The organism is Paenibacillus wulumuqiensis, from assembly GCF_000971965.1.
Taxonomy (GTDB): Bacteria; Bacillota; Bacilli; order Paenibacillales; family Paenibacillaceae; genus Saccharibacillus; species Saccharibacillus wulumuqiensis.
The window spans coordinates 576,716-685,207 of the sequence record NZ_KQ040792.1 but is presented as its reverse complement, the minus strand read 5'-3'; the positions used below and the strand labels follow the sequence as shown (position 1 = coordinate 685,207).

At 49.5% G+C, this 108,492-nt stretch carries 94 protein-coding genes, 2 pseudogenes and 1 riboswitch (1 of these 97 running past the window's edge); of the genes and pseudogenes, 13 read left to right on the top strand and 83 right to left on the bottom strand.

The annotated features are described in order from the left end of the window. The 10 genes and pseudogenes from WH45_RS23070 to WH45_RS23835 all read right to left on the bottom strand — a co-directional run. A pseudogene (locus WH45_RS23070) lies at nt 1–139 on the bottom strand (flagellin N-terminal helical domain-containing protein); the annotation flags it as partial. A gap of 175 nt (nt 140–314) precedes the next feature. Next, nucleotides 315–542, bottom strand: coding sequence for a carbon storage regulator CsrA (csrA, locus tag WH45_RS02965; RefSeq protein ID WP_046212870.1), 228 nt, complete (start codon nt 540–542; stop codon nt 315–317). Between the two features lie 5 nt (nt 543–547). Further along, nucleotides 548–982, bottom strand: a complete 435-nt coding sequence (locus tag WH45_RS02960; protein ID WP_046212869.1) for a flagellar assembly protein FliW — start codon at nt 980–982, stop codon at nt 548–550. Between the two features lie 100 nt (nt 983–1,082). Next, nucleotides 1,083–1,991 (bottom strand): flagellar hook-associated protein FlgL, encoded by a 909-nt coding sequence (flgL, locus tag WH45_RS02955; RefSeq protein WP_046212868.1) that lies wholly within the window; start codon nt 1,989–1,991, stop codon nt 1,083–1,085. Between the two features lie 18 nt (nt 1,992–2,009). Continuing rightward, nucleotides 2,010–3,557 (bottom strand): flagellar hook-associated protein FlgK, encoded by a 1,548-nt coding sequence (flgK, locus tag WH45_RS02950; RefSeq protein ID WP_046212867.1) that lies wholly within the window; start codon nt 3,555–3,557, stop codon nt 2,010–2,012. Between the two features lie 15 nt (nt 3,558–3,572). Continuing rightward, the gene (locus WH45_RS02945; RefSeq protein WP_046212866.1) at nt 3,573–4,079 is read right to left on the bottom strand and encodes a flagellar protein FlgN; all 507 of its coding nucleotides are present in this window, start codon (nt 4,077–4,079) and stop codon (nt 3,573–3,575) included. Nucleotides 4,080–4,082: 3 nt separating this feature from the next. Continuing rightward, nucleotides 4,083–4,370, bottom strand: a complete 288-nt coding sequence (flgM, locus tag WH45_RS02940; protein ID WP_046212865.1) for a flagellar biosynthesis anti-sigma factor FlgM — start codon at nt 4,368–4,370, stop codon at nt 4,083–4,085. A 342-nt stretch (nt 4,371–4,712) separates the two neighbouring features. Beyond that, nucleotides 4,713–5,123 (bottom strand): TIGR03826 family flagellar region protein, encoded by a 411-nt coding sequence (locus WH45_RS02935; RefSeq protein WP_046212864.1) that lies wholly within the window; start codon nt 5,121–5,123, stop codon nt 4,713–4,715. Nucleotides 5,124–5,361: 238 nt separating this feature from the next. After that, on the bottom strand, nt 5,362–6,213 hold the full coding sequence (locus tag WH45_RS02930; protein ID WP_152663466.1) for a ComF family protein: 852 nt from the start codon (nt 6,211–6,213) through the stop codon (nt 5,362–5,364). Nucleotides 6,214–6,292: 79 nt separating this feature from the next. Beyond that, a pseudogene (locus WH45_RS23835) lies at nt 6,293–7,291 on the bottom strand (helicase-related protein); the annotation flags it as partial. A gap of 359 nt (nt 7,292–7,650) precedes the next feature. On the opposite strand from WH45_RS23835, the gene WH45_RS23830 reads away from it, so the two are divergent. Beyond that, the gene (locus tag WH45_RS23830; protein ID WP_235338225.1) at nt 7,651–7,989 is read left to right on the top strand and encodes a hypothetical protein; all 339 of its coding nucleotides are present in this window, start codon (nt 7,651–7,653) and stop codon (nt 7,987–7,989) included. 712 nt (nt 7,990–8,701) lie between these two features. Here the strand turns inward: WH45_RS23830 and WH45_RS02920 are convergent. From WH45_RS02920 to prfA, 38 genes are all read right to left on the bottom strand, one after another. Beyond that, nucleotides 8,702–9,427 (bottom strand): response regulator, encoded by a 726-nt coding sequence (locus tag WH45_RS02920; RefSeq protein WP_046212862.1) that lies wholly within the window; start codon nt 9,425–9,427, stop codon nt 8,702–8,704. A 13-nt stretch (nt 9,428–9,440) separates the two neighbouring features. After that, complete coding sequence (locus tag WH45_RS02915; RefSeq protein WP_046212861.1) at nt 9,441–10,592, bottom strand: sensor histidine kinase; 1,152 nt, start codon at nt 10,590–10,592, stop codon at nt 9,441–9,443. A gap of 60 nt (nt 10,593–10,652) precedes the next feature. After that, entirely contained in the window at nt 10,653–13,334 is a 2,682-nt protein-coding gene (locus WH45_RS02910) for a stalk domain-containing protein (RefSeq protein WP_046212860.1), read from the bottom strand. Nucleotides 13,335–13,847: 513 nt separating this feature from the next. Then, the gene (gene metK / locus WH45_RS02905; protein WP_200897650.1) at nt 13,848–15,068 is read right to left on the bottom strand and encodes a methionine adenosyltransferase; all 1,221 of its coding nucleotides are present in this window, start codon (nt 15,066–15,068) and stop codon (nt 13,848–13,850) included. Between the two features lie 682 nt (nt 15,069–15,750). Beyond that, nucleotides 15,751–16,386: a hypothetical protein gene (locus WH45_RS02900; RefSeq protein WP_046212858.1), complete on the bottom strand. Its 636-nt coding sequence runs from the start codon at nt 16,384–16,386 to the stop codon at nt 15,751–15,753. Between the two features lie 235 nt (nt 16,387–16,621). Continuing rightward, nucleotides 16,622–18,961 carry a copper amine oxidase N-terminal domain-containing protein gene (locus tag WH45_RS02895; RefSeq protein ID WP_046212857.1) on the bottom strand — a complete coding sequence of 780 codons (2,340 nt, stop codon included), beginning with the start codon at nt 18,959–18,961 and terminating at the stop codon, nt 16,622–16,624. A 695-nt stretch (nt 18,962–19,656) separates the two neighbouring features. Continuing rightward, complete coding sequence (locus WH45_RS02890; protein ID WP_082096501.1) at nt 19,657–23,724, bottom strand: S-layer homology domain-containing protein; 4,068 nt, start codon at nt 23,722–23,724, stop codon at nt 19,657–19,659. 231 nt (nt 23,725–23,955) lie between these two features. Beyond that, nucleotides 23,956–25,083 (bottom strand): MraY family glycosyltransferase, encoded by a 1,128-nt coding sequence (locus tag WH45_RS02885; protein ID WP_046212855.1) that lies wholly within the window; start codon nt 25,081–25,083, stop codon nt 23,956–23,958. Nucleotides 25,084–25,196: 113 nt separating this feature from the next. Further along, on the bottom strand, nt 25,197–25,955 hold the full coding sequence (locus tag WH45_RS02880) for a WecB/TagA/CpsF family glycosyltransferase (RefSeq protein ID WP_046212854.1): 759 nt from the start codon (nt 25,953–25,955) through the stop codon (nt 25,197–25,199). A gap of 6 nt (nt 25,956–25,961) precedes the next feature. Continuing rightward, nucleotides 25,962–27,140, bottom strand: coding sequence for a polysaccharide pyruvyl transferase CsaB (gene csaB, locus WH45_RS02875; RefSeq protein ID WP_046212853.1), 1,179 nt, complete (start codon nt 27,138–27,140; stop codon nt 25,962–25,964). Continuing rightward, nucleotides 27,113–29,140 carry a DUF5693 family protein gene (locus tag WH45_RS02870; protein WP_046212852.1) on the bottom strand — a complete coding sequence of 676 codons (2,028 nt, stop codon included), beginning with the start codon at nt 29,138–29,140 and terminating at the stop codon, nt 27,113–27,115. Before WH45_RS02870 ends, csaB begins: the two co-directional genes overlap by 28 nt. Nucleotides 29,141–29,362: 222 nt before the next feature. Beyond that, nucleotides 29,363–31,078, bottom strand: coding sequence for a phospho-sugar mutase (locus tag WH45_RS02865; protein ID WP_046212851.1), 1,716 nt, complete (start codon nt 31,076–31,078; stop codon nt 29,363–29,365). Nucleotides 31,079–31,144: 66 nt separating this feature from the next. Then, on the bottom strand, nt 31,145–31,582 hold the full coding sequence (gene fabZ, locus WH45_RS02860; protein WP_046212850.1) for a 3-hydroxyacyl-ACP dehydratase FabZ: 438 nt from the start codon (nt 31,580–31,582) through the stop codon (nt 31,145–31,147). A gap of 230 nt (nt 31,583–31,812) precedes the next feature. Beyond that, a complete protein-coding gene (locus tag WH45_RS23065; RefSeq protein WP_082096499.1) occupies nt 31,813–31,962 on the bottom strand; it encodes a DNA-directed RNA polymerase subunit beta in 150 nt (49 codons plus the stop codon). Between the two features lie 142 nt (nt 31,963–32,104). After that, nucleotides 32,105–32,962, bottom strand: a complete 858-nt coding sequence (locus tag WH45_RS02855) for a flagellar hook-basal body protein (RefSeq protein WP_046212849.1) — start codon at nt 32,960–32,962, stop codon at nt 32,105–32,107. Between the two features lie 36 nt (nt 32,963–32,998). After that, entirely contained in the window at nt 32,999–33,880 is an 882-nt protein-coding gene (locus WH45_RS02850; RefSeq protein ID WP_046212848.1) for a flagellar hook-basal body protein, read from the bottom strand. A 97-nt stretch (nt 33,881–33,977) separates the two neighbouring features. After that, nucleotides 33,978–34,976, bottom strand: a complete 999-nt coding sequence (gene mreB, locus WH45_RS02845; protein WP_046212847.1) for a rod shape-determining protein — start codon at nt 34,974–34,976, stop codon at nt 33,978–33,980. A 350-nt stretch (nt 34,977–35,326) separates the two neighbouring features. Beyond that, nucleotides 35,327–36,691 (bottom strand): UDP-N-acetylglucosamine 1-carboxyvinyltransferase, encoded by a 1,365-nt coding sequence (murA, locus tag WH45_RS02840; protein WP_046212846.1) that lies wholly within the window; start codon nt 36,689–36,691, stop codon nt 35,327–35,329. 297 nt (nt 36,692–36,988) lie between these two features. Further along, nucleotides 36,989–37,237 carry a DUF1146 family protein gene (locus tag WH45_RS02835; protein ID WP_046212845.1) on the bottom strand — a complete coding sequence of 83 codons (249 nt, stop codon included), beginning with the start codon at nt 37,235–37,237 and terminating at the stop codon, nt 36,989–36,991. Nucleotides 37,238–37,624: 387 nt separating this feature from the next. Continuing rightward, nucleotides 37,625–38,041 carry a F0F1 ATP synthase subunit epsilon gene (locus WH45_RS02830; RefSeq protein ID WP_046212844.1) on the bottom strand — a complete coding sequence of 139 codons (417 nt, stop codon included), beginning with the start codon at nt 38,039–38,041 and terminating at the stop codon, nt 37,625–37,627. 33 nt (nt 38,042–38,074) lie between these two features. After that, the gene (atpD, locus tag WH45_RS02825) at nt 38,075–39,475 is read right to left on the bottom strand and encodes a F0F1 ATP synthase subunit beta (protein WP_046212843.1); all 1,401 of its coding nucleotides are present in this window, start codon (nt 39,473–39,475) and stop codon (nt 38,075–38,077) included. 94 nt (nt 39,476–39,569) lie between these two features. Next, a complete protein-coding gene (gene atpG, locus WH45_RS02820) occupies nt 39,570–40,439 on the bottom strand; it encodes an ATP synthase F1 subunit gamma (protein WP_046212842.1) in 870 nt (289 codons plus the stop codon). Between the two features lie 194 nt (nt 40,440–40,633). Further along, on the bottom strand, nt 40,634–42,145 hold the full coding sequence (gene atpA, locus WH45_RS02815) for a F0F1 ATP synthase subunit alpha (protein WP_046212841.1): 1,512 nt from the start codon (nt 42,143–42,145) through the stop codon (nt 40,634–40,636). Nucleotides 42,146–42,164: 19 nt separating this feature from the next. Next, nucleotides 42,165–42,710, bottom strand: a complete 546-nt coding sequence (locus tag WH45_RS02810; protein ID WP_046212840.1) for a F0F1 ATP synthase subunit delta — start codon at nt 42,708–42,710, stop codon at nt 42,165–42,167. Further along, nucleotides 42,707–43,192, bottom strand: a complete 486-nt coding sequence (gene atpF, locus WH45_RS02805) for a F0F1 ATP synthase subunit B (RefSeq protein WP_046212839.1) — start codon at nt 43,190–43,192, stop codon at nt 42,707–42,709. Before atpF ends, WH45_RS02810 begins: the two co-directional genes overlap by 4 nt. Before the next feature lie 113 nt (nt 43,193–43,305). Continuing rightward, nucleotides 43,306–43,530 (bottom strand): F0F1 ATP synthase subunit C, encoded by a 225-nt coding sequence (gene atpE / locus WH45_RS02800; protein ID WP_017810975.1) that lies wholly within the window; start codon nt 43,528–43,530, stop codon nt 43,306–43,308. Nucleotides 43,531–43,680: 150 nt separating this feature from the next. Then, complete coding sequence (atpB, locus tag WH45_RS02795; RefSeq protein WP_046212838.1) at nt 43,681–44,472, bottom strand: F0F1 ATP synthase subunit A; 792 nt, start codon at nt 44,470–44,472, stop codon at nt 43,681–43,683. After that, nucleotides 44,465–44,878: an ATP synthase subunit I gene (locus WH45_RS02790; protein ID WP_046212837.1), complete on the bottom strand. Its 414-nt coding sequence runs from the start codon at nt 44,876–44,878 to the stop codon at nt 44,465–44,467. Before WH45_RS02790 ends, atpB begins: the two co-directional genes overlap by 8 nt. Further along, nucleotides 44,871–45,116, bottom strand: a complete 246-nt coding sequence (locus tag WH45_RS02785; protein ID WP_046212836.1) for an AtpZ/AtpI family protein — start codon at nt 45,114–45,116, stop codon at nt 44,871–44,873. The genes WH45_RS02790 and WH45_RS02785 overlap by 8 nt, the downstream gene beginning before the upstream one ends. Nucleotides 45,117–45,281: 165 nt before the next feature. Beyond that, nucleotides 45,282–46,454 carry a non-hydrolyzing UDP-N-acetylglucosamine 2-epimerase gene (gene wecB, locus WH45_RS02780; RefSeq protein WP_046212835.1) on the bottom strand — a complete coding sequence of 391 codons (1,173 nt, stop codon included), beginning with the start codon at nt 46,452–46,454 and terminating at the stop codon, nt 45,282–45,284. A gap of 20 nt (nt 46,455–46,474) precedes the next feature. Then, nucleotides 46,475–47,104: a uracil phosphoribosyltransferase gene (gene upp / locus WH45_RS02775; protein ID WP_017810980.1), complete on the bottom strand. Its 630-nt coding sequence runs from the start codon at nt 47,102–47,104 to the stop codon at nt 46,475–46,477. Between the two features lie 513 nt (nt 47,105–47,617). Next, complete coding sequence (gene glyA, locus WH45_RS02770) at nt 47,618–48,868, bottom strand: serine hydroxymethyltransferase (RefSeq protein ID WP_046212834.1); 1,251 nt, start codon at nt 48,866–48,868, stop codon at nt 47,618–47,620. A gap of 91 nt (nt 48,869–48,959) precedes the next feature. Continuing rightward, on the bottom strand, nt 48,960–49,547 hold the full coding sequence (locus WH45_RS02765) for a TIGR01440 family protein (RefSeq protein WP_046212833.1): 588 nt from the start codon (nt 49,545–49,547) through the stop codon (nt 48,960–48,962). A 265-nt stretch (nt 49,548–49,812) separates the two neighbouring features. Beyond that, nucleotides 49,813–49,896: riboswitch (ZMP/ZTP riboswitch) on the bottom strand. A gap of 67 nt (nt 49,897–49,963) precedes the next feature. Continuing rightward, nucleotides 49,964–50,557, bottom strand: coding sequence for a low molecular weight protein arginine phosphatase (locus WH45_RS02760; RefSeq protein WP_046212832.1), 594 nt, complete (start codon nt 50,555–50,557; stop codon nt 49,964–49,966). Nucleotides 50,558–50,673: 116 nt separating this feature from the next. Beyond that, nucleotides 50,674–51,780 (bottom strand): L-threonylcarbamoyladenylate synthase, encoded by a 1,107-nt coding sequence (locus WH45_RS02755; protein WP_046212831.1) that lies wholly within the window; start codon nt 51,778–51,780, stop codon nt 50,674–50,676. A gap of 237 nt (nt 51,781–52,017) precedes the next feature. Then, a complete protein-coding gene (locus tag WH45_RS02750; protein WP_046212830.1) occupies nt 52,018–53,196 on the bottom strand; it encodes an FtsW/RodA/SpoVE family cell cycle protein in 1,179 nt (392 codons plus the stop codon). Between the two features lie 34 nt (nt 53,197–53,230). Next, nucleotides 53,231–54,100: a peptide chain release factor N(5)-glutamine methyltransferase gene (gene prmC / locus WH45_RS02745; RefSeq protein ID WP_046212948.1), complete on the bottom strand. Its 870-nt coding sequence runs from the start codon at nt 54,098–54,100 to the stop codon at nt 53,231–53,233. 31 nt (nt 54,101–54,131) lie between these two features. Beyond that, entirely contained in the window at nt 54,132–55,199 is a 1,068-nt protein-coding gene (gene prfA, locus WH45_RS02740) for a peptide chain release factor 1 (RefSeq protein ID WP_046212829.1), read from the bottom strand. A gap of 460 nt (nt 55,200–55,659) precedes the next feature. Between prfA and WH45_RS02735 the strand changes: the two genes are divergently transcribed. Next, on the top strand, nt 55,660–56,646 hold the full coding sequence (locus tag WH45_RS02735; protein ID WP_152663472.1) for an aldo/keto reductase: 987 nt from the start codon (nt 55,660–55,662) through the stop codon (nt 56,644–56,646). 272 nt (nt 56,647–56,918) lie between these two features. Here the strand turns inward: WH45_RS02735 and ychF are convergent, their stop codons facing one another. The 10 genes from ychF to WH45_RS02685 form a co-directional block, all read right to left on the bottom strand. Then, nucleotides 56,919–58,019 (bottom strand): redox-regulated ATPase YchF, encoded by a 1,101-nt coding sequence (gene ychF / locus WH45_RS02730; protein WP_046212827.1) that lies wholly within the window; start codon nt 58,017–58,019, stop codon nt 56,919–56,921. Between the two features lie 91 nt (nt 58,020–58,110). Beyond that, nucleotides 58,111–59,850, bottom strand: a complete 1,740-nt coding sequence (locus WH45_RS02725) for a methyl-accepting chemotaxis protein (protein WP_082096497.1) — start codon at nt 59,848–59,850, stop codon at nt 58,111–58,113. A 213-nt stretch (nt 59,851–60,063) separates the two neighbouring features. Beyond that, nucleotides 60,064–61,113, bottom strand: coding sequence for a type 2 isopentenyl-diphosphate Delta-isomerase (gene fni / locus WH45_RS02720; protein ID WP_052723590.1), 1,050 nt, complete (start codon nt 61,111–61,113; stop codon nt 60,064–60,066). 214 nt (nt 61,114–61,327) lie between these two features. Next, nucleotides 61,328–62,824: a phytoene desaturase family protein gene (locus tag WH45_RS02715; RefSeq protein WP_046212824.1), complete on the bottom strand. Its 1,497-nt coding sequence runs from the start codon at nt 62,822–62,824 to the stop codon at nt 61,328–61,330. Beyond that, the gene (locus tag WH45_RS02710) at nt 62,821–64,077 is read right to left on the bottom strand and encodes a glycosyltransferase family 2 protein (RefSeq protein ID WP_235338224.1); all 1,257 of its coding nucleotides are present in this window, start codon (nt 64,075–64,077) and stop codon (nt 62,821–62,823) included. Before WH45_RS02710 ends, WH45_RS02715 begins: the two co-directional genes overlap by 4 nt. Before the next feature lie 13 nt (nt 64,078–64,090). Further along, nucleotides 64,091–64,825, bottom strand: a complete 735-nt coding sequence (locus WH45_RS02705; RefSeq protein ID WP_046212822.1) for a lysophospholipid acyltransferase family protein — start codon at nt 64,823–64,825, stop codon at nt 64,091–64,093. Then, nucleotides 64,809–65,603 (bottom strand): carotenoid biosynthesis protein, encoded by a 795-nt coding sequence (locus WH45_RS02700; protein ID WP_046212821.1) that lies wholly within the window; start codon nt 65,601–65,603, stop codon nt 64,809–64,811. The genes WH45_RS02705 and WH45_RS02700 overlap by 17 nt, the downstream gene beginning before the upstream one ends. Next, nucleotides 65,603–66,484 (bottom strand): phytoene/squalene synthase family protein, encoded by an 882-nt coding sequence (locus WH45_RS02695; protein WP_082096494.1) that lies wholly within the window; start codon nt 66,482–66,484, stop codon nt 65,603–65,605. The genes WH45_RS02700 and WH45_RS02695 overlap by 1 nt, the downstream gene beginning before the upstream one ends. Continuing rightward, complete coding sequence (locus WH45_RS02690) at nt 66,481–67,956, bottom strand: phytoene desaturase family protein (RefSeq protein ID WP_046212820.1); 1,476 nt, start codon at nt 67,954–67,956, stop codon at nt 66,481–66,483. The genes WH45_RS02695 and WH45_RS02690 overlap by 4 nt, the downstream gene beginning before the upstream one ends. Continuing rightward, nucleotides 67,953–69,503: a phytoene desaturase family protein gene (locus WH45_RS02685; protein ID WP_046212819.1), complete on the bottom strand. Its 1,551-nt coding sequence runs from the start codon at nt 69,501–69,503 to the stop codon at nt 67,953–67,955. The genes WH45_RS02690 and WH45_RS02685 overlap by 4 nt, the downstream gene beginning before the upstream one ends. Before the next feature lie 257 nt (nt 69,504–69,760). Here WH45_RS02685 and WH45_RS02680 point away from each other — a divergent pair, with 257 nt between their 5' ends. From WH45_RS02680 to WH45_RS02660, 5 genes are all read left to right on the top strand, one after another. Beyond that, complete coding sequence (locus WH45_RS02680) at nt 69,761–71,317, top strand: phospholipase D family protein (protein ID WP_046212818.1); 1,557 nt, start codon at nt 69,761–69,763, stop codon at nt 71,315–71,317. A gap of 199 nt (nt 71,318–71,516) precedes the next feature. Next, complete coding sequence (locus WH45_RS02675; RefSeq protein WP_046212817.1) at nt 71,517–72,107, top strand: TetR/AcrR family transcriptional regulator; 591 nt, start codon at nt 71,517–71,519, stop codon at nt 72,105–72,107. A gap of 60 nt (nt 72,108–72,167) precedes the next feature. Next, complete coding sequence (locus tag WH45_RS02670; RefSeq protein WP_046212816.1) at nt 72,168–72,518, top strand: DMT family transporter; 351 nt, start codon at nt 72,168–72,170, stop codon at nt 72,516–72,518. Beyond that, nucleotides 72,518–72,832, top strand: a complete 315-nt coding sequence (locus WH45_RS02665) for a DMT family transporter (RefSeq protein WP_046212815.1) — start codon at nt 72,518–72,520, stop codon at nt 72,830–72,832. Before WH45_RS02670 ends, WH45_RS02665 begins: the two co-directional genes overlap by 1 nt. Nucleotides 72,833–72,880: 48 nt before the next feature. Beyond that, on the top strand, nt 72,881–73,828 hold the full coding sequence (locus tag WH45_RS02660) for a 1-phosphofructokinase family hexose kinase (RefSeq protein WP_046212814.1): 948 nt from the start codon (nt 72,881–72,883) through the stop codon (nt 73,826–73,828). 2 nt (nt 73,829–73,830) lie between these two features. On the opposite strand, the gene WH45_RS02655 is transcribed toward WH45_RS02660, so the two are convergent. The 3 genes from WH45_RS02655 to mobA all read right to left on the bottom strand — a co-directional run bounded on the left by WH45_RS02655 (nt 73,831) and on the right by mobA (nt 75,717). Then, nucleotides 73,831–74,031, bottom strand: a complete 201-nt coding sequence (locus WH45_RS02655; RefSeq protein ID WP_152663465.1) for a hypothetical protein — start codon at nt 74,029–74,031, stop codon at nt 73,831–73,833. 126 nt (nt 74,032–74,157) lie between these two features. Beyond that, nucleotides 74,158–74,826: a TorD/DmsD family molecular chaperone gene (locus tag WH45_RS02650; protein WP_046212812.1), complete on the bottom strand. Its 669-nt coding sequence runs from the start codon at nt 74,824–74,826 to the stop codon at nt 74,158–74,160. Nucleotides 74,827–75,069: 243 nt separating this feature from the next. Next, the gene (mobA, locus tag WH45_RS02645) at nt 75,070–75,717 is read right to left on the bottom strand and encodes a molybdenum cofactor guanylyltransferase (protein WP_052723589.1); all 648 of its coding nucleotides are present in this window, start codon (nt 75,715–75,717) and stop codon (nt 75,070–75,072) included. 251 nt (nt 75,718–75,968) lie between these two features. Here mobA and WH45_RS02640 point away from each other — a divergent pair, with 251 nt between their 5' ends. Beyond that, on the top strand, nt 75,969–77,165 hold the full coding sequence (locus tag WH45_RS02640) for an MFS transporter (RefSeq protein WP_046212811.1): 1,197 nt from the start codon (nt 75,969–75,971) through the stop codon (nt 77,163–77,165). A gap of 266 nt (nt 77,166–77,431) precedes the next feature. Here the strand turns inward: WH45_RS02640 and WH45_RS02635 are convergent, their stop codons facing one another. Continuing rightward, nucleotides 77,432–79,141, bottom strand: coding sequence for a glutamine--tRNA ligase/YqeY domain fusion protein (locus WH45_RS02635; protein ID WP_046212810.1), 1,710 nt, complete (start codon nt 79,139–79,141; stop codon nt 77,432–77,434). Between the two features lie 190 nt (nt 79,142–79,331). Between WH45_RS02635 and WH45_RS02630 the strand changes: the two genes are divergently transcribed. Next, nucleotides 79,332–79,589, top strand: coding sequence for a DUF2164 domain-containing protein (locus tag WH45_RS02630; RefSeq protein WP_046212809.1), 258 nt, complete (start codon nt 79,332–79,334; stop codon nt 79,587–79,589). 49 nt (nt 79,590–79,638) lie between these two features. Beyond that, a complete protein-coding gene (locus WH45_RS02625) occupies nt 79,639–80,187 on the top strand; it encodes a GNAT family N-acetyltransferase (protein ID WP_046212808.1) in 549 nt (182 codons plus the stop codon). A gap of 268 nt (nt 80,188–80,455) precedes the next feature. Here the strand turns inward: WH45_RS02625 and WH45_RS22705 are convergent, their stop codons facing one another. Next, nucleotides 80,456–82,102, bottom strand: coding sequence for a response regulator (locus tag WH45_RS22705; protein WP_052723588.1), 1,647 nt, complete (start codon nt 82,100–82,102; stop codon nt 80,456–80,458). A gap of 380 nt (nt 82,103–82,482) precedes the next feature. On the opposite strand from WH45_RS22705, the gene WH45_RS02615 reads away from it, so the two are divergent. Next, the gene (locus WH45_RS02615; RefSeq protein ID WP_046212807.1) at nt 82,483–82,908 is read left to right on the top strand and encodes a hypothetical protein; all 426 of its coding nucleotides are present in this window, start codon (nt 82,483–82,485) and stop codon (nt 82,906–82,908) included. On the opposite strand, the gene WH45_RS02610 is transcribed toward WH45_RS02615, so the two are convergent. The 3 genes from WH45_RS02610 to WH45_RS02600 all read right to left on the bottom strand — a co-directional run bounded on the left by WH45_RS02610 (nt 82,896) and on the right by WH45_RS02600 (nt 85,247). Then, nucleotides 82,896–83,387 (bottom strand): GNAT family N-acetyltransferase, encoded by a 492-nt coding sequence (locus WH45_RS02610; protein ID WP_046212806.1) that lies wholly within the window; start codon nt 83,385–83,387, stop codon nt 82,896–82,898. The genes WH45_RS02615 and WH45_RS02610 overlap by 13 nt on opposite strands. A gap of 150 nt (nt 83,388–83,537) precedes the next feature. Next, nucleotides 83,538–84,773: an MFS transporter gene (locus WH45_RS02605; RefSeq protein ID WP_046212805.1), complete on the bottom strand. Its 1,236-nt coding sequence runs from the start codon at nt 84,771–84,773 to the stop codon at nt 83,538–83,540. 33 nt (nt 84,774–84,806) lie between these two features. Further along, nucleotides 84,807–85,247, bottom strand: coding sequence for a hypothetical protein (locus WH45_RS02600; protein ID WP_046212804.1), 441 nt, complete (start codon nt 85,245–85,247; stop codon nt 84,807–84,809). Nucleotides 85,248–85,513: 266 nt separating this feature from the next. Here WH45_RS02600 and WH45_RS02595 point away from each other — a divergent pair, with 266 nt between their 5' ends. Beyond that, the gene (locus WH45_RS02595) at nt 85,514–86,662 is read left to right on the top strand and encodes a sigma-70 family RNA polymerase sigma factor (protein WP_052723587.1); all 1,149 of its coding nucleotides are present in this window, start codon (nt 85,514–85,516) and stop codon (nt 86,660–86,662) included. 138 nt (nt 86,663–86,800) lie between these two features. Then, entirely contained in the window at nt 86,801–87,247 is a 447-nt protein-coding gene (locus tag WH45_RS02590; RefSeq protein WP_046212803.1) for a carboxymuconolactone decarboxylase family protein, read from the top strand. A 325-nt stretch (nt 87,248–87,572) separates the two neighbouring features. Here WH45_RS02590 and WH45_RS02580 read toward each other — a convergent pair whose 3' ends face one another. From WH45_RS02580 to WH45_RS02500, 17 genes are all read right to left on the bottom strand, one after another. Then, nucleotides 87,573–88,736, bottom strand: a complete 1,164-nt coding sequence (locus WH45_RS02580) for an ATP-binding response regulator (RefSeq protein ID WP_268748561.1) — start codon at nt 88,734–88,736, stop codon at nt 87,573–87,575. Between the two features lie 238 nt (nt 88,737–88,974). Continuing rightward, entirely contained in the window at nt 88,975–89,868 is an 894-nt protein-coding gene (locus WH45_RS02575) for a formate/nitrite transporter family protein (RefSeq protein WP_046212801.1), read from the bottom strand. A 426-nt stretch (nt 89,869–90,294) separates the two neighbouring features. Beyond that, nucleotides 90,295–91,656 (bottom strand): FAD-dependent oxidoreductase, encoded by a 1,362-nt coding sequence (locus WH45_RS02570; RefSeq protein WP_046212800.1) that lies wholly within the window; start codon nt 91,654–91,656, stop codon nt 90,295–90,297. 420 nt (nt 91,657–92,076) lie between these two features. After that, on the bottom strand, nt 92,077–92,943 hold the full coding sequence (locus WH45_RS02565) for an ABC transporter ATP-binding protein (protein WP_046212799.1): 867 nt from the start codon (nt 92,941–92,943) through the stop codon (nt 92,077–92,079). Between the two features lie 174 nt (nt 92,944–93,117). After that, a complete protein-coding gene (locus tag WH45_RS02560; protein WP_046212798.1) occupies nt 93,118–94,143 on the bottom strand; it encodes a FecCD family ABC transporter permease in 1,026 nt (341 codons plus the stop codon). After that, entirely contained in the window at nt 94,140–95,195 is a 1,056-nt protein-coding gene (locus tag WH45_RS02555; protein WP_046212797.1) for a FecCD family ABC transporter permease, read from the bottom strand. The genes WH45_RS02560 and WH45_RS02555 overlap by 4 nt, the downstream gene beginning before the upstream one ends. Before the next feature lie 359 nt (nt 95,196–95,554). Further along, nucleotides 95,555–96,496, bottom strand: a complete 942-nt coding sequence (gene glsA / locus WH45_RS02550; protein WP_046212796.1) for a glutaminase A — start codon at nt 96,494–96,496, stop codon at nt 95,555–95,557. 371 nt (nt 96,497–96,867) lie between these two features. Continuing rightward, the gene (locus tag WH45_RS02545) at nt 96,868–97,356 is read right to left on the bottom strand and encodes a DMT family transporter (RefSeq protein ID WP_046212795.1); all 489 of its coding nucleotides are present in this window, start codon (nt 97,354–97,356) and stop codon (nt 96,868–96,870) included. A 95-nt stretch (nt 97,357–97,451) separates the two neighbouring features. Then, complete coding sequence (locus WH45_RS02540) at nt 97,452–97,877, bottom strand: DMT family transporter (protein ID WP_046212942.1); 426 nt, start codon at nt 97,875–97,877, stop codon at nt 97,452–97,454. Nucleotides 97,878–98,244: 367 nt separating this feature from the next. Next, on the bottom strand, nt 98,245–99,891 hold the full coding sequence (locus WH45_RS02535; RefSeq protein WP_046212794.1) for a DEAD/DEAH box helicase: 1,647 nt from the start codon (nt 99,889–99,891) through the stop codon (nt 98,245–98,247). Between the two features lie 197 nt (nt 99,892–100,088). Continuing rightward, on the bottom strand, nt 100,089–101,537 hold the full coding sequence (locus WH45_RS02530; protein WP_046212793.1) for a SulP family inorganic anion transporter: 1,449 nt from the start codon (nt 101,535–101,537) through the stop codon (nt 100,089–100,091). A gap of 406 nt (nt 101,538–101,943) precedes the next feature. After that, nucleotides 101,944–103,614: an ABC1 kinase family protein gene (locus WH45_RS02525; RefSeq protein WP_046212792.1), complete on the bottom strand. Its 1,671-nt coding sequence runs from the start codon at nt 103,612–103,614 to the stop codon at nt 101,944–101,946. A gap of 1 nt (nt 103,615) precedes the next feature. Then, a complete protein-coding gene (locus WH45_RS02520; protein WP_046212791.1) occupies nt 103,616–103,939 on the bottom strand; it encodes a phasin family protein in 324 nt (107 codons plus the stop codon). 198 nt (nt 103,940–104,137) lie between these two features. After that, nucleotides 104,138–104,803 (bottom strand): ThuA domain-containing protein, encoded by a 666-nt coding sequence (locus WH45_RS02515; protein WP_046212790.1) that lies wholly within the window; start codon nt 104,801–104,803, stop codon nt 104,138–104,140. A 303-nt stretch (nt 104,804–105,106) separates the two neighbouring features. After that, nucleotides 105,107–105,433, bottom strand: a complete 327-nt coding sequence (locus WH45_RS02510) for a hypothetical protein (RefSeq protein WP_046212789.1) — start codon at nt 105,431–105,433, stop codon at nt 105,107–105,109. Between the two features lie 459 nt (nt 105,434–105,892). Further along, nucleotides 105,893–106,594, bottom strand: coding sequence for a pirin family protein (locus tag WH45_RS02505; RefSeq protein WP_046212788.1), 702 nt, complete (start codon nt 106,592–106,594; stop codon nt 105,893–105,895). Nucleotides 106,595–106,815: 221 nt separating this feature from the next. Then, nucleotides 106,816–108,492, bottom strand: partial view of a methyl-accepting chemotaxis protein gene (locus tag WH45_RS02500; RefSeq protein WP_046212787.1) — the 3' portion only. 303 nt of this gene lie beyond the right edge of the window; 1,677 of the gene's 1,980 nt are visible here — the last part of the coding sequence; its start codon lies beyond the right edge, outside the window; it ends in the stop codon at nt 106,816–106,818.

Genomic DNA, 108,492 nt, shown 5'->3' with positions numbered 1-108,492 from the left:
ACAGAACAGACCCGCTGCATCGTCTGCTGCACGGTTGATACGCAGACCGGAAGACAATTTCTCCATATTCTTGCTTGCAGATGTGCTGTTGAGGTTCAAGTTACGCTGTGTGTGCCTGGATATTATGGTTGATAATCATTGTTATTTCCTCCCTGAAATTGAATCATCCCACATCCATGTGGTTGATTGATCATTTTAATTTTTCCTCATAGTGTTCAAAGTCCAAGTCGGCCGTCTCCTGAACTCCTGCTCACTATATATTATATCGACCACAATCCTAATTTTATTATAGATAATTAGATTTATCCTGAAATTTAATTTTTGTTTTCGGATTGCAGCCAACTTTTTAATTGAGCCGAGCTAGCTGCTGCATTCTGGTTATTTGACTGAATGGCTTCATAAATTTCCTTACGATGAATCTCTATATTTTTTGGCGCTTTAATACCTACTTTGATTGTTTCAGCATCAATCGCCAAGATCGTAATTTCAATCTGATCATTAATCATAATAGACTCGCCTTTTTTACGTGACAGTACCAGCATAAGCTTCAATCTCCTTTCAGATTAGACTGCTGCAAAGGATGACGGATCATATATGCAGGATTCTGTAGAATAATTTGTCTGGCCTGATGGTTAACCAGGTTGAATACAAGTGGTGCTACCAGATTAACCGTTCTCTTCTCCGGATCTTTATGCCAGGAAACAATATTGCGGATAACTACCTGATTCTCCGCTGTAATATCCAATTCATTTATAACTTCCTCTGGCAGTTCAATCTGATAATCAGAATAGATCTGAAAAGGATCGACAATAATAAAGCCGACTTCTGGCTGGTCTACAGCCTGTAATACGCTAAACAGATTATCATATTCAACAATTACATATTTATTTACTTCTTGAAACCCCGGAATACCTTTTGCAAATGTAAATTCACTATCCTGCTCTACAACAGGACCGTTAGAATTGATATGTGAATCCGACATGACCCAAATTCCTCCTTGATTCAACAAAAGGCTACGGACAAACTAGTCCATAGCCTTTTGTCGTTAAATTAATTTCTAACGAATTACTTATATTGTAAATTTATTTCAAGAAATTCACAAGAGACATCTGCATAACAGACGCAGATGTCTGTAATGCTGCTTGGTATACCGTTTGTGCAGTGGTTGTCTTAATTAAAGTCTCCGTAATATCTGCATCTTCTACCCTTGCCTGAAGTGTGGTTACATTCAGGCGGCGATCATCCAAACGGTTATTAATCAAATCTACACGATTCGTCTTTGCACCAATTTCGGCACGTGAAGTTACCATTTTATCTTTCCGGCTCTCAATATTGCTGATTTCTTTTGTAATGGCTTCATGATCTCCATTAGTCAAAGCAGTATTCAGGCGATCCAGAGTAGCGAATACATTATCCGTGTCTGCTTTGCTTCCGAAAAATTCATTACCGGTGACATTGACATCAATGGATACACCTTCACTGATACCATAAGTTACCCCACCAGTATCAGTCACTACATCACTATAATTTGTAACTGTACCAGATAATTGATATGGTGGCTGATCCAGTTCCTGCCCATTAAAAATATACTTGCCATTTAGCTGACTATTACCGATATTAACCAGCTGATTTTTTAATTCAGTAACTTCACTTTGAATAGCTTTAAGTCCATCGATATCTGTTGTACCTGCTCCTGCCTGTATAGCCAATTCTTTGATGCGTGTCATTACATCGCCAGCCTGCCCCATAACAGTATCCGAATAATCAAGCCAGCTTTTGGCTTCATCTGTGTTGCTCAGGTATTGATCATTCGCTGCCAATTCAGCACGATAGCGCAAAGCATACGTTGTTCCTACAGGATCATCCGAAGGTTTATTGATTTTGCGGCCGGAAGAGGACTGGTCGCTTAATTTATCCAAAGTCGCACGGTTACTGTTCAAGTTACGCAAGGATTGCGAAGACATCATGTTGGAAGTTATACGAATCGCCATAATAATACTCCTTACTAATTAGAGTCCAACTCGTCCAGTGCCGTTAATTAGCTTTTCAAGCAGCTGGTCCATCGTGGTCATAAAACGTGAAGCGGCACTATACGCATGCTGGAATTTAATTAAATCCGCCATTTCCTCATCCTGAGAAACACCGCTAACTGATTGACGATTAGAATCAACTTGGCTGGTCAGCGTGGCAGCATTTTCTGCCTGACGTGTAGCTTCTGCTGCGTCAACGCCAAGCTGTCCTACCAGCCCATTAAAGAAATCCTGAACGGTAGTTGGAGTAGATCCACCAAAGTCGATTTTTGAGTTTTTCAATTCAGACATCATTAATGCCAATCCACCATTACCAGTTACTACTTTTTCAGTTGCACCCGTGCCTGTAGTACGCAAAGAAAAAGCAATGTTGCCCGGTGTAGTCTGCAAATCCTGATTAAGTGTAATATTACCAGCAGTAATAGTACCATTACCTCCGGTAGCTGTGAAGAAATCTCCACCTGGTTTGCCGGAACTATTATAGCCCAATTTATGCAACCCATTAATACCTTTAACGGTAAAAGTCAGGTCAGATGTTAGAGTACGGTTGCCCGCTGCATCGGAATAAGTAACACCGTTAATGACTGTCCCTTCAGGAACGACAGAACCTGAAGGCAGGGTTGCTGTAAATTCTCCATTTGCCAGCGTGTTTGCCAACTGATCCAACTCCGCCTTTTGTCCAGCCACATACTGATCACGGGAGTAGATTAAACCGTGCAGTTCACCACCAGTAAGCGTACCGCCATCGTAAGCAGCCTGTACTGCATCAGCAGTCAAGGGAGTTACTATACCACCTGTTACCAACTGCTGACCCGCAAAGTTAATTTGATAACCGGTATTCAACTCGGTCACAGTCAGATTACCATATTTAGACAACTGATCCACCGCATAATCGCGTTGATCTCGAAGGTCATTTGCATCGTTACCTTGAGCTTCAATCTTCATAATATTTTGATTGAGGCTGGATACTGTCGACACCAGAGAATTAATCGTCGATACATCCAATCCTACACTTGAAGTCAAGTCTGTATTAAGTGCATCCAATTGTTTGCTGGTCTGATTTAATGCATCTGTCAAAGCCAATGTTGTTTCTTTAAGGATCTTTTGGTTGGTCGTACTTTGAGGATTGTTACTCAGGTCAGACCATGCACTCCAAAATTTGTTGAGTACTGTCTGCATGCCGGTTTCAGAAGGTTCATTAATAACTTTTTCGAGTTTGGAGAGTGTATCCGAACGGATATCCCAGCTTCCGAGCGAAGCATTTTCTCCTCTAAATTGCCCATCCAAAAATAAGGAACGGACGCGCTTGACTGCTGTTGCTTCTACCCCTGTACCAATCTGGCCGGCAGAAGTAGAATTCCGAAATGCCACTGCCTCAAGCGGATTGGTGGCACTGGTATGTACCACCTGCCGTGAATAACCTGCTGTATTGGCATTTGCAATATTATGCGCAACTGTATTCAAAGACGTACTTGTCGTATTTAGACTTCGTCTGGACGTTTCAATGGAATGAAATGTTGATGTCATAAGATCCTCCTAGTATTAACCTTTTGTATCAAACAATCCGGAACGCCTTGCTCCGTAAGCTTTTTCTGCCGGATGCTGGTAAGTTATGTCCAGCTCAGGAACAAGTGTCAATGTCTCCAATGAAAAGTCCACGTAATCCAAAGCCTGCTGAATCAGCTGCTTGTTCAAAGCGTTGAGTTGTTGGAGACTGTGCAGTGTATTGAAAAGCTTGGAGCGAGCGGCAAGCAGCTGTTGTTTTTCTTCGGGATCAAATACCAGACGCGCCAATTCAGTCAGATTTAGACGCAGCTTGGATTTGATACCTCTTTCGAGCAGGAACGCATAAATTAGTTCTTCACGTTCTTGATCCAGCTGCTCGATATGTTTGGCTAACTTGGACTCCTGATTCATAATTCTGATCAGAGCACCTATATCATTTTGAATTACGGTCTGCTTTTTGCTCTCTCCCAGTTCAATCATTTGCAGGTGACTCTCATTTAATTCATTTAGCTTAGCCACCAGCGGCTGCACAGTTTCACTCATTTTTTAATTCCCCGTTCCCTTTAAGAAAGGAAGTAGTTTGTCAGCAAGGGCACCAGCGTCTACTTTGTAAGTGCCTGCAGCTACTTGCTCTTTCAGACTTTGGATTTTTTGTGCACGTTCTGCATCGGCAGATGCTTGAGCTGCATTGGCTTGCAGCATTTCCATGGCTTCCGGCGAGATGGATACTTCGTCTTTACGGCCTGCTTTTTTATCGTTAGTGACGGACTTGGCTTCTGCACTTCTTTGGTATGGGTTAATTGCGTTTACACGTTGAGTATCGTTAATTTTCATGGTGTTTTACACACTCCTTAGTAAATTTGAGAAAGAGTTCCTACTTCTTACCGTCTATGGTACCTGCAAGAGGGACTGTCTTTTCAAAATAGGAAGTCCTCCAGAGGATACCAGGAAAGTTGGGTGATATCCAAATTGCTTCATTTCCTGGTATCATGAGGCAACCGATTGTTCTTACTAAGATTATCGACGAGTTTAGCTACAAATTTTATAGTCTTAAAGTGGTTAATTATGAAGTGATTTTTTTCGCTGCTTAAGTCCTAAAGCTGCGTAGCTATGCAAGTTTTAGCCCTCTTATAGTACTAGGAAATGTCGTTATTTGACTAGGAATAGGAACAGTTCCTAGTTATTGCGGTATTTGTCGACAATACGGTAGGCACCATGGCTATTACTTCCCGATTCTTTGGCAGGCTCTTCATCCTGATAAGCATTGCGAATATCCTTGGTCAGACGGGTGCGACATGGCTCACACATATTGTTTTCACGGATAACGGTTCCGCATACCTCACAGGCATATCCCATATTCGGCGCATTCGCGATCGAGATGCGGCCTTCCCGGATAAATGTTGTAATCTGCTTGATAGATACATCAACCGCTTCAGACAATTCGGTAATCGTTGTTCCTTTGTGTTCGCGCAGGTACTGATTGCAGCGCTCGTATTGATGGTCGATATCCTTGATACAGTTTCCACACATTCCTCTAAGATTGGCCACGTATAATTTACCGCATTGCGGGCAGTTTGCTAAGTTCATTTGTATTCGCCTCCTGAAATGTATAACATCTATATGATTAAGCTTAACAATTAAAATGTTTGTCTATACTTATATCGTATAATGGAGGCTATTTTGTTAGTAACCGTACCTAAAATAAATAGTCACTTTAACATATTCATCTTCCAATCGCTCCGAATATGCCTACAAAGCTTGATACATATAGCCCTATCTTCTTATTCTCAATTTGTTTCCTATTTTTCTGGAAAGAGCCTTCTGATCAGGAACGTGACCAGGTCAGTGCAAATACTTCGGCTGTAATCCCCCTGCTGACAGCAGCTTGCTGCAGCGCTTTTGCACAACTGTTGATGGTACTTCCTGTTGTATAAATATCATCTATCAATAAAATACGGCTGATATTCTTCCTATCTCCTATTCCTATTGCTGAAGATAGCGAAGTGTCGGTAGGAGAAGTCGCTTTTCTCTGTAAAACGTGCAGCAGCCATTCCTGGGCCTGTGGATGATAGGAGAATACTCCCTGTACGTTCTTCATCCTCTCCCGGCGGCCTTGTGTGCTTTGTTTGACGGTGTGACGATTACGGATGAGCAGCGGAAGACAGGGAACCCGTATTGCTTTTGCCAGTTCACCGGCTATCACCCCGGCTTGATCAAATCCCCGGCTGACCAGACGGTCCGGGCTGGCTGGCACCCATGTAATCAGATCCGGATACCATATATGATGGTAAAAAGAAGTCATCTCCTGCTGCATACGGTAATATCCCTCTTTTAATATACCTCCAATCACCTTGGTGTAACCCTCATTCCCATTATATTTATACTCTGCCAACCATCTTCTCATCTCGGCATCATATTGCACTGCACTGCGGTTGAATGTGAAATGACGATTGGCAAATGCATGACGGCGGCAATCGGGACAGTCTACGGCACGTCCGCACACCCTGCATACCGGCTGATGAATCCATGGAATCACAGCAATGCAGCGGTGGCATAAACCAGGGATTCTACCGGTCATGGCTGTATGACGATTACAGGCAATACAGGCAGAGTGGTGCGGATGCAGATAGGATAATATTCCTTCCCATAAGGTGGACAGCTGCTGAATAGACATCATAAGCTCCTTTCTTTGATTTTAGTTGTCTCTGGCTGGATTGATTATATATATGTAGAAATAGAGTAATGATTCCTTTTGTTCATTTCAGATATCCCTGCTGTCTGGCAATTCGATTCATCCCTCTGATCTGACTCAAGGCTCTCTTCTGCTCCACCGTCCAGTCGGATGATGCAAAAAACACACCTCCTGCCGGATCATCCATGGAACGACCTGCCCGACCAGCCATCTGGATAAGTGCAGCTGCATCATACAGCTTGTCATGCGCATCCATAATGTATACATCGCTTCGCGGAATCGTTACACCGCGTTCCAGAATGGTCGTTGTCACCAGCAGCCGAATCTGCTGTTGTCGGAAAAGACTGACTTTATCCATACGATCCGGGTCTTGCGAGGATGTACCTTCTACATATATATGGGGAAAGTAACTTCGGATCAGCTCGACTGCATCTTCTATCCAGGCAATACGGGGAACAAACAGAAATATCTGTGCACCCCGATTGATGGACGTATGCAGCTGACTGCGCAGAGCAGCCGGAATCTGCTTGCTGCTGATGCATTTGGTCAGGGATGGCATTCTGAGATGCCGGGGTACAGGCAGCGGATGACGATGATAACGAACCGGCACTTTGGCATGGGCAAGGGTTCCCCGCTTTATTTCCTGCTGCAGTTCGGCAGATGGTGTGGCAGATAAATAAATGAATTTGCCGCCCTGGCTGCATGCCTGAGCAGCTGCATAGCTGAGCATAGGGTTATTATGGTAGGGAAAAGCATCGATCTCATCAATAATCACCAGCTCAAAAGCTTCATGGAACCGCATCAGCTGATGTGTCGTAGCGATCGTCAGTGCTGCTGTCCGCCACCGCTCATCACTGCCTCCATACAATACGGCAATCTCAATATCCGGAAATGCTCTGGCAATACGTGGAGCCAGCTCCAGAACCACATCCCGGCGCGGAGTTGCAATTACTGCCCTGCCGCCGGTACGAATAGCATGCTCCAGAAGAGGAAACACCATCTCTGTCTTGCCTGCCCCGGTGACAGCCCATAACAGAAATCGTTCTTGACCTGCTGATCTCAAGGTATTTGTATGGGTAATGCTTTTTCGAGTGCGACCGGGCCAAAATCTAGGCAGTCTGAGATGATTTTTGTTCTGCCCATTTTTTATAAAGGAAGAAAATCGGCTGAATCCTCCAATGTGCTTTTTATTCCCAGTCGAATATTCATTAATTTCATTCCCGGTTGGTACGTTTGGAATCATCCGGCGTTCAGCATATTCGAATTGTTCAGCAAAATCCTTAGTCGTGTTTTGACCAGCAGAGACCGGTGCGGATGCAGTTAAAAATAATAATGCCTGATAAGCGGCCGCTGTCTGCGCCGGACTCAATCTCCAGCGCTGCTGCATCGCTTCCGGAGTACAGGAAATGTCATAAGAAGAACATGCAGCCGGATGACTGGAGCCGTTCTCCGTATCCGGTAGTACATGCCAAGCTGAATTTACGGATTGCGCAGTCCGCTTATCTGGATATACAGCCTGTAGCAGCAGCCCGCATTCCCGGCTTCGACCAAGGGCAAGACAGTCTTCGCAATATCCGCAGGCAGCAGAGCCGCAGCTGGCACAGGCGGTATAACGTATACGTTTGCTTCCACAGCGAAGGCACTGTGCTGCACCAGAATGTAGTGTATGCAAACGAGCAGACAATCGATGGTGAAGACTTGTTTGCCGCTTCTGCCTGTCTGCCGGATGTACTGCTGACCGCAGTCGAATGTGCTTGCTGAGATAAGCGAGCTGGATAGAGCTTTTCCAAGCATTTAGGGAACCTCCTGCTTCATGGAGCATGGCAGTACATTCATTGAGAAGCAGAGAACGTCCGATTAATTTTCGGCTTATATATACAGCTTCATCGGTAAGTTTCCTTTTCCATAGGGATGAAGCCGGATTCCCCGGCAGTTGATCTTCTTCCCAGCTGCTTAGTACATACTCGCCCGCCTCGGTCCAGCCCATCTGCATATCCCACAGTAAATGCCCTACCGGATCGGTATTGAGACTATGAGGATAGGTACTCCCGAGTGCAGAGGACGCGCCTGTATGAGAATAGTCCAACAGAAACCGATGAATATTTGCCAACCAGGTCTCCTGCTGTATAGAAGACCTATTGAATGTTTTCATGTAAGCACAGCATTGCAGAGCCTTGCCCAGCGGCATGGCGACTGTTACCAGCCAGATCTGCTCACTGAGCTGCTCTCGTTTTGCCAGAGCTGTCCACCACATGAGATCAACCCTGAGATCAAGTGATATATGGAGCGACCAGCCCTGCGCATATTTTACCGTATACAAAACTGCCTGCATTTTTGCTCTCTCCTATCTGGCTTATACGCCTATCTATTCTCTATGCAATAATTCTGATAGAAAAAAAAGCACACTCTCCCTTACAGGAAAGTGTGCTTCACTTGTTATACCTCTATACGATTACATTATTTGGCGAATGGATTACAGAGTAACCCAGCCATGCTTGATAGAATTAATAACGGCCTGTGTACGATCGTCAACTTCCATCTTCTGTAGAATGCTGCTGACATGGTTTTTAACTGTTTTCTCACTGATAAACAGATATTCACCAATCATCTTGTTGCTCTTGCCTTCTGCCATCAGACGGAGAACTTCTGCTTCACGGCGGGTCAGTGGATTGTCATCGCCTGCGACAAACTTAACGCCTGTCTCGCCATTGTTATTATTATCTGCCAGTGTGCCGGTTTCATTGACATATGTCATACGGCGCAGCTGCTGAATCAGTTTGCCAGTCACTTTGGGATGGATATAGGCATGGCCTTCAACAACAGAGCGAATAGCATTGACCAGTGACTCTGCTTCCATATCTTTCAGCAGGTAGCCGGATGCTCCTTTGCGCAATGTTTCGAAAACATAACTTTCATCATCATGAATGGAGAGAATGATAACCTTAATATCCGGGAAAAGCTCACGAAGCTTCTCTGTAGCTTCTACCCCGTTCTCAATTGGCATATTGATATCCATCAATACAACCTCTGGTGGAGTATGGTTACAGAACTCCAGCACTTGAATGCCATCTCCACATTCGCCAATCACCTCAAGATCATCCTCCATATTAAGGATGCGCTTCAGCCCCTCGCGAAACAGTTGATGATCATCGGCTAGCAGTATTTTAATTTTTTTAGCGCCGTAATCATGGTTTTCCATTCTGTTGCCCCTTTCACTTTTCCACGTTCGTCGGAATATGAATTACAATTTTTGTACCCTGATTTTCAGCAGATTCAATTTCCATTCTGCCGTCCAGTAATTCAACCCGCTCACGCATACCGATTAATCCAAAATTATTATGGTCCTTGGTACGCTGCTCTACTTTCTCCAGATTGAAGCCTTTACCGTTATCTTCCACAGTCAGCTTCACGATCTGCGCCTGGAATGTAAGAATAACTGTTACATACGTAGGCTCAGCGTGTTTGGAAGCGTTTGTGAGTGCCTCCTGAACCAGCCGATAGATAGCAGCCTCCATGGCTGAAGTAAGCCGATATTCCTTCCCTCTTGTTTCGAAGATGGAACGGATTCGAGTTTTTTCCTCATAATCCTGCACATATTTTCGAAGAGTAGGAATGAGGCCCAGATCATCCAGTGCCATCGGTCTCAGATTAAATATTACTTTTCTCATTTCTTGTAAGCTTGAACGCACTTGTGCTTTCAAATCTACTATTTCGTCCTTAACCATCTGATATTCCTGCTTGGCAATCATTCTTTCCAAAATTTCCGTCCTAAGAACTAGGTTTGCCAGTAATTGCGCAGGCCCATCATGGATTTCCCGGGAAATCCTCTTGCGCTCATCTTCTTGAGCCAAAATGATCTTCAAACCAATCAGCTGGCGGTTTTTGGCAGATTCCAGGATACGGGTAACCTGATTCAGCTCACCGGACAGATATTCCAGTACGACCCCCATCTGCGAACCGATCGTCTCAGCGCGCTCGATGGAGCTTTCCACATTTTTAACCCGCTTCTGTAAATCGTCCCGTCTGGCTTTCAGGTACATTTCCTTTTCCCGGTATATCATCAGATCAAGCTGTAGCTGAGTCGCCTTCTCATAGGCTTGCTTGATATCCTCTTCATTATACCGCACAAAGTCGCGACTTACCTCAGTGAGTCTAATTCGGGAACTGCGATAACCAACTTCGAGCTGATCGACCTTCTCGATGGTCTCCGCTGTCTCTCTCAATACAAGCTCCAGCTCCGTATTGAGAGAAAGCAGTTCTCTTCGGGAAGTATCCAGGATCTCAAAGATCTGATATTTGCTGTTTTCCATTACGTTTGTTGCGTTCTTAATGACGTGATCTATCGCATCAGCGTGGAACTCCACTTGATCTTCTCCATTTCTGTAAGTCAATTATATGATACTTTTATATCATATTATAACTTATCATGATTGGACAGTAATCGTCTTGGTTTTTTGATCCCATTTTACAGTCAGTCCAAGCTCTTCAGAAACCAGACGAAGCGGGACTAAAGTCCTGCCAGACACTACCAGAGGTGCTACACTGGAACTCTGAAGCTTGCCATTCATTACATACTGCTTGTCACCGACAGTCAGATCCATCAGTTCACCTGAACGAAGAATGGTGACCCGCTGATTTTTCTGATCCCAGTTGGCCTGTCCGCCAAAAGCATCAATAATGTATTTTACCGGGATATAGGTAGCATTATTGCGAAGCATGGGAGCTGCATCGACCGACTGGGATTTGCCATTCAGTGTCGCGGTCTTTTGGCCGACTGTCATCGCCAGTGCACCTGAAGGATTGGTGAAGCTTGCTGCCTGGGCAGCCCCTGTCAGCTTGATATTATCAATCTGGATGCTTCCGGTTGCGGCACGCTCATCCTGTCCTTCTTCCACATTAACCAGATAGATCCGTTTTAACTTGGCCGGATAGCTGATTCCCAGTGAGGACAGATCCACATTGAGTGTTTTCCAGCCTTTCCAGTTCACGCTTTTCGCCAGATCGATATAGACGGTTTTACCGCTGGCATCGGCAACTTCAGCACGCAGCCAGTTAAAGCTCTGGTCGCCATATACATCAACAGCCATTGCTTTGGTACCGGCATTCAGCGTTTTGCCTGCATTGCCGTTGAGCTGGGCATAGGCATATTTTTTGCCTGTTCCATTGGTCATATCATAGGTCAGCTGCAGCACTTTGGAGTTCGCGTGATCCTCTGCTCCTTGTGTAATTGCTGCTGTACCGGTAACTGCACTCGGATTGCCGAGGAAGCTGATGCTGTAACCTGTATTTTCAAAGTCTTCCCATGTGGTTATCGAGCCGCCGCCGGTCGTGAGTACCATCATGGTGCTGAAGCCATCATAACGGGCAATAGCGTAGCCCACTGTAGTACTACTATCCACCGAATTGATCGTCAGCTGATCATCCTTGACCGTTCCTTTGAACCCGATGAATTCCCAATCCAGGGTCTCCGGAGAAATAGTCATGCTGGAGCCATTTTTCAGCTTGGCTGTTACAGGTACGGCAATCGTAGTCCCTGCTTTCAGCGTAGCTGTAGCACTTGCCGGAGACAGACTTTGAATGGCATCTGCTCCTACGATATCCACATTCATGCTGGTACTGATGCCATTGCTGGTAGCAATAACCTTGGCTGTACCCGAACCGGTCGCTTTGAACTCGCTGCCTGTCCATTTGATATTGCCGCTGCCTGCTTTCCAGGTAGGCTTGATATTCTCGTTGTTAATCGGATTGTAGTACGTGTCATATCCGTTAGCTGTGTATTTCGCAGTCTGACCGAGCAGCAGCTGCTTCGGACCACTGATGTTGAATCCTTTGACACTGCCCTGTGGAGCTGTCGTATACACTCCCAGACCGTTTACCACGCTGCGCTGCGTCGTTCCGCCATACTCGGTCTCGAAGGTTAGTTCGGCTTGCTTCTCGCCCAGAGGACGCGTTACAAGCGTTGTGGAGCCGCCGCCATCCAGATTGATCCCTTTCCATACTCCGATCGAGACCATAAAGGACTGCAGCTCATAGAGTGACATACCTGCACTGTTGTTATTGTCCTGAACAGCGATAATATAGGCATAGCGTCCATTCTGGGAGTAGCCTACTGCTGTACGGGCACGGTTACCGCCGATCGCATTGACGTTACGGGAAAAGGAAGTGGTTTTCCCCTGATCCACCAGAATGGTATGACCGCCAATCATCATTTTCAGATCAGCAGGATCTACTGTTTTGCCGGTAGAACGGACTTTCAGCGCATAGTCGGTTGATACTTTTTGGCCGACTGCCATATGCTGCTGAATATATTTGGCAGCTGTTCCATGAGCTCTTAAAATATAAGCGCCTGCAGGAACCGTCTGTTTGATCCCTTTATTTAATGAAATCTGAGTAATTACTCCATCCTGTACCAGCACTTCGGTAGGTGTAGTGGAGCTGTTCGCCGGACGTTCTACTGCTTTCCAGGCATCTGTATAAATATACAACTTATTGGTATGGCTGAAAGTCTTATCCGGCTCGGTCATGTAGGAAGCCTGGTTAATACCTGCCAGATCAAACGTGGAACCATCTTCTGCTGTTACCTTGCCTTCAAAGGTGAACTGTTCGATCATTGGTGTTCCACTTTTGGTTACACCAAAAGCGTACATACCTGCTAATTGGGACGGACTGGACATTAACACTCCATCCGATGCCTGAGCGCCCATTGGAACGCCCTCTGCACTGGTATTAAAATAGTCACCATTTACGCCTGCAACAGCCCCCGTTTCTTTGGCCATGCCTTCTACAGACTGACGGGTAGTAAATTTACCGCCTTGTCCGGTCATTACGTTCAGATTGACATACGGGTTCTGCAGATCCACTTTTACCACGTCTGCGATAGCAGTCGCCGATTTGCCGGAACGGGTAGTGTTATAGCGGTATTCCAGTAATTGGGCTCCTGAAGTGATATTGCTTTCACTCAGCTTGGTAGTTGAAGCCGCTTCAGCCCGGTGTACAGGGAACCAGGCTGCCGATGGTACACCGATCTCCAACACAGGTTGAATCCACAACGTGCCTGCAATGGTAAGTGCCATCCATTTGCGCATTGTTTTTGCTTTGCCAGTCATAATATTGAACGCTCCTATTCCTTGAAATTACATTTTTTTCTCTTTATCTATTCCTCTTCATTAGGGATAAGCTATTCGTTCCCTCAATCATCATCAATCTAATCCATCCAAACGTCAAACAGTAAAGTTATCCTTGTATCAGTTAGACTACAAAAAGAATAAAAAGTTACGGAACAAACATTACTTTATTGAAATATTGTCATCTTTATTATTTAAATTGATTTTATACCTGCCAAAGTATTTGTATAATACACTTGTGGCAGGATATGTACAACAAGCGATACAATCAGCAAAATCACAGGATATTGACATAAAAATAAAAAGCCGCCCGGCAATTGGACCGGACGGCATGAATACAGTTCATTATTTATAACCGATGATATGAAAAGCTCTTATTACTCTATCGTACAATAGTTGCGAAAACCTTCAATACCTGTGGATATCAAAAGTATTCCGTTACTGCCGTACTTCAGCGATACGATCTATACTATAAAATCGGCTGTTAGGCTTCTATTACAGACCTGCCTGAGATTTCAACAGTTCTGCTTTGTCGACACGTTCCCAAGGAAGATCCACATCTGTACGGCCAAAGTGACCATAAGCTGCTGTTTGACGATAAATCGGACGACGCAGATTCAGCATACGAATAATGCCTGTTGGACGCAGATCAAAGTTGTCGCGTACCAGTTCTACCAGCTTATCTTCGTCAATTTTGCCTGTTCCATACGTATCTACGTTAATCGATACCGGGTTAGCAACACCGATTGCATAAGCCAACTGAATCTCGCACTTCTCAGCAAGACCCGCAGCAACCAGGTTTTTCGCTACATAACGTGCAGCATAAGCCGCGGAACGGTCTACTTTTGTAGGATCCTTACCGGAGAATGCACCACCGCCATGGCGTGCATAACCACCATAGGTGTCTACAATGATTTTACGGCCAGTCAGACCGGCATCACCTTGAGGACCACCGATAACGAAGCGGCCAGTAGGGTTAATGAAGTATTTTGTTTCATCATCCAGCAGTTCTGCAGGCACGACCGGTAGAATAACATGCTCGCGAATGTCTTTTTGGATTTGCTCCAGTGTTATTTCTTCGGCATGTTGTGTGGATACAACGATTGTATCTACACGTACAGGCTTGCCATCCTGATATTCCACAGTAACCTGTGTTTTACCATCCGGACGCAGGTAGTCCAGCGTACCGTCTTTGCGCACCTCAGAGAGACGGCGTGCGATACGGTGAGACAGAGCGATAGGCAAAGGCATCAGTTCAGGCGTCTCATTCGCAGCAAATCCGAACATCAGACCCTGGTCACCTGCACCAATGTTTTCGGTTTCTTTTTCCATTTGTTCCGGATCACGAGTTTCCAAAGCTGCGTTTACGCCTTGAGCGATATCTGCAGATTGCTCGTTCAGGGAAGTCAGTACTGCGCATGTATTATAGTCAAAGCCGTATTTGGCACGAGTATAGCCAATTTCTTTGACGGTATTTCTAACGATAGATGGAATATCCACATACTCCGAGTTTGTGCTAATTTCACCAATGACAAGTACCAGGCCTGTAGCTACAGACACTTCACATGCAACACGTGCATTCGGGTCATTTGCCAAAAAAGCGTCCAGTACGGCATCAGAAATTTGGTCACAAATCTTATCCGGATGTCCCTCAGTTACAGACTCTGATGTAAATAGATGTTTTTTAATATTGGACAACAGTTTCCAACCTCCCATATGGATAATAAGGTGTGAGCGTTGTGCAAAATACCTCAGTGTGCATATCAAGAGTTTCTACACAAAAAATGAACCCTTTCCATAGGGAAAAGGTTGCTTTACAAGCCTCAAAAGTCATAATAACGTATTTGATACCTGGTGTCAAACTTATTATTTGTAAGTTTGTACATTGAAATAACCATACAGGTGAAACCGAATTATCAGTTAAATAAGCCTTGTTTTCATAATGGCAGATAGTAAATTACCTTACTTACAAAATCACATAATTAAAAAATCACACAATTACACATGAATTTAGGATCAAAGATAAAAGGAATAATATTTCTGCAAAATCAGATTCCCTATAGATCTGTTACGGTATCTGTATAGTGTCTCTTGTGAATAGCCTGTATATGCATAATGAAATAGTTCTCTACACCAAAGCAATTTGTAACAAAACAGATATTGTATCTCTCTTGGTAGATATGCTTTTTCGTCATTTTATGCATTTACGAAATTCATCTTGTAAAATCGCTTCATATAATAACAGCATATTGAATTTCTATAACAGCGGATTTATAAAATTATAACAGTAAAATAGGATACCTTATACTTCTAAATTTGATATTCAATACTAAACACTGAATAAACTAATTACCATTCACTAAATTTCTATAAATACCTTTCATAGTAAAACATCCAATTATAGTACTTTGTAATTGCCAATGACCATAATTGTCGCATTATAACGCAGAGTAGAATCGACTTCTACACCACGTCCTTCTCTTGGAAATAACAGCAGATGATTATTGGGTGCTGCTTGAGAGCCCCCAAGTTCCTTACCCACTGTGATATCGATAAGTCCATTCGTTCCCTCGCTGTACACCTTCGCTTTGCCTGTGCGCACAATCAGCTGTGTACCTGGCTCAGCAATCAACTTCTTACCTGGACGTAGTTCTACAATGCTTACACCATTGCTGGCAGATGAGCTAGAACCTGTCTGTGTAGCTGGAGTACTTGTACTTCCACTTACTGGCGGTGTAGTTGTTGTGCTGCTGGTATTATTTTTATTGCTTGAACTGCCTGATGTATTGGTGCTGGCGGAGCTCGATGGAAGAGTATCCTTGGAACTGCTGCTGTTTGTTTTGGAATCGGTACTGCTAATCGTGCCACCCAGAGCTTTTTGGATTTGCTGATCGACGTAGCTTTTAGTGACGACTGGATCATCAGCAGAACCCAATTGACTGCTTGCATTACTAACTGTAGTAAATGAACTTCCTGCCCAGATACCTACCATGATTGTTCCTGCTGCCAATATCCAGGTTGAATATTTTTTCATTGTTTTCCTCCAAGCAAAGTAATCATTGATTAGATCTCACTCCATATAGCCACTTAATAAACACTATCCATATAGTATGCAGATACAGCATACAATGCTGCAAATGAATTGAGGATATATATCTTGTAATTAAAATGAAAATGTATAAAAAAACACCCCGGAGCAGTTGCCTACTCCGAGGTGTCTCAGTGAAGGTATGACTACCTTCTATGGTGTAGCAATAATATCAGGGATATTATTTGCTAGTTACTGTTACAGTTTTAGCAGCTGCATCGTATTGTACAGTTGCATCCAGTGCTTTACCAACCCATGCGATTGGCAGTACAGTACGGTTAGCTTTAGTTACAGCTTTAACGTCCATGTTGATTGTGGAACCGTTGATAGTCAGTTGATTAGTTTTCAGTTTCAGCTGAACTACGCGGTCGCCTTTGATCAAAGTAACCATAGAAGTTGCTTTGTCAAACAGGATGTTAGCTTGGGATACACCCAGAGCTTCAGCTACGTAACGAACTGGCAAGTAAGTGCGGCCGTTTTCTACATAAGGAGCAACTTCAGCAGTACGAGTAGTACCGTTTACGCTGTAAGCAGTGCTTCCGATTGTGTAGATTGCAGTTACAGCATTGTCAGTTTGGTCAGCTGGAGCTGTACCAATTGTAGCAATAGCTGCTTGAGCTGCATAACGGTAGCTGTCACGCCATACATCAGTTACGTCACCAGCACCGTGGTAAGCAGTGTTTGCCGCTGCGTCACCTTGTACTTTAGCGATGATTTCACCTTGTGGTACAGTACGGTCGATACGCAGGTTTACACCATTGATCGCTACAGTACTTGCAGTAGTACTTTCGCTATCTACGTAGAAACGCAGAACGCCTTGAGTAGCGCTGTTGTTGTAAGTGTCTACGGATACGTTACGGATACGCAGGTCACCGGAAGTTACGGATACAGTTGGAGTGGATCCGAATGTTACGCCAGCTGGCAGAAGGATTTCAACCAGACCGTTATCATCGTCAGTCAGGGCACCAGCAGCGCCTTCTTTCAGTGTCAGATCGCCGATTGCAGCGTTATCTGTACCGATAGCGATGTTGTAAGTTGCGTTAGTAGCAGTCAGGGATACGGAAGAAACTGCAGTTGCCAGTTTCACTGTACCAGTCAGACCTTGGCTACCAGCTACAGTTGCGTTCAGGTCACCAGTGAATCCTGGTTGAACAGCGATCTCAACGTCACGCAGTGTAACAGAACCAGCATTGTTGGAAGTGTTTTGAGTAGGGAATGTCATACGCAGTGTACGACCATCAGTACCAGTGTAAGTGATGTTTGGTGCAACCAGACCATTTGCAGTGTCAACAGAACCAGTAGTACCAGTTACATCTTCACCATCTTCGTACACAGACTGCCAACGAGCGCCTTCAGGCAGTTGCAGAGTTACTGTACGGCCAGCAATGAAGGAACCTGCTACAGCTTCTTTAACAACGATATCGCCAACTTGTTGCTCATCTTGACCAGCTACTACTGTAGTTGGGGAAGCAACAGTTACGCCACCACCGTATTGGCCATAAGTACCAACAACCAGGGAAGATACGTTTGCAGAAGAGTTACCGCTAACAGTAGCAGTTACATCGCCTTCTTTAGCTTTATCTTCGTCTTCAACAGTATAGCTCAGAGCCAGGTCGAAGGAAGAAGCTGCGGAAGACAGAGTATCAGTGTTGCGTGCAGAGATGTTCAGAGTATCACCATCTACAGAAGTAGTGATATCGGAAGCGGAAAGATCACCATACAGAGGAGTGAAAGTTCCTACTGCATTCCATTCAAAACCAGCTGGCAGTTTGATTTTAACCGCGTTACCAGTTTTCAGGGATCTTGCAACGGATTCAGTCACACGCAGTGTGAAGTTGAAGTTGTCGCTGCTGGATTGAGTATCACGTGCTTCCAGAGCGATTTGGCCAGAAGATACCACAGTAGCAACTTTTACGTTACCAGTTGGCAGGCCACTGTTTGGAGCAGCAGTGAAGCTCAGGTTTACGTCACCACTGTTAGGACCAGTAGAACGGATATTTTCAAGAGCAAAACCGATTGTCACATCATCATTTTGGTTAGAACCAGTGATAGCGATGCGTGCACTTGTAGGGCTCAGAGCTTGTGCAGTAGCATTAATAGTTTGTCTATCACCTGCATCAGCAACCCATACGCGAGTACCAGTACCAGTAGCACTATCAGAAGTAAATGCATCACTGTTAAACTCGAAACCAGTTGGCAGAGTTACTGTCATGTAAGTAGTCTCAGTTGCAGAAGTCAGCGTATATTGGTCGATGTTAATGTTCACACGGCCCAGATTTACCAGTGTTCCACCAGTAGAAGAGCTCAGTGTTGGAACGTTGATTACTGTGAAACTACCAGCTGCGTGTGCTGCTGTTGGAGCGATAATACCTGCAACCGGAGCTGCACCAGCCAGCAAAGCTGCGCTTGCTGCTACGTTAATAACTTTTTTAGTAGACTTTTTCATAACCTTTTGTTCTCCTCCTTGAATATCATAAACGTTTTTTTTGTTTTTTTGTTTGTTATGGATTTTGTCACTCATCAGTCGTTACACCCCCTTTCCGAGTTTAAGCAAATCCTGTTTTTGTATGATGATATCTGTGACAAAATCACAGAAAATCGTAACCGGAACATTCGCCAATCGAAACCCGCAGTGTCCAAAAGTATTATACATTGCGTCAATGATGCCGTAAAGACATTTTTTCACATTGAGATTGTTGAAAAGTTCCATTAGGGTTCATGTTCATTCAACAACCTGCCAGCATGTGTTTGCTGTCGTTTCATCAGGTTCATATATGTAGACGCATGTTTTCTCTAAAAGTTGCGGTTCTTCCAAAAAAAGTTTCGATTTTTTAATCAAATTCTGTTTTTTGGCTCAACCTTGTTAATTTTACTACACTTTTAGCAGAAACACCAATTTGTCTACCCTGACTGACTACTTTTTGGTAACTATAGTAGTACTAAACAGCTTGGATACTGTTTAAACAGGTTGGGAGCAGTTATTTCATCGAATCATTTGCTGCTTCCAAAACTATAGACGCAGGGGGTTGCGAAAAGGTTGCAGATGTTGCAAAAGAATTTTTAGTTTTTTATTCTCTTATTTAAGATCCACTTATAAAAAAAGCATTTAATCATTTAAAAAAGGTACATGCTTGCTGCTTCAAGGCTATTTAAACATGCAAAAGGGAGTACCTGATCAACCAGGTACTCCCTTTAAAGTATTGATAAAAGATAGTCTTACATCTTAGGCAGAAGCTTTTGTCCAATCATGACTCTGGCCAAGATTACATCCGTATCCGAGCGCAGCATTTTGGCTGTTGGATCATAAGTGTAACCTTTGCTTGCATCGTTAGGATCAATTGCCGAACCGGTAATATAACCTTTTTTCGCTACAGCAAGTACAGAAGCACGGGCATAGCGGTCAATGGAGTTAAAATCTTTAAAGTATTTAACGAGACCTTTATTAATTTTGTCGATATCGGTCTCCAGTTTGAGATTGGTAGCACTCGCAATGATAACAGCTGCATCCTGACGAGTAATATTGTCACCAGGGCTGAATACCTGAGGATCTGTACCACGTACAAAGCCTGCACGAGCTGCTGTCTCGATATAACGGAAATCATAAAGTGCATTTTGGGTAATCGAACTCATGTTGGTATTCAAATCAATGAAATGTTTGGTACCTTGATAGTTCAGCGGGATCTGCAAGGCTTTTACAATGGAGCGTACAAATTCTCCGCGTGTAATATATTGATTAGCACCAAAAGCAGTATCCGGATCTGTAGCATTCATAATTCCTTTGGCAAACAAAGTCTCCATATAGTTACGTGCATAGCTATGCTGAACGATATCATTATAAGAATAGCTAAGCTTGGCTACTACATAGTATCCGAAACGATCCAATGGTACAGTAACCGTACGTTTGGAAGCATTGACCACTCCACCAACGTTATCCCATTGTTTCAATTCAGGATCAAAGTAGAATACTGTTACAAGTTTACCTGCATCTTCAGCCATGTCCGAAAGGTAGGATAATGTCATTGTTCCCCGCTTGGAAGGAACCAATTCATTGTCCGGGTCACGATTGTAGAAGCTTGGTGCTACAGGATCACTAGGGAAAGTCACTGGTTGATACGGATTTTGACCATCTTTGATGGGATCAAACTTTTTCCCTGTAGAAATATCATCCGCAATACCTGGATCAATCCAGTAAACATCACTTGCTTTAACAAAATGAGAATTAAAGTTATTCACAAAATATTGTCGCCCAATTGTATATTGCTGCTCTACACCAGGTTTAGCATCTTCAAAGTTATAACGATCAGTAACACCATCAGTGCTATTTGCAATAGCAAACAACAGATTATGATCAGTAAATACTTCTGTTTTCAGCTTTTCCGCAGTATCCGTATCACGACGAACCAGGCTGGTACCTGAAGGGAATTTGAGTGATAATTTTCCGTCAAATACTTTGGCAGAGTTTTTCATTTCCTGCATGAATTGTGCACCTGGAATGTTCGTAGGCACATACTTGACTACTACCGTGTCTTTGAAAGTCTCATCACCGATCGTTACAGTAACCGGTATCTTTGTTTCTTTATTAGCTTTAAGATCTTTGACAGTTACTCGATATGCATTTTCAAATTCTGGAGTACCATCACCATTCATATCAAAAGAAGTTTTCTCGGCCTTAATTTTATTAATAGTTACTGCAGTAGCATTCTTGGAGTCAACAATTACATCAATAAAGTTGCTGTTCGTTACTTTTTGCGCAGTTAATGGTCTTACAATATTATAAGTGCCTGTCAAAGGGTCAACTTCCACCGTAGCACTAGCTGTTGGACCACCATCACCAGCGTTATACACTGTAAAACTGAATACTACAGGGCTATCTCCCATAGGTTGATTTCTTACGATAAATGCAAATGATTGCTTGTCATAGTCATAGTAAACTGTCAGACGATCCACAGTAGTACCTGAAGAGTTAATTACATCTCCTGTGGGTTCTCCATTTTTCATCCCTGTAAAAGTATTGGACAAGTTCCAAGTTAATGTTTTTCCTTCAGAGTCCACAACCTGAAGTTTATAATTTGTCTTGGTTGCTACTTTGCTTAAGTTTGCTTCTACTGATGTTTTGTCTTTCCCAAGATCCAGGAAATCAAATGTACCATACAAGTTAAAAGCTTTTTCTTTTGTTGTATAATTTGTACCACTCATCGGGAAATTCTCATTATCTTTTGCTTTAGGTGGTGCGTCACTTCCGCCGCTATACTTGAATGGGAATATTCCCAGATTGCTATCAGCAGGAATAACCGGAATGTCTGTAGGAACCAGATTTATTTTAATTGTATTTTCATAAGTTGTTTTCGAAGAACTCAGCACAAACTTCACTGTGTTCTCTCCCGAGAACATCGCCTTATAAGCAGTAGCACTATTGCCTACTTTGAAATGAAACTTGTCCCCTACTTGCTCCAAAGGTACCAGTGTATTATTGATATAGAAGAAAACAGTCTGTCCTGCTCCGCTATATACAATATCAGACTCATTAGCTACGTTGACAATCTGGCCTTTAAATGAGTCCAAGGCACCTTCGATTACACTGGTAGCCACATTTGTATCATTTTGGCCGTACTGTACAACCTGGCTATCGTAAGCTTTGGTATAACTAACATAAGGACCATACAAGAAATTAACCGTTGCTGTCACAGCCGAACTTGTTGCTGTTCCTTTTTTAGCGGTGAATGAGAGTGTAGTTGTTCCATTTACCGATACATTGGTCAATTTATATAGAATTTTTTGTACATTGGTTCCTGCCCCTTGAGAGCTGATTGGGGTAAGAGTAACTGCAACATCTTTACCACTGGCATCTTTGGCTGTAGTAGTAATTGTAGTGTCACTATCGCCATTTGCAACCAACAATTCTACTGCTGTTGGCAAAGAAAAGATGCTAGCGCCATCCAGAGCGGTACTGCTCAATCCTGCTGCCTGGGTATTACTAGTGGAAGCTGAATAACCTGGCAAGTAATTCACTTTAGTAATATAAGGAGCGGAACTGTCACGCAGTGTGAATCCCAGACTGCTTGTAGAAGCAGAACCACCTTTTAATTTGATCGTTACATCTACACGCTTGCCGTATTCAATCCCTGAAACCCCGGGAATGGTATACTTCATTGTCATATAGGCTGAAGTACTTTCTGCTGCAATCTTTTCTGGTGTAACAGATCCGGTCTTCGTTACTCCGTTTGCAAGAGTGTATTCAATATAATCGGTAAGAACAGGCTCACCTGCAGTTGTTAAAGGAATTACCACTTTACCTGTAATATCTACAGTACCTTTTCCATCAGCATCAGGAGCTACACTCACATCCGGATATGTTGCCAAGTCTGCTGAATTAGTAGTACCTTTTACTGCATAAGTGTCATAAAAAGTAGTTTTACCATTAAAGAAAGTCACTTCACGATAGGTAACCAATTTTTGAGTTCCATTGATCACTTGAATTTCCAAAGTGTTCTTTCCACTGATCAAAGTAAGTGGCGCTACTGTAAACTGATAGCTGTTTGTACTTGATACGTTAGCCGTTCTGCTTGCACCGCCGTTTACAGATACAATAACCTGTTTGGCATTCGGTGCCGAACCTGACAAAGCAATACTCGCTTTATCCTGTCCAAAGCTGATTCCACTCTGGGATGCTTTTAATACTGCAGGAACATTTTCGTTCAGTGCTACAGTATCGCCATCCAATGTAGCGGACAGGTTATATACTGTTGGGCCATCATGATAATCGAAGTAAATCGCTTCGTTAACTGTGTTTCCGCCACCAGCTGGACTGGCTGAGAACTCGACTTTATTCAAACCGGAGTATAAAGGAATATCCGTTACAGTTATCTTGGAGTTACTAATTGTATAATTTGTTAACCCTTTATTCTCATTGGAGGAGTCCTCCACATATTTGTCTCCGTTTTTATATACACGGACTACTCTATACTTGATAGTACTGGCATTTACACCGTTAAATGTACCACTAATTGTAACACGGTTATCTCCAACCACATGTGGTGATGCAGGATCATAACTTTCGTTCGGGAAAATAAAGAAGCTCGCTGCCTGGGCCGTATTTCCACCAATCCCCTGCGGCAAAATACCAACCAACAAGACTACCGCCATGAGCATCGATAGTATTTTCTTCAAAATAATGTTCCTCCTTTTATTCCGGTCACCGCTCCAACTCTTTTTGGCGGGCTTAACCTGTCTACCTATTTTATCGGCAGATGCAACCCATATTTTAATAAAAACAGGAAATTCCATAAAAAAGCTCTCTTCCCGGAGGAAGAGAGCTTAGGATGGTGCGATTCAACTGTACCTTATTCGCTTATTCGGCTGCCATTATCTATGATTAACCATAGCCATTACAGGAGCTTTATTTCTTGTATATATTATATAGAAGAAACTCGATCAAGCGATTCATTTTAAAATGGAAATGTCGGTTGTAGCAAGAGTTGAACTACCATCAACCAACCATTTTCCAGTACTCATTGTCTAGGATTTGCTGCCTCTGGTCGGATCAGGTTTGACCCGCAGGCGTGCAATCAGACTGAGCAGCGGGCGTCTTGTTTTACCGACAAGACCAATCAGCTCGGCACCGATCTGCATCACGAACATCATGATACAAATGACCGCGAACGTAACCCAGTTGGCTTCATTCAATGCAGCCGACGATTGGATAATCGCCAGAACACCGAAGAATGCTGCAATACCGTAAATCATTAATACGGTCTGACGATGGCTGAGTCCCAGTTCGCGCAGACAATGATGCAGATGACCTTTGTCTGGAGCGAAGATCGGCTTTTTATGTACCCAGCGGCGGATAATTGCAAAGAATGTATCGGATAGTGGAACACCGATAATGATCAGCGGTGTAATAAAGGACACCACCGCGATCTGTTTGAAACCAAGCAGTGACAGCATGGCCAGACTGAAACCGAGGAATAAAGAACCGGTATCCCCCATAAAGATCTTGGCCGGATGGAAATTGAAATACAGGAATCCGATAATGGCACCCAGCAGCAGTACACACAGCAGCGCTACAGGATAGTTCCCCATGATCAGTGACATGGTGAAGATACTGCCGATCGCAATCGCAGATACTCCGGCTGCCAGACCATCGAGTCCATCAATTAGGTTAATCGCATTGGTTACGCCAACGATCCAGAAGATCGTAAGCGGAATGGAAATCCAATTTTCGAGTGAGAAATAGTTATCCTGAAAAGGAATATCCACAAAATCAACTTTGATACCGTATCCGAATACTACTGCACATGCAGCAATGATTTGTCCTAATAATTTAACTTTGGCAGATAATTCAAAACGGTCATCCAGCACTCCGATCAGTACAATGATCGAGCCGGCCGTAAAGAAAGCTTTCATAAAGTTAGCGTCGCGTGCAGGAAGATCAAAAGGCAAAAATGGTAGGACTGCAACGAATGCAATCGTAAATGCCAGGAAAATCCCGAGTCCGCCAAGCCGCGGCATAATTCGTGTATGCACTTTGCGGGCATTGGGAACGTCTACTGCTCCGATTCGAATTGCAAACTTTTTGACGAGTGGTGTGAGTGCCAGCGCTAAGGCGAGCGCCAGGACAAACCCGATAATACAAATAGTTAACATTTTGCTTTTCGACCCCCAATTTATCTCACGGAGCCAATTATACTCCGTTCGAATCTAAACACCAAGCTTTTTTTAAGAACTTTTCGACAAAAATGCATAGGAAATTCAAGGGATTACTGAGCTTTTACTACGCTTTCCTTGTCTTTAAGCACTTTTAGAGCAAATTTGGGAAGAACAAGCATCCGTTTATAACGATAAGGTTCTTTCATCAGGCGATAAAACCATTCCATCCGCATTTTCTGAAACGCTACTGGTGCGCGCTTCGCTTTGCCTGAAATGATATCGAAGCTGCCGCCTACGCCCATCATAATCGGTACACCAAGTTCCTGCTTATACCTGCCAATCCATGGCTCCTGCGTATCTGCACCCCTTGCTACAAAAAGCAGATCCGGTGCTGCTTCCCGAATACCGGCGATGACTTCCGCGTCCTGGTCCGGTCCGAAAAATCCGTCTCTGTATCCGGCAATCACAATGCCAGGATATAAACTTTGTAACCGGGCGGCTGCAGCCTGAATCACTTCGGATGTCGAGCCAAGCAGATAGACCTTCCAGCTGTGCTTTTGACCGACATCCAGCAGTCGGTGAAGCAGATCGAATCCAGTCACACGTTCAGCCACCGGTTGCCCGCAGGTAGAAGCGGCCCATACCAGGCCTGCACCATCAGGAACAAGCAGTTCGGCATTTTTCATAATATGCATATACTGCGGCTGCTCCAGTGCTGTCATGATCATGATCGGATTAGCGGTAATGATTTGATGAGGCTTGCCTGTGCCCACGATGGACTCCAGGTAGCTTACGGTATCATTCATATTCAGTTTGGATACATTCAGACCGTAAATTGGCACGGTCGGAATAGATTGGATTTGATTCATTTGTTATCACCTTTTGGCCAGAAAATATTGAGCTATAAAATGAGCCGGTCTGGCAGCATCCTGTTGTAGTGCCTGAATAAGCGGTAATTTGTTATGTTTCCATTCCTGCTCATGTTCCAGCAAGTATACCGCGTCCTCCACCAGACGTGAAGGTTCGGTAACCGAGCTCGTACCTGTTGGCTTGATCTGCATCCGGTTCAGGAACTGATCAATTTTGGGATCATAGGAGATACCCATTAGCGGGACGGACTGTGATGCTGCATAGATCAGACTGTGCAGTCTCATACCGAGCAGTACATTACAGCGGCTTACTTCAGCCAGCATTTGCTGTGGATCGGTGACCTGCTCAACTGTACTGATTATACTACCATTTCCGCTAATGTCTCCAATTTTATCAATTACATAGCGTGAAGCCTGTTCGTCATCCGGCAAGTGGAACGGCAGAAAGCGCAGATGAACCGGACGCCGGGAACTCAAAATTTTCAGCCCTTCGGCAATTCCATCCAGTTCGCGGCGCTGCTTGTCCCAGAATCGGACTGATATACCGATAACCGGAACCGAAGCGGCTGTGGTATAGGATGTGCCGGTCTCTGCAACATTTCCATAAGATCCGTTGCTGTCGGATGATTGTGCAGCAGACATATTCTCCGGTAAAGGAAGGCCCATTACCGGGTCGGCTACCACTTCGACAGAAGAGACATCAATGCCCATTTTGCCCAGCAATGCAGCCGATTCCTGATCACGTACGGAAATATAGGCACTTTTGCGAAATACATTGCGAATCCATTTGAAAAAGAACGGGCGCTGTACCGGGCCTACGCCCTGGGCGTAAATAAATACCGGCTTGCGTACCCATTGGGCGATATGGACAATGCCCAGATAATACGGGATGGTGAGCAGTCCGGTCGAATCCTGCAGCAGACTGCCGCCGCCGCTGATCAGACCATCACTTTCCTTGAGCAGCTGGCGAATCTCGCCCAGCTTCATCCGCTGAACGGAACGGACACCATACATACGGGATGTCCATTCCGGATCATTGGACAGGACTACCGGTACGATCCGGATGCCCTGCTCTTCTTCCTGGGCTGCCAATGAATTCAGTATGGATTTCAGGACCGCCTCGTCACCGCTGTTGCGGAAGCCGTAATAACCTGAGATTACGATTTGAACAGAGACGGAAGCCATTTTTTCCAACACCTTTCAATGATTTGCCAGATTACAATTGCAACCAGTCCCAAGATCAGACCGAGTCCCATACCCAGCAGACCGCGGGACAGGGAAATGAGCACAGGCGAATGGATATGGGCAAATGTGTCTACCATCGACAACTGACCGATTGAAGCAATGATCAGAATATAAATGGCATGACGATACTTGGCTGCAATGAACACTCCAGCGATGAACAGCGGATGTGCCATCAGGAACTCCTTGTTACGCGGACGGACATTGAACAATCCTTCCAAAGCGTTACGGAACTGCATTTCCAGTGGAGACACCGCTCCGGCATTACCTGTACGCTCCAGATAATAACGGCCGACGATAAATACGATGCCAAGCACGATAATCCATGTCAGAGTAACCGGCGATTTGAGCAGCTTGCGAACACCTGCAAAGCCGAACCCTTCCTTGCCGTGATAAAAAGCAATATAGATGGCCGTCAGCGCAATCGGTGCAAAGTGCAGCAGACTAACGCCGCGGAATTGATTGATAACGAGCTGGTACGTAATATCATCCAGCAGACCGATAATGAACAGTGCTCCGGTCAATGACCAGAAGGATGTAATAATGAATAGTACCACTGCCTGAATAACACGTTTGCCTGTTGACAGGTTATGTCGGGACTCATACAGACGGTCTACTTTGCGCACGGCATAAATCATGGCAATCGTAGGAATACTGATCGCTGCCAGCAAGGCGACTCCCTGCTCCAGCAGCAGTGCTTTGTGAATCAGGATTAATCCGGCGCTGCCGATCAGCCCAAGCACAAAAGCGATCAGTGTCAGTCGACGTACAAAGTAGTACACCAGCAGTGAAATGGCTGCGATGGCTCCAATCAGTACGAGCAGTTTCGCATAGCGCTCCATGGCAAAGCTGCTAACTTCGCGTGCCACAGCCGGACCAATGGTAAAGCCATTTTGCTGAATATCCTGTATGGCATTGCCGCCAGCCTGAAGGCTGTTAATGACATTATCAATGGAATTCGTCATTTTCGCTTTGGTGGTATCACGAGATACTGCCAGATTCAGGTACATCATACGGATATTACGGTCTTTGCTGGCCAGTACGAAACGGTCAGCAACAGTAATCGGATCCAGTTGGGAATCTCCCTCACTCAGTGAATAGAGACGAACCACATTATAATCGTTTAGATAAGCCAGCTTGCTGAAACCTTCCTGAGGCGCTTTGAGGTTCTCAATTGCTGCAATAGCGATATGATGCTTTTTGAGCAGTTGTGCAAACCCGGTAATGCTCTTTTTCTCAATATCATCATTGAATCCTGTGACGGTACTGCCATCGAACAGAATGGTTTTCACACCGTAAGCAGTAAACTGATCGAGCAGTCCGCTCAGCATCGCCTGATTATACGGCAGTGCATCATTCAGACGCGGAACGATCTGGAAGCCCATATCATGCAGGGTCTTCATCGTGATGGGGTCCGGATCCAGCGGTTTGAGTCCCGCATCATCCGGTGACGTCTGAATCACTACCCCCGGCAGTCCCTGATACGACCAGGAAGACACCGGAATACTCAATGAACCGAACACTCGCTCAAGAACAGGCTTCAACATCTGCGCGTTCTCTTCATTGGTGAACTGGACATATGTAAAATTTTCGTTGAGTGGAATCGCCTGATCTTGGAGATTAGCCACATCCGCAGAACTATACACATGAATTCGTTGTGAGGTTTGCAGTTCACTCAAACTGCTCTGGTATACAGCTGCCGATCCAACCCCTGCATCTTTGAGCCGCTGTAATTGCTGTTGGATATAATCCTGGGGATGAGGCTGATACGACGCAATAGTAATCAGATTACGATAATTAAATACAAACTCCACATTTTTGGACGTTGCTTCTGTCTGGATACGATTATAGGCAATCGGCAGGGAAGCCACCATACCGAGAATTACGAGTATCCATAACCATTTTGCAGAAGCGTTGTTCCAACGCTGCCATTTCTGAACCACTAAAGTACCTCCTTAATAAGATCGTCATGCCGGACTCCCCGCTGCTGACAGCCGGGGGCCAAACATAACGAATGGTTCCGCTGCTCAGATTGCACCTGGCAGCGGAACCCCTTCATTCATCTGCTTTATTATATACTGTACGTCAATCAAGTCCTACTACAAATTCATGAGAAATTGTACTTTTTGCTGCGGACTTGGCGCAAATTCAATCACTACGAGAAATTATCCGTCGACGCGGCTCATTACAGCCTGCTTGAGAGTATTCATGCGTGCTTCGGAGTCAGCCTGGGAATCACCGCGTACAGCAAAGTACACTTTGATTTTCGGCTCTGTACCGGATGGACGCAGGCAGAACCAGGAACCATCGGCCAGCATAAATTTCAATACGTTTTCTTTTGGCAATCCGTTCAGTCCTTTGGAATAATCAAGGGCTTCAGTTACCTGAACACCGTTGATCTCGGAAGGACTGTCTGTACGCCAGCTCTCCATAATGCTCTGGATTTGAGCGACACCATCTTTACCTTTGAGCGTACGGGATTCCAGACTTTCCTGGAAGTAACCAAACTGCTCATAAAGTTCCTGCAGTACATCATACAGCGTCTTGCCCTGCTGCTTGTAGTAGGCAGCCGCTTCACTGATCAGCAGTGCTGCAACAACGGCATCCTTGTCGCGTGCATAGTTGCCGGCCAGGTAGCCATAGCTTTCTTCATAGCCAAACAGGAAAGTATGCTCGCCCGTCTCTTCGAACTGGTTCATTTTCTCACCGATATATTTGAAACCGGTTAGTGTATTGTACACTGTCGCGCCATAATGTTCGGCAATCGCTGCACCCATTTCGCTGGTAACGATCGTCTTCACCACTGCACCGTTGGAAGGCAGTTTGCCCTGCTCCTGCAGCTGGCTCAGATAATAGTGAATCATAATTGCACCGGACTGGTTGCCTGTCAGTACGAAATATTTGCCGGAAGGATCCTTGACGACAGCACCCATACGGTCGCTATCCGGGTCGGTACCAATCAGGATATCCGCGCCTACTTTTTCACCAAGCTCAATAGCCAGTGTAAACGCTTCGCGCTCTTCCGGGTTCGGAGACTTAACGGTACTGAAGTTGCCATCCGGCTCCTGCTGCTGCTCTACGATCGATACGTTGGTAAAGCCCAGACGCTGCAGACCTTCACGCACCGGACGGTATCCTGTACCATGCAGCGGTGTATATACAATCTTCAGGTTTTTGCCGGCTTCTCCCTGCAGCAGTTCGCGGTTTACGCTAATGGATGTAACTGTATCGAGGAAAGCTTCATCCTCTTCACTGCCCAGCCATACGAGCAGTCCCTGACTTTCCGCTTCTTCACGGCTAATACGTTTGATATCTGCAAATGAAGCTACTTCGCGAATGTTGCTGATAACCTGCTCCGCTTCATGCGGAACGAGTTGGCCGCCACTTGCATTATAGACTTTGTAGCCGTTATATTCAGGCGGATTGTGACTGGCTGTAATAACGATACCGGCTGTTGCATGCAGGTGACGCACAGCAAAAGACAGCTCCGGCGTAGCACGCAGCGACGGGAACAGTTTGGTCACGATACCGTTGCCTGCCAGTACCAGGGCAGCTTCCAGAGAGAACTCGGGAGAGAAGTGACGGGAATCATGTGCAATCACAACGGACGGTTTTTCCGTTCCTTTATGTACAGACAAAATGAATTCCGCCAGTCCCTGCGTCGCTCTGCCTACCGTGTAAGAGTTCATACGGTTGCTGCCTGCTCCGATGACGCCGCGCAGACCACCTGTACCGAATTCCAGATCACGATAAAAACGGTCTTCCAGCTCTTGTACCTGTCCGTCTAAGCTTTGCAATTCCTCTTTGGTTTTCGCATCGATTGTCGTATCATTCAGCCATTGATCCAAATTGCGTTGTGCCTGTTCACTAAGGGTTGTCATTATATCCTTCCTTTCTCCACTCGAATATATTTTCTCAATCCAATATCGTTTTATTTATCTCACTGTTCAGGCATTATCCCGCGCAGTGAGTGCAAACATAATCTCGCCTTCGACCACTACATTGCCGTCTACGGTAGCAACAGCACGTCCTTTGCCAATCGAAGCTTTCATGCGGGTAATCTCCACTTCCAGATGAAGTGTATCTCCCGGCACAACCTGGCCACGGAAACGAACATTATCGATTCCGGCAAACATCGCCAGCTTGCTGCGGTTCGCTTCCACTTTGAGAATGGCAGCTGCACCCACCTGGGCGAGTGCTTCAACAATCAGTACACCCGGCATGACCGGATAACCCGGGAAATGGCCTGCGAAGAAAGGCTCATTGATCGTTACATTCTTGATCCCGACAGCACGCTTGCCTTCTTCCAGCTCCAGAATGCGGTCTACCAGCAGAAAAGGAGGGCGGTGCGGAATGATTTCCTGAATTTCTTGTACATTGTACATGGACAGTCTCCTCTCATTTTCCATTATTATAGATTCTCGACCCATATAATGGAATATATCTTTTGGGCATATTTCATTTGCTGCCAGTATGATATATCCATTTATACTCCCATATCATATGTAAGCAATTTTCAGCCATTTTAAGCATCCCCATCATTATAACGGTTTCGGCATAAAAAATAAAACTCCTGCCAAGGCAGGAGTCTCTTCTGTATTAACTCATTATTCTCTTAGGGTGCAAAGATAAGCTGGAAAATATGCGCCCATGTCTCCGGGTACAATATATCCGCTATGCTTTTGTGTCCCAGAAGTGCATAGCCTACGATCATGCCGAGTAGAATCGCTACGACAAATCCGGCAATCGTCAGCATAACACGCATGGTTTTGGTTCCCGCTGAACTTGGAGAAGGGGCTGGCTTCTTCTCCCGTTCTTTTGGTTCAGGAGCAGCCGGTCTTCGGGTTAGCTTTTTGTTTGGAGCTACTTTCTGAGTCTTAGCTGCTTCCTGAATAGCGGAGCGGCGACTAGCCACGGAGCGTATTGGTCAGGTTCATCATTTGATCACTGGATGTAAGGGCACGCGCTGCCAGCTGATAAGCGCGCTGCACTGTCATCATTTCCGTCATTTCATTGCTGAGGTCCACGTTGGAACCTTCCAGATAGCCCTGACGAACTTCTGTGGCTGCGGACATCTGTCCGATCACGTTAGCACGTTCCTGATTGGCCGGCAGTACGAACAGATTGCCGTCCATCTGCTGCAGACCTTCCGGATGGGTAATCCGGTCAATCTGGATACGCTGCGGAACAATAGTTTCTCTGCCTGTGTTAGGATCCACTGTACGGGTACCGACAACCGTTACTTTTCCGTTGCCATCTGTAGAACGAATGACACCTTTGGCATCAATATCGATCTGTGTCTTGGCGGGTACTTTGATCGGTTGGCCGTTGTCTCCGAGCAGCAGATAACCCTGATCGGTTGCCATATAAGCGCTCTTCGGATCATTGGCTACAGGAACATAATGAAATGATCCTTCACGTGTCCAGCCCTGCTGTCCATCGACGCTTACTGCAAACATTCCGTCTCCCTGGATCGCCAGGTCGGTCGGATTCTGGGTATTCTTCAGCGCACCCTGGGTCATATCCATCGTTACATCACCCATGCGGGAACCAAATCCGATGTTATAACCAGGAGCGGTAACACGACCCGGCAGCTGTGAGGCAGCACCCGGCTGCTGTTTGACTGTGGTGAATACATCCTCAAACGTAGCCTGCTTGCCTTTGTAGCCTACCGTATCGGCATTGGCGATATTATCGGATACTACACCCAGCTTTTGCTGAATGCCGGTCATTGCCACCATTGCGCTGATCATGGAGTTATTCATTATTGGCCTCCTTTGCTTACGATCTATTGTGCTCTATTATACACGTCCGATTTCGTTGACGGTTTTCTCAAGACTCTTGTCATAAAATTGTACAACCTTCTGGTTGGCTTCATAAGCGCGCATCGCTGCTGTCAGATCGACCATGGAGGCCGCTGCATCCACTGTGGAGCCTTCCAGGTAACCCTGGCGCACTTCCACATTGTCGCCTGCTTCCAGCGCTCTTGCTCCGGCTGCCTCGGCATTGGCGATACGGAACAATCCATCACCGCTGCGGGACATCTGGCCTGGCTGTGTAACGACGGTAATACCCATACGTCCCACTTCATCGCCTGTTGCTCTCGCTGTAATTACACCGCGGGAATCAACCATGTAATCTTCCATGGAACCCTGCAGTACAATCGGGTTACCGTTCTCGCCAAGTACCTGGTTGCCAGTGGAAGTGAGCAGATTGCCTGCTCCATTCAATTGGAAGTTACCATCACGGGTATAGCCTGTTTCGCCATCTTTACCGGTTACTGCGAAAAAGGCCTGTGGACGATAGGTTACCGTGCCATTTTCCGCGATATATTTACCAGAAGCATCGAAAGGAATATTTTGTCCGGTGGCCGGATCTGCCAGATTAATCTCCGATACCAGGGCGAAGTCATCCAGTGCATTCGTCTGACGCACATCTCCCTGTACGTTCATGGAGATACTCTCTTCGGCCAGCACACCTGTATTCAGGCGGCCAATGTTACGGTTCGTTGCGCCATGGTCCCCGTCTGTCAGGGCAATCAGCATTTCCGGGAAAGAACGTTCAATGCTCTCTACCTGTTTGTAGCCGGGGGTGTTGATATTTGCGATATTTTGCGTCACTGTATCATGGCGGCGCTGTTGAGTAATCATACCAGAAGCAGCAGTATAAAGACCTCTTAACATTTCCGGATACTCCTCTCACGTTCTGAATCTAACCACAGTATTGCTATATGGATAAAAAAACCGTCATTTATGCATTATATGTTTTATATCGGCTGGGTCAGAACTTTTTTTTAGAGACTTTATCCAAATTATTTAACATAATTCCAGTTCCTTTGACAACACAGTGCATTGGATCTTCAGCAACCAGTACCGGAACATGAAGTTCCTGGGACAGCAGTTCTTCCAGACCATCCAGCAGCGCACCGCCACCTGTCAGGATAACGCCACGATCGATAATATCGGCAGACAATTCCGGTGGAGTCTGTTCCAGCACGACTTTGGCCGATGCCACGATGGACAGGATCGTATCGGACAGGGCAGACTGTACTTCATTGGCGGTAATGGTCACTGTCTTCGGCAGGCCCGTTACCATATCCCGGCCGCGGATATCCATCTCTCTTTGCGTTCCGCCCGGACGAACGGTAGCAATATTGATTTTGATATCTTCGGCAGTACGCTCACCGATCATCAGTTTATATTCATTTTTGATATGACGCATGATGGCATCGTCAAATTTGTCCCCGGCTACCTTGAGGGATGAAGAAGTAACAATATCGCCGAGGGACAGTACAGCGATATCACTGGTACCTCCACCGATATCAATTACCATATTGCCGCTTGGCTCATAGATATTCATGCCGGCTCCAATGGCAGCCGCCTTTGGTTCTGCTTCCAGAAACACTTCTTTGGCTCCACTGCGTTCGGCAGCTTCGCGGATTGATTTTTGTTCTACGGAAGTAATATTGGTTGGTGCACAGATCAGAATGCGCGGATGACTGTACCAGTTTCTCGCGCCCACTTTGTTAATAAAATACTTGAGCATCATCTCGGTTACTTCAAAATCAGCGATAACCCCGTCACGCAGCGGGCGGATCGCTACAATATTTTCAGGGGTACGACCGATCATACGACGAGCTTCTTCGCCTACAGCGAGAACGTGTTTGGTGTTTTTCTCCAGCGTTACCACTGAAGGTTCATTCAGAACGACACCTCTTCCTTTCACATGAATCAGTACGTTCGCTGTCCCCAGATCAATCCCGATATCCTTGCTAAACATGTCAAGAGCCTCCAAAAGTTGTATTTCCGGTAAAAGAGCCTCTTATCACCACACCGTCTGGGCGAATTCACCAATACAGCTGCCTGCATCCTGAGAACGTTACTATCTATAGTAGAATTCGCATTTCGTCCAAATGCTCAGATCGTCAAACTCTAATCACGGTCAATCTTTATTAAAATTAGCATACTTACCGGGTGTATTCAACGCCATTGTTCGTTATTTGCCGAAAATGACATTCATGTAACCATACAAAAAGCCAGACCTCGGAAGGTCTGGCTCTCTGTCTATTGTATATGGCCGATCTGACCGTCTAACATTAAACGGCCGGACAAGCAGGCTCAATGAATGAATTAGACGCCTGTTGGCTGTGCATTCAGCAGGGCAGCGCCTGTTGGCTTGGCATTGTCTCCCAGAGAAACCGTCTGCTCTTGCTCAGCTGCAGCCGTCTTGGTCTCTGTTTCTTCCAGACGCCAGATATCTGCGCCCAGACCGGACAACTTCTCAGCCAGATGTACATAACCACGGTCGATATGATGAGTGCCACGTACTTCGGTAGTGCCCTCTGCAATCAGACCTGCACAGATTAACGCTGCACCGGCACGAAGGTCGGTAGCGCACACTTTGGCGCCAACGAGGCTTGCATCTCCGGTAACAATCGATGTTCTGCCTTCGATGCGGATACCTGCGTTCATCAGGTTGAACTCATCGACGTGCATAAAGCGGTTTTCAAATACCGTCTCGGTAATGATGCTTGTACCTTCGGAAGCCAGCATCAATGCCATCATCTGTGCCTGCATATCCGTCGGGAAGCCCGGATACGGCAAAGTTTTTACGTCTACGGCGCGCAAAGGACGGTCTGCAATGACCTGAACCCCATTCTCATCAGGAATGATCTCCACGCCCATTTCTTCCATCTTCGCAATAACAGGACCCAGGTGGTCAGCAATCGCACCTTCCACATATACATTACCGCCAGTAATAGCAGCTGCTACCATATATGTGCCTGCTTCAATACGATCCGGAATAACCGTGTGTTCAGTCCCTTGAAGCTTCTCCACACCTTCAATCCGAATAACACCAGTACCGGCACCACGGACTTTGGCTCCCATTCCATTCAGGAAGTTTGCCAGATCCACGATCTCAGGCTCTTTTGCGGCGTTCTCAATTGTAGTAATACCTTCTGCCAGTGTCGCAGCCATCATGATATTCTCGGTTGCACCAACACTCGCTACGTCCAGATAAATCTTGGTACCGCGAAGTCTACCTTCGCATTTGGCTTCAATGTAGCCCTGTCCAAGATTAATCTCTGCTCCCATTGCTTCAAAGCCTTTGAGATGCTGATCAATTGGACGTGTGCCAATTGCGCAGCCGCCAGGCAGAGAAATGCGAGTATGACCCATACGAGTCAAGAGTGGACCCATCACCAGAAAAGAGGCACGCATTTTGCTTACCCATTCATAAGGCGCTTCGCATGAGGACAATTCCTGTGCGTTCACATGAATCGTCTCATCCTGGTATGTAACCACCGCTCCAAGCGATTCCAATACTTTGTTAATCGTCATTACATCGTCTAGGGACGGTGCGTCATGAATAATACTTACACCGTTTTCTCCCAGCAGTGAGGCAGCAATAATTGGAAGAACAGAATTTTTAGCTCCGCTAACTTTGACATTTCCTGTCAATCGCTTGCCACCGCGGACGATAAATTTGCTCATTAGGGTTCCCTCCGCGCGTCATTTTGCTTATCCGGCATAATAAAGGAGGAATCAATAGTATAACTGGCTGGCGGAGACAAGTTTGTCTTGATGCAATGCCATTCGTATATTATCTATTCGCTCGGTATTATAATGCCCTATTGCATAAATTTTGATTTTTAATATTTGGTATAGTAGTTGATTATCCTGCGGTCGTCTCAACATAGAGAGGTACACTGTTGCGCTGTTGATCTCGCATCTTCGGATGCAATAAACCGTGAAATAAGTCTAAAACACTTATAACCATCCTCTTTACATTCAAAACATAAATCGCAGAGACTGTGTCCACCGGATATAATCGAGCAAAAAGGCAGATACGAAATGCCCAAGCACAATGGCCAGCAGAAGTTGAAGCAACTTACCGGCAGCACTCTTGGGATAACGGATCAGCAGGTCCAGCTTTAAGTTTTGCAGTGCCCAAAATGAAAGACCGATGCAAAGAAGCGAGATGAAGATGGATAGCAAACCGTTTGCGCCGACAGCGGCTCCCGCATCTACTGTATTCATTTCAGCTCTTGCCCTCCTTACAAAGATTACTTAGCAATCAGCCTTAATACGGACTATTCTATAATACTTGCCCTTACCCAAAGAATCTAGTCCCAAATTTACAAAAATCACCGTTTTATTGACATAATCGTGTATTTACAGAAAATAACCAGCATTGGCGCTGTTTTTTTCTCATAACATGCATAAATTTACAGCATTAGGCGATCTATTTATATAGGTCGAAATACCTGACATCCTATCCAGAAAACGGCTGTTTTTGCCGATTGTCGCGTTTTAGGCACTAAAGAGGCTTGGAGTCAGACATCGCTAATAGTCATGGTTAGGCGATCGGAATAACGGCAATAACGCAAAGAGCCGGACCGCTTTGGACGGGCCGGCTGCATACGTTTATCTATTTTCACCTGATGACGATACCTTGATCCGGTTCATCGCCCGCTGCAGAGCAAGCTCTGCGCGACGGAAATCAGTGTGATCCTGACCTGAACGGTTGTTCAGACGACGCTCGGCACGCTCTTTGGCAGCACGTGCACGATCCAGATCAATCTCGGTTGCTTTCTCGGCACTGTCTGCCAGTACAACGACTTTATCCGCACGGACTTCGAGGAATCCGCCCTGGATAGCATACGTTGTACGCTGCTTGCCGGCCTGGAAGGCCAGTGGAGCGACTTTGAGCGGTGTAACCATCGGAATATGGCCAGCCAGAATACCCAGCTCTCCATCAATCCCGGTCGCTTTCAGCCGGTCTACCTGTTCGGAAAACACCAGACGTTCAGGTGTAACGATCTCCAGTAAAAACGTGCTCACTTTCATCCCTCCTCACGTTTTGCAGGCATCTGCTTACAGTGTTTTCGCTTTTTCCACTGCCTCTTCAATTGTGCCTACAAAGAGGAATGCTGCTTCCGGAAGGTCATCATGCTTACCGTCCAGAATTTCTTTAAAGCTGCGCACTGTTTCTTTTACAGGTACATAACATCCCTTGATACCGGTAAATTGCTCTGCGACGTGGAAAGGCTGGGACAGGAAGCGCTGGATCTTACGTGCGCGCGATACTGTCAGCTTGTCTTCTTCACTCAGCTCGTCCATACCCAGGATCGCGATGATATCCTGCAGTTCCTGATAACGAGCCAGAATGCGCTGTACGCCCTGTGCGACGTTGTAGTGCTCTTCGCCTACAACTTCAGGAGTCAGGATACGGGAGCTGGAAGCCAGCGGATCTACCGCAGGGAAGATACCCATCTCGGAGATTTTACGCTCCAGGTTCGTCGTTGCATCCAAGTGGGCAAACGTCGTCGCTGGCGCTGGATCCGTATAGTCATCCGCAGGTACGTAGATCGCCTGAATGGATGTAACCGATCCTTTTTTGGTGGAAGTGATACGTTCCTGCAGCTGACCCATCTCGGTAGCCAGCGTAGGCTGGTAACCTACCGCAGACGGCATACGTCCCAGCAGGGCGGATACTTCGGAACCCGCTTGAGTAAAGCGGAAGATGTTATCGATGAACAGAAGTACGTCTTTACCTTCTACATCACGGAAATATTCGGCCATTGTCAGACCGGTCAGTGCAACACGCAGACGTGCGCCCGGCGGCTCGTTCATCTGGCCGAATACCATGGCTGTTTTGTTGATAACGCCGGAATCTCTCATCTCGTGGTACAGGTCATTACCTTCACGAGTACGCTCGCCGACACCGGAGAATACGGAAATACCGCCATGCTCCTGGGCAATGTTATTGATCAATTCCTGGATCGTTACGGTTTTACCTACACCGGCACCACCGAACAGACCGATTTTACCACCTTTGGCATATGGAGCGAGAAGGTCGATAACCTTGATCCCTGTCTCCAGCATTTCTGCCTGTGTGGACAATTCGTCAAATTTTGGTGCTTCCCGGTGAATCGGGTTTTTGATTTCAGCGACAACTTCGCCCGCTTCATCGATTGGGTTACCGAGTACGTTAAATACACGTCCCAGCGTAACATTACCTACAGGTACAGAGATTGGACCGCCCAGATTGATTACATCCAGACCGCGTACCAGACCATCTGTGGAAGACATCGCAATACAACGGACAAGATTATCGCCCAGGTGATTGGATACTTCAAGCGTCAAGTCGATAACAATACCATTATCCAGTGTAGTCTCGACTTTGAGCGCATGCAGAATTTCCGGAAGTTGACCACGTTCGAACTCCACGTCTACGACCGGACCCGTGATACTTACAACGCGTCCTTTGTTCATTATCGTTTTCCCTCCTACTGACTTGCTGTATAAAACAATTGGTTTATGTGATTGCCCTATTGCCGTTCATAACTGCTGCCTATGTGTAGACCGATCAGTTCTGTGCGCTGGCACCTGCTACGATTTCCGTAATTTCCTGCGTAATGGCAGCCTGACGTGCACGGTTGTACACCAGTTTCAGATCGCCGATCAGCTGGGAAGCATTTTTCGTTGCACTGCCCATTGCTGTCATCCGTGCGCCCTGCTCACTTGCTTTACCCTCCAGAAGGGCATTGTAAATGAGTGTCTGTGCATAACGCGGCAGCAGAACAGCGAGTACATCTTCAGCGGAAGGCTCGTATTCATAGCTGGCTTTGACACTGACCTGTTCGGCAGTCTCCATAGCGTCCATCGGCAGCAGACGTGTCAGCGTCGGAACCTGAGTTAACGGATTCACAAACTGGTTATAACATAAGTGAAGCTCATCGTAACGTCCTTCTTCATATCCCTGTACAGCAGCCTGTGCGATCGTTTTGATATCCGCATAGGTCGGGAAATCGGACAGTTCCGTTACCGCTTCGGTTGTCGGCATACTGCGACGACGGAAGTAGTCGCGTCCTTTACGGCCGATTACGAATAACTCATACTGGTCTGTTGACGTATGACGTTTGCGTATTTCAGCAGAGACATGACGAAGTACGTTGGCATTGTAACCGCCTGCGAGTCCACGGTCGGAAGTAACGACCAGATAGGCAACTCTTTTGACAGGACGGGTATCGAGCATTGGATGATGAATCCCCTTGGTGCCGGAAGCGATACTTGCTACCACTTCACGCAGCTTGTCGGAATACGGGCGAGCCGATTGGGCTTTCTCCTGAGCTTTGCGCAGCTTGGAAGCAGCAACCATCTCCATCGCTTTGGTAATCTGACGGGTGTTCTGTACACTCTTGATCTGCCTTTTGATCTCACGCATACCTTTAGCCATATGATTTCACCACCTTGACCTTGAATCTACTTCAAAGCATAAGATTTGGAGCAGGCTTACCGGCGAATACTCACCGGACCTGCCAGATCCCGCTGCTGTTCAATCATCAGGCTGGATCGCATGATCTTGAACAGCCATGGATCTTATATTAAAGAAAAATAATGATTTATATATCCTGGTTACCGATCAGCGGCTCAGCTGGTAGCAAAGCCTTTTTTGAATGCGTTGATCGCATCAACCAGTGCTTTTTCGTTATCTGCTGTAATATCCTTGGTATCGCGGATGGATTGCAGAATGGCGTTGTGGTTGCTGGCCATGAATGCGAGGAACTCACCTTCAAAGCGGCGTACATCACTCACCGGAATATCATCCAGATGGCCTTTGACAGCGGTGTACAGGCTGACTACCTGTTGTTCAACGAGCAGCGGCTGGTTGACACCCTGTTTCAGGATTTCCATCATCCGTGCACCACGGTTCAGACGGGACAGCGTGGATTTATCCAGATCGGAACCGAACTGGGCAAATGCCTGTAGCTCACGGTATTGCGCCAGATCCAGACGCAGTGTACCTGCTACTTTTTTCATGGCTTTGATCTGTGCGGAACCACCTACACGGGATACGGAGATACCGACGTTAATCGCCGGACGCTGACCTGCATAGAACAGCTCGGATTCCAGGAAGATCTGACCATCTGTAATCGAGATTACGTTGGTCGGGATATAAGCGGATACGTCAGATGCCTGAGTCTCGATAAATGGCAGAGCTGTCAGGGAACCGCCGCCTCTTGCATCACTCAGTTTGGCTGCACGTTCCAGCAAACGGGAATGCAGGTAGAAGACGTCACCCGGGAATGCTTCACGACCTGGTGGACGGCGAAGCAGCAGGGAAAGTTCACGATAAGCAGCAGCCTGTTTGGACAGATCATCATAGATGATCAGGGCATGCTCGCCTTTGTACATAAAGTATTCGCCCATTGCACAACCTGCGTATGGAGCGATGTACAGCAGTGGAGAAGGCTCGGAAGCGGATGCTGTAACGACGATTGTGTAATCCAGCGCACCGTGACGACGCAGTGTCTCAACAACCTGTGCTACAGTGGATTGCTTTTGTCCGATCGCAACGTAAATACATTTTACGTTTTGGCCCTTCTGGTTGATGATTGCATCAATGGCGATAGCCGTTTTACCGGTCTGACGGTCACCGATAATCAGCTCACGCTGTCCACGACCGATTGGAACCATTGCATCGATCGCCTTGATTCCTGTCTGCATTGGTTCATGAACCGATTTACGGTCGATAACCCCTGGTGCAGCACTCTCGACAGGACGATATTCTGTAGCCGCAATTGGTCCTTTGCCATCGACTGGTTGACCCAGTGCGTTAACAACACGACCCAGCATTGCTTCGCCTACAGGAACCTGCATGATGCGGCCAGTACGTTTAACCTGATCGCCTTCACGGATATTGGTGTATTCACCCAGAATGATCGCACCGACATTGTTGGCTTCCAGGTTCTGGGCCATACCCATTACACCGTTGGAAAACTCAAGCAGTTCGCCGGCCATTACGTTTTGCAAACCATATATACGGGCAATACCGTCGCTTACCTGGATAACGGTACCGACTTCAACGACTTCAATATCGCTTTTGTATTGCTCGATTTGACTTTTTATCAATGTACTGATTTCTTCAGGTCTGATACTCAAGTCAGTCCCTCCTGTCTACTTATGCTTGTCTTTGAAAAGACTTTTCCAAACGCTCAAGCTTGCCTGAGATGCTTCCGTCATACAATGTGTCACCGATCACGACTTTGAGTCCACCGATCAGCTTCTCATCGATAAGGTTCACAACCTTCAGGCGCTTGCCTGATATCTGTCCGAAAGTGGCAGCCACTTCGGCCTGTTCCTGTTCACTCAGCGGATAAGGGGTATACACTGTAGCGTCTGCAACATTCAGCGTACGACTTACAATGTTGTTGTAGCTGCTCAGCAGTTCACTGAACACGCCCTGTCTGCCCCGTTCAATCAGCAGCAGGAGGGTGTTCAGCAGTACATCGGATACTTTGCCGGAAAGGACGTTCTTCAGTACGTTTTCCTTGTCCGTAAGCGATATATTCGGTGTAGCGATAAAGTTGCGCATCTCGCTATCCATTTCAAAAGCCTCAACGACCGCTTTCAGTTCCTGTCCTGTCTCTTCTACCCGTCCCTGATCGGACGCTGCGTCAAAAAGTGCTCTGGCATAGCGGGAAGATACTACCGAATCCCGGCTCATTGTCTGATCCCTACGTCTTTCAGGTAGTTATCCACCAGTTGTTCCTGCGCATTGGCATCGACTTCTTTTTGCAGCACTTTAGAAGCAATTTGTACAGAGACAGCACCGATTTCACTGCGAAGTGCAGCCACGGCTTTGTTTTTCTCATTCTCGATATCGCGTGCAGCCTCATCTTTGAGACGCATGGATTCTTCTTTGGCTTGATTAAGCAGCTGTTCCGTCTGGCTGTTGCTCGTCTGGCGAGCCTGCTCGATAATATCCTGAGCATCTTTACGAGCCTGCTGCAAAGCCGCTTTTTGTTCTTCTACATATTGAGTCGCCTGCTGGCGTGTCTGAGCTGCTTCATCCATTTGCTGTTTGATCAGCTCACGACGTTTTTCCATCACCGAAAACAACGGACCGAACGCATAGCGGTTCAACAACCAGTATAGGATCAAAAACGCAATAATAGTAAATACAAAACTGCTCCATACGAAATGCAATTCAGCTCACTCCTTCCCTAACTTCTGCTTCAATAATCATCCGTTACATCCTGTACGCTAAAAAGAAGGCGCGGATGGCTGTGGCCTTCCCCGCCAAGTGATTTGTATATTTCTTATGCTTGAGAGTAGAAAATGAACGCCAGTACCACACCGATGATTGGCAGTGCCTCTACCAGACCTACACCGATAAACATAAGTGTTTGCAGTGTGGATTTTGCTTCCGGTTGGCGAGCAACACCCTCAACTGTTTTACTTACGATCAGACCGTTACCAATACCTGCGCCAAGCGCACCCAGACCTACAGCGATTGCCGCTGCGATAAATGCTAATGCTCCCATGTGAAAAAATCCTCCTTAGAGATATATAAGTGATTGAATGTATATTGAGCCCGGTACGAAGGGTTATCCTAACTTCCGAACCTTGAAACCGATTGCCTTTAGAAACAGAACGCAGACTATTCAAACTAGCCTGTAATTACCGATAAAGCTTTAGTGATCTTCATCCGTCTCCAGCGACTGTGATATGTACACCATAGCCAGGATCGTGAAGACAAAGGCCTGGATAGTACCAACGAATATACTGAAACCCTGCCACACAACCAGACCGATAACCGACGCGATCGCGCCATACCAGACAGCCGACATTTTGAGCAGGACAGCAATCAGTACCTCACCCGCAAAGATGTTACCGAATAGACGCATACCATGCGTCAGCAGTTTGGACAACTGCTCGATGACATTGATAGGGAAGAAGAAGAAGAATGGTTTAAAGTAATGAGCGAAGTAGTGCTTTGGATTCTTGACGATACCCAGATAGTGAACGAGTACGAACACGATCAGCGCCAGACCCATTGCCGCAGCCGCATCGGCGGTTGGTGATTTCCACCATGCCACTTCCACGCCATGGCTTCCATTCGCGAGACCTTCCACAACCGGAGTCAGAGGATGTCCGAAGAATGTCGCACTTGCTGCATTGGTATAGTCGAATACCAGACCAAATGGCAGTCCCAGCATATTGCCGACGAAGATAAACATAATCAGCGTAATACCGAGTGAAAGGAATGGTCTTCCTTTTTTGTAATCCATCGTGCTGGTAATCAGCCCTTGAACGAATTCAACGACCCACTCCATAAAGTTCTGCAGCTTGCTCGGATTGTCCACGGAGAGATTACGGGTCGACAGCTTGGCCAGAATGAATACGATGGCACAAGTGACGATCAGCATAATCACAACCGACAAGTCAATTTTAAACCCCACGTCTATAATCGGTGATTCATGCATTTTTCTCACCCCTTTCATTAGCGGAGTTACGATCTTCATGGCGAGAAAGAATAAAACCGATTACGATTAGCGCGAACGGCGCAAATACGAGACTTCCTGCCAGAGCGTACATTTCAAACCATTGTGGAAATTTAACAGCAAGGATCACAGCTGCGACAGACACAGCTGCACGTTGAGAGAACCCGAGTCCCCTCTTTTTCTTTTCTCCATTTGCTGCTGCTTCAGTAATCAGACGTACTTTGCGAGCCAGATACTTGGTGTTCACGTAACTGACTGCGGAGCCTACAATCAATCCAAAGGCAATAGGACGATAATCCGGTAAGAGTGCAACTACGAGCAGGCAGATGGCCCAAAAAATAAAGGTGGTCCGGGTCAGCCAATATATGTAACCTGGTATTTCAGTCATTTCTTTCCCCCGTTATTTTCTGGATAATGATGACGATACTGACGATACCTGCAATCAGCCCCGCCAGCACTCCCAGACCTATGCCAAGTCCTGAATGATTCCACATTCCATCAAGCCAGGAACCAAACCAGAATCCGGCTAACGTGCATAGAGCCAGATCAACCCCGATTGCACTTACGAGGCCGACAGCCTTCCACGGCGATGAATCAGGTTTATTGCCTTGCGGTTCCTGTGTCATAGTATGTTCACCCTCAGAATCCCAGTTCATTGTACTGAATTGGCAAAGTCTTTGTCAAACCATCCACTTTATCGCATTAACGCGAAGTCCTCACAAAAGAACCTCATAACCGTGCGGGTTATCGCGCCTACCCTACAGTATCACTGTATACTGTAATCCGTCATTTCACAAGACTGCTGTAGGCCCTTTTTTGAACGTTGTGTGAAATTCTTCAGGACGCTCTTCCAAAACGCCATAATGGTGCAAAATGGCATTGACAATTCGCTTGGATGCCTGACCATCTCCATACGGATTAGCCGCTTTGCTCATGGAATCATACAGTTCTTGATCGGTCAGCAGTGCCTGTGCACGCTCGTAAATCTTCTCTTCATCCGTACCTACCAGCTCCAGCGTGCCGGCTTCGATACCTTCCGGACGCTCTGTCGTATCACGCAGTACGAGTACAGGTACACCAAATGAGGGAGCTTCTTCCTGCAGACCGCCGGAATCCGTCAGAATCAGATGGGTATGCGGATAGAAGTTGTGCAGATCCACAACGTCCAGCGGATCGATCAGCTGAATGCGCGGATGGTTGCCCAGGATCTCATGCGCAGGTTCCTTGACGGCTGGACTCGGATGAACCGGATATACGATGGCGATATCTTCGAACTCATCGGCAATACGTTTGACGGCACGGAAAATATTACGATGCGGCTCACCCTGTGACTCACGACGGTGTGCGGTCATCAATATCAGGCGCTTGCCTGCTGCCCACTCCAGTACCGGATGGTGATAATCAGGCTGCACAGTATATTGAAACACATCCGTAACGGTGTTGCCTGTGATATACACGCTTGACGCAAGCTTATTTTCTTTGTACAGATTGCCGGCAGACCATTCGGTCGGAGAGAAATGAAGATCGGCAAGTACGCCGGTCAGCTGACGGTTCATCTCCTCCGGATATGGAGACATCTTGTTCCATGTGCGAAGACCCGCTTCTACGTGTCCTACACTGATCTGCTGCATAAATGCGGCATAGCTCGCGAGGAACGTAGTCAGTGTGTCGCCGTGAACCAGTACGATATCCGGCTGGGCTTCACGCAGTACAGGCTCCAGTCCGCCCAGAACGCGGATGGAAATCTCATTCAGCGTCTGGCGGTCTTTCATAACATCGAGATCATAGTCCGGAGTGATTTTGAACACTTCCAGAACCTGATCCAGCATTTGACGGTGCTGGGCGGTAACGCAGACAACGGATTCGATATGTTCAGGATGCTGCTGAAGCTCCAGGATGAGCGGAGCCATTTTGATCGCTTCCGGACGCACGCCAAAAATAGTCATTACTTTGATCTTTTTCATAATTGTGGTCATACCTCGCTTTACTTAGTTCCGTACAGACGGTCGCCGGCATCGCCGAGACCAGGGACAATATAGCCGTGATCATTCAGATGATCATCCAGTGCCGCTACATAAATATCAACGTCAGGATGCACATCATGTACAGCTTTGACACCTTCAGGAGCAGCAATCAGATTCATCATTTTGATCTGGGTGCAGCCGCGTTTTTTGAGTACGTCGATCGCTGCGATCGCAGAGCCGCCTGTAGCCAGCATCGGATCGATCACGATCAGTTCGCGTTCCTGTACATCTGTCGGGAGCTTCACATAATATTCCACCGGCTGCATGGTATCCGGATCACGGAACAATCCGACATGGCCCACCTTGGCTGCAGGCAGCAGCTTCAGAACGCCGTCGAGCATGCCCAGACCTGCGCGCAAAATCGGAATTAGTCCCAGCATACGCCCGGAGATCACTTTGCCTTCGGTCTTAACGACAGGCGTCTCCACAGGGATCGATTCCAGCGGAATATCACGTGTAATCTCGTAAGCCATCAAGGTAGCCACTTCGTCAACGAGTTCACGGAATTCTTTGGTATTGGTGTTAACGTCACGAATAAACGTGAGTTTGTGTTGAATTAAAGGGTGATCGCATATCACCAGTTTTGCCATGGTTAGTCCCTCCGGTATGTTCAATAATAACAATAGTTAAGTCCTGCGTATCCGTATGTAGTCACATGACATGTCATAAGGGTAAGGACTGGGAAAAATGCTTCTTCCCGTAAATCTTGTCTATTATATCATTACCTCAGGGCAATTTCACCCGCAACTCTACTGATTTCACGCAATTCTCGAATCCTGTAGTATAACGCTTACATTTTCCAAATATAAGCGGAATCATCCTGTTTTCACCCAGTCCTTATTATTATAAGGGTAAATGGCTTGAATGGGGTAAATTATTTTAATTTTTTCAAAAAAATTTACTGGAAAAGTATACAAAAACCGGCAGAAGGAAATTCCTCTGCCGGTTTGCGGGATCAGGCTGAATATAAGAGCTGTATAAATGTTCTATCCAGCCGGATTTTCATAAGAATATAATTACATATAAACTGAGTATAATACTGTTGATCAGCCCCATACCATGTGAAATCCCGGACTGATTGCGGTTCATTTTACAAATGATCCTTAGTATTTGACCTGCTCATACAGCGGGAAACGATCTGTCAGTTCAGCAACCTGCTTGCTTGCCTGTGCCAGTACAGCTTCGTCTTTTGGAGACTTGAGCGTCATGGCGATGATTTTGCCGATCTGCTCCATCGCTGCTTCGTCCATGCCGCGGGATGTGGCAGCAGGCGTACCAAGACGGATACCGCTTGTTACGAACGGGCTGGTCGGATCGAACGGGATTGCATTTTTGTTGGTCGTAATGCCGACGGAATCCAGTACATGCTCGGCTTCTTTGCCGGTGATGTTGATATTGCGGGTATCGACCAGCATCAGGTGGTTATCGGTACCGCCGGATACGATCGTCAATCCTTCGTCCACCAGTGTCTGTGCGAGCACTTTGGCATTTTTGACTACATTTTGGGCATAGGTTTTGAAAGAAGGCTGCAGCGCTTCACCAAAAGCTACCGCTTTGGATGCAATTACATGCATCAGCGGACCGCCCTGGGAGCCCGGGAATACGGCTTTGTCGATAGCAGCTGCCCATGGCTGACGGCACATGATCATTCCGCCGCGTGGTCCGCGCAGTGTCTTGTGGGTCGTCGTCGTCACGAAATGGGCATGTGGCACAGGGCTCGGATGCTCGCCTGCAGCGACCAGACCGGCGATATGAGCCATATCCACCATGAACAGCGCACCTACATCGTTGGCAATGGAAGCCAGTGCTTCAAAGTCGATCGTACGCGGATAAGCACTCGCACCGGCCACGATCAGACGGGGACGATGTTTGAATGCCGCTTTGCGGACTTCATCGTAATCGATCAGGAAGTTGTCTTCACGTACGCCATAAGCGACAAAGTTGTACAGCAGGCCGGAAGCATTAACCGGACTGCCGTGTGTCAGGTGTCCGCCGTGAGCGAGATTCATGCCGAGTACGGTATCGCCAGGCTTGAGCGCTGCCAGATATACCGCCATATTGGCCTGCGCGCCGGAGTGAGGCTGCACGTTGACATGCTCTGCACCAAACAGTTCCTTGGCACGGTCACGGGCGATATTCTCGACGATATCCACATGCTCACAGCCGCCATAGTAGCGTTTGCCCGGATAACCTTCGGCATATTTGTTGGTCAGTACGGAACCCATAGCTTCCATAACCGCTTCACTTACGATGTTCTCGGAGGCGATCAGTTCGATATTGGTGCGCTGACGCTTCAGTTCCAATCCCATTGCTTCCAGTACTGCCGGATCACTGTTTCTCAATTGCTCCATCATTCGTCGTTTCCCCCTGTAGGTCATTATTTATTCAAGCTAAAATCGCAGACAGGCTGCGTGTAAACACAATCGTTATTGGTCTTTCCCGGAATCAGTCGCATGCTCCGCCATCCGCCTGTGGAAGCGGAGCATATACGGCACGTTCGCCGCCGATCAGCTTGGGACGGATACGCGCTGCATTGACGCGGGCTTCGCCTATGTAGCGGATAGCAGGCCGGTAAGGGACAGCTACACGCCGCAGATGCATGCCGATCAGCGTCTCACCGATATCGATTCCGGCATGGGCTTCCACCGTCTCGGCCAGGCACGGATCTTCCATCGTCTGGTACACATACGCGGCCATGGAGCCTCCGGCACGCGGAATCGGCACTGCCGCCACCTCGGTCCAGTTGTACCGCTCCAGGGTGGAACGTTCAATAACCAGTGCACGGTTCAGGTGCTCACAGCATTGAAAGGCCAGCTGAAATCCCAGCTCCGCCTGTACTTCCCGGATTCCTTCTACCAGGGCTTCCGCAATATCGAGCGTTCCGGATGTACCGATATGCTGTCCGGCAATCTCGCTGGTACTGGCACCGATTACCAGCAGCTTATGGGGTCCCAGATTCGCAGCTTCCGCCACTTCACGGGTAACCGCTGCAGCATTACGTCGAATCGATGCAATCTTTTCCTGATCAGCCATTATTGTTCTCCTGCCTCCTTTGTGCTTTTATCACAATGTTCAACAGCACCGACATGATTCAGTTCCGCTTTTCATCATTATTATAGCGCAGGCAGGAGAGGTACGGCGACATTGATCCAAAAACATATGCCGTTCCGGCATTTCCAGCTGCTTGTGGGCTGTAATGTATACTGCCAGGCAAAAGGCGATCACAGACAACAGAACATGCCGGACTCCCAAAGACCAAAAAAAGAGCAGGACACACATGCGTATGCGATGTGTATCTGCTCTTTGCCCAGGCGACCGGCCGTATATCCCAGTGCTCCATCGTGGTCAGGTTCCACTCTTGTCGCCAGTTACACCGGGTCTGTCTTGTGCTTACATCATAAGACATGTTTTTTATAAAATCAACACGTTCCTGCGATAAAATTAATTTTTCAGGATTCTCTGGGGCGATAGGCTTCCAGCTTGTCCAGCAGCTTTTCCAGTGCAGTACGGATATCGGCTGCGGCCACTTCATAATCATCCCGGCTGCCGCCATATGGATCGATAATATCAAAGCCCGGGATACGCTGCTGAATCTCGATCAGCCGCTCATACTCATCGGAGTCAATCTTTTCCCCAAGGGCGCGGCGTATTTCCAGTGATGCATGCAGGCTATCCAGTTCTTCCAGATCAGACAGCACATGGGCATCATTTTCCACATATTCTTTGAGTGTGTATACTTTGCCCGCTGCTGCCGGAAAACGGCTCAGCACATGCTGCTTGTGGCTGCCGGTCAGTGTCAGCACCAGATCGGCCCATTCTATCGTATCCCTTGTAAGAGAGGAGGAGGTCAGACGATCATAAATTTGATGATCTTTTAATACAGCTTCGGCATGATGGGAAACGGACATTCCATCGACCGCAGCCACCCCTGCTGAACGAACTTCTACCGGTATTCCGCGTTCCTGCGCCAGCTTCCGCATAAAAGCCTCCGCCATGGGACTGCGACAGGTATTGCCTGTACATACAAATAAAATACGATGCATACCACGCACCTCCATTCAATGGATTCAGGATTCAGATCATTGTACTGCTTAACCTCTATTATAGCAAAAGACATCCTATCGTTCACTCGTACAGGCAGGTGATCCGGGGAACACGATCATACGTGTATCATCCGGCCGCCGGCTGCTTTGGAAAGGCGGTTCATCACGGCCATGCCGACGCCTTGTTCGGTACAGCCTGTAGCCATGATAAAGGTAATTCCATGTGCATCCAGCGTACGCAGACAGGCATACAGACGGCTCGCCGCTACCTCCGGCGTGTACCGGCTGCCAAGCGACAGCTGCAGCGCTGCTCCATAATCATCCTGATCCTCGTCAAACCGCAGCACCCCGGTACGCTCCCCGCGCTTCTCTGCCTGATGCAGCTGCTCACGAATATGATGGCGTACAGCATCACGTTCCTCACCCAGCACAATGGTCATACTGCCGCGCGGAGCGTAATGGGCATACTTCATCCCCGGTGCACGCGGTGCCGTATCGGCTGACAGGCCAGATAGCCCCGGGTCCCTCATAACCGATGAAGCGACTGTGAGCAGCTGATCTTCCGTAATGCCGCCCGGACGGAGGATCAGTACCGCTCCATCCTCCTGCACCTGAATAACGGTCGATTCGACCCCAACACCGGCGCTGCCGCCATCTACGATTCCCTGGATGCGGGAAGACAGATCTTCGGCCACATGCTCCGCTGTGGTTGGACTGGGACGGCCGGAGCGGTTGGCGCTCGGCGCAGCCAGTGGACATCCTGCCGCCGTAATCAGACGCAGTGCCACCGGATGATCCGGCATCCGCACACCTACCGTATCCAGTCCGGCTGTGACATACGGAGATACCGCTCCCGGCTGCACCGACATGACCAGAGTAAGCGGCCCCGGCCAGAACTGCTCCATCAGCTTGCGTTCCACCGGCTTCACATTCGTGACCAGACGATCCAGCTGTTCCAGCTGTGAAATATGCACGATAAGCGGATTGTCGGATGGTCTTCCTTTGGCAGCAAATACAGCCTCAACCGCTGCGGAATTGCCTGCATCTGCTCCCAGCCCGTACACCGTCTCTGTCGGAAAAGCGACAATCCCGCCCTTTCTCAGAATCTCGCCGGCTTCTGCAATATGTTGTTCTGCTGTATTCACCTGCCGCGCATCCCAGATTCTCACCGGTTGATCCGCAGACGATGGAGAATAACCATTCTCCGTCCAATCGTTCATCATGTACTGCCTCCCTGTCTTGTATGCATTGCCCTGCCTGCCATTCTCTATACAATATTTATACGTCCATATCCCTGGTCATGCAGAAAAGGAGACCCGATGGCAAGCTCCCGGTTCTCCTTTTGTATCCTGACGCCGTCTGCTGTTGGGTTCTGCGGTATTCTCGTAACTCATCATTCTGCGTAATCCGCAGACATTATCGAGCTTGAGCTGTATGGTGAGTACGCTATGTACTCTAATCTAGTTCAGTGTGTAACGGCTCGACGCTTCCATGGGAAGATCTTCCGTATCCAGCTGGTTATGAATCCGGATACTCATGACCAGACCCATACAGGCCATATTCATGACGAGCGAGGTACCGCCAAAACTGATAAACGGCAGCGTAATCCCGGTCAACGGCATCAGACCGATAAACATGCCGATATTTTCAAATATCTGATACAGCAGCATCGCCACAATACCAATAATCAGATAAGGCCCGGCTCGCTCCCTGCACTCCAGGGATACCAGTACCAGCCGGTGAATCAGCGTAAAGTACAGTAACAGCAGTACTGCTGCCCCGATAAATCCGAACTCCTCTGCTACCACGACAAAGATCGAATCCGAATACGTTAACGGCACACGTTCCGCCTGTACAGAACTGCCTTTCATAAATCCTTCCCCGCCCAGACCGCCTGAAGCGATAGCCAGTTTGGCATTGCGTGTATGATAAATCGCCTTGGGTGTGGCTTCGTCCGGCATCAGCCACGGGTCAATACGTTCCATCCAGTGGTCCCGCTTGATCTCTGACAGATACGTCTCAATCTGATCATGGTACGCTACATAACTGCGAATACCCACAATGACCATGACCGCTACCAGCGTAGTGAAAATGATCGCCTGCGTGTATTTGATATTACCGATCCACAGCAGCGCCACCATGATGATCAGATAGCTCAGCGCATTTCCAAGATCATTCTGCGCCATAACGATAGCAAACGGAACAAAGGTTACGGCAACCAAAGGCGTAATGTCCTGCCAGAACAAAAGCTTGAGCTTTTTTTTGGAAGCCAGCAATGTAGACAGGGCAATAATAAGCACCAGCTTGAACAGCTCTGCCGGCTGCAGACTCAAACCGCCTATACTCAGCCAGCCCTGGGCGTTGTTAAGCGTCTGACCGATGATCATAACGAGCAGCAGCAGGGCAATCCCGCCGATATAAATATATTTGGCATACCGGATCCAGAGCCGGTAATCCACGAGTGCAGCTATAAAAAAGACAATAAATCCGGCCAGATAGTACATGGCCATTTTGCTGGTAGAGCCGCCAAAACGTGAGCTGCTGTGGGTCGCGCTGTAAATGACCACCAGACTTATCGCCATCATGATCAGTAAAATCGTAAATAGTGTCCAATCGATCCGCTTCAGCTTTGTGATCATGCCTGTCTCCTTTTCGCATTCAACCTGTACTGCTTCAGGTTAGGATTCCAATTACATGACGTTCAATACCGGCAAGGTCCTTGATAATATGAATCTGTTCATAGCCCGCTTCACGAACCATCTGTGCAACATCCGGGGCCTGTCCCTGGCCCAGTTCAAAAGCGACCATCTCCGGGCGATTCGCCAGCAGACTCAGCTGGGACATCATGATCCGGTAAGGTCCGAGACCATCCGGGCCGCCGGCCAGTGCGGTCAGCGGCTCATGCTCTCTCACTTCCGGCTGCAATCCGGCGATGTCTTCATCGGGAATATACGGCGGGTTGGATACCACAATATTCACACGCTTCCCGGCAAATGGCTCCAGCAGATTGCCCTGCTGCCAGCCAATCTCCGTGCCCTGCTGTCTGCTGTTATGCTGTGCGACCTGCAGAGCGTCCGCCGAAATATCACTTGCCCATACTTCCCAATCGGGACAAAGGCGGGCAATCGTGAGCGCGATGGCTCCGCTGCCTGTGCCAATATCGACGCAGATCGGACGCTCTCCATCGGCGCGTGAAGGAAGCGTATGCCCCAGCTTCACCACCGCTTCGACGAGCAGCTCCGTTTCCGGACGCGGAATGAGTACCGAACGATTCACGTGGAACAATTCTCCGTAAAATTCCTGTTCCCCGATAATATACTGTGCCGGTTCACCCTGGGCTTTGCGATTCACTACGCTCTCCCAGGATTCACGCTTGTCTACCGGAAAGGGGTCGGGCAGTGCCATATAATAAGCAGCTCCCGATAATCCCAGCACCCATTCCAGCAGCAGTCTGGTATTGGATTCCGGCTCCATCACCTGCTGCTCCCTTAAAAAAGAAGAAGCCTCAACATAGGCTTCCCTTATACTTCGCTGCGGCTGCATGACGAACAGCTGTTGATCCTGTGCCAACCGATCAGGCCTCTTTGGCCATCAGGTCAGCCTGCTCGGCCAGTGTCAGCGCCGATACGATTTCTTCGATCTCGCCATTCATAACCTGATCCAGCTTGTGCAGTGTCAGTCCGATCCGGTGGTCGGTCACACGACTCTGCGGAAAATTATACGTACGGATACGCTCACTGCGATCTCCGGTACCTACTTTGCTTTTACGCTCGCCGGCGTATTTGGCTTCTTCTTCCTGACGCATCATATCGGAGATACGGGCGCGCAGTACCTGAAGCGCTTTTTCCTTATTGGAGTTCTGAGATTTGCCGTCCTGACAGGTCGCTACGATTCCGGTCGGCATATGGGTAACCCGTACTGCCGATTTGGTCGTGTTGACGGACTGGCCGCCCGCACCGCTGGAACAAAATGTATCCACACGGATATCTCGGTCATGAATCTCAATGTCCAGCTCTTCCGCTTCCGGCATAACCGCCACTGTCGAGGTGGACGTATGAATACGTCCGCCTGATTCTGTCGAAGGAATACGCTGTACACGGTGTGCGCCGCTCTCGAATTTGAGCTTGCTGTAAGCGCCGCGTCCATTGATCAGGAAAGTCACTTCCTTGAATCCGCCCAGATCGCTGACATTGGTATCCAGCACTTCGACGCGCCAGCCCTGTGTATCTGCGAAACGGGTATACATACGATACAGATCGGCTGCGAACAATGCTGCCTCGTCGCCGCCTGCCGCGCCGCGAATCTCCACGATGACGTTTTTATCGTCATTTGGATCTTTTGGCATCAACAGAATATGAATCTGCTCTTCCAGTTCTTCCTTGCGGGCAGACAGTTCATCGATCTCCATCTTGACCATCTCGCGCATATCGTCATCGAGCTTCTCGCCCTGGAGCTGCTTGGCTGCATCCAGCTCTTCGGTTACCCGGCGATATTCGGTATACGCTTCAAATGTCGGCTGTAGATCCGACTGTTCCTTGGAATAATCACGCAGACGCTTGGAATCACTCGCCACATCCGGATCACACAACAACTCGCTCAATTTCTCATAGCGGTCCGCTAATGCCTGTAAACGATCTAACACGGAAAACCACCTCTTCATATATTCAATAGTTATTTATAAAATTCAGGGAAAATACGATACCGCACATCCACTTGGAACTGTGAAATATGCCTGTTCCAACAACTTCCGCAAACGGAAATATAACGATAAAAGGAATACCCTGCCTCCAACCGCATCACAGATGTACGGGATACAGCTGCCATTATGCGTCAAATACAGGGTTACGACTCTTGATTATAGCATAAGCAGGACAGCTTTCCTATCCTAAATATGCAGTTTTCACCATTTTTTTGCGTAGGGCTGACGAAGCGTTTTTAGCCGGATTTGGCTATTGTTCTGCCGGTTATTTATAATAAGCATATCGGAATGATTAGCTTCGATGTCTGTTATGTGCAGCCATCCGCTCATGTCCGGTACAGCGTATCTATTTCTCTATCGCCCGTCAGCCATTACATGAACCTCAAGGAGGAAAATCATGACCATTACTCAACGAACCATTGGAAAGCAGGGGCTTGTCGTATCACCGCTCGGTCTGGGATGTATGGGAATGTCCGAGTTCTACTCGGGAAGGGATGAGCAGGAATCGCTGCGCACTCTGGAGCTGGCTTTTGAGAAAGGTATTACTTTTTATGATACTGCAGACATGTACGGAAATGGACACAACGAGGAGTTTATCGGTCCCTTTATTCGCAAGCATCGCCATGATGTTATCATCGCCACCAAGTTCGGTAATGTTCGTGGTGATGACGGATCGTACCAGGGAATCAGCGGGCGTCCCGAATATGTGCGCGAAGCATGTGAGAAAAGCCTGAAGCGGCTCGGCATCGATACGATCGACCTGTATTATCAGCACCGCGTCGATCCCGATGTACCAATCGAAGAAACGATCGGGGCGATGGCCGAACTGGTACGTGAAGGCAAAGTGCGCTATCTGGGAATGTCCGAGGCTTCTGCTACGACGATTCGCCGGGCGTATGATGTATTCCCGATCTCGGCGCTGCAGACCGAATACTCTCTCTGGAGCCGGGATGTGGAAGACGAGATTCTGCCGGTGTGCCGTGAGCTCGGAATTGGCTTTGTGCCGTACAGCCCACTCGGACGCGGCTTTTTGACCGGTCAGATCAAGTCATTCGATGATCTGGCGGAAGATGATTACCGCCGCTACTCGCCGCGCTTTCAGGGCGATAATTTCCAGAAAAATCTTGATCTGGTCGACCGGATCGGCGAGATTGCTCAGGAGAAGAACTGCACCTCTTCCCAGCTGGCGCTCGCCTGGCTGCTGGCACAGGGAGAAGATATCGCTCCGATCCCCGGCACGAAAAAGACCAAATATCTGCTGGAAAATGTGGGAGCACTGGATGTTTCCTTTACCGATGAAGAGCTGCAGCGGATTGATGCCGTCGCTCCCAAAGGTGCAGCGGTCGGCGAACGCTATCCCGAAGCAGGCATGGTTAACGTGAACCGCTAATCATGCAGGAATCATCAGGATGAATACAGGATAACCATTATTGATGCAGGAACGGTCCGTCAAATGACGGGCTGTTCCTGCATTTATTTGTGTGTATCCAGCAATGAGAACTGAAAAGGTTGGGCATGCTCCTCATCAGCCTTTTCCGGCAAAATAAAAGCCTTATCCCGCCAGCCCACTCGTATACCTAGCGTATACGGAGAGCTTTATGGAATAAGGCTTTTATACTTTATACTTTCATATAGGAATGAACCGGTAGATCCGTCTAATTCTTATACGTTGAAACGGAAGTGCATAACGTCGCCATCCTGCACGACATACTCTTTGCCTTCGAGGCGCAGCTGGCCACGTTCTTTGGCACCGTTCATGGAACCGGCATTGACCAGATCTTCATAGCTCACTACTTCGGCACGGATAAATCCGCGCTCAAAGTCCGTATGGATAACACCGGCTGCTCCAGGAGCTTTGGTGCCTTTGCGGATCGTCCAGGCGCGTACTTCCTGTACACCGGCTGTAAAGTACGTGTACAGACCGAGCAGACGGTAGGCTGCCTTGATCAGGCGGTTCAGGCCGGATTCGGACAGACCCAGTTCTTCGAGGAACATCGCTTTGTCTTCATCTTCCATTTCGGAAATATCCGCTTCGATCTTGGCACTGATCGGAACGACAACGGCATTTTCCGCTTCGGCGAATTCTTTGACTTTCAGAACATAAGGGTTGGTGTCGGCTTCAGTTACGCCATCTTCGCTTACGTTGGCTGCGTACAGTACCGGCTTCATCGTCAGCAGGTGCAGATCGCGAACGATCAGGCGCTCTTCGTCGGTCAGCTCCACGCTGCGGACAGGCATGTCGTTGTACAGGGCTTCCTTGATGCGCTCCAGTACTTCCACTTCCTGTGCGTACTGCTTGTTGCCGCCCTTCATGTTCTTTTTGGAACGGTCGATACGCTTCTCAACGCTGTCCAGATCGGCCAGAATCAGCTCCAGGTTGATCGTCTGGATATCGCTGATCGGATCGATTTTGCCATCGACGTGTGTGATGTTCTCGTCTTCAAAGCAGCGTACCACGTGTACAATTGCATCGACTTCACGGATATGGGCGAGGAATTTGTTGCCCAGGCCTTCGCCTTTGCTTGCGCCGCGTACGAGACCGGCGATATCGACGAATTCAAATGCGGTAGGGACGGTTTTTTTCGGTTCAACGAGTTCGGTCAGTTTGTCCAGACGCTCGTCCGGCACTTCGACAATACCGACGTTTGGATCAATCGTACAGAACGGATAGTTGGCGGATTCGGCACCCGCCTGGGTAATTGCATTAAAAAGTGTGGATTTCCCGACGTTAGGAAGCCCGACAATACCAGCTTTCAAAGCCATTTATATGACAACTCCTATTAGTTGAATTGGTAAGCATTCGATCTGAATTTCCACACTATTATATATGAGAACAACAGAGGTGGCAAACGAACTATACGATAAATTTATCCGATTGTCCCTTCAGGTCGTGAGCCAGCGTCTTCAGGCTGCCGGATATCTCGGAAAGTTCCGAGACGGATTTTTGCTGTTCCAGTGCACTGGCAGCGACTTCCTCGGTCATGGCGGACGTCTCCTCGGTTGCCGAAGCGATATAGCCCAGATGTTCTTCTACCTCATGGCGGATATGCTGCATATCGTCTGTTTTCTCCGACAGCTTTAGCGCCAGCTGATGCACTTCATCGGACACCCGACTTACCTGTTCAAAGGATTCCATACACTCCTCGATCTGCACTTCCTGACGGTTCGCCGAATCCATATTCGCTTCAAACTGTACATTGATCCGGCTGATCTGCTCCACAAACTGGCGGAGAATACTGTCGATTTCGCCGATGGACTGTTCGGATTGCTGGGCCAGATGGCGCATCTCGCTTGCGACGACCGAGAAGCCTTTGCCTGCTTCACCGGCACGGGAAGCTTCGATCGAGGCGTTAAGCGCCAGTATCTGTGTCTGCTTGACGATGCTCTGCACCTGTCCGCTGATGTTGGAAGCTTCGCGGGACTGCTCTGCCAGAATCTCGGATTGCTGCTGGATCTGCTGGACACGGGCGACATTATCTTTTCCTTGTTGTAACAATTGTTCATGTTCGTGCCTTACCTTGTCGCTCACACTCGACAGCTGCTCGGCTGTGGCGCTGAACTGGCTCACATAGCTGCCGATTTCATCGATAATATGGCCCAGCTGGGTCGACTGCTGGACGGATTGTTCGGTCTGCTCTGCCTGCTGGGTCGAACCGGAGGCAATTTCCTGAATAGCCCGGGACAGTTCTTCTGTCTGGCGAAGTGTTCCTTCGGCGACTTCAGCAATATACTGGGAAGAATCCTGCAGTGTACTGGAACCAGACTGAATGCTGGTAATCATCTCGGTAATATGATGGATCATGGAATTGTTGAGGTCGCTGATCTCACCCAGCTGATCACCGGTAATGCGCTGCGATCCTATAGTCAGATCTCCCTCAGTGACTCGCTCCATACTGTGCTTGATCTCTCCCACCTGAGACAGTGTACGGCGGATAAACAGCATCGCACACAGTGCTGCCAATAGCACAACAGTGGCAAAGATCGGAATGACCAGCTTGTATGCCTGGGTCAGTGTTTGTTCATATACCTTATTAACAGCCGCTGCAGAAATATCGATTCCCAGATAGCCTACGGTCTGGCCGCTCTTGTCCTTGATCGGAGTAAAGGTAGAGAACAAATCTCCCCATTCCGGATCAGACACCACATCGGTGGTCACGCTCTGGCCGGCAGTCAGCCGTGCTGCCGCATCGGCATCAAAATCCATGGAATCATTGTAAGGACTGTATTCCTCATCATTCCAGTCTGCTCCATCCACTGTGTAAAACCATGTATTATCCGTGTAGTTAAACAGGTATACATAGAGCGCCCCGGACTGCAATCGCAAATTATTGATCTGGGTGCGCAGGTCTTTGTATTCCTGGCTCTGTTCGGGGTCACTGTACGTATATAATTTACGGATCTCATCCGTATTCAGCTGTGCTGCGGTATGGGTCGCCAGCGTCTCATTGCTTTGTTGAAGTGTAGATAACGCTGATTCCTGTATGAGGCGCTGAGTCGTCCACATGGTCAGCGAGCCGATAATGAATAATGGCAGCAGAATAATAAGATACAGTTTGGGACGCAACCCCAATCTGATTTGCTGAAGCTTTTTCAATTTCTCTTTCCTCCCTGCAATTACGATCATGATGTATAGTACGAATTACCTATATGTTATCGTCTTGCAGGCACGAATTTTGTAGAGTTTTGCAGAAAATTTCTTAATTTCAAAATGTTTTTTGCAAAAAACTTCGCTTAACTCCAGATTAGATTAAGTTCAAACCTACGCGAGAAAGCCCGGAATCCATCCCGGGCTTGGTGCATGGCTATTCTATTCGTATCTGTATAGCCGGTCGGTCTGCTGCAGTTCACTGATCCGGGCAGCTCCGACGCCGAACATGGCTGCCGACAGCTCAAACTCTACACGGGTCAGCACCTGCTCCAGTGCCTCTGTCGATTCGACCGCGGCTCCCAGCAGCGAACGGCCAAAGCCTGCCAGATCGGCACCGAGTGCAATCGCTTTGGCGGCATCGACGCCATGACTCAGTCCACCGCTGCCAATCAGCGGCATCTGCGGAAGCTGCTCGCGCACGTCGCGGATACACTCCGCGGTCGGCGTCCCCCAGCCTGCGAATGCCTCGGCAGCGGCGCGGCGCACCGGATCGCTGCTGCGGAATTTCTCCACCTGGCTCCATGATGTGCCGCCCGCTCCAGCTACATCGATAAAAGCAGCTCCGGCATTGGCCAGCCGGCGTGCGGTACTTCCATCAATGCCCCAGCCCACTTCCTTGATGCCTACCGGAACATCCAGCTGCCGGGCGACCTGCTCGATCCGGGACAGCAGTCCGGCAAAGTTGACATTGCCTTCCGGCTGAAACACTTCCTGCAGGCTGTTCAGATGCAGCACCAGCGCACTCGCTTCCGCCAGTTCCACAGCACGTCTGCATTCGTCGATACCAAATCCGTAATTGAGCTGAACCGCTCCCAGATTGGCGATGACCGGAATAGTCGGTGCCTGCTGGCGCACATTAAATGTAGCCGCCAGCTCATCATGCTCAATCGCTGCCCGGACTGATCCAAGTCCCATCGCCCAGCCGCGGCTTTGCGCAGCTTCGGCAAGACGACGGTTGATCTGCCCGGTCGCTTCGCTGCCGCCGGTCATGGAGCTGATCAGCAGCGGCGCACGCATCGGAATATCCAGAAATGATGTACTCAGATCAATACTGCCAAAATCCGTCTCCGGCAGCGCCTGGTGACGAAAGTGATAATGCTCCAGTCCTGAGGTGACGCCTGCTCCAGCTACGTCTTCTTCCAGACAGAGTCGTACATGTGCGCTTTTCCGGTCGGAAATATTGCCTGTTATAGGGTTCTCCTGATTCATGAGCCCTTCCTCTCTGAAACCGGCCGCCTGCAGATGCTGTCATGATCATGCTGATCAGCCCTCTGCGATGGACCGGCCACTTCCTTGTATTCATTTGGCTCATCCTGCAAGCCCATTATTTAAATATACCAGCATTCCGTTGTAATCCAAACAGGAATAATAGATATGCTGCCTGCATTCCGAACAATGCCCACCAGAACTGTGTCTGTAGAGCCTACAAATGATCGGCAATATGCCGGGCGACTAGCTGCCCGGACAGCGTCACAACCGGCGTGCCTCCGCCGGGATGAGTCGTGCCTCCTACATACCATAATCCCTGCACATCCCGGCTGCGATTGCCCGGCCGGAAAAAGGTCTGGCGTGGACCATTGGACGATATGCCATAGATTGCACCCTGATGCGCATACGTATCACGCCGAATATCCTCGGGCGTATAATGTTCCCAGACCGGGCCCTGGCGGATGCCGTACAGACCGTATCCTTCCAGGATCTTACCGATCTGCTGACCATATGATTCACGCTGCTCCTGCCAGTTCCATTGATCCGATATATAGGGCGCATTGGCCAGAATAAACAGATTGCTGCCACCCGGCGGCGCAAGCTCCGGTTCGGAATAACCGGAATGGCAAATATACAGCGTCGGCTGGACTGGCGGCTTTTTTTGCCCGAAAATCGACTGGAACTCCGGCTCATATTGTTCCGGGAAAAAGACCGTATGATGCAGCAGCTGATCGTACTGCTGCGGTACACCGGCCAGTGTTACGAATCCGGACAGGGAAGGCTCATAGGCGTCGATCCGTCGATCCGGCAGGGAAGGACGCTGCTCCTGTGGCAGCAGCATTCGATTGGCGCTCAGTACATCCCCATTTACAATGACCAGCGGGGCCTGCCAGCTTCCCTGATCCGTCTCCACCCCGCTTACCCGGCCGGAACTCGTCAGAATCCGGTTCACTTCCACACCCGTTCGGATCTGTACGCCCAGCTCCAGCGCCAGCTTCTCCATCCCGCGCACAATCTGATAGGTACCTCCGCGTACCCCATAGACACCCTGATTGGCTTCCACATGAGCCATCATGGCAAAAATCGACGGCGCCTGATACGGGGAAGCTCCCACATAGGTAGCATACCGTCCCAGCAGCATCAATGTATTGGGATGACGGAAATATTTGCGCAGCAGCAATTGGAGCGTAGTCAGCGGACGGACACGCAGCAGACTTTTGCCCATGGAAGGTTTGAGCTTGTCCTTCCATGACAGCAGCAGGGTATTCAGGAACTGGGTATCCGCTTTCTGATACAGTGCCTCGGCTTCCTGCAGAAAGCGCGGATAATTCAACGCATCCTCCGGACTGTATGCAGCAATCTGCTGCGCTGTCACGGAGGCGTCACGGCTCAGATCCACAACCGATCCATCAGCGAAAATATTGCGTGTGCGCGGCTCCAGTTCGTACAGGTGCACATAATCATCCATCGACCGGCCGGCATATTCAAATACGCTGCGGAATACATGCGGCATCGTAATCGTGCTCGGTCCCCGGTCAAAATGATAGCCGGCCCGTTCAATCGACTGCAGCTTGCCGCCCACGACAGGCTGCTTTTCCAGCATAGTGACTTCATAGCCTCTGACTGCCAGCGTAATGGCGCATGACAATCCGCCAAAACCGGCACCAATGATAATGATCTTGCGGCTGCCGGGCTGTTGATTGATATTCATCCGCAGGTCCTGCCTTTCCAGCTGTAGCCTTTGCCCTTGATGCCTGCGAACCAGGAATCGAGCAGAATCAGGATTAGACAGAGAGCACTGGCAGGCAGCAGTACACCCATCCAAAATGGCTTGCCGCTGTGATGATCGATGATTCCTTTGCTCAGCATCCCTGTCAGTACGGCTGCTGCCGACCAGCCGATCAGCTCCGTCTGCATGGTGATCAGACCATAGATCAGCATGAGCAGCGGCCATATAAACAGCAGTGTATATAATACAGTAATCCCCAGTACGAGCAGCGGATTGCGCCCGGTACCGGCAAATATATTTTTCTTGTAGCCTTCCCATACCTGGGCGGCATTACGATACATGCGGGCCGAGGTATGACGCTGCACATCCGCCAGCGTAACCGGATCACCGGCTTTTTTGACCGCTTTGGCCAGCTCCATGTCTTCAACAATATGATTAAAAATATGCTTGTGACCGCCGCAGCGTACATAGCTATCCCGGTGAATCATCAGCCACGCCCCGGTTACAGCCAGGTAAAAGGGAAGTGGACTGCGCCGCACCATCATGATCGGCAGATGATAGCCAATCACAAAAGCCATCATCGGCACGACCAGACGTTCCAGCCAGGTTCCCGTCTCCATGCGCGGAAAGCCGCTGATCAGTCCGGTCTGCTGGGAGCGTGCCGTTATCATCGCTGCCTCCAGCGCTTCCGGACCGAGTCTCACATCCGCATCCACAAACAGCCACCATTCTCCCTGTGCATGCTGGGACAGCTGATGACAGGCATACGACTTGCCCATCCAGCCTTCGGGCAGCGGCCGCCCTTCGTACAGATGGACACGGGTATCGTCCGCCATTACCTTTTTCACTTCGCTAACCGTCCCGTCCTCGGAATGATCGTTCATGACGAGAATCTCCAGCTCTATACTGTCGGTTCGGCAGGACAGCACCGATTCCAGGCATTCCCGGATATTAATCTCCTCATCACGAACCGGTATCAATATGGACAGCAGCGGTCGTTGTTTGCCGGTGGAAGCAAGCTCAGTCCCATGGGATGCCGCTAATCCATCCGCCGGGCCAGCAGCAGTGCCGCTGTATGTATGATGGGTAGTGGTATTGCTGTTCTGCTGGCTGTAATCATACTGCTGTTCCCATCCGTACGAATGCAGCCGACTGCCCAATTTTGGCATTTGCCGGAGATTCCAGATTGTGAACAGCAGCTGAAGGACCAGCCAGAGCGTTATTGCCTGCAGCATGAACTCCATAGATTCACCTTTTTCTGAGGCTGCGATAGTGGTCGTACTTCTCATCGGTAGAGCGCTGGCGGCGGATCAGATCCTTGGAACCCGGTAGCTCTCCATCTGCCATGAGCAGCCGGTTACGCTGATCGTCCAGCTGGCTGGTGATGATTGTCTCCAGCCGACTGGCACAATCACGGGGCGACAGTCTGCTCCAATCCTGATATACAGGTGCACCGACCTGCAGAGAAGCCTGCAGCCGGGCATGCTGATACAGTCCATAATATAATGTCACCGGAATAACCGGCACGGAACCAGCGGTCTGTCTTAGCAGTAGACCGATACCCGGACGGAAAGTGAGCGGACGCATTTCCAGATGCCGTATCTCTCCCTGAGGGAACATCCATACCCGCTTGCCCTGCTCCAGCAGCCCGGCCGCATAGCGCAGCGACTGCCGGATATCGCCTGGACTGCCTTTATCAATCGAGAAAGCGCCCAGCTTGCCAAAAAAGGCATACCGGTTCAGCTGACGCTCCTCCATCATCACATAGTGATCCGCAGCCGAGGTATGACGAAACGCATGATAAATAAGCAGACCGTCCCACCAGGAACTATGGTTCATAATATACAGGGCCGGCTGATCCGCCGGTGCAAGATCCAGCTCACCGGATAGGGTAAAGGAATGAAAATTCCGGCGCAGCAGATACCATTCGTTGTAACGGATAAACATCCGGTCAAACCAAAGCGACTTATGCGCGGGTATCATACCGGTAGCTCCCTTCCGCGAGCAGTATGCCAAGCGCAGCCGCCAGCATCGAACCTTCGATGCCTGCTTTCCAGGCCAGCAGCCCAAACAGCAGCAGCATGCCCTGATACAGAAAAGTCGCCTGACGGTGCACCTTGCGGGTGATAAATAATATCGGCAGTGTCAGCGAGAGCACTCCGCCCACGACAAACCAGGCGATAAAATTACTCCATGGCACTCCATAAAATCCTCCGCTTCCGCCCCAGTGCCAGAATCCGCGCGCATGGGCGACCGGGTCCAGTACCAGATCCAGAATAATGATCCAGATGCCGATTTTGACAGCACGCAGCAGACGCGCAGACCAGGAGCGTACAGCAGCAGGCACCTGCCTGCCTGTCTCCACCCGGGCACTACTGAGCAGCGCTCCGCCGGCTACCACACCAATCCAGCCAAACCCGAGCGTCCACGGTACACCGAAAATCAGGCTGCCCAGCACAGGCGTATATTCATACTCTCCAAACGGCCATCCGGTATGTACACCGATCCATTCCAGCGACATCCCGCCCAGCCAGATTATCACGGCCGGCAGCAGCAAACGGACATACGGTTTGCTCTTCCCACCAGTGACTGACCGGTCGGACAGCTGCCAATACACCTGATGTCGCTTCATCAGATACAGGGCATACAGCGCGTAAAATACGAGAAACAGTCCATTCGAGAAATCCAGCACTTCCGGTACGCGAATGGTTAACAGCAGGGCGGCTCCAATCGCGTACCAGATCCAGAATAACCAGCCCATCAGGATACCGCAGGCCGTTCAAGCATTTCCAGATTTACGCCATGATGCAGAGCTACCTTCATCAGCAGCTCACGCTTGCGCGCTTCATCCACATAGGCACGCTGGGAAAATACATCGTATTCATTATCTGCAATGGCATCCATAATGCCCGCATAAAATGTCGCTGCCAATTCCACCGTAAACGCACTGCGTTCCGGATAAGCATGTAAATCTCCAAGCCCTGTCGCAAACCACTGCTCGGCCAGCAGACGCAGCTCATCCATCATCGCCCGAAAACGATCATTGATCACGCCGTTTTCCAGCTCCTGCTCGGTATAGCCGTGTTTGTTCAGCAGCTCCAGCGGCACATAACGCCGTCCTCTGCGTCCGTCTTCACCGATATCCCGCATAATGTTCACGATCTGCATTGCTTTGCCCAGCGCAATGCCGGAATGACGGATCTCTTCGCTGTGCTCGCCCTTGAGTACAGGCAGCAGCATCTCGCCCACCGTACCGGCTACGAGATAACAATAATGCTCCAGCTCCCGCATCGTGGAATAGCGAGTAAAGGTCAAATCATATGTCTGCCCGTCCATCTGCCGCTGAAACGGCGTCCGTGACAATGAAGGAAACGCATCAAACAGCCAGCGCAGGGAAGGCCAGATAAAGTGTCCTTCCGCCTGTTCCAGATTGGCAAACAGGGACTGCAGCTCCTGAATCGTATAGGCGGATTGGTCCGGCTCGTCCACACTGTCGTCAATCATCCGGCAAAAGGCATAGATGACATGAACCGCTTCTTTCTCGGGACTGTTCAGCCAGCTAAAGGCATAATAAAAAGACGACGAACCGTGACGGATCATTTCTTCGCAGCTTTGCAGATCCGCTTCGCTTACATAATTCAAATTCCCAACTCCTTTACAATTTGCTGTACAGCCATTCTCGCTCCCTGCATCACAATCGGTACGCCGCCGCCGGGATGCACGGATGCTCCGGCTGCATATAACCGGCGTATGGTCGGAAAAGGTCTGGGCTGGGGGCGATAGACACCGGACTGACGAAGAATCGGTGCAATCCCAAAGCTGCCGCCTCCATACAAGCCGCTGCGCAGCGCATCCGCCGGTGTGCGTACTTTCATCCATTTCAGGGAATCACGCAGTCCGATGAATCCCCTCTCTTCGGCGGAATCCAGCACCTGCTGCACGAGCCGGTCGGTATCCTGTTCCCAGTCGATGCCTGCTTCATCCGTTACCGGAATCAGGAAATACAGAACACTCTCGCCTGCCGGAGTTGCATCTTCATCCAGTGCCACCGGATTGAATACATAAAAGGAAGGATCCCGCGGCAGCTGACGATTACGGAAGGTCTCGCGCAAACTCGCATCCAGACCATTCGGCAGGAAAAATTGATGGGTCAGCATATCCGGCCATTGTCGCCTGGTACCCGCATAGATCAGTACACATCCGGTAGATGGCTGATAGGGCGTACGGCGCGGCTTGATCGGCGGCTCGCTGCCAGATAACAGGGAATGAATATAGGGAAAGTCCCCATTATACAATACAGCATCAAATGCCTGCTTTTCTCCATCTGCCCGGACACCGAGACAGACACCATGTCGCACCTCGATCTCCTCCACCGGACAATTCAGATGGACGGTAACACCGCGCTCCGCCAGCTCTTCTCCGAGAATCTGCGGCAGCATGCCATATCCTCCCTTGAGCATCCAGACACCAAAAGCATGCTCCGCATAAGGCAGCATCGTATACAGTCCCGGCGTCTTTTCGGGAATGCCGCCGATATACAGGCTCTGCAGCGAATAGGCTTCACGCAGCTGTACATGGCGGAAATACATGCCTGCCGCGCTGCTCAGATTGCGATAGGCGCGCAGACTGCGCATCAACGACAGATTGCTTCCGCTAAAAAACTGCGTCCAGGCCGGAAAGTCACGCTCCAGAAAAGAAGTCTGCCCCCGTGGAAACAACGGACTCATCTCACGGATAAACCGCTGGAAATTCCGTCCTTCTTCGGGAAATACACGTTCCACTTCCTCTGCCTGATGCTCCGGATCACGATGCTTGGTCAGCACTTTGCCATCCGGATAATGAATACGGTACAGCGGATCACATTCGATCAGCGGCAGGCGATCACGACTGACTCCCGCTTCCTCCAGAATGCTGTACAGCATCTCCGGCAGCAGCACAATCGTCGGTCCCTGATCAATCCGCTGCTCGCCCTCTTCTTCAAAGGCGATTCGTCCGCCCAGCCGGTCGCTCTGTTCGAATACCGTTACATCGACGTCCCGGCGGCTTAATAACAGGGCTGCCGTCAATCCGCCGATGCCCCCGCCGACGATGGCGATCTTTTTCCTACGGCTCATGATGGCTCCGCCCCGGCCAGAACCGATCCGGCGTCCATTTTGGAAGAATGGGCTACCCCGTCCTGCTTGAAAATAAGCGATGTACTGATCCGCGCCGATTCAAAGATCGTCGGCAGTCCGCTGCCCGGATGCGTTCCTCCACCAACCAGCCATACGCCATCCACTTCCTCGAATTGATTATGTGGACGAAAAGCCATCATTTGTCCCAGATTGTGGGTCAGGTTAAAGGTCGCTCCCTGATACACATCCAGCTGCTGCTCCCAGTCCAGCGGGGTAAAGAAGCTCATCGTCTCGATCCGGTCACGCAGTCCCTGCAGCTGCGGAATCTGCTCTGCCCGATCCAGCATCTGCTCCTTCACCTGCTCGCGCTTGGCTTCCCAGTCGGTCTCGCCTGTCAGATTCGGCGTCGGCATCAGAATATACAGCGCCGATTTGCCTGCCGGAGCCAGCGTTGAATCCAGCACCGAAGGGTTGTGCACATAGATCGACGGGTCCTCGGATAACGTCTTGAACTTGGTGATTTCATCTACATTTTTGTGATAATCGGCAGAGAAGTGAACCGAGTGATGCTCCAGATCGACAGCACCGTCAATCCCCAAATAGAGCATCGCGGCCGAACAGGAATATTTCTTCTGTGCCAGCTGATCCGGCGCATACTTGCGCAGCACACCGGGTTCGAACAGCTGGTTCATTGCCGAAGCAAAATCGGCATTGATTACTACATGGTCGGCATGGATCTGTTCGCCGTTGTCCAAGATCACGCCGGTTGCCTTGCGGCCCTGCGTGATGACACGCTGTACCCCTCTGGAAGTATGTACGCGTCCGCCGTGCTCGGAGATCACCTGTGCCATCGCTTCAAACACGGAATTCAGCCCGCCTTTGGGATGAAAAAGACCATAGCGATGTTCCAGGTAGGACAGTATCGTAAATGTACCCGGACATTCCCAGGCGGACATACCAAGATATTTGGACTGAAACGTAAAAGCCTGCTTGAGGCGCTCATCCTTGAAATAACGGGACAGCCGTCCATAGACGGTATCATTCAGATGCAGCTTGGGCAGCGCACGAAGAACATCAGCGCGCATATAATCGGCCAGACTGGAGAATGGACGGCGCAGCAAAGGCATCACCTTGTCCAGCTTCACATCTTCCTCTTCCAGATAGCGATAGTATCCCTGCTCATCGCCAGGGAACAGGCGGGCGATCTGTGCTGCCGTATCCTCGCGATCCCGGGAAGGCTTGAATACCATATCCCCAAAATGCAGGCTGTACAGCGGTGTCAGCTCCTGCATGTCTACATAATTATCCAGCGAACGGCCGGACATCTCAAATAACTCCTCGATCAGGTGAGGCATCATCAGGAATGTGGCTCCGCGGTCAAACCGGTATTCACCCAGATGCAAACGGGAAGATCGGCCGCCTACCACCGGCTGCTTCTCATACACGTCCACCTCGTACCCGTGACTCGCAAGGATCATGCCTGCAGCCAATCCTCCGGGTCCTGCCCCAACAATAACTGCTTTGCGGGTAGACTGAATTGCTTTCATTACATTCCCCTTTTTCCTCTGTGATAGCGTTATTCTGGTATTACATGTAACTATGATGGATACCCATGAACTATATATAAACGCGCGATACCCCGTTTGCAACTGTATGTCACAGATTTTACAAAATTAAATTTTAATCTTCTTAAAAATCCATTAATTTACATGTTGACGTTTTGCGTCAAAAACCGACTTTTGTTGTTATATGGATACATATGTGACATGATCTGTTGTCCATCCTGAAAGGAGCTTCACTGCTAATGAAAGCATTTTCCAAAAATACACCACCTATTCATGCTTCGGGTCCCGGTAAACGCAAGTCCAGCTGGCAGGCCATTTCCCTGCGTTCCCTGCTTGGTTTGCTAATTATCTGGCTTATCGCCGTTATGATCTATCAGACCCATAAACCACTGCCTGCGGGAGTATCCTATGAAGGCCCGCTCTATAATGTGGACCATGTGAATTTTTATTACGATCTGACCTATGCCGCTCCGGGAACCGAGAACAGCTTTACCCAGAAAAGGCAAATCTACGATCGTATCGTCAAAATGATCGGTGAAGCCAAAGACTACATCGTCATCGATATGTTCCTGTTCAACAATTACGTACATAAAGGGCAAAAATACCCGCAGCTGAGCGAGCAGCTCACCAACAAACTGATTCAGCGCAAGCAGCAGGTGCCGGATCTGCAAATTGTCTTCATCACCGATGAGGTCAATACCGATTACAATTCCAATCCCAATCCGCTGCTGGAGAAAATGAAGCAAAACGGCATTGATGTCATTATGACGGATGTGGACCCGCTGCGCGATTCGACGCCGGTCTATTCGGCGGTATGGCGTACCTTTTTCCAGTGGTTCGGCCAGGAAGGCAATGGACATATTCCCAACGGCATGGCTACATCCGGTCCCAATGTGACCTTCCGCTCCTATCTGAAGCTGATGAATGTCAAAGCCAACCATCGCAAAGCAGTCATCACCGAGAACAGCGCACTCGTCTCTACCGGCAATATTCATGATGCCAGCGCGTATCATTCCAATATCGCCTTTGAGGTGCAGGGACCGATCACGGCCGATCTGCTGCGGGCGGAGCAGGCGGTGATCGATCTGTCCGGCAGCAAGGTACAGCTGCCGGAATATGAAGAGACCACCCAGCCAAGCAGCAGCTCTGGTGCATTGGCGGGCCCTGCAGCCTCCACACCGGCTACGACCGGCAAAGGAGATATCCAGCTCCGCTATATTACCGAAGGCAAAGTATACGATCGCCTGCTGGAAGGCATACAGAGTACCCGCGAAGGAGATACCCTGTGGATGGGCATGTTTTACCTTGCCGACAAGCAGGTGACTTCCGAACTGATCAATGCCTCACAGCGGGGTGTGAAAATCCAGCTTATTCTGGACCCGAACCAAAATGCCTTTGGTCAGGACAAAATCGGCATCCCAAACCGTCCGGTTGCTGCCGAATTAAGCAGCGAGACCGACGGCAAAATCGGCATTCGCTGGTATAACACGACCGAAGAGCAGTATCATACCAAGCTGATGTATATCGATCGGGGATCAGGCAATGATCTGATTATCGGCGGCTCGTCCAACTTTACCCCGCGTAATCTGAAAGATTACAATCTGGAAAATGATCTGTGGATCTCCGCTCCCGGGGACAATGCACTGATGAAGGAAGTAAATGATTACTTCACCATGCTATGGACCAACAATGGAGAGCAGTATACCCTGCCGCTGAGTGCTTACCAGGAAGACAGCACCTGGATCAAGGATATCGCCTACCGACTGCAGCTGATCCTCGGCTTTACCACGTTCTGAATCGTTATCCATCTGTAGGGGCTGTACAGGTAATCTGTCCTCGCTAGTCGGCTCTTCATATATTATTGGCAAAAACGTCTGTCCTTCCGGGGAGCAGGCGTTTTTGTCGTATAGGCATTTACCGGAGAATACCGGTTTGACATATTAAAAATGATGTGAAATAATCACCTTAACTAACGACCGTTAGGTAGGTGAAACTATGAGTGTAAAGTTACAACTGCTCCATATTGGATTGTCCCATTTTGCGAAGGATGGTTATGAAGGAGCTTCGCTCTCCAGACTGGCTGCAGAAGCAGGAATCAAGAAACCGTCGATCTACGCCCATTTTAAAAGCAAGGAAGATCTTTTCCTCAAGGTGCTGAGCCGGGCGGCACGGGCATTGAAGCATCAGATTATCCGTTATATGATTGCCCACCGGGAACAGCCGTCGGAGCAAAAGCTGCGCGGACTGCTCACCTATTTGCAGGAGTTATATACCAGTGATGATACGATCAAATTCGTGATCCGCATGTCATTTTTTCCGCCTGCAGCGCTTCGGGAAGAGGTCATTCCGCTAATTTACAATCTGCTGGACGGACTGGAATCCCGTCTGACCCGGCTGCTGCGCCAGAGCATGGATCAGGGCGAGCTCTCCCTCTGCCTATCTGCGGAGGCAGCTTCCCAGGCATACATGACCTGCGCCGACGGTATCCTGATCGAGATGCTGTACGGACAGTCCCATCGCTCGGTACAGCGGCTGAATACCATATGGCCGGTATACTGGCGTGGGATTCAGGCCGTTCATCAATAACGGGAAAATCAAAACTAAAGACACACAGGATGTGCATTACAAAGGGGATGAACAAACATCATGAATCGCAACTGGTTATATGTATTTATCGGTGGACTGCTTGAAGTCGTCTGGGTATCCGGCCTCAAACATGCCGGAACCGTCAGCGAATGGATACTGACAGCGGCAGGGATTACCCTGAGTTTTTATCTGATTATCAAAGCTTCCAATCGGCTGCCGGTTGGTACGGTCTATGCAGTGTTTACCGGGATTGGTACCGGTGGAACCGTAGCAGCGGAGATGCTGATCTTCGGGGAACCGTTCCAGTGGACCAAACTGCTGCTTATTCTGCTGCTGATGGCTGGCGTGATTGGATTGAAGCTTGTCACGGATAATGAAAGCAAAGTTGCAGAAAAGGCAGGTGAGGTCTGATGTACTGGTTAGCTCTTGTTATTGCAGGAGGATTTGAAGTGGTCGGTGTCATCAGGATGAACCGGCTTGTACGTCATAAATCCGTGTTAAACGTTATGCTGCTCATACTGGCTTTTGCAGGCAGTTTCTCCTGTCTCACCTATGCGATGAATGGTATTGCCATGGGCACCGCTTATGCGGTCTGGACAGGTATCGGTACGGTCGGGGGCGCAATTGTCGGCATGCTTATGTATAATGAAGCCAAAAGCGGCTGGCGCATCCTGTTTATCGCGATGATCATTGCTTCGGCCGTTGGGCTGAAACTGATCTCCTGAGCAGACCATGCAGACCATCCGTAACTCTCATTCAGAGGCGGTGGCTTCATGATTACGACAGTAACACTGAATGCGGCACTGGATATTATTTACCAGATTCCTTCCTTACAAATCAATCACGTTCACCGAACGGCCGGACTGACGCTGCCCGGCGGCAAAGGCGTCAATGCCGCCCGGGTCATCCGTCAGCTCGGAGAACCCGTAGCTGCCGCCGGATTCACGGCAGGCTATAACGGACAGAAAATGCAGCATCTGCTCGCTGCCGAACAGGTCGACTGCCAGTTCACCGAGGCCGATGGCGAGACCCGGCTGGCGATTACGATTCTGGAGCAGCAGGAACAGACACAGACCGAGCTTATCGAGCCGGGTCCGCTGGTCACGTCCGCACAGCTGGAGCAGCTGACCCGGCAGCTGGAGACACTGGCTCACAAGTCCGACTGGGTACTGTTCTCCGGCAGTCTGCCGCAGGGATGCCCGGACGATCTGTACGCCCGGCTGATCGGCATCGTACGCGACTGCGGTGCCCGGACAGCGCTCGATAGCAGCGGAGCAGCCCTGCATCATGGTATCAAAGCGGCACCGGATCTGGTCAAGCCCAATGCCCAGGAAGCCTGCGATTGGGCTGGCATAACGACAGGCGGTCTGCCGCCTTCAGCAGAGCAGCTGCGGCAGGCTCTGACCGCCATGCTGGATCATGGTGCCGCGATGGCTGCCATTTCGCTTGGCGCTGATGGCGCGATAGCCGCCGAGCGGGCGACAGGCCGCTTTTACCGGGTCCGGGTGCCTGAGCTGCAGATCACGAGTGCACTCGGCAGCGGCGACGCGATGGCCGCCGGTATGGTAACGGCAGCCAGTCGGGGCGGAGCATTAACCGATATGCTGCGCCTTGGTTCCGCCTGCGGCAGTGCCTGTGCGCTTCAGCCTGCAGCCGGTCTGATTGATCTGGACGATGTACAGCGCATCAGTACGAGTATACAAATAACCCCTGAGTCCTAGGCTCAGGGGTTATTTGTATGTGTGGCAAATCGTACATCCATAAAAAGTTCACCTGTATCATCATCCCGAATCACAAAGTTAATCTCATGAGGAACCAGTTCCCGCAGTGCATACTGCCGGGCCCAGTCCAGTGACGGAAATTCCCTGACCTGCTCGACTGACGTGACGACAATTTTGGACTTCAAACATCGGTACGTAGGCAAGGCGGTATTCCCCCTTTAATGATCATTGGACAGGAGAGACAGGTTTGACGCCTGTTTTGACCTATTTGGTAGACAAAATTATTCTTTTAACAGAGAATAGATGATCGATATGGTGGTCTATTCGGATTATCGTAACAAATGCTGCTCGGCTGCGTACACACGCAGGTTATACAGATCTTCGATCAGATAGGCGGATGCGGTCTCCGCCCACATCTGATACAGGTCATGCTCGGCTGCCTCATTCAGCTCCCGGCAGAAAGACGGCACCCATGGCAGCAGGTAATGTTCCAGAAAATCCGTCTGTGCCTGGATCATCGCATTCTGCTCCAGCACATTGCCTTCGCTCTCGGCCATACGCTCAGCCAGCAGTGACATGAATTCCAATTCGATCCCGATATGATCATCGGTCTCCTGATCCATCTTTTTAAAAGCAATACCTGCTCGCGCATAGATCGAATTCAGTGTAGCCTCATAACTCCAGCGCTCCTGGGCACCAGGCAGATATTCCGCAGCACGCGGACGATGCGGCAGCCGCTGCTCCAGGAAAAGCTGGTCGTACTGGACACATTCGTTATACGCATACTGAATAATATTGGTCAGCGGTATATTCTCCAGCATATGGATCAGCGGGTTGGTCTGTCCGGACAGAATCCGGATGCGTCCGGCTTCCTTGCGCCATTCAATCAGCTTGGACAGCGTAGGACGCCGCTGCAGCATTTCACTCAGCAAACGATAGGTCATGACCCGGCTGTACAACCAATCTGTCTTCATGCATGTTTCCATCTTTACTGTCATGAGAATACACCCCTTGTGATATTATTCACTTATCATATGTCAGCGCTTGCAACTTAGCGACCAAGTAGGGAAACGAACAATTTGGCAGCGCAGTCTGTCAACCAAAACCATCTGTTGGACAACGTATTTCCTACCTGTATTGTACCTGAATTGGGCAGAAATAGGGGGCAAATAGCCCTAAGTTCATAAAATAGCCATGTTTGGCGGCGGCTCTGCCCCTTTTGTCTATGCCAAGTATCATATTCACTGCAAAAATCTGCTGCTATCCGCCTGTTGAAGCGCCTGCTTGTATGCTTCGGGGTCGTTCATATTGTGCAGACACCAGGAGGACAGGTCACCTTTTGCCTGTTGGCTGTGCTGCTCCAGTAGCTGTTCTAGTGAAAGTTCTATCGTACGATGCTGATTCAGCCAATCCATTACCCTCAGCTGCCCCTTTTGCAGAGCTGTCTCCAGCGAAGGACGTACACTGTGATGATATACGGCATACAGCGGATGCCGGCGTCCCTGATAGGTCGGCAGCACAGCCTGTACCGGCAGTCCGTCTGCTGCAGATTGTGCCTTCTGCAGCAGCAGTTCCAAGAGCCGTGTACTGGCAAAAGGCAGATCACAGGCGCTGAGCACATACCACTGTGCATCCAGTGCATTCATCCCTGCATACAGTCCCGACAAAGGTCCCTGCCCGGGAAACCGATCTGGGGCTGTTGGCAGCTGCAAAAAGTCATAACTGCGGTCCTCGGCGGCAGCCAGACACAGCTGGGGTACACAGCTCCCCAATGCTGCTGCGACCCGTTCAATCACGCTGCGCTCCCCGATCTTGAGCAGCGCCTTATCTGTCCCCATCCGCCGGGACTGTCCACCGGCCAGAATAATGCCAGCTGTATCCTTATACATGGTGTTCCCTCCTGCTCATGCTCACTCTCTCCTGTCTGTTCACTTCTCTTCCTGTTCAACAGTATACTGCATCCTGATCAGGATCGAACCTCTGCTGCGTAATCCGGCAAGGAATTCACAGATTATTGCGAAAAGGTGACAGCGGAGTAATTACGAATCCACCGTTAGATGAATTTCGTCCAAAATGGTTTGTATCCCCTTTCAACAAATGATACAGTGAACTAAAAGTTCTCGGAAAGGGTTGGCCCGTCATGCGTTCACCTTCGTCTCAGCCTGCACTCCTCTCCCTTCGTTGGTATACTTTTTTCATATATGGAACGATGGTTATTTTTACAAGTTTCTTTCAGCTGTATCTGCAGGATATCGGGATGAGCCAGAGCCAGATTGGTGCGCTGATGGCGATCGGTCCTTTTATCTCGCTCTTTGCCAATCCGTTCTGGGGCTATTACAGCGACCGACTGCAAAATACACGCTTGATTCTGCTGATCATGATGACCGGTACCCTGCTGCTCGTGCAGATGGTATTCCAGGTACATAATTACACGCTTATTTATATAGTAATGGCCTGCTTTTTCTTTTTCCAGACACCGATGTTTGCTCAGACCAGTACGCTGATTCTGAACTATATCGATGGGACGCCGTACAAGTTCGGCGGATTCCGGCTGTACGGATCGATAGGCTGGGCACTGACTGCGGTCGCGGCTGGTCCGGTGATCGACTATCTGGGCGTCTCCAGGATTGGGATCGTCTTTACCGTACTGCTGCTGGTGGCGATTGGATTGATGCTGGTCATGCCTGCACAGACCCGCTCGCCGGGCGGAGCCGCTGCACTCAGCTGGCGGGCACTGCGCCAGTTCAGCGGTAATGGATACTTTGTCGGCTTTATCGTGCTCGGGGTACTTGTGTCCATTCCGAATATGATGAACAGTACCTTTCTCTCGCTGTATGTGATTGAACTGGGCGGCAGCAAAAGCATGGTCGGCTGGGCGGTATTTGCTTCATCGATTTTTGAAGCGGCATTGTTCCTGCTGTTTGACCGGTTCCTGAAGCGCCGGATTTCCTTTATGCTGGGCTGGCTGGCGATTGTGAGCATCCTGTTCACCCTCCGCTGGCTATTGATGGCGGAGGCGGTCAGCCCGCTGCAGGTCGTATTTATCCAGCTGCTGCATGCAGTGACATTTGGCGGTTATTTCTATGTCGGCACCCAGCTGACCATGATGTTCGTACCTAATCAGTTCCGCAGCTCCGGTCAGGCGATCTACACGATGACCTGGAGCGGTCTGGCCGGAGTCATCGCCGGCTTCCTCGGCGGCTGGCTGTTCCAGAACTTCGGTTCGGAGCATATGTATCTGGTCGGCATGCTGCTGTCCTTTGCCGGAGCGGTCGGATTTATCCTGATGTGGCTCAATGTGCGGCGGACAGGCTATCAGCTGCCGGATGAAGAATAAACCACTTGGATGATCGGCAGCCGAATATCTGCTTGTATCGAAAACAATTATGGTTCGCGAAGCTTCGCAGGCTCACACATTCTGCAGGATACACGGAATATCCAGATCCGGCAGAATCACATGGCTGTCCATCGAATAGCTATTGCGAATACCGGGAATACGACAAAAAGCCGGAACTGTCTGCACAGTTCCGGCTTTTTTAATGGCTTATTATTTATATTCATACTTTATGCTTTATACCGCTTGATGCGGTCGCAGAAGTTTAATTAGACTTTTGGCATTTTGAATGAGCTCTTCATCGATACGACCAGGTTGAATACCGGATCGCCAGGCATGGTGTATTTCGGATCGGCGCTGAAATAGCCATGGCGGAAAAATTGGTAGCGGTCGTAGGCTACGGAATTTTTGAGTCCCGGCTCCACGAATCCGTGCACCACTTCCAGCGAGTTCGGATTGATGGAATCCAGGAATGTTTTCTCTGGAATCTCATCATTGCCGCCGCTTGTCTCTTCCACGAGCTCTTCTTCTTCCGCTTTGATCAGCGGCTCATACAGACGGAACTCGGCAGGTACAGCCTGCGTCGCTTCCACCCAGTGGATCGTTCCTTTGACTTTGCGTCCGGTAAAGCCGGTACCGCTCTTGGTCTCCGGATCGTAGGTGCAGTGAATCTCCACCACATTGCCGTCTTCGTCCTTGATAAAGTCGTTGCATTTGATAAAGTACGCGTGCTTCAGGCGCACTTCATTGCCAGGGAACAGACGATGATACTTGCTCGGCGGTTCTTCCATAAAGTCATCCTGCTCGATATAGATCTCGCGGGAAAATGGAATCTGGCGAATACCCATCTCTTCGTTCTCCGGGTTATTCTCCGCATCCAGCATCTCTACCTGTCCTGCCGGATAGTTGGTGATGACTACTTTGAGCGGACGCAGTACGCCCATCGTGCGCGGTACACGCAGCTTGAGATCTTCACGGACAAAGTGGTCCAGCATTTGCAGATCTACAATTCCCTGACTTTTGGAAATGCCTGTCTCGTACACAAACGAGCGCAGCGCTTCCGGTGTAAAGCCGCGGCGTCTCATTCCCGAGATCGTCGGCATACGCGGATCATCCCAGCCATCGACGATGTTCTCGTCCACGAGCAGCTTGAGCTTGCGCTTGCTGGTCAGCGTCTGGGCGAGATTCAGGCGGCCATATTCATACTGATGCGGCTCGGCATCCACGTCACACTCGCGGATCACCCAGTCATAGAATGGACGCTGATCTTCGAATTCCACCGTACAGAGGGAATGCGTAATATTCTCGTAGGCATCTTCCAGCGGATGGGCAAATGTATACATGGGATAGATGCACCATTTGTTACCGGTATTGTGATGCTCCAGATGAGCGATACGGTAGATCACCGGATCACGCATATTGATGTTCGGCGAAGTCATGTCGATCTTGGCACGCAGTACCTTTTCCCCGTTGGCGAACTTGCCGTCACGCATCTGGCGGAACAGGTCCAGGTTCTCCTCGACCGTACGATTGCGGTAAGGGCTGTCCTGTCCGGGTTCGGTCAATGTTCCACGTGTCTCACGGATCTGGTCTGCAGACTGGTCATCCACATAGGCCAGACCTTTGTTGATCAGCAGCTCTGCCTTTTCATACATAAAGTCAAAATAGTCGGAAGCAAAATACTTGCCTTCCCATTCATAGCCGAGCCATTTGACATCGGCTTCGATGGAACGTACATACTCTTCGTCTTCCTTGGCAGGGTTCGTATCGTCAAAGCGCAGATGCGTTCTGCCGCCAAACTCGTCTGCCAGTGCAAAATTGACCCAGATGGCCTTGGCATGTCCAATATGAAGATAACCGTTCGGTTCCGGCGGGAAGCGGGTTACCACTTTGTTGACCTTGCCGGACTTCAGGTCTTCGGTAATAATGGTCTTGATAAAATTAGAAGGAGTCAAATTCTCGTTCTCCACGCCTATCAACCTTTCGTCGTTCAGTTTCTGTTACGAATAATTTCTATTATAACGGTTCTGAAAACTTAGGCAAGGATAGCGCCTTCATGAAGCGACTCCAGTCCTGCCTGCAAACGCTATAATTGCGGCTAAATGGCTTTGACGGAAGGCAGTGAATACGGTAGCATATAAGTTAAATCGTCTGCAAGGAGGATCGCTTATGCAACCTTTACAATTACCACGGGACACCCGCGAGCTTCTGATCGCCGATATCCGTCAGTTTTTTGAAATGGAACGGGGAGAAAGCATCGGTGAACTCGCTGCGGATACGGTACTGGATTTCTTTTTGAAATCGGTCGGTCCCCACGTGTATAATCAGGCTTTGTCGGACTGCCGCACCCTCGTGAATGAGCGTATGGCCGGTCTGGAAGAAGATATCTACGCCCTTGAACAGCGTTCACCGCTGCGGCCGCGATAAGATGCCCATATCATCGTTATTTTATTCAGGAAAGAGAGGAATTCCCCGCATGTTTACATATATATTGGATGACGATACAGAGCTTCGGCCGCTGGAGCCTGCCCATGCCCGTCATATTTACCAGCTGATCGACCAGTCGCGCTCGTATCTGCGCCAGTGGCTCTCCTGGGTGGATGCCACCACTTCCGTGCAGGCAAGCGAAGACTATGTTCGTGCCGCGCTGACACAGTCGATGGAAAATGGCGGCTTCACCGCCGGCATCTGGTACAAGGATCAACTCGCCGGCATTATCGGCTTCCATGAGATCAACTGGAATCATCGTACGGTCGGTATTGGCTACTGGCTCGGCGAAAATTACCAGGGACACGGACTGGTCACCTCGGCGCTGCGCGTCATGGTCGATTACGCGCTGCTGGAGCTGAACCTGCACCGGGTCGAAGTCCGCTGTGCCACCGCCAACAAGCGCAGCCGTGCCGTTCCGGAACGTCTGGGCTTTATTCTGGAAGGCATCATCCGCGAGACCGAGCTGCTGCCATCCGGCTATGTGGATCATGCCATCTACGGCATGCTGCAGCAGGAATGGAAGCTCAAACGCTAACCGGATACAGGACGAGTACAAGACGCTATTCGCTATATTCAAATAGACCGGGCATCTGCTCCGGTCTATTTTTTATGATTGCTTAATAGAAATAATTCTGTTCAAAATAAATGCATCATATGAGAATATCCTCACGGAATGGATATCTTCATATGATGCATTTATCCCATAACTGCTCTAAAGATAAACCGCCTTGTTTCTGCTGCCCTTTGCTTGTACCGATTTACTGTTACATCCATAGATCTTGCCTCTGTACCAACATCCCTGTTTATTTATTCGTATATACCTTGCTGAGCAGACGGCGAACCCTTGCTTCCAGCTCGACCATACTGAACGGCTTGGTCATATAATCATCGGCCCCCGCACGAATCGCTTCGGCAATCCCCTGTTCATTATCGATACTCGTCAGCATCAGTACCGTATAGATCGCAGAAGCACTGGATCGCTCACGAACGCGTGCCAGCACTTCCATCCCGTTCATACGAGGCATCATCCGGTCCAGAATGAGCAAATACCGCCCTGGCTCCTGATTCCATGAATCTTCCATAAAAGCCAGTCCGTCCTCATAGGCGCGCAGCTCTATCGGCTGATTTCCGCCAATATCACGCAGCTGCCGTTCCAGTATGCTGCGAATCAGCGGATCGTCGTCCACAATTGCCAGTCGAAGCGGCAGTATACTGCTGCCCGGCAGGACAGCAGGCACAGATGCTGCCATACCGCTGCTGCCCTGTTCATACTGCTCGGCTGCTGTCAGCATACGATTCACCTGACTCAACGCTTCGCTGACCAGTCCCGGATGAGTCGGGTCTCCCTGTACCGGCAGAATCGCATACTGTACCGCCAGTTGTACTTCCTCCAGCATACCGGCAATATCTCCGGTGTGCAGCAGATTATCCATAAAGGCAAAGCTCTGCTCTCTCGTAAATTCCGGCTGCAGCAGATAGAAGTGTCCGGATCGTTCATGCACCCATATATCCTCTACACGCAGCTGCATACGGATATAATCCGAGAATTGGCGCAGCTGCCGGTCTCCGGCTTCATAGCCCCAGCGTTCATTGTATCCGCGCATTCCCTGCAGATGCACAGCAATCAGGTTGGCTCCGCCCCGCTGTCCGGCGAACCGGGGCAGCTGCTGATCGAGAATATTCATCGTAAAGGCTCCCGTATTTTCATCCAGCATCAGCAGTCGGTTCAACCTCCTTTTGCGGGCGACCAGCTTGCGGACGCGCAGTGAGAATTCATCCATCTCCAGCGGCTTGGCCATAAACTCATCCGCCCCTGCCTCATATCCGCGCATACGCGTATCCTTGTCACTGCGTGCGCTGATGATGATTACCGGGATCAGATGCAGGTCGCAGAGCGCCTGAATTTGTGACAAAAAGTGGAACCCATTCGAGTCTGGCAGCACCAAATTCAGCACCAGACAGTCCGGCTGCATATCATAGAACCATTTCAGCGCTTTGTCCGGATAAGGAGTAGCCAGTACCATCAGTCCCTGCGTTTCCAATTCATCCTTGAGCAGGGTCAGGAGTCCAATATCGTCATCCAGCACCAGCACGGTACCTGTAGCTGATATATTGCGCTGCGGACTGGCTTCGTCATCCGCCTCTTCAGGAAGATTGGCCATAGTCAGTTCCAGTTCTGTCGTACGGGACAGTTCAATCAGCGGTTCCAGCATTCGGAACAGCTGATTGCTGGTAAACGTCCGTTCTCCTTCTTCATCAAATGCCATCAACAGACGAATAGCTTCCGCATACCATCCGGGCAGACCGATCGTTCCTGCTGTTCCTTTGATCGAGTGAATCATCCGGTAGACTTCGCTTTCCGGTGTCTCGGCCTCCGATGCCAGCATTTTCTGAAGCTGTTCCTGGATCTGCCTTTTGAACAACAGCTGATATTTACGCATACGCTCCATATCGTATCCTCCATTTCGTTTCTTCCTGATCGGCCATGACGATAACTTGGGTTCCTACGGATACTTCGGTGAAGGGCGGGATGAAGAGACTACCCATTTACTTTTATGATCATTCAGTACCTGTTATTTAGTAAATTTTGGTATGTCGCTTGTTAAGTATTACTTAAATGGTTCCCCTGTCCTTTGAAACATGATCTGCGTCCGGAACAGGATTTATTTGTAAATTATCAGCTGATTGGTGTACAGGCGGAGATATGTTTACATTTCGCTGCAGATGTTTTAGCTATTCTTTACATGCTTTTAAGTTTCCTTTAAGCCGGAGAGGGTAAGATGAGAAGGTAAGATTAGCAAGACAGCATGAAAAAAAGTGAGGTATCCATATGAAAAGCACGAACACCTATCGCCGAATCCGTAAAGGGAAAGCGATGATCAGCACGCTGCTGCTCGGTATCGCCATCAGCAGTCTGTTACTCGGGGAGCAAGCCAACGCGCAGTCAATTGCCACATCGTCCACTTCTTCCGTCACCCGTGAACAGCAGGACCCTTTCCTCGGTGCGCTTGGCGCTGCTTCAGATGAGGATGTCTATGATGATCTGTATGAAGGCCATACACTGGCTGAGACTGCCCGCCGTAACAACAAAAACCCACAGGCCATTATTGACCTGCAGGTGGCACAAATGAACGAAATGCTTACACAGCGGCTGATTGACGGAACTCTTTCACCGGATACATACCGGGCACAAAAAGAGGAACTGACCGATATCATCACCCAGAGTGTCTATGGCCAGCATCCCTATAACCAGTAAGTCATAAAGATGTCATCCACATATTGTCCATTAATATAAAATTGTTCCTGAAGCCGTCCATTTTCGACGAATCCGTATTTGTCGTAAAAATGGACGGCTTCTGTATTGGTCGACAGTACCCGCAGCGTGAGCTTGCGGATATCGCGCGCGCGTGCATGAGCGCACAATGCATCCATCAGCTGTTTGCCGATATTTTGCCCCTGATGATGCGGATGCACGGCAATATGAATATCGTAGACATGACTGCTGATCTCCAGTGGATGTGGATGGCGGAAGCCGATATAACCGCACAGCCGATCCGACTGGACCGCCAGCAGCTGACTGCCAGGCGGCGAGGATTGCAGATACTGTCTGCGGGACGAGCAGCAGAGAATCGAGGGCGTATTCCGTTCATTCCAGACGAGTTGGTCGAGCGTCATCAGCTCTCTGGCATCTTTCATGGTGGACAGACGGATCGTCAATGGAACAGCAGATTGCATATTTATCCGACACACCCCTTTTCCCCAAAAAAAGTTATGCTGCGAACAGCGGTAATTCTGCTCTCATTATAGCATTCGATCCGGCTGGAAGATCCAGTGATATACCTGGATCACACTGCTTGCTGCCTGGTTGTTTTTCATTTGAATAAATCAGGCATGATCTCGCGGACGCAGGATGACGCCGCGCTGGGCAATGCTGTGCACGACATAGAATCCAAGCGACAGTACACCGGCAGCCACGGCGACCCAGCTGACCGGAATAATTCCGCCCTGGTCATAGAATATTCCCATCACATAAGGTCCGATGACCCGGCCGACGGCTCCAATCCCTCCAGCGACCCCAAGATAGAATGGCGCATACGCCCCGGTCCGCTCCGATACAAAGGAAGGAATTGCCGGTGACATCAGCATCTCGCCAAAGGTCGTCAGGATCATCGCGGCGATAAAAGCCGGATAATTGTGGAATCCCAGAATCACGATATAGCCGAGCAGGTAAAAGACCGCACTCGCCGTCAGCTGTGCCTGTGCTGTCTGGGCGACGAGCCGGCGTACCAGATTCACAAACGGCTGTCCGACAAAGATCAGCATCCCGTTCAGTGTCCACAGCAGGCTGTAATAGCTGATCAGCATGCCCGAACTAACGATAAAGGGAGACACCCCGGTATTCCAGATCGAGTTGCCGAGCCAGAGGAACAGCGTGGCGACACCCATGAACAAGTATACTCGCACCTGACCGAGCAGCCAGATGGTGCTTTCGCCTTTTTCCATTTTGGGGCGTCCCGGATTGTTCTCATCAATAGGAGCACCGGCCTCGGTCCCCTCGCCAATCCGTTTCAGATATACATAGAAGAACCCGGCAAACAGCACACAGCTGATCCCGTTCAGCACAAATGACAGATAAAATGAAATATCCGCCAGTATTCCGCAGAGTGCTGTTCCGAGCGCCACACCGATATTGTTGGCGACATAGACAATATTGAACAGCTCGCCCCGCCGGTCGGCAAACCGGAAGCCGATAAACGCCTGGATCGCCGGCAGCGACATCGAGTTAAACAAACCGATCAATACCATCGTGCCCATAAATAAATGCCAGTTATCGCTGACGATCGGCAGCATAAACAGCAGCAGCCCGTTCATGAGCAGCGAACCGACGATCAATTTCTTCACACCCAGGCGGTGGTACAGCGTTCCGCCAAGCAGTTGTCCGACAATCCCTCCAAGCGATTGCAGCAGCACAACGAAGCCGGCATCCCGCATCGGACGGTCCAGCTCCTGATACACAAACAAAGTTACCAGCGGCCACATCAGTGACCCGCCTGCGGCATTGATCAGACTCGCAAACAGGAACACCTGTATTTCCCGCGGGTAGGTTTTAAGCCAGCGCATAATTACATTTCCTTTCTTCTCCTGCTCTGCTAATCAGTCCAACTCAAAAGACCATTCCAGAAAAGCATTAAAATCCGGCCACTGCGGCTGCAGCGTACCCTCTATAAAACGATACCAATCCTCTTCCAGTCCCAGGCCGAGAACCTGCCCGGTGCTGCGGTTATAGAAATAACCGTACTCGCCTTCAAAGCTGTCCAGCGGAATATATTCTTTCGGAAGTTTTAACGTCTGATGGATTCCCTGTATACTCATCGTATAACTGTCACTGTTCACGACAAACCAGCAGATCTGGTACATCTGCTGATGATTTCTGCCACTGAACGCAGGACCGTCTTCCGCATGCAAATAAAAAAGAGCACAATCCGAATGAAGTTCCATCCTAATCTGCTGCAGTGCATCCATATACTCCTGCGTGATATCATCAAACCACCAGCCCTGATGCTTGCAGTGATTGACTACTTTCTCCGACAACATAACGATTCTTCACCTCTTCGTGCCCCGTCGGAATATCTCATCTGCTCCGCTCTGCTACGGGCTGCGTATATTGATGTACTGCCTGCTGTGCTCCGCCCGGATCACCGGCATCTTGCAAGCCCTGTACAGCATGGACTACCGATCATCTGCTTTTGGCATTCCACCCTAGTATGCTTTACTCTGTGCCGGGTGGCAAGCCATCCCTTTGATGCTTTACCCTGCTAATAGCAACCTATTATTCAACATTAGTAAAGGAGCCATATATCATGAACCACTCTATGGAACCCAATCATATCTCTCAGCCAGCTTCTCTCTTACATACGAAACCGGAAAATCCATCCACATCACCGATATCCATTGCACCTGAAGTTCTTGAATCGCCAGAATCGGATACACCTCATGCACATTCCGTCCATCCTGAACATACAGCTACCGTTTATTCTCTTGACGGGATCTACAGCATGTACTATTCCCGGCTGCTGGCTGTCACCTACCGGATGACCGGGACTATGACCGACGCGGAAGATATCGTACAGGACCTGTTCGTCTATCTCAGCCAGCGGCAGGAGGAATTGCCTCGGATTGAGCATATGCAGGCGTATTTGATCCGTGCCGTCACAAACCGCAGTATTAATCTGCTGCAATCCGCCCGCAAAAAGCGTGAACTCTACACCGGTCCGTGGCTGCCGGAACCGTCCTTGCAGTCTGCTTCTTCCCGGCGTTCCCGTTCAGCCGGATCTGGAAGCAATCATGACAACGATCATCTCCAGTGTTCCCTGCACCCGGTGGTCGATCAGATGCCTTCTTCCTCCACTGCCGATTCCGATGCGGAACAGCTCATGCTGCGTCAGGAGGAGCTCAGTTATGCAGTGATGGTGCTGCTGGATCAGCTGTCTCCGGTGGAACGTGTTATTTTTGTCCTGCGTGAATCGCTCGGTTATGATTACTGCGAGATTGCCGGATATGTGGACAAATCCGAAGCCGCCTGCCGCAAAATACTGAGCCGGGTTCATGCCCGGCTGGAGCCGGCTGCGGTATCTTCTGCGGTCGCCAGCCAGCAGGGTGAGTCGCTTGTGCTTGCTTTTCTGGCAGCGGCACGGGAAGGTGATTTGCAGCCGCTGCTGGAACGACTGCAGGAAGATGTGCGGCTGTATACCGATGGCGGCGGCAAAGTCCGCGCCGCCCTGCGTCCGATCCTTACCCGCAGCCGTGTAACGGCATTTTTCCACGGGATCGCCAGCAAGGGTTCGCTGGACGGCCAGTGGTCGATGGTATGGATCAACGGTGAGCCCGGACTCCAGCTGCAGCGGGATGGACGTACCGTCTATGTATGTGCCTTGCAGTGGGACAGCAGCGGACAGATTCAGAATGTCTACATGGTGTCCAATCCCGACAAACTCCGGGAACCGGTCTGAATCAGATAGCTTTTCTCTTTTCATTTCATCGGGTGTCACAGATGCCATGCCTGCCCTGTCTTATATATTGAAGGCGACTTTTCCGGAAAAGAACAGCCTGCTTTATAAGAAGATCCCATTTCCCAAGGAGGCATTACCATGCAAACCCGTATGAATCATTACCAGACCCATCCTGCCGTCTACAAGCAAATGATGCAGCTCGAGACTTTTATCAAGGAACAGGGACTTGATCCCGTTCTGTATGAACTGATCAAGATCCGCGCTTCCCAGATCAACGGCTGTGCCTTTTGCCTGGATATGCATACCCGCGATCTGCGCAAAATGGGCGAGTCCGAAGAACGGATTGCCCTGCTGAGTGTATGGAGAGAGACGCCTTATTACACCGACGCCGAGAAGGCTGTACTGCACCTGACCGAGGTGGTCACGGAGGTGTCGCAGCATGGCGTGCCGCAGGACGTGTATGAGCGTGTGCTGGCGCATTTCAGTGAGAAGGAATACTTGGATCTGATCATGGCGATTAATATCATTAACAGCTGGAATCGGATCGCCATTTCGACCGGAATGTTCCCTGGATGTACGGGCTAACAGCACATTAATAAAATTTTTCAGGAATTTATTCGGTGGGTGTTTCAAGTTCTGTAGACCCGTTTAACAATAAGTAACGGCATTTGGCGAGAGTGATGTCCCCTTCATTCTCACCCTCTGTCATATCATGGACCACTCCCGGAATCCGCCATACTACGGTTTCGTTCCCCCGAACCGCATTATGGCGGATTTCATTTGTCTTGCTTCGCTGAATCCATACAAAAAGGACTCTTTCTTTAATGAAAGGTCCTTTTTGTATATATGCTCTTGCCATGTATAGTAGAAATACCTTATTTAAAATCTTTTCCATATCATGCCCTGTTATTTAGCGCTGGCTATGCTGTAGCGCCAATATACTGTTAAGCATATGAATTTTGCGGATTGGCTTGGTAATGACTGTGTCAAAAGTATCCCGAAACTCACCTTCAACCTTCTGACCGAGCGGAGCCAGCAAAAATATGGACTGCTGTTGAATCTTCAATCTGTCCTTGAGCCACTGTTCATGGTCGATCATTTCCAGATCAATCAGTGTCAGGTCATAGGCATGATGATATAACTCATCAAAGAAGCGTTCGTTCATGCTGGATGTTGTCGTAACCTGTGCTCCCCATTCGGTAAGCATATCCGAGATAATATTTACGCTTTCCACATTGCTGTCCAGCAGCAGAATACGAAGTCCCTGCAAAATATCAGTCTGGAACGGAATTGATGGCAGGTCAGTATACTGTTCAAAATGCAGGGTAAGACTGACTTCCGTACCTACACCATGCATACTTTTCACCTGAATCTCGCCGTCCATAAGTTCTACCAGATGCTTACTGATCGACAATCCCAGCCCAGTGCCTCCATAAATATTATCTTTGTCCAAATGTAGCTGGCTGTACACTTCGAAAATATGCTCCAGCTGCTCTTCAGAAATCCCTATACCTGTATCCTCAATGGCAATCTTCACTGTCAGCCTATTCTCAAACTTCGGCGGCAGCAAAAATACAGAAACTTTAATATTCCCTTTATGAGTGAACTTAATCGCATTTTGCAACAGATTCATAATAATCTGACGCACCTTGAGTGCATCCCCCATAACAAACAGAGGAATATCCGAATGCACATTCAGATGTATCCCTACTCCTTTTTCAAAAGCCCTGGGCGCCAGTGCATAGGTCAGATCTTCTACAGTATTTATTACATCAAATGGATCCTTGTTCAACTTCATCTTGCCTGCTTCCATTTTGCTCATATCAAGCAGGTTATTTACCAATGACATAAGCGAATTGCTGCTGGTTTGAAGAATGTCCACATAACTGTTCTGTTCTTCATCCAATCTGGTTCTTTGCAGTAGTTCGACCATAGATAAAATGCCGTTCATTGGTGTTCTGACCTCATGGCTGAGTATGGCGATAAAATTCGACTTGTCTTCAGATACTTTTTCTATATGAGTTCTGGACTCCTGGCAATCATCTAATTGAAGGCGAAGCAGCTGTAATTCCATTTCCAGCTCTTTTTGTCTTTCAATTAATTGATCTTGATCCAAATTTTTCATGATTACACCTCGTAAGCCTCAAAGGCACATGTCCTTAAGGGCATATATAGTGTATTTATTACCCAATGATCGGTTTTTAAATCAAACAAAGAGCCCTGTATCGTAAATAAAACATGGGCTCTTTGTATCCAGATTAGGATATTCATCTGTTATTTTATGAGATTGTCTAATATCATCTATCAACTAATCAATGAGCCTGTTCGCTGTGCTGCAGCGGCATCGACACAGCCGCTCCTGCACTCATGCCTGTAGCAGCTGCTGGCTGTTCTACGGTATGACCGCCTGCAGGATGTGCTGCCGGTGCGGCTATTTTCGGCTGGCGTACATAAGCGACGAAATACGCGCAGGCGACGAACAATGCGCCACCGGTCAGATTGCCGAGCCAGACCGGTACAAAGTTCATCAGATATTCGCCCCAGGAATAGTAACCTGCGAAGATAGCAGCAGGAATCAGGAACATATTGGCGACAACGTGCTGGAAGCCGATAGCGACGAATGACATGGTCGGGAACCAGATGCCCATAATTTTGCCGCTGATGCTGTCTGCGCTGTAGGAGAGCCAGACAGCCAGAGCAACGAGCCAGTTACAGCCGATGCCGGATAGGAACATTTGCAGAAAATTCCCTTCCAGCTTATGACCGGCCATCTCTACTGTTTTTGCCAGATATGGTCCGGTCTCGGTCAGTCCGACGATATGTCCGAAGAAATAAGCAACAAACAATGCGCCCAGCAGGTTGGCCACCGTGATCGCAAACAGATTGCGTACCAGCTCCATGGTGGAGATGCGCTTGGCCATCCGTGCCAGCGGCACTGCCATCATATTACCGGTCAGCAGCTCTCCGCCCGCGACCAGTACGAGTACCAGACCGACCGGGAACAGCGATGCGCCTATAAAGTTGGCAAAGCTGCCCCAGGATTCCGGTGTATTGGCGATCACGCGAATATCCAGCAGAAATCCGATCGCGATAAAAGCACCGGCGAGAAAGCCAAGCACCAGCATCTGCGTCCAGCTGGAGCGTGCTTTGGTCACGCCTGTCTCTATCGTATTCATAGCAATCTGCTGTGGTTTGTAATAAGCCATAATATGTTCTCTCCTCATCTATGGTCAATTTCTCATATTTCAATTTTAATGGATATACTTTGTGAAAAAAGTAACAAATGTCACGATATGCATAAAAAAAAAGCCCGTACGGCATAAAAACCATACGGGCAAACAAGAAAGCTTATTTAACCATTTGTGAACGTGATGTTCGGTGAATCGTGATCGGAGAGAAACCGTATCATTCAGTTCTCCTGTGATCAATCCTTACGCTGGAGCATGAATATATGTTAACGGCAGAGAGCCGGAGCCACCGCTTCCGGATACAGATGCCGGAAGCAGCCGGGTTGCATAGGAAATGAACTCTGATGAATAGGCTCCGCTCCACTGCCGGAATAACCATTAAGCGACATTGTGTTACCTTTCACATAGTAAGGCAAAGATATTGATAAATTAAGGCTGACTGGCTCAGACGGTAACCGGCTGTTTGGCTTCGACCGGTGCCAGCGCCTGCAGACCCACACTGTTCAGGTAGTTCCACGGTTTGTTGTAGTGCGGCTGGAAGAAGAAGTCGACAAAGGCCAGCTGATCCACCGTCATGCCGGTCTGAATACATACCGAGATCGTATTGATCGACTGGGTCAGATCCGCTTCGGACATAATCTGTGCGCCCAGAATACGGCGGCTGTCTTTTTCATAGACCACTTTCAGAGTGACGGTCTCATGTGTTGGCATAAACTCGGGACGGTAGTGATCCTTGAACGTGGAAGTCTCTACATCCAGACCAGCCAGACGGGCGGATACTTCAGTCATCCCGGTACCGGCGATATTCTGTTCATAAATCTTGATACCCGATGTACCCTGTGTACCCATGTACTCATTGGTTGGTGTAACCAGGTTGCGGGCGACCAGTGTACCCATACGTACTGCATTCGTAGCAAGCGGGATATACGCATGCTGACCCGTCGGATTGTAGAATACCGCACAGCTGTCACCAGCGGCAAAAACGTCTTTTTTGCTCGTCTGCATATATTTGTTGACGATAATCGCACCGTTTGGCAGCATGTCCACCTGACCGGTGAGCAGCTCGGTTTGTGGGCGGAAGCCGATGCAGAGAATGACCATATCGGCAGCATGTTCGCCTTTATCGGTTACGACGGTGCTGACTTTGCCGTTTTCGCCTGCGAACTTCACGACTTTCTCGCCGAGAGCGAGCTGGATGCCTTTGTCGGTCAGCAGCTGTTCGGTACGGGCAGTGAATTCAGGGTCCAGGTATTTGCTGAGGATACGGTCTTCCGCATCGATCAGAGTCACCTGTTTGCCGTTCATTTCGAATGCTTCGACCAGCTCGACACCGATATAACCGGCACCGACCACGACGATGTTACGGGCAGATTTGGCTTTTTCAATAATGGTATTGGAATGGTTAAAGTTTTTGGACAAGACGATGTTGTCCAGCTCGATGCCTTCGAACTTCGGAATGATCGGCCACGAGCCGGTCGTAACGATCAGTTTGTCATAGGTGTCAGTGAGTTCAATACCGGTGTTCAGATCGCGTGCAGTCAGCGTCTTGGCATCGGTATCGACGGAGGTCACTTCATGCAGCATCTTGGTAGTGACACCCAGCTCGGCCAACTGCTGTGGCGAAGAGTAGAACAGTCCCTGCGCATCCTCTACCACACCACCGACATACAATGCGATCCCGCAGGACAGGAACGAGATATTATCATTACGTTCGTATACGGTAATCTGTGCATCCGGGTATAATTTGGCAGTGTTCACAATTGCGGAAGTTCCGGCGTGAGTACATCCAATAACAGCTACTTTCATGGTTGTTTCCTCCTGAGTCAATCTGTATTTGTTGAAGCTTGTGTCTATCAGGTCATGGGTGTAAATGAAATAATAATCAGGCGATTAGGTCAACAACAGGTGATTCATTCACAGGCTTTGAATGGGATAAATCTATGCTGCTTTGTGCTTGTGAATCATTTCACCTTGTATTCTTATTATATTGTGATTTTTATCACATTACAATAGGTTTTGCTAACGTTCATACTTTGTTCATAATTTCACAAGTGTATGGTGATGTAGTGTATTGACTGGGAGAGCTGACATCATCCGCTACTGGAGTGAAGGGTAATTTAAAAGAATTGAAGTTCTTTGCATTCGATAGAGGGATTGAATTAAAAAAGCCGCCTCTACTCGGCGAGTTCCGGGTAGAAGCGGCTTTCTATTGTTATAGTGTGTAACTCAGTTCTGGGCAGCGGTGCGCAGTTGGGTGTGCTGGCGACCTTCCTGTACCTGCTGCTCGGCAGCTACTGCAGCCTGTACATTGCCTGCAAGAGCGTACGGCAGACACAGAGGCACACCGCTGCGCGGGTCGACGACGATATCAGCTTCGATGCCGAATACGTTTCGCAGGACGTCGCAAGTCATGACTTCGACCGGTGATCCTTCGGCGACGGCTTTCCCCTGCTTGATCGCGATCATATGGTGGGCGTAGCGGGAAGCATGGTTCAGGTCATGCACGACCATGATAATGCTGCGGCCGGAGGTGGCGTTGAGCTTCTCCAACAGCTGCAGCACTTCCAGCTGGTGCGCCATATCCAGATATGTCGTCGGCTCGTCGAGGAACAGAATCTCCGTATCCTGTGCCAGCGACATCGCGATCCAGGCGCGCTGGCGCTGACCGCCGGAGAGCTGGTCGATCGGACGATCGTGGAAGTCCATCATGCCGGTCGCTTCAATGGCCCAGGATATCTTTTCCTTGTCTTCGGCCTTCATCGAGCCAAATCCCTTCTGGTAAGGGAAACGTCCGTAGGAGACCAGTTCGGTCACGGTCAGTCCTTCCGGAGCGGTTGGTGTCTGCGGCAGAATCGCGAGCTGCTTGGCGACTTCACGAGTAGATTGCTTATGGATTGATTTTCCGTCGAGCAGAACAGCACCTGCTTTGGGCTGCATAATACGTGCCATCGTCTTCAGAATCGTGGATTTCCCCGATCCGTTCGCACCGACCAGCGCAGTAATCTGGCCCTGTGGAATCTGAATATTCAAGTCCTCCACAATCAGACGGTCCTCATAGGCAATGTCCAGCTTGGACGTCATCAAACGCACCATAGTTCATCCATCCCTTTCAGTCGGCAGCAGATCCGTATGCTGTGCCGCTTTATATAATAGTAGCAAATTATCCGGCAGTATCAGGTGTTGCTGAAAATGGCTCTGCCAGGCAGATGCCGTATATATGGGCTTACATGTAACGTTTCGGTCATTGTCCGGCACTTCTGCAGAAGATCAGGCTCTGGAACGGGCCAGCAAATACAGGAAGTACGGGCCACCGATAATCGCGACCATGACACCGGCCGGAATCTCGGCATTGTCCATCAGTGTCCGGCCGACCATATCGGCGATCAGCAGCAGCACCGCTCCGATCAGGGCAGACACCGGGATCACATGCTCATACCGCGGACCGACGAGCCTGCGGGCAATATGCGGCCCCAGCAGGCCAATAAAGCCAATCCCTCCGCTCACCGCTACACAGGAAGCGCTCAGTGCAACCGCAATAATCAGCAGCAGCAGACGCTGCTTGTTCAGATACGAGCCCAGCCCTGTCGCCGTATCATCGCCGAGCGAGAATACATTGAGCTGTCTGGCTTTCCATAGGGCGGCTGGCAGCAGGACGACAATCCATGGCAGCAGCGCAAGCACGAATTTCCAGCTGCTGCCCCAGATACTGCCTGCCTGCCAGGTTGCAATAAAGTTGAATTCATTCGGGTCCAGCTGCAGGGTCAGCACGATCATCAGTGCATTGATCCCTGCCGCCAGGGCAATCCCCGACAGCACCAGCCGCGAGGACGAGATACCCTTGTCTTTTTTGTAGGCCATCAGGTAAATAATCGCCGCCGCCGCAAAGCCGCCGATCAATGCCAGAAACGGCATAAACATCGGTGAAGCGGACTCGCGCATCGGATTCGTCACAACAAACAGCACGACCGCAAGTCCCGCTCCGGAGTTGATTCCGAGAATCCCCGGATCGGCCAGCGCATTGCGGGATACCCCCTGTAAAATAGCACCCGCAATCGCCAGCCCCGTCCCGACGAGCAGCGCGATGACAATACGCGGCAGCCGGAATTCAAACAGGATCAGGTTGTCCCGTGGTGTACCGCCGCCAAACAGCGTTCGCAGCACTTCCATCGGTGACATTTTGGTAAAGCCTGTATTCATGCTGAGCAGCAGTGTAATAAAAGCAATCACGATCAGCGCGGCGATGGTAATCGTTGTGCGAATCGTGCGTTTACGGTTAAAAATAATCGGATTCAAAAGGTATCCCCCACTTTCTTCCGAATGACATAGAAGAAGTAAGGAACCCCGATCAGGGCAATCAGTGCGCTCACCGGTTGTTCGGTCTGCGGATTCAGCAGCCGTCCGAACGTATCGGCAAACACAAGCAGCAGCGCGCCCAGGATCGCGGAGGTCGGAATAACCCATTTGTAATCGACGCCGACCAGTGCACGTGCCGCATGAGGAATCATCAGACCGATGAATCCAATCGCACCGACCGTGGAGACGGAAGCTCCTGCCAGTACCATGACGACCAGCACTGCACCAAGGCGTACCAGACCGGTACGCTGACCGAGTCCGGAGGCGACATCATCGCCAAGACTGAGAATCGTTATCGACCGGGACAGCAGCAGTGCCCCGATCAGAGCACCAGCAATCCAAGGCCAGAGAATATTAACCTGTGACCAGGTCACCCCGGCTACACCACCTGCATACCAGAACGCGAGATCCTGGGAAATCCGGAAATACAGCGCGATCCCTTCAGACAGCGCGACCAGCATCGCCGCTACGGCGGAACCAGCCAGTGCCAGACGGACCGGTGTCAGTCCGCCTTTGGCAATCGAACCGATACCATAGACGAGCACGACGCTGATCGCTGCACCGATAAAGGAAAACATGATCAACTGGTTAAAGCTGAGTCCCGGGAAAAAAGCAAAGCACAGCGCCAGCATAAACCCGGCACCGGCGTTCACCCCAAGCAGCCCGGGATCGGCCAGCGGATTGCGTGTCATTCCCTGCATCAGCGCACCAGCGACTGCAAAAGCGGCGCCGACAAGCGTACCGGCAATTGCCCGTGGAAGCCGAAGCTCCCAGATCACCTGATGATCTTGATTGGCCGGGTTAAATGCGACGATCGCCTGCCAGACCACGTCCAGCGGAATCTGCCTGCTGCCCTTTGCGACCGAAAATGCGAGTCCGGCCAGCAAAAGCACAAGCCCGCCAATGATAATCAGCAGCGCTGCATAAGGACGCGACCAGATTTCTTCCTTCGGCGAGGTCTGCCGGCCTTTCACAAACGTACTGCGAGTCATAAGCAAGCCTCTTTCTGCATCAGTAATGGATGATAGTATGAAAAATAGTTGATTGTCTGTTGGATTGTGAAAAAGTGTTGATTCTTCATGATAATTTCATCTATTTAAAGATACTGATAATCATTATCACTTGTCAACCGATATCAAGAAAAAGCCGCCTAAATTCCCACGGATTGCAGGGAAGTTGGGCGGCAGACTTTGGTGGTGGGGAATGAAGTGTTCCTGTTATTCACGTTCCTGCTCGATGGGGAACAGTTCATTCAGGCTGTTCATATTTTTGTTCCATATGCAGTGTGCAGGACTACCAAATGAATTAGTGGTCCGCTCGTGCACAGGTTACCTTTTATATTTCAATCGACTCAGAACAGGCTCCAGCTGAATTCCTTGGACAGGCGCTCCAGCAGATGCACACCGGCAATGCTGTTGCCTTTGCTGTTCAGCGACGGGCCTACGACTCCGATGCCATATTGTCCGGGCACCAGGGCAAGGATGCCGCCGGACACGCCGCTTTTCGCCGGGATGCCGACGTCGATGGCAAATTCGCCGGAAGCGTTGTACATGCCGCAGGTGACCATGAATGTCTTGGCGATCTGCACGTAGCGGCGCGGGATCAGCTTCTCTCCATTGCACGGATCTACTCCGTCAAAAGCGAGTACAAGCGCCATCCGCGACAGGTCTGCGCAGTTGACCTCGATCGAGCAATGCTTGAAATAGACAGACAGCACATCCTCCACAGGGTCTTTGAGTACGCCATTTTGCTTGAGGAAGTAGGCCAGTGAGCGGTTCAGGTCACCGGTCTCCAGCTCGGAATGATAGACGTCCATATTGTAATCCAGTCCGTCATTACCGGCAAGCTTGCGGAAAAATTGCAGGATGCGATCGGATTTGTCCTCCGGGCTGTCTCCGGCAATCAGCGAAGAGACGGTAATCGCTCCCGCATTGATCAGCGGGTTAAATGGAATGCCCGGCTCGACCAGCTCCAACTTGATCATAGAATTGAAATCATCGCCGGTTGGCTCTTTGCCTACATTATAGAAAACCGCTTCTTCGCCATGGTCCATGAGGGCGAGAATCAGAGTGAATACTTTGGAAATACTCTGCATCGTAAACGGAATCCCATAATCCCCTGCCGAGATCGTCTTGCCCTGAGAATCAGCGACAAAAATTCCCAGCGTATCACGGGATGCTTTGGCCAGCTCGGGAATATACGAGGCAGCCTCCCCCTGTCCTGTACGCAGCCGGCTCGTCTCCAGCCACTCTGGCAGCAGGGTCTCCATTTTCTCCATATGCTCTATACTCATTCGCAGTTCTCCTATCTGTTCAAATTATATCTATCGTTAGCTTAGCATTGTATTCGGCAACTTCATAATATCTTTTCACTTCAATTCCATCCAAATGAATCAGTATGGCAGCAGGTATCTCTCTTCATCCGGCAGCCGAACCGGTGACACGCTCCGTATGGTAACTGCCTGTATAACAGACAGCAAAAGTCTCCCAGTGCACGAGCATGCCGGGAGACTTTTACCAAGTGAGAACATACGGTTTGTACCGCTGCTGTCATTATTGTTCTTATTCTTCATCTTATTGCTCTAAGCTGATTGCCATGAAGGAGGGAACTGTTCTTTACATTACAGCATTCCCGTACCCTCTTCATTTCTTCATTCCCAAATGCTTAATTCTGTGGCTGGGAAGACGGGTTAGTAGTTTCTTCCACATGGGTCTTGCGTCTACCGCCAAATTTGAAGACAAGAATACCAGCGACTACCACCAGTACCCCGATAATTTTGCCGGGTGTCAGCGGAATCTGTTCCAGACCGAGCCAGCCGGCCGAATCGAACAGCAGCGCCGTCGCCAGCTGGGCGATCAATACGATTGAGGTGGAGAAGGTCGGGCCGAGCAGTCGGATACCCTGCACCAGGCAGAACACGACGCCTACGCCGATCGCTCCGCTGATCCAGTACCAGAGCTGCATATGCTGGAGCGAGAAGGTTCCTTTCCCTTCAAAAATCAGACTCGCTGCCAGTGAAGCGATAAATCCCATACCCAGTACGAGTGTAGTGGTCGCCCAGGAACCTGCACGAGCATTCACCTGATTGTTAAAAACGGTCTGCAGACTGACCAGTGAGCCGGCGACAACCGCCAGCAAAATACCTAAAAGCATGAGTGTACACTCCTTATTGATTCATTATTAAGTTCTATCCTGTGGCACAAATGTAGATGAACCGGTGATATTATCGGCTCTGCTGCTGTATCCCATTACAGCTTGAGAATGACCACGCCACCGATCATCATCAGAATGCCGATAAACTGCGGTACCGTCATCTTCTGCCGAACTACGCCAAACCAGCCTCTCAGATCGATCAGAAAAGTCACACACAGCTGGGCAATCAGCAGCGCAGACACCGTCAGTGTCACTCCCACATACTGAATCGCCATCACTTCACTGTAAATAATAACCGAAGCCAGCGCACCGCCAAACCAGTACAGCGGCTTCACCTGCTTGAATCCCTGCCAGCTGCCATCCCGGACAACCAGCAGTACCAGTGCTGCCAGAATAAATCCGGTCAGCTGGGTAATTGTGGCTGCCTGCCAAGTCCCGATATCCTGACTGATCCGGTTGTTGGCTACACCCTGCAGGGTAATGCACGCACCGCCCAGCAGGGCGAAAATGATTCCTTTCATGCTGCTATGATTCCTCCCATATTCCTGTATGATCGCCGGAACTGCCTGCTTTTCCATGATCCGTTCCATTTCCTGGCGCTATCCATTCAGATTCTGTTGTATAAGATGTACTGTCTATTATAAGAACAGCTGCCTATCCATTGAAAAGGACATGTGTCCCAACTGTATACATATCCTGTTTGATAAAAGAGCCCCTCGAAACAGCGCATCTGCTGCTGCCTGCCTATCAACAAATCTTCTGTTACACCCGGCATATCAAACAGCCCCTTATACAGACAAGGGGCTGCCGGAATACCTATTCAAATCAGCACATGCTTACCCTTTGCAGGAGCCGCATGTTCCTGTCTATCCGAATCATTGACGGCGATTAGCGTTTACCGCCGCGGCCTCTGCTGTCGGAACTACGGCCGGATTGGCCGGGACGGCTGCTTCCTTGGCGGCTGCTTCCCGGACGGGATGATGCGCTGCCGCCTTTGCCGCCGCTCTTGCCGTACTCGCGGGTACGACTGCCTGCACTGGCGCCGGAACCTTTTGCCGCCTTGCTGGAATCACGACGGAATGAACCGGATTCATCGGTACGACGTGCCATAGCGCCTGTCAGCGTGCTGGTCGCTTTGGCCGGACGTGCCGAATTGTCGCTGCGCTTATTCTTGCCGCCGCGTCCGCCGGTACCTGTGCTGCTGCCAGCGCCGGAAGCCGGACGATCGGAGGAACGTCCGCTGCCACGTCTGCCACCGGAACGGCCGGATGGCTCATCACGGTAACTTCCGCGAGCTTCACGGCTGCCGTTCTCACTGCGTTTGTTTTTGCCAGTACGACCGCCTGCGCCGCCGGTACGTTGGGACTTGGGACGAACATTGGACAGCAGTTCGCCGGAGTCTTCCGACTGTGCGGAGGTCTGGGAGATCTCGCGCGGCAGTTTCTGACTCGTCTGGCGTTCGATCTGTTCCAGTTCCTGACGGTCATGCGGCGTTACAAAGGTAATTGCACGGCCTTTGCCGCCTGCACGGCCTGTACGACCGATCCGGTGAATATAATATTCCACATCCTGAGGGATATCGTAGTTGAATACATGGGTCACCCCTTCAACATCGATACCGCGTGCAGCCACATCGGTAGCAACCAGCAGCTGCAGTTTGGCCTCACGGAATGCTTTCATAACCTGCTCACGCTTGTTCTGGGACAGATCGCCATGCAGCTCGTCCGAAGCGTAGCCCATCTGCTGCAGCTCTTCGTTCAGTGCAGCCGCCCGGCGCTTGGTCCGGCAGAAAATAACGGCCAGATACGGACGTTCCCGTTCAATATATTCACGCAGCGCAGCCAGCTTGCCGCGTGGTGTACATTCCACGACCAGCTGACGGATCAGATTGAGCGGTACTGTCTCTTCCGTACCGACGCGGAAATCGCGCGGTTTGCGCATATACTGGGCGGACAGACGACGGATACCATCCGGCATCGTCGCAGAGAACAACATCGTCTGGCGGGATGGGGATGTCGCCATAATGATCTGTTCCACTTCCTTGAGGAAACCCATATGCAGCATCTGATCAGCTTCATCGAGCACAAGCGTACGAATCTTGGTCATATCGAGTGTACCGCGGCCCATGTGGTCGAGTAGACGTCCCGGTGTACCTACGACCAGATGACAGCCGCCTTCCAGTTTGCGCAGCTGACGTTCCACATCCTGGCCGCCGTAGGCAGCGAGAATACGAACACCTTCGTAGGCATCTGCCAGCTTGCGGGCTTCGGTAGCGATCTGCAGAGCCAGCTCGCGTGTAGGTGCAACGATGAGCGCCTGCGGTGCGCCGGTTACATTCAGATTTAATTTTTCAAAAATAGGCAGCAAAAAGGCCAGTGTTTTACCGGTACCGGTCTTTGCCTGTACGATTGCATCTTCGCCGTTCATCAATGCAGGGATGGAAGCTTCCTGAACTTCGGTCGCCTCGGTAATTCCGTTGACGGCCAGCAGTTCAACCGCCGCTGGCGAGATGCCGAATGAATTAAAATTTTTCAATGATTTCACCTGTCTTTTCATATTGTATACCATGCAGCATTCGTAAAAAGAAGCACCGGCGTGATACCGATGCTTCTGCATCTGTCCGTGACAGATACCATTATGATCATCCGCAGCCCAACACAGGCTGCAGCCTGAGATTACCGACCATTCTAACGACAGCTATAGCGTCAATATAACGTTTATTTCCCGCCGCGTCAATGCCCGGAAGGGGCAGAACGGCCGAGTTTTTCGTACAATTGACGGCTTTCTTCATTCAGACCGCGAATATGAACCTGCTTGCCCAGCTGTTCATATTTTTCCTTGAGCTTGCCGATACCGATGACCGCCGAATGATCCCAGATATGGGAGCGGGCAAAATCGATCGTAATCTCCTTGGAATCGTCCGCAGGAGCGAAGTGATCCACAAACTGGCTCATCGTACCGAAGAACATCTGTCCGCGTACCTGATACACCCGGTGAGCAGCAGTAGAGTCTTCCGCTTCGGTAATATCCAGCTGTGACATTTTCCAGCCAAACCGCAGTGCGCTCATCACGACACCGACGCCTACCCCGATTGACAGATTGTCGGTCAGTACGACGATCACTACCACTGTTACCATAATGACCGCTTCGGCGAGCGGAATCTTATGAATCGTCACCAGTGAATTCCAACTGAATGTTCCGATAGAGACCATGATCATGACACCGACGAGCGCTGCCATCGGCACTTCGCGGACGATCGTCCCGAGTACGACGAGCAGCACCAGCAGGAAAGCTCCGGCGATAAAGGTAGACAGTCTGCCCCGTCCGCCGGACTTTACATTAATAACCGACTGGCCGATCATGGCGCAGCCCGCCATTCCGCCAAAGAAACCGCTCACGATATTCGCAAGTCCCTGTCCCTGTGCTTCGCGGTTCTTGTTGCTGCGCGTCTCGGTCATCTCATCGACAATGGTTGCAGTGAGCAGCGACTCCAGCAATCCGACAAAAGCAATCGAGATCGAATACGGCAGCACCGTAATGAACAGATCCCAGCTGATCGTCACCACCGGCAGATGGAAAAATGGCAGCTGATTGCTCAGCTCGCCCATATCACCTACCGTACGCACATCGAGATGCATGAAGTACGTCAGCAGCGAGACGATAATAATCGCCACCAGCGGAGCAGGCACTGCTTTGGTGAACAGCGGCAAAATGTAGATGATCGCCAGCGTCAGCGCCACCAGCGCGTACATCAGCCAGTTCGCTCCCACGAACTGCGGCAGCTGGGCCGAGAAGATAACGATCGCCAGCGCATTGACGAATCCGGTCATGACGGATTGTGGGATAAAGGTAATAAACCGCCCGATCTTGAGCCAGCCGAGTATAATCTGGAAAATCCCCGCCAGAATTGTCGCGGCAAACAGATATTCCACACCATGCTGGGCGACCAGCGTACCGACCAGCACGGCAATCGCTCCAGTCGCTGCCGAGATCATACCCGGACGACCGCCTGCGAACGAAATAACAATGGCAATACAGATGGAAGCATACAGGCCGACCATCGGATCGACACCTGCAATAATGGAGAAGCCAATCGCTTCTGGTATAAGGGCCAGGGCTACGGTAATACCGGCAAGTACATCCGCGCGGATATTACCGAACCATTGCTGCTTGTAGTTCATGATTTTCCTCTTTCAGACATGTGACAACGATCCGATTGAATTAGGTACAACTCCCGAACATTACTGATCAGATGAAGCACAGTGCTTGTTTGATGTAAAATGGTTTTCCTCTCGCAGGAAACCCGGGTCCGTGGCAAAGATAGATTTTCATTATAACCAATTTTAAGCAATGTCTCTACTGTTAATTGCTGTATCGTCGGATTAACTAAAATGTAAGCGCGTCCATTTTTGATATAACAAAAACGCTCTGTCCGAAAAGGCAGTAATCACAGCATTACCGTCTATTCGGACAAAGCGTATGATAAGCTTGTAAGCAGAAAATATTATCGCATTCAATCAGGTCTATCTGTCGGATAAGCAGCTGATCCAGCTGACCGCTCGGTCTTCACGCAGCAGAGGATCTGTACTAAAATCGTCCTGACCTGAAAATGACGACCAGCAGCCAGATTACCATCAATGTGGCGATGGCAAAGCCGATCTCCACAACAGGCAGTCCCCACAGGATCGGTGTCTGATCCCTCAGGGACGAACCGATAATCAGTCCGACCATAATGATGCTGAATGCCAGCAGCACAATACTAAAGGCGAGCCGGTTGCTGATCTGGTCCATCTTGTGCAGCAGTTCCCCGAGCTCCGGCACGCTGACTTCCACCTTGAGTTTGCCGGAGCGGATCACCCGTGACAACTCGGACGCCTGACGTGGCAGATCGGTGAGAATTTCTACCGCCTGAAACGCACCATCTGTAATCCGCTGACGAATCTTGCTCGGACTGTAGCGTTCACTGAGCAGCCGACGGCCAAACGGCTCCGCCATATTCAAAATGCTCAGCGACGGGTCCAGTCGCTCAATGACACCTTCCAGCGTGATCAGTGCCTTACCGAGCAATGCCAGATCGGTCGGAATATCGATCTTGTACTGGCGGATAATCGCGAACATCTCATTCAGCGCTTCTCCGAGATCAATCTGGGAGAACGGCAGATCATAATATTTTTCCCGCAGCCGCTCCAGCTCATTGCGCAGTGCAGACATGTTAATATCCTCGGGCACAAATCCGAGCCGCATAACGGCCCGCACCATGCTATCCGTATTTTTGCGCAGCAGGGCGATGACAAAGCCGGCCATGCCGTTCTTCGTATCACTGCTCAGTCGGCCCATCATGCCAAAATCCAGATAGGCGATCCGCCCGTCACGCAGTGCCAGCAGATTGCCCGGATGCGGATCGGCATGGAAAAAACCGTCGATAAAAATCTGCTGCAGCATCGAATCCACGAGGCGCTGAGCCACCTCGGGCAGCTTCAGTCCCTGCTCCACAATATCATCCGGCTTCCCCATATGAATGCCGTCGACAAATTCCATGGTCAGAACGCGGGCAGATGTGTAATTCCAGTACGTTTTCGGAATATGAATCCGGCGGTCTTTTTCAAAATTCTGACCGATCCGCTCCATATTACGGCCTTCAATATTATAGTCGAGCTCTTCGCGCATGGATTTGGAGAACTCTTCGATAATTTCTTCTACATTATATTGGGCGACCCATTCCAGATGACGCTTGGCCAGTGAGATCAGATCCTGCAGAATCTCCAAATCCCGCTGTACTACACGGGATACGCCTGGACGCTGTACTTTGATCGCCACCATTTCACCCGTATGCAGCTTACCCAGATGCACCTGCCCAATCGAGGCGGCAGCCACCGGTTGTTCCTGAAAAGTCTCCAGCATCTCTTCCAGACTCATACCCAGCTCCAGCTCAATAATCTGGCGTGCCTCTTCTCCCGGAAAAGGCGGCACCTGATCCTGCAGCTTTACCAGTTCATTAATGACGTTCTCCGGCAGCAGATCCGAGCGCGTGCTGGCGAGCTGTCCCAGTTTGACAAAAGTAGGACCGAGCTCCTCCAGTACGAGACGAATCCGCTCTGCGAGTGTACGAATGCCGTGGACATCACGGCGTGCCAGCTTCAGCGGAATCGCCAGCATACGGTGAAGTCCCATCTCTTCGACCATATAACCAAAGCCATGACGCATGAGCGCCATGGCGATTTCCCTATACCTTCCGGCGTGCCGGATATGCAGAGACATCTTATAACAATGGCGGCTGCTGCTGTTCCTGCTCAGCCAGACGCTTTTCCAGAACAGTGATCCGCTGCTGTAATTGTTCGACAGTTTCCTTGGTCGGAATATCCAGCTCGGTCAGCATTTTTTGGATCTGACCACGCATCCAGTCCTTCATTTGGTTCTGTTCTTCCGCTCCGCGGTCCATCAGACGATCGACCAGTGCACGGGATTCGGATGGGGCCAATTCTCCGCGTTTGACCAGATCATTTACCGCTTTTTCTACCTTTTCCTTACTGACTACAGTAGCACCCAGTCCCAGGGATAACGCTCTTTTGAACAAATCGCTCATCTCTATTCCTCCTGACATAAAGTAAAGTACGGTCAAGGCTCAACAACAATCAGCTGCATATTGGCATATTCCGGTAAAATCATCATTACCGGCTCATGGCAACATGTCCATGCATGGTCCATCTCTCTCTAGTATAACGGTTCAGCAGCCATATGCCTAATCCGGTATAACCTGAACTTCCGGTATGTTCGTGCCCACTCAATCGCAGCCTGCCACCCAGCAGATACTTTGCGCAATCATGGTCCGATATTCCGGATAAGCAAAGGAAGACGCATGGTGTCCAGGCATCAGATAGACGGTGCGTCCCAGGCCATAACGGGAGCACCAGGCGGCCGGCCAGGTATCACCATTCATCGTGTATTCCATCAAAATGGTTCGTTCCACACCCGGCAGCAGCGTAAACTCATACGGCTCTTCTTCCATGACAAAAGAGTGTATACCCTTCATGATCGGATGGCCGGGCGAAGCGATATGCATCTCCAGTGCGCCGTATTCTTCATGGCCCCCATACTGCGCGCCCATCAGCTGTCTGAGCTCATAACTGGTCTCCTGAAGCGATACACCGCAGTGGAGTATCAGCAGTCCGCCTCCATTCACTACATATGTAATAATTCCGGCTGTGTGTCTGGGATTAATTTTCTTTTTGAATGCATCGGTGTAGACGATACAGAGGTCATAGGCTTCGAGACGTTCCATATCCAGCATGTCATAATCATCCGATACATGCAGCTCCCACCCTTGCGGCATCAGCTCACGGACATGATTCTCGATCTGATCCAGTGGATGATAAGGGGCATCCTCTCCATAATCTCCGATCAGGATCGCCTGTCTGGCCTGCGATTTATTATCATTTGGTATGTTCATGATACGGGCAAGTCTCCTTTACTGCATAATATAAAAAGCATCTGTCAAAAATCTGCCTTTACCGCTCAGGTAACGGATCAGCCTATGCCGTAATCTTATATCCCGGCTGCTGATCCCCTTTCACATGGGGCAGCTTTCCCTTTTATGTCCTTACCCGTATTTCCGTTAAATAGTACATATTATTCAAATTTTTATCATTTTGCAGAGATCTCTGCATAGCTGTGTCATGTTCTGCACATAATAAAACACGGCCTCATCAGAATCCTGACGGGCCGTTGGTATAAGATCATCGTATGCAGACGGTTACTTGCGTACCGCTGGTTTTTTACGGGCAGGTTTACGGTTTTTCTCCTGTTCGGCAGCTACACGGACCGCTTCTTCCGCACGATCCTGATCGAACTGGAGCTTGTCGGCTGCCTGCTGTTTGCGCTTGGCTTCATACGCTTTGTACAGCGTATCCTGGATCTCCGGCTTATTGATTTTCAGATGAGTGCCAAAAGCATCGGGGAATACAAATACCTTGCGTCCCACTTCCTCGGAGAACATTACCGCGATCCGTTCATCATCATTCTCCAGTACCTTACCGACACCAAACTGCTCGTGCATTACCTGTTCATCCGTTAAATTCATACGCTTGCCTCCTGTGGCCGCTGAGCGGGCCTATTGATGAAGCTGCTTGCCTGGATCAATCCTTCTGTCTCCGGTATGGCAATTCCAGCACAGAGGCTGCATATACCATACCGGACCTATACTAAAATTGCTATCTGCATACCGGCAGCAGGTACATGTGAGGATGGAAGATAGCAGCTGAAAACAGTGTGCCCAAATGGTGAAAGTGACAGCAACAGCCATCGTTAAGAGGGTAGGTGATGCATAACTCTAAGAGTTATAAATAAAAAAGGCAGGTCAGCCGGATAAAATTCGAATGAAATAAGCGGGCTTTCCTGCAGTCATCTAAAGTGTATCCATTTAATTAGAGCACATATGTTCGAAGAAAGTCAAAGGATTTGTTTGGCACAAGCCCGGTAATTGGTTGGCAAATTAGCCCATCCGCGCAGGAATTTACAGTTACTTGCGTCGTTCTCCTCCTCAGGGCAGATCGATCAGCAGGAAAAATACCGCTTCTTCCGCCTGCAGCTGCAGACGATTTTCCCATTCCAATCTGGCCGCATCCCTGCGGCTGAGCACATCTTCCTCATTGAGCCGGAGCGCACCATGAATTACGAACAGATACGTACGCCGATCCGGCTTTTGCAAAAATTCGATCTGCTGCCCCTTTTCCAGACGACTCAGGTAAATGGTCAGATCCTGATGAATCGTCGCCTGATGTTCTCCACCCTGACGGCTTACCACCGGCAGGAGACGCCCGCTCAGTGAAGCCGGATTATAGGATGTGCTCATATAGGATGGCGCCAGCCCTCTCGCTTCCGGTTCAAACCACAGCTGCAGCAGATTGCATTTCGTTTCATTGGACGCATTGCGCTCGGTATGAACAACACCGGTGCCTGCAGATAGGCGCTGAATGCCGCCGAATGAACTGACCGCCATATTGCCGATATTATCCTCATGCCGCAGCTGTCCCTGCAGTATGATCGATACGATCTCCATATCGCTGTGCGAATGCTCACCGAATCCATACCCCGGCGCTATCGTGTCGTCATTGAATACACGCAGTACACCAAATCCCGTATTGGCAGGGTCCTGATACTCACCAAAAGAAAAACTGTGACTTCCGCGAAGCCATTCCTGTTCGAAATGAAATCGCTCGCTTGCCGGATACAATGTGATCATACCTGTTCCTCCCCAAGACTTCCGCTTATGGACGATCTGGTCAATCACCAATTCGCCCTTTTCGCTAAATAGTAGTATAACTCCCTGTGGTCATGCACCAGTTCTGCAAAGGACAGATACACGCTGCAACAAACAGCAGCCGCTGTTCCTCTTACATATATGGAGCAGCGGCTGCGAGATTAAACAACCACAATCTATTTTATTATAAGGGTTACCCGCTCTTATAGCTTGAAGCGTGCTACGACATTCTGCAGCTGTTCGGCCAGACGCGTCAGATCGGTTGCCGCGCTGGATACTTCCTCCATCGAGGCGAGCTGCTGCTGCGCTGCTGCAGAGATCGTCTCGGTGTTGCTCGCGGACTGGTCAGAGATGCTGGCGATTTCTTCAATCGAAGCGACCACCGCATCGGCTTCACTGTTCAGCTGATCGGTTGTGCCGGACACATCATCCATTTTACGGGATACCGCTTTGATCGAGCGGTTGATTTTGGAGAAGGAACGACCGGATGTATCGACAGCGATAATACCGCCTTCCACGTTCTGCTTGGCCTGCGCCATAACATCAAGCGACTGGGTGACCACGCCCTGCATGCCGGTAATCAGATCACTGATACGCTGTGCGGAATCGCCGGATTCGGAAGCCAGCTTGCGCACTTCCTCTGCAACGACGGCAAATCCCTTGCCATGCTCACCAGCTCTGGCTGCCTCGATCGAAGCGTTCAGGGCCAGCAGATTCGTCTGCTTGGCGATATTGCGGATCAGATCGACGATGCTGTCAATCTCGGAAGACTGATTGCTCATCTGGGTAATAATCTCACTCAGCTTGTCAACGGTAAGCTGAATATCATAGATTTTCTGTACTACATCAATAACAGATTCGTTTCCTTTGACAGCGGCTTTGGAAGCTTCATCCATCGTCTGGCTAACTTCATTGACATGATTGGAGATTTCCGCTACCCGCTCGGACATCCGCTGGATAGAAGCTGCTCCCTGATTGACACTTGCCACCTGACGTTCACTGCCAGTTGCCACTTCCTGAATCGCCATTGTTACGTGCTCTACCGAACGTCCAGTTTCTTCTGCACCGGCGGCGAGTTCTTCGGAAGCGGAGGACACATTGTCAGTTGTATCTTTGACGTTCTCGATCATATCGCGCAGACTGTTTACCATAACGGCAAAGTCCCGCGCCAGATCGCCAATTTCGTCATTTTTGCTCTGGTCGATCTCTACGGTCAGGTCACCACCACTGATAAGTGTTGTTGTCTGACGAAGGCGCTGAATCGGCTTCATAATCATACGGATGCAGAAGAAGACGATAATAGCAGCTAATAGAATGGAGATTCCGACAATGATAAACGCCTGGTTGCGGACAGGCTCTACCGCTGTATCCACTTCGCTCGTATACATGGTTCCGGCAATTTTCCAGCCTGTTGTCGGATTGGTCAGGAATACCATCTGCTTGGGATGATTCTCAAAAGTATAATCAATCTTGCCATGATCCTGGCTGTACATGGTAGACAGATAGTCACCGGTCGCCGGTTCTCCCGGCTTGCCGTTACGGCTGACCACATAGTTCTGATCTTTGTCGAGCACAATTACATATCCTTCACGACCAACCTGAATATCTACCTGCTTGGCGATATTCTCCAGGTTGAGTGAGATACCCAGTACACCCGAATTATCCGGCAGGGTCCGTGCAATGACCACAACCGGCTTGTTGCTGGAGTTGATCACGACAGAGGTCATGACAGTCGTACCTGGTGCAGCGATAGCCTGCTTGTACCAGTCACGCTCTCGCGGATCATATCCGTTCTCATTGTCCTTCGGCACACCGCGGATCATCGTACCATCAGGCGTACCTACAAACACATCAATCGCTTCCGGATGCAGCTTGATATA

Excerpts from the sequence above, each read along its gene's own strand:
- csrA (WP_046212870.1), bottom strand. The coding sequence starts at position 542 with ATGCTGGTACTGTCACGTAAAAAAGGCGAGTCTATTATGATTAATGAT.
- WH45_RS02960 (WP_046212869.1), bottom strand. The coding sequence starts at position 982 with ATGTCGGATTCACATATCAATTCTAACGGTCCTGTTGTAGAGCAGGAT.
- flgL (WP_046212868.1), bottom strand. The coding sequence starts at position 1,991 with ATGGCGATTCGTATAACTTCCAACATGATGTCTTCGCAATCCTTGCGT.
- flgK (WP_046212867.1), bottom strand. The coding sequence starts at position 3,557 with ATGACATCAACATTTCATTCCATTGAAACGTCCAGACGAAGTCTAAAT.
- WH45_RS02945 (WP_046212866.1), bottom strand. The coding sequence starts at position 4,079 with ATGAGTGAAACTGTGCAGCCGCTGGTGGCTAAGCTAAATGAATTAAAT.
- flgM (WP_046212865.1), bottom strand. The coding sequence starts at position 4,370 with ATGAAAATTAACGATACTCAACGTGTAAACGCAATTAACCCATACCAA.
- WH45_RS02935 (WP_046212864.1), bottom strand. The coding sequence starts at position 5,123 with ATGAACTTAGCAAACTGCCCGCAATGCGGTAAATTATACGTGGCCAAT.
- WH45_RS02930 (WP_152663466.1), bottom strand. The coding sequence starts at position 6,213 with ATGATGTCTATTCAGCAGCTGTCCACCTTATGGGAAGGAATATTATCC.
- WH45_RS23830 (WP_235338225.1), top strand. The coding sequence starts at position 7,651 with ATGCAGCCGGATGACTGGAGCCGTTCTCCGTATCCGGTAGTACATGCC.
- WH45_RS02920 (WP_046212862.1), bottom strand. The coding sequence starts at position 9,427 with ATGGAAAACCATGATTACGGCGCTAAAAAAATTAAAATACTGCTAGCC.
- WH45_RS02910 (WP_046212860.1), bottom strand. The coding sequence starts at position 13,334 with ATGACTGGCAAAGCAAAAACAATGCGCAAATGGATGGCACTTACCATT.
- metK (WP_200897650.1), bottom strand. The coding sequence starts at position 15,068 with ATGGGAGGTTGGAAACTGTTGTCCAATATTAAAAAACATCTATTTACA.
- WH45_RS02900 (WP_046212858.1), bottom strand. The coding sequence starts at position 16,386 with ATGAAAAAATATTCAACCTGGATATTGGCAGCAGGAACAATCATGGTA.
- WH45_RS02895 (WP_046212857.1), bottom strand. The coding sequence starts at position 18,961 with ATGAGTGACAAAATCCATAACAAACAAAAAAACAAAAAAAACGTTTAT.
- WH45_RS02890 (WP_082096501.1), bottom strand. The coding sequence starts at position 23,724 with ATGGAATTTCCTGTTTTTATTAAAATATGGGTTGCATCTGCCGATAAA.
- WH45_RS02885 (WP_046212855.1), bottom strand. The coding sequence starts at position 25,083 with ATGTTAACTATTTGTATTATCGGGTTTGTCCTGGCGCTCGCCTTAGCG.
- WH45_RS02880 (WP_046212854.1), bottom strand. The coding sequence starts at position 25,955 with ATGAATCAAATCCAATCTATTCCGACCGTGCCAATTTACGGTCTGAAT.
- csaB (WP_046212853.1), bottom strand. The coding sequence starts at position 27,140 with ATGGCTTCCGTCTCTGTTCAAATCGTAATCTCAGGTTATTACGGCTTC.
- WH45_RS02865 (WP_046212851.1), bottom strand. The coding sequence starts at position 31,078 with ATGACAACCCTTAGTGAACAGGCACAACGCAATTTGGATCAATGGCTG.
- fabZ (WP_046212850.1), bottom strand. The coding sequence starts at position 31,582 with ATGTACAATGTACAAGAAATTCAGGAAATCATTCCGCACCGCCCTCCT.
- WH45_RS23065 (WP_082096499.1), bottom strand. The coding sequence starts at position 31,962 with ATGCGTGTTATGCTGACGATTGCCGGATTTGTCGTAGCGATTCTACTC.
- WH45_RS02855 (WP_046212849.1), bottom strand. The coding sequence starts at position 32,962 with ATGAATAACTCCATGATCAGCGCAATGGTGGCAATGACCGGCATTCAG.
- WH45_RS02850 (WP_046212848.1), bottom strand. The coding sequence starts at position 33,880 with ATGTTAAGAGGTCTTTATACTGCTGCTTCTGGTATGATTACTCAACAG.
- mreB (WP_046212847.1), bottom strand. The coding sequence starts at position 34,976 with ATGTTTAGCAAGGATATCGGGATTGATCTGGGGACAGCGAACGTACTG.
- murA (WP_046212846.1), bottom strand. The coding sequence starts at position 36,691 with ATGAGCAAATTTATCGTCCGCGGTGGCAAGCGATTGACAGGAAATGTC.
- WH45_RS02835 (WP_046212845.1), bottom strand. The coding sequence starts at position 37,237 with ATGAATACAGTAGATGCGGGAGCCGCTGTCGGCGCAAACGGTTTGCTA.
- atpD (WP_046212843.1), bottom strand. The coding sequence starts at position 39,475 with ATGAACAAAGGACGCGTTGTAAGTATCACGGGTCCGGTCGTAGACGTG.
- atpG (WP_046212842.1), bottom strand. The coding sequence starts at position 40,439 with ATGGCTAAAGGTATGCGTGAGATCAAAAGGCAGATCAAGAGTGTACAG.
- WH45_RS02810 (WP_046212840.1), bottom strand. The coding sequence starts at position 42,710 with ATGAGCCGGGATTCGGTAGTATCTTCCCGCTATGCCAGAGCACTTTTT.
- atpE (WP_017810975.1), bottom strand. The coding sequence starts at position 43,530 with ATGGGAGCATTAGCATTTATCGCAGCGGCAATCGCTGTAGGTCTGGGT.
- atpB (WP_046212838.1), bottom strand. The coding sequence starts at position 44,472 with ATGCATGAATCACCGATTATAGACGTGGGGTTTAAAATTGACTTGTCG.
- WH45_RS02790 (WP_046212837.1), bottom strand. The coding sequence starts at position 44,878 with ATGACTGAAATACCAGGTTACATATATTGGCTGACCCGGACCACCTTT.
- WH45_RS02785 (WP_046212836.1), bottom strand. The coding sequence starts at position 45,116 with ATGACACAGGAACCGCAAGGCAATAAACCTGATTCATCGCCGTGGAAG.
- wecB (WP_046212835.1), bottom strand. The coding sequence starts at position 46,454 with ATGAAAAAGATCAAAGTAATGACTATTTTTGGCGTGCGTCCGGAAGCG.
- upp (WP_017810980.1), bottom strand. The coding sequence starts at position 47,104 with ATGGCAAAACTGGTGATATGCGATCACCCTTTAATTCAACACAAACTC.
- glyA (WP_046212834.1), bottom strand. The coding sequence starts at position 48,868 with ATGATGGAGCAATTGAGAAACAGTGATCCGGCAGTACTGGAAGCAATG.
- WH45_RS02765 (WP_046212833.1), bottom strand. The coding sequence starts at position 49,547 with ATGGCTGATCAGGAAAAGATTGCATCGATTCGACGTAATGCTGCAGCG.
- WH45_RS02760 (WP_046212832.1), bottom strand. The coding sequence starts at position 50,557 with ATGCATCGTATTTTATTTGTATGTACAGGCAATACCTGTCGCAGTCCC.
- WH45_RS02755 (WP_046212831.1), bottom strand. The coding sequence starts at position 51,780 with ATGATGAACGATTGGACGGAGAATGGTTATTCTCCATCGTCTGCGGAT.
- WH45_RS02750 (WP_046212830.1), bottom strand. The coding sequence starts at position 53,196 with ATGATCACAAAGCTGAAGCGGATCGATTGGACACTATTTACGATTTTA.
- prmC (WP_046212948.1), bottom strand. The coding sequence starts at position 54,100 with ATGCAGCCGCAGCGAAGTATAAGGGAAGCCTATGTTGAGGCTTCTTCT.
- ychF (WP_046212827.1), bottom strand. The coding sequence starts at position 58,019 with ATGGCTTTGAAAGCTGGTATTGTCGGGCTTCCTAACGTCGGGAAATCC.
- fni (WP_052723590.1), bottom strand. The coding sequence starts at position 61,113 with ATGAATCAGGAGAACCCTATAACAGGCAATATTTCCGACCGGAAAAGC.
- WH45_RS02715 (WP_046212824.1), bottom strand. The coding sequence starts at position 62,824 with ATGAATATCAATCAACAGCCCGGCAGCCGCAAGATCATTATCATTGGT.
- WH45_RS02710 (WP_235338224.1), bottom strand. The coding sequence starts at position 64,077 with ATGCTGCAGGCAATAACGCTCTGGCTGGTCCTTCAGCTGCTGTTCACA.
- WH45_RS02705 (WP_046212822.1), bottom strand. The coding sequence starts at position 64,825 with ATGATACCCGCGCATAAGTCGCTTTGGTTTGACCGGATGTTTATCCGT.
- WH45_RS02700 (WP_046212821.1), bottom strand. The coding sequence starts at position 65,603 with ATGGGCTGGTTATTCTGGATCTGGTACGCGATTGGAGCCGCCCTGCTG.
- WH45_RS02690 (WP_046212820.1), bottom strand. The coding sequence starts at position 67,956 with ATGAGCCGTAGGAAAAAGATCGCCATCGTCGGCGGGGGCATCGGCGGA.
- WH45_RS02685 (WP_046212819.1), bottom strand. The coding sequence starts at position 69,503 with ATGAAAGCAATTCAGTCTACCCGCAAAGCAGTTATTGTTGGGGCAGGA.
- WH45_RS02680 (WP_046212818.1), top strand. The coding sequence starts at position 69,761 with ATGAAAGCATTTTCCAAAAATACACCACCTATTCATGCTTCGGGTCCC.
- WH45_RS02675 (WP_046212817.1), top strand. The coding sequence starts at position 71,517 with ATGAGTGTAAAGTTACAACTGCTCCATATTGGATTGTCCCATTTTGCG.
- WH45_RS02670 (WP_046212816.1), top strand. The coding sequence starts at position 72,168 with ATGAATCGCAACTGGTTATATGTATTTATCGGTGGACTGCTTGAAGTC.
- WH45_RS02665 (WP_046212815.1), top strand. The coding sequence starts at position 72,518 with ATGTACTGGTTAGCTCTTGTTATTGCAGGAGGATTTGAAGTGGTCGGT.
- WH45_RS02660 (WP_046212814.1), top strand. The coding sequence starts at position 72,881 with ATGATTACGACAGTAACACTGAATGCGGCACTGGATATTATTTACCAG.
- WH45_RS02650 (WP_046212812.1), bottom strand. The coding sequence starts at position 74,826 with ATGACAGTAAAGATGGAAACATGCATGAAGACAGATTGGTTGTACAGC.
- mobA (WP_052723589.1), bottom strand. The coding sequence starts at position 75,717 with ATGTATAAGGATACAGCTGGCATTATTCTGGCCGGTGGACAGTCCCGG.
- WH45_RS02640 (WP_046212811.1), top strand. The coding sequence starts at position 75,969 with ATGCGTTCACCTTCGTCTCAGCCTGCACTCCTCTCCCTTCGTTGGTAT.
- WH45_RS02630 (WP_046212809.1), top strand. The coding sequence starts at position 79,332 with ATGCAACCTTTACAATTACCACGGGACACCCGCGAGCTTCTGATCGCC.
- WH45_RS02625 (WP_046212808.1), top strand. The coding sequence starts at position 79,639 with ATGTTTACATATATATTGGATGACGATACAGAGCTTCGGCCGCTGGAG.
- WH45_RS22705 (WP_052723588.1), bottom strand. The coding sequence starts at position 82,102 with ATGGAGCGTATGCGTAAATATCAGCTGTTGTTCAAAAGGCAGATCCAG.
- WH45_RS02615 (WP_046212807.1), top strand. The coding sequence starts at position 82,483 with ATGAAAAGCACGAACACCTATCGCCGAATCCGTAAAGGGAAAGCGATG.
- WH45_RS02610 (WP_046212806.1), bottom strand. The coding sequence starts at position 83,387 with ATGCAATCTGCTGTTCCATTGACGATCCGTCTGTCCACCATGAAAGAT.
- WH45_RS02605 (WP_046212805.1), bottom strand. The coding sequence starts at position 84,773 with ATGCGCTGGCTTAAAACCTACCCGCGGGAAATACAGGTGTTCCTGTTT.
- WH45_RS02600 (WP_046212804.1), bottom strand. The coding sequence starts at position 85,247 with ATGTTGTCGGAGAAAGTAGTCAATCACTGCAAGCATCAGGGCTGGTGG.
- WH45_RS02595 (WP_052723587.1), top strand. The coding sequence starts at position 85,514 with ATGAACCACTCTATGGAACCCAATCATATCTCTCAGCCAGCTTCTCTC.
- WH45_RS02590 (WP_046212803.1), top strand. The coding sequence starts at position 86,801 with ATGCAAACCCGTATGAATCATTACCAGACCCATCCTGCCGTCTACAAG.
- WH45_RS02580 (WP_268748561.1), bottom strand. The coding sequence starts at position 88,736 with ATGGAATTACAGCTGCTTCGCCTTCAATTAGATGATTGCCAGGAGTCC.
- WH45_RS02575 (WP_046212801.1), bottom strand. The coding sequence starts at position 89,868 with ATGGCTTATTACAAACCACAGCAGATTGCTATGAATACGATAGAGACA.
- WH45_RS02570 (WP_046212800.1), bottom strand. The coding sequence starts at position 91,656 with ATGAAAGTAGCTGTTATTGGATGTACTCACGCCGGAACTTCCGCAATT.
- WH45_RS02565 (WP_046212799.1), bottom strand. The coding sequence starts at position 92,943 with ATGGTGCGTTTGATGACGTCCAAGCTGGACATTGCCTATGAGGACCGT.
- WH45_RS02555 (WP_046212797.1), bottom strand. The coding sequence starts at position 95,195 with ATGACTCGCAGTACGTTTGTGAAAGGCCGGCAGACCTCGCCGAAGGAA.
- glsA (WP_046212796.1), bottom strand. The coding sequence starts at position 96,496 with ATGAGTATAGAGCATATGGAGAAAATGGAGACCCTGCTGCCAGAGTGG.
- WH45_RS02545 (WP_046212795.1), bottom strand. The coding sequence starts at position 97,356 with ATGCTTTTAGGTATTTTGCTGGCGGTTGTCGCCGGCTCACTGGTCAGT.
- WH45_RS02540 (WP_046212942.1), bottom strand. The coding sequence starts at position 97,877 with ATGAAAGGAATCATTTTCGCCCTGCTGGGCGGTGCGTGCATTACCCTG.
- WH45_RS02530 (WP_046212793.1), bottom strand. The coding sequence starts at position 101,537 with ATGAACTACAAGCAGCAATGGTTCGGTAATATCCGCGCGGATGTACTT.
- WH45_RS02525 (WP_046212792.1), bottom strand. The coding sequence starts at position 103,614 with ATGTCTCTGCATATCCGGCACGCCGGAAGGTATAGGGAAATCGCCATG.
- WH45_RS02520 (WP_046212791.1), bottom strand. The coding sequence starts at position 103,939 with ATGAGCGATTTGTTCAAAAGAGCGTTATCCCTGGGACTGGGTGCTACT.
- WH45_RS02515 (WP_046212790.1), bottom strand. The coding sequence starts at position 104,803 with ATGAACATACCAAATGATAATAAATCGCAGGCCAGACAGGCGATCCTG.
- WH45_RS02510 (WP_046212789.1), bottom strand. The coding sequence starts at position 105,433 with ATGAATTTAACGGATGAACAGGTAATGCACGAGCAGTTTGGTGTCGGT.
- WH45_RS02505 (WP_046212788.1), bottom strand. The coding sequence starts at position 106,594 with ATGATCACATTGTATCCGGCAAGCGAGCGATTTCATTTCGAACAGGAA.